The organism is Melioribacter sulfuriphilus (assembly GCF_052656625.1).
The window spans coordinates 1-115,343 of sequence record NZ_JBQXXK010000006.1 but is presented as its reverse complement, the minus strand read 5'-3'; the positions used below and the strand labels follow the sequence as shown (position 1 = coordinate 115,343).

101 protein-coding genes, 2 tRNA genes and 1 pseudogene (1 of these 104 running past the window's edge) are annotated in these 115,343 nt (G+C 37.0%); 55 read left to right on the top strand and 49 right to left on the bottom strand.

Translation table 11 applies throughout. From position 1 onward, the window contains the following. The 4 genes in view from ACUN8G_RS09185 to ACUN8G_RS09170 are tightly spaced (at most 44 nt apart) and all read left to right on the top strand, a layout consistent with a single transcriptional unit that may run on beyond the window. Nucleotides 1–465: the 3' portion of a DUF4956 domain-containing protein gene (locus ACUN8G_RS09185; RefSeq protein WP_437346775.1), read on the top strand. 213 nt of this gene lie to the left of the window's left edge; 465 of the gene's 678 nt are visible here — the last part of the coding sequence; its start codon lies beyond the left edge, outside the window; its stop codon occupies nt 463–465. Next, a complete protein-coding gene (locus ACUN8G_RS09180; protein WP_437346774.1) occupies nt 458–1,444 on the top strand; it encodes a porin in 987 nt (328 codons plus the stop codon). The genes ACUN8G_RS09185 and ACUN8G_RS09180 overlap by 8 nt, the downstream gene beginning before the upstream one ends. Before the next feature lie 2 nt (nt 1,445–1,446). After that, nucleotides 1,447–2,574, top strand: coding sequence for a CotH kinase family protein (locus ACUN8G_RS09175; RefSeq protein ID WP_437346773.1), 1,128 nt, complete (start codon nt 1,447–1,449; stop codon nt 2,572–2,574). A 44-nt stretch (nt 2,575–2,618) separates the two neighbouring features. Then, nucleotides 2,619–3,239 (top strand): HAD family hydrolase, encoded by a 621-nt coding sequence (locus ACUN8G_RS09170; protein WP_437346772.1) that lies wholly within the window; start codon nt 2,619–2,621, stop codon nt 3,237–3,239. Here ACUN8G_RS09170 and ACUN8G_RS09165 read toward each other — a convergent pair. After that, nucleotides 3,231–3,569: an arsenate reductase family protein gene (locus tag ACUN8G_RS09165; RefSeq protein WP_437346771.1), complete on the bottom strand. Its 339-nt coding sequence runs from the start codon at nt 3,567–3,569 to the stop codon at nt 3,231–3,233. The two genes, ACUN8G_RS09170 and ACUN8G_RS09165, sit on opposite strands and share 9 nt — an antisense overlap. Before the next feature lie 91 nt (nt 3,570–3,660). Between ACUN8G_RS09165 and ACUN8G_RS09160 the strand changes: the two genes are divergently transcribed. Continuing rightward, nucleotides 3,661–5,697 carry a dipeptidyl-peptidase 3 family protein gene (locus ACUN8G_RS09160; protein ID WP_437346770.1) on the top strand — a complete coding sequence of 679 codons (2,037 nt, stop codon included), beginning with the start codon at nt 3,661–3,663 and terminating at the stop codon, nt 5,695–5,697. A 57-nt stretch (nt 5,698–5,754) separates the two neighbouring features. Here the strand turns inward: ACUN8G_RS09160 and ACUN8G_RS09155 are convergent, their stop codons facing one another. Then, the gene (locus ACUN8G_RS09155) at nt 5,755–7,899 is read right to left on the bottom strand and encodes a T9SS type A sorting domain-containing protein (protein ID WP_437346769.1); all 2,145 of its coding nucleotides are present in this window, start codon (nt 7,897–7,899) and stop codon (nt 5,755–5,757) included. Between the two features lie 150 nt (nt 7,900–8,049). Here ACUN8G_RS09155 and ACUN8G_RS09150 point away from each other — a divergent pair, with 150 nt between their 5' ends. Genes ACUN8G_RS09150 through ACUN8G_RS09135 form a run of 4 tightly spaced genes read left to right on the top strand, consistent with a single transcriptional unit; the run spans nt 8,050 to nt 10,968 of the window. After that, a complete protein-coding gene (locus ACUN8G_RS09150; protein ID WP_437346768.1) occupies nt 8,050–8,730 on the top strand; it encodes an HAD family hydrolase in 681 nt (226 codons plus the stop codon). After that, nucleotides 8,727–9,476, top strand: a complete 750-nt coding sequence (locus ACUN8G_RS09145) for a Mut7-C RNAse domain-containing protein (protein WP_437346767.1) — start codon at nt 8,727–8,729, stop codon at nt 9,474–9,476. The genes ACUN8G_RS09150 and ACUN8G_RS09145 overlap by 4 nt, the downstream gene beginning before the upstream one ends. Before the next feature lie 57 nt (nt 9,477–9,533). Further along, complete coding sequence (locus tag ACUN8G_RS09140) at nt 9,534–10,340, top strand: MOSC domain-containing protein (RefSeq protein ID WP_437346766.1); 807 nt, start codon at nt 9,534–9,536, stop codon at nt 10,338–10,340. 19 nt (nt 10,341–10,359) lie between these two features. Further along, a complete protein-coding gene (locus tag ACUN8G_RS09135; RefSeq protein ID WP_437346765.1) occupies nt 10,360–10,968 on the top strand; it encodes a DUF502 domain-containing protein in 609 nt (202 codons plus the stop codon). Here ACUN8G_RS09135 and ACUN8G_RS09130 read toward each other — a convergent pair. Then, nucleotides 10,963–12,225, bottom strand: coding sequence for a glutamate-5-semialdehyde dehydrogenase (locus ACUN8G_RS09130; RefSeq protein WP_437346764.1), 1,263 nt, complete (start codon nt 12,223–12,225; stop codon nt 10,963–10,965). The genes ACUN8G_RS09135 and ACUN8G_RS09130 overlap by 6 nt on opposite strands. A gap of 16 nt (nt 12,226–12,241) precedes the next feature. After that, nucleotides 12,242–13,372, bottom strand: a complete 1,131-nt coding sequence (proB, locus tag ACUN8G_RS09125; protein WP_437346763.1) for a glutamate 5-kinase — start codon at nt 13,370–13,372, stop codon at nt 12,242–12,244. Nucleotides 13,373–13,613: 241 nt separating this feature from the next. Here proB and ACUN8G_RS09120 point away from each other — a divergent pair, with 241 nt between their 5' ends. After that, nucleotides 13,614–14,075, top strand: coding sequence for a DUF302 domain-containing protein (locus ACUN8G_RS09120; protein WP_437346762.1), 462 nt, complete (start codon nt 13,614–13,616; stop codon nt 14,073–14,075). 211 nt (nt 14,076–14,286) lie between these two features. Beyond that, complete coding sequence (locus ACUN8G_RS09115; protein ID WP_437346761.1) at nt 14,287–16,917, top strand: valine--tRNA ligase; 2,631 nt, start codon at nt 14,287–14,289, stop codon at nt 16,915–16,917. 15 nt (nt 16,918–16,932) lie between these two features. Here the strand turns inward: ACUN8G_RS09115 and ACUN8G_RS09110 are convergent, their stop codons facing one another. The 4 genes from ACUN8G_RS09110 to ACUN8G_RS09095 all read right to left on the bottom strand — a co-directional run bounded on the left by ACUN8G_RS09110 (nt 16,933) and on the right by ACUN8G_RS09095 (nt 22,979). Beyond that, nucleotides 16,933–19,116 carry a Tex family protein gene (locus ACUN8G_RS09110; protein WP_437346760.1) on the bottom strand — a complete coding sequence of 728 codons (2,184 nt, stop codon included), beginning with the start codon at nt 19,114–19,116 and terminating at the stop codon, nt 16,933–16,935. Between the two features lie 655 nt (nt 19,117–19,771). Beyond that, complete coding sequence (locus ACUN8G_RS09105; RefSeq protein WP_437346759.1) at nt 19,772–20,545, bottom strand: TdeIII family type II restriction endonuclease; 774 nt, start codon at nt 20,543–20,545, stop codon at nt 19,772–19,774. Continuing rightward, entirely contained in the window at nt 20,546–22,150 is a 1,605-nt protein-coding gene (locus ACUN8G_RS09100) for a DNA methyltransferase (RefSeq protein ID WP_437346758.1), read from the bottom strand. Between the two features lie 756 nt (nt 22,151–22,906). Continuing rightward, nucleotides 22,907–22,979: transfer RNA gene (locus ACUN8G_RS09095), tRNA-Lys, on the bottom strand. A 76-nt stretch (nt 22,980–23,055) separates the two neighbouring features. Between ACUN8G_RS09095 and ACUN8G_RS09090 the strand changes: the two genes are divergently transcribed. After that, nucleotides 23,056–23,979, top strand: coding sequence for an ABC transporter substrate-binding protein (locus ACUN8G_RS09090; protein WP_437346757.1), 924 nt, complete (start codon nt 23,056–23,058; stop codon nt 23,977–23,979). On the opposite strand, the gene ACUN8G_RS09085 is transcribed toward ACUN8G_RS09090, so the two are convergent. Beyond that, nucleotides 23,933–24,163 (bottom strand): hypothetical protein, encoded by a 231-nt coding sequence (locus ACUN8G_RS09085; protein ID WP_437346756.1) that lies wholly within the window; start codon nt 24,161–24,163, stop codon nt 23,933–23,935. The genes ACUN8G_RS09090 and ACUN8G_RS09085 overlap by 47 nt on opposite strands. Further along, on the bottom strand, nt 24,147–24,479 hold the full coding sequence (locus tag ACUN8G_RS09080; protein ID WP_437346755.1) for a hypothetical protein: 333 nt from the start codon (nt 24,477–24,479) through the stop codon (nt 24,147–24,149). The genes ACUN8G_RS09085 and ACUN8G_RS09080 overlap by 17 nt, the downstream gene beginning before the upstream one ends. Before the next feature lie 133 nt (nt 24,480–24,612). Between ACUN8G_RS09080 and ACUN8G_RS09075 the strand changes: the two genes are divergently transcribed. Then, entirely contained in the window at nt 24,613–25,656 is a 1,044-nt protein-coding gene (locus ACUN8G_RS09075; protein WP_437346754.1) for a glycosyltransferase family 2 protein, read from the top strand. A gap of 1 nt (nt 25,657) precedes the next feature. On the opposite strand, the gene ACUN8G_RS09070 is transcribed toward ACUN8G_RS09075, so the two are convergent. Continuing rightward, nucleotides 25,658–27,094 carry a DUF5723 family protein gene (locus ACUN8G_RS09070; protein WP_437346753.1) on the bottom strand — a complete coding sequence of 479 codons (1,437 nt, stop codon included), beginning with the start codon at nt 27,092–27,094 and terminating at the stop codon, nt 25,658–25,660. A gap of 2 nt (nt 27,095–27,096) precedes the next feature. Next, on the bottom strand, nt 27,097–29,139 hold the full coding sequence (locus ACUN8G_RS09065; protein WP_437346752.1) for a hypothetical protein: 2,043 nt from the start codon (nt 29,137–29,139) through the stop codon (nt 27,097–27,099). A gap of 187 nt (nt 29,140–29,326) precedes the next feature. Between ACUN8G_RS09065 and ACUN8G_RS09060 the strand changes: the two genes are divergently transcribed. From ACUN8G_RS09060 to ACUN8G_RS09050, 3 genes are all read left to right on the top strand, one after another. Continuing rightward, entirely contained in the window at nt 29,327–30,298 is a 972-nt protein-coding gene (locus ACUN8G_RS09060) for an isoaspartyl peptidase/L-asparaginase family protein (RefSeq protein WP_437346751.1), read from the top strand. A gap of 8 nt (nt 30,299–30,306) precedes the next feature. Continuing rightward, nucleotides 30,307–30,723: a DUF1761 domain-containing protein gene (locus ACUN8G_RS09055; RefSeq protein WP_437346750.1), complete on the top strand. Its 417-nt coding sequence runs from the start codon at nt 30,307–30,309 to the stop codon at nt 30,721–30,723. 156 nt (nt 30,724–30,879) lie between these two features. Continuing rightward, nucleotides 30,880–36,039 (top strand): SdrD B-like domain-containing protein, encoded by a 5,160-nt coding sequence (locus ACUN8G_RS09050; protein ID WP_437346749.1) that lies wholly within the window; start codon nt 30,880–30,882, stop codon nt 36,037–36,039. A 77-nt stretch (nt 36,040–36,116) separates the two neighbouring features. On the opposite strand, the gene ACUN8G_RS09045 is transcribed toward ACUN8G_RS09050, so the two are convergent. Then, nucleotides 36,117–37,706 (bottom strand): M28 family metallopeptidase, encoded by a 1,590-nt coding sequence (locus tag ACUN8G_RS09045; protein WP_437346748.1) that lies wholly within the window; start codon nt 37,704–37,706, stop codon nt 36,117–36,119. Nucleotides 37,707–37,818: 112 nt separating this feature from the next. On the opposite strand from ACUN8G_RS09045, the gene ACUN8G_RS09040 reads away from it, so the two are divergent. Next, nucleotides 37,819–38,220 carry a PEGA domain-containing protein gene (locus tag ACUN8G_RS09040; protein WP_437346747.1) on the top strand — a complete coding sequence of 134 codons (402 nt, stop codon included), beginning with the start codon at nt 37,819–37,821 and terminating at the stop codon, nt 38,218–38,220. Between the two features lie 4 nt (nt 38,221–38,224). Here the strand turns inward: ACUN8G_RS09040 and ACUN8G_RS09035 are convergent, their stop codons facing one another. After that, on the bottom strand, nt 38,225–38,368 hold the full coding sequence (locus tag ACUN8G_RS09035; protein ID WP_437346746.1) for a hypothetical protein: 144 nt from the start codon (nt 38,366–38,368) through the stop codon (nt 38,225–38,227). Beyond that, the gene (locus ACUN8G_RS09030) at nt 38,365–39,264 is read right to left on the bottom strand and encodes a carbohydrate kinase family protein (protein WP_437346745.1); all 900 of its coding nucleotides are present in this window, start codon (nt 39,262–39,264) and stop codon (nt 38,365–38,367) included. The genes ACUN8G_RS09035 and ACUN8G_RS09030 overlap by 4 nt, the downstream gene beginning before the upstream one ends. A gap of 123 nt (nt 39,265–39,387) precedes the next feature. On the opposite strand from ACUN8G_RS09030, the gene ACUN8G_RS09025 reads away from it, so the two are divergent. After that, nucleotides 39,388–39,969, top strand: coding sequence for an inorganic diphosphatase (locus ACUN8G_RS09025; protein ID WP_437346744.1), 582 nt, complete (start codon nt 39,388–39,390; stop codon nt 39,967–39,969). Here ACUN8G_RS09025 and ACUN8G_RS09020 read toward each other — a convergent pair. Then, nucleotides 39,964–41,361 (bottom strand): APC family permease, encoded by a 1,398-nt coding sequence (locus tag ACUN8G_RS09020; RefSeq protein ID WP_437346743.1) that lies wholly within the window; start codon nt 41,359–41,361, stop codon nt 39,964–39,966. The genes ACUN8G_RS09025 and ACUN8G_RS09020 overlap by 6 nt on opposite strands. Before the next feature lie 165 nt (nt 41,362–41,526). Here ACUN8G_RS09020 and ACUN8G_RS09015 point away from each other — a divergent pair, with 165 nt between their 5' ends. Next, entirely contained in the window at nt 41,527–43,728 is a 2,202-nt protein-coding gene (locus ACUN8G_RS09015; protein WP_437346742.1) for an inorganic phosphate transporter, read from the top strand. A 329-nt stretch (nt 43,729–44,057) separates the two neighbouring features. After that, complete coding sequence (locus ACUN8G_RS09010; RefSeq protein ID WP_437346741.1) at nt 44,058–44,510, top strand: hypothetical protein; 453 nt, start codon at nt 44,058–44,060, stop codon at nt 44,508–44,510. Here ACUN8G_RS09010 and ACUN8G_RS09005 read toward each other — a convergent pair. Then, nucleotides 44,507–45,331: an SDR family oxidoreductase gene (locus tag ACUN8G_RS09005; protein WP_437346740.1), complete on the bottom strand. Its 825-nt coding sequence runs from the start codon at nt 45,329–45,331 to the stop codon at nt 44,507–44,509. The two genes, ACUN8G_RS09010 and ACUN8G_RS09005, sit on opposite strands and share 4 nt — an antisense overlap. A 154-nt stretch (nt 45,332–45,485) precedes the next feature. Here ACUN8G_RS09005 and ACUN8G_RS09000 point away from each other — a divergent pair, with 154 nt between their 5' ends. From ACUN8G_RS09000 to ACUN8G_RS08990, 3 genes are all read left to right on the top strand, one after another. After that, nucleotides 45,486–46,712: a galactokinase gene (locus ACUN8G_RS09000; RefSeq protein WP_437346739.1), complete on the top strand. Its 1,227-nt coding sequence runs from the start codon at nt 45,486–45,488 to the stop codon at nt 46,710–46,712. Nucleotides 46,713–46,809: 97 nt separating this feature from the next. Next, the gene (locus tag ACUN8G_RS08995) at nt 46,810–48,222 is read left to right on the top strand and encodes a tetratricopeptide repeat protein (RefSeq protein ID WP_437346738.1); all 1,413 of its coding nucleotides are present in this window, start codon (nt 46,810–46,812) and stop codon (nt 48,220–48,222) included. Nucleotides 48,223–48,233: 11 nt separating this feature from the next. Beyond that, complete coding sequence (locus ACUN8G_RS08990) at nt 48,234–49,115, top strand: shikimate dehydrogenase (protein WP_437346737.1); 882 nt, start codon at nt 48,234–48,236, stop codon at nt 49,113–49,115. 46 nt (nt 49,116–49,161) lie between these two features. Here ACUN8G_RS08990 and ACUN8G_RS08985 read toward each other — a convergent pair whose 3' ends face one another. The 4 genes from ACUN8G_RS08985 to ACUN8G_RS08970 form a co-directional block, all read right to left on the bottom strand. Beyond that, a complete protein-coding gene (locus ACUN8G_RS08985; RefSeq protein WP_437346736.1) occupies nt 49,162–49,899 on the bottom strand; it encodes a zinc ribbon domain-containing protein in 738 nt (245 codons plus the stop codon). 1 nt (nt 49,900) lies between these two features. Then, nucleotides 49,901–51,013, bottom strand: coding sequence for a Nif3-like dinuclear metal center hexameric protein (locus tag ACUN8G_RS08980; protein WP_437346735.1), 1,113 nt, complete (start codon nt 51,011–51,013; stop codon nt 49,901–49,903). Nucleotides 51,014–51,174: 161 nt separating this feature from the next. Next, nucleotides 51,175–53,127 (bottom strand): (E)-4-hydroxy-3-methylbut-2-enyl-diphosphate synthase, encoded by a 1,953-nt coding sequence (gene ispG, locus ACUN8G_RS08975; protein WP_437346924.1) that lies wholly within the window; start codon nt 53,125–53,127, stop codon nt 51,175–51,177. Between the two features lie 5 nt (nt 53,128–53,132). Then, nucleotides 53,133–53,660, bottom strand: a complete 528-nt coding sequence (locus ACUN8G_RS08970; RefSeq protein ID WP_437346734.1) for a DJ-1/PfpI family protein — start codon at nt 53,658–53,660, stop codon at nt 53,133–53,135. Nucleotides 53,661–53,763: 103 nt separating this feature from the next. Here ACUN8G_RS08970 and dnaG point away from each other — a divergent pair, with 103 nt between their 5' ends. From dnaG to ACUN8G_RS08945, 5 genes are all read left to right on the top strand, one after another. After that, complete coding sequence (gene dnaG / locus ACUN8G_RS08965; RefSeq protein ID WP_437346733.1) at nt 53,764–55,605, top strand: DNA primase; 1,842 nt, start codon at nt 53,764–53,766, stop codon at nt 55,603–55,605. An 8-nt stretch (nt 55,606–55,613) separates the two neighbouring features. Next, nucleotides 55,614–57,083 carry an alpha-amylase family glycosyl hydrolase gene (locus ACUN8G_RS08960; RefSeq protein ID WP_437346732.1) on the top strand — a complete coding sequence of 490 codons (1,470 nt, stop codon included), beginning with the start codon at nt 55,614–55,616 and terminating at the stop codon, nt 57,081–57,083. 163 nt (nt 57,084–57,246) lie between these two features. Further along, the gene (locus tag ACUN8G_RS08955; RefSeq protein ID WP_437346731.1) at nt 57,247–60,738 is read left to right on the top strand and encodes a PAS domain S-box protein; all 3,492 of its coding nucleotides are present in this window, start codon (nt 57,247–57,249) and stop codon (nt 60,736–60,738) included. Between the two features lie 66 nt (nt 60,739–60,804). Then, nucleotides 60,805–61,206 (top strand): response regulator, encoded by a 402-nt coding sequence (locus ACUN8G_RS08950; protein WP_437346730.1) that lies wholly within the window; start codon nt 60,805–60,807, stop codon nt 61,204–61,206. Nucleotides 61,207–61,268: 62 nt separating this feature from the next. Beyond that, on the top strand, nt 61,269–62,120 hold the full coding sequence (locus ACUN8G_RS08945) for a hypothetical protein (RefSeq protein WP_437346729.1): 852 nt from the start codon (nt 61,269–61,271) through the stop codon (nt 62,118–62,120). 47 nt (nt 62,121–62,167) lie between these two features. Here the strand turns inward: ACUN8G_RS08945 and carB are convergent, their stop codons facing one another. Continuing rightward, entirely contained in the window at nt 62,168–65,347 is a 3,180-nt protein-coding gene (gene carB / locus ACUN8G_RS08940) for a carbamoyl-phosphate synthase (glutamine-hydrolyzing) large subunit (protein WP_437346728.1), read from the bottom strand. Between the two features lie 17 nt (nt 65,348–65,364). Then, nucleotides 65,365–66,447, bottom strand: coding sequence for a glutamine-hydrolyzing carbamoyl-phosphate synthase small subunit (gene carA, locus ACUN8G_RS08935; RefSeq protein WP_437346727.1), 1,083 nt, complete (start codon nt 66,445–66,447; stop codon nt 65,365–65,367). A 122-nt stretch (nt 66,448–66,569) separates the two neighbouring features. On the opposite strand from carA, the gene ACUN8G_RS08930 reads away from it, so the two are divergent. The 5 genes from ACUN8G_RS08930 to ACUN8G_RS08910 all read left to right on the top strand — a co-directional run bounded on the left by ACUN8G_RS08930 (nt 66,570) and on the right by ACUN8G_RS08910 (nt 68,763). Next, the gene (locus ACUN8G_RS08930) at nt 66,570–66,986 is read left to right on the top strand and encodes a septal ring lytic transglycosylase RlpA family protein (RefSeq protein WP_437346726.1); all 417 of its coding nucleotides are present in this window, start codon (nt 66,570–66,572) and stop codon (nt 66,984–66,986) included. 68 nt (nt 66,987–67,054) lie between these two features. After that, nucleotides 67,055–67,711 (top strand): protein disulfide oxidoreductase, encoded by a 657-nt coding sequence (gene pdo / locus ACUN8G_RS08925; RefSeq protein ID WP_437346725.1) that lies wholly within the window; start codon nt 67,055–67,057, stop codon nt 67,709–67,711. A 1-nt stretch (nt 67,712) separates the two neighbouring features. Continuing rightward, a complete protein-coding gene (locus ACUN8G_RS08920; protein WP_437346724.1) occupies nt 67,713–67,922 on the top strand; it encodes a DUF6132 family protein in 210 nt (69 codons plus the stop codon). Further along, nucleotides 67,891–68,109, top strand: a complete 219-nt coding sequence (locus tag ACUN8G_RS08915) for a DUF1858 domain-containing protein (protein ID WP_437346723.1) — start codon at nt 67,891–67,893, stop codon at nt 68,107–68,109. Before ACUN8G_RS08920 ends, ACUN8G_RS08915 begins: the two co-directional genes overlap by 32 nt. A 54-nt stretch (nt 68,110–68,163) precedes the next feature. Beyond that, the gene (locus ACUN8G_RS08910) at nt 68,164–68,763 is read left to right on the top strand and encodes a peroxiredoxin family protein (RefSeq protein ID WP_437346722.1); all 600 of its coding nucleotides are present in this window, start codon (nt 68,164–68,166) and stop codon (nt 68,761–68,763) included. Between the two features lie 42 nt (nt 68,764–68,805). Here the strand turns inward: ACUN8G_RS08910 and cysK are convergent, their stop codons facing one another. The 9 genes from cysK to ACUN8G_RS08865 form a co-directional block, all read right to left on the bottom strand. Then, nucleotides 68,806–69,717, bottom strand: coding sequence for a cysteine synthase A (gene cysK / locus ACUN8G_RS08905; RefSeq protein ID WP_437346721.1), 912 nt, complete (start codon nt 69,715–69,717; stop codon nt 68,806–68,808). An 18-nt stretch (nt 69,718–69,735) separates the two neighbouring features. Beyond that, nucleotides 69,736–70,593 (bottom strand): serine O-acetyltransferase EpsC, encoded by an 858-nt coding sequence (gene epsC, locus ACUN8G_RS08900; RefSeq protein WP_437346720.1) that lies wholly within the window; start codon nt 70,591–70,593, stop codon nt 69,736–69,738. 254 nt (nt 70,594–70,847) lie between these two features. Continuing rightward, a complete protein-coding gene (locus ACUN8G_RS08895; RefSeq protein ID WP_014856016.1) occupies nt 70,848–71,060 on the bottom strand; it encodes a cold-shock protein in 213 nt (70 codons plus the stop codon). A 131-nt stretch (nt 71,061–71,191) separates the two neighbouring features. After that, a complete protein-coding gene (locus tag ACUN8G_RS08890) occupies nt 71,192–71,542 on the bottom strand; it encodes a TM2 domain-containing protein (RefSeq protein ID WP_437346719.1) in 351 nt (116 codons plus the stop codon). Next, entirely contained in the window at nt 71,521–71,853 is a 333-nt protein-coding gene (locus ACUN8G_RS08885; protein ID WP_437346718.1) for a DUF2752 domain-containing protein, read from the bottom strand. The genes ACUN8G_RS08890 and ACUN8G_RS08885 overlap by 22 nt, the downstream gene beginning before the upstream one ends. Before the next feature lie 154 nt (nt 71,854–72,007). Next, nucleotides 72,008–72,484, bottom strand: a complete 477-nt coding sequence (locus ACUN8G_RS08880; protein ID WP_437346717.1) for a methylglyoxal synthase — start codon at nt 72,482–72,484, stop codon at nt 72,008–72,010. A gap of 7 nt (nt 72,485–72,491) precedes the next feature. Next, complete coding sequence (locus ACUN8G_RS08875; protein ID WP_437346716.1) at nt 72,492–73,517, bottom strand: S1 family peptidase; 1,026 nt, start codon at nt 73,515–73,517, stop codon at nt 72,492–72,494. Nucleotides 73,518–73,583: 66 nt separating this feature from the next. Further along, a complete protein-coding gene (locus ACUN8G_RS08870) occupies nt 73,584–74,033 on the bottom strand; it encodes a MarR family winged helix-turn-helix transcriptional regulator (RefSeq protein ID WP_437346715.1) in 450 nt (149 codons plus the stop codon). Next, nucleotides 74,030–74,617 carry a YceI family protein gene (locus ACUN8G_RS08865; protein ID WP_437346714.1) on the bottom strand — a complete coding sequence of 196 codons (588 nt, stop codon included), beginning with the start codon at nt 74,615–74,617 and terminating at the stop codon, nt 74,030–74,032. Before ACUN8G_RS08865 ends, ACUN8G_RS08870 begins: the two co-directional genes overlap by 4 nt. A gap of 298 nt (nt 74,618–74,915) precedes the next feature. On the opposite strand from ACUN8G_RS08865, the gene ACUN8G_RS08860 reads away from it, so the two are divergent. Then, nucleotides 74,916–74,989 (top strand) — tRNA-Asp (locus ACUN8G_RS08860). A 384-nt stretch (nt 74,990–75,373) separates the two neighbouring features. Here ACUN8G_RS08860 and ACUN8G_RS08855 read toward each other — a convergent pair. The 15 genes from ACUN8G_RS08855 to ACUN8G_RS08785 form a co-directional block, all read right to left on the bottom strand. Beyond that, a complete protein-coding gene (locus tag ACUN8G_RS08855; RefSeq protein WP_437346713.1) occupies nt 75,374–75,634 on the bottom strand; it encodes a hypothetical protein in 261 nt (86 codons plus the stop codon). Nucleotides 75,635–76,138: 504 nt separating this feature from the next. Then, entirely contained in the window at nt 76,139–76,822 is a 684-nt protein-coding gene (locus ACUN8G_RS08850) for a hypothetical protein (protein ID WP_437346712.1), read from the bottom strand. Nucleotides 76,823–77,213: 391 nt separating this feature from the next. Continuing rightward, on the bottom strand, nt 77,214–77,762 hold the full coding sequence (locus ACUN8G_RS08845; protein WP_437346710.1) for a thermonuclease family protein: 549 nt from the start codon (nt 77,760–77,762) through the stop codon (nt 77,214–77,216). A 710-nt stretch (nt 77,763–78,472) separates the two neighbouring features. Further along, nucleotides 78,473–79,792 (bottom strand): ATP-binding protein, encoded by a 1,320-nt coding sequence (locus ACUN8G_RS08840; protein ID WP_437346709.1) that lies wholly within the window; start codon nt 79,790–79,792, stop codon nt 78,473–78,475. Nucleotides 79,793–79,997: 205 nt separating this feature from the next. Continuing rightward, on the bottom strand, nt 79,998–80,717 hold the full coding sequence (locus ACUN8G_RS08835) for a hypothetical protein (protein WP_437346708.1): 720 nt from the start codon (nt 80,715–80,717) through the stop codon (nt 79,998–80,000). Nucleotides 80,718–80,839: 122 nt separating this feature from the next. Further along, nucleotides 80,840–81,478, bottom strand: coding sequence for a hypothetical protein (locus ACUN8G_RS08830; RefSeq protein ID WP_437346707.1), 639 nt, complete (start codon nt 81,476–81,478; stop codon nt 80,840–80,842). A 235-nt stretch (nt 81,479–81,713) separates the two neighbouring features. Continuing rightward, nucleotides 81,714–82,382, bottom strand: a complete 669-nt coding sequence (locus ACUN8G_RS08825) for a M48 family metallopeptidase (RefSeq protein ID WP_437346706.1) — start codon at nt 82,380–82,382, stop codon at nt 81,714–81,716. Further along, nucleotides 82,366–84,903, bottom strand: coding sequence for a type I restriction endonuclease subunit R (locus ACUN8G_RS08820; RefSeq protein ID WP_437346923.1), 2,538 nt, complete (start codon nt 84,901–84,903; stop codon nt 82,366–82,368). The genes ACUN8G_RS08825 and ACUN8G_RS08820 overlap by 17 nt, the downstream gene beginning before the upstream one ends. 30 nt (nt 84,904–84,933) lie before the next feature. Continuing rightward, the gene (locus ACUN8G_RS08815; RefSeq protein WP_437346705.1) at nt 84,934–85,521 is read right to left on the bottom strand and encodes a type I restriction endonuclease; all 588 of its coding nucleotides are present in this window, start codon (nt 85,519–85,521) and stop codon (nt 84,934–84,936) included. Between the two features lie 27 nt (nt 85,522–85,548). Then, on the bottom strand, nt 85,549–87,414 hold the full coding sequence (locus ACUN8G_RS08810) for an AIPR family protein (protein ID WP_437346704.1): 1,866 nt from the start codon (nt 87,412–87,414) through the stop codon (nt 85,549–85,551). 42 nt (nt 87,415–87,456) lie between these two features. Further along, nucleotides 87,457–88,554 carry a HigA family addiction module antitoxin gene (locus ACUN8G_RS08805; protein ID WP_437346703.1) on the bottom strand — a complete coding sequence of 366 codons (1,098 nt, stop codon included), beginning with the start codon at nt 88,552–88,554 and terminating at the stop codon, nt 87,457–87,459. Beyond that, a complete protein-coding gene (locus tag ACUN8G_RS08800; RefSeq protein WP_437346702.1) occupies nt 88,544–88,846 on the bottom strand; it encodes a type II toxin-antitoxin system RelE/ParE family toxin in 303 nt (100 codons plus the stop codon). Before ACUN8G_RS08800 ends, ACUN8G_RS08805 begins: the two co-directional genes overlap by 11 nt. 233 nt (nt 88,847–89,079) lie before the next feature. Then, nucleotides 89,080–90,336 carry a restriction endonuclease subunit S gene (locus ACUN8G_RS08795; protein ID WP_437346701.1) on the bottom strand — a complete coding sequence of 419 codons (1,257 nt, stop codon included), beginning with the start codon at nt 90,334–90,336 and terminating at the stop codon, nt 89,080–89,082. Next, nucleotides 90,329–91,264, bottom strand: coding sequence for a hypothetical protein (locus ACUN8G_RS08790; RefSeq protein WP_437346700.1), 936 nt, complete (start codon nt 91,262–91,264; stop codon nt 90,329–90,331). The genes ACUN8G_RS08795 and ACUN8G_RS08790 overlap by 8 nt, the downstream gene beginning before the upstream one ends. A gap of 108 nt (nt 91,265–91,372) precedes the next feature. Next, on the bottom strand, nt 91,373–93,070 hold the full coding sequence (locus ACUN8G_RS08785; protein WP_437346699.1) for a type I restriction-modification system subunit M: 1,698 nt from the start codon (nt 93,068–93,070) through the stop codon (nt 91,373–91,375). A gap of 198 nt (nt 93,071–93,268) precedes the next feature. Here ACUN8G_RS08785 and ACUN8G_RS08780 point away from each other — a divergent pair, with 198 nt between their 5' ends. The 5 genes from ACUN8G_RS08780 (at nt 93,269) to ACUN8G_RS08760 (ending at nt 99,881) form a co-directional block, all read left to right on the top strand. Next, entirely contained in the window at nt 93,269–94,051 is a 783-nt protein-coding gene (locus ACUN8G_RS08780; protein WP_437346698.1) for a hypothetical protein, read from the top strand. Next, complete coding sequence (locus ACUN8G_RS08775; RefSeq protein WP_437346697.1) at nt 94,048–95,817, top strand: 7-cyano-7-deazaguanine synthase; 1,770 nt, start codon at nt 94,048–94,050, stop codon at nt 95,815–95,817. The genes ACUN8G_RS08780 and ACUN8G_RS08775 overlap by 4 nt, the downstream gene beginning before the upstream one ends. A gap of 94 nt (nt 95,818–95,911) precedes the next feature. Then, on the top strand, nt 95,912–96,199 hold the full coding sequence (locus ACUN8G_RS08770) for a helix-turn-helix domain-containing protein (RefSeq protein ID WP_437346696.1): 288 nt from the start codon (nt 95,912–95,914) through the stop codon (nt 96,197–96,199). 258 nt (nt 96,200–96,457) lie between these two features. After that, on the top strand, nt 96,458–97,489 hold the full coding sequence (locus tag ACUN8G_RS08765) for a tyrosine-type recombinase/integrase (RefSeq protein WP_437346695.1): 1,032 nt from the start codon (nt 96,458–96,460) through the stop codon (nt 97,487–97,489). 88 nt (nt 97,490–97,577) lie between these two features. Then, a complete protein-coding gene (locus tag ACUN8G_RS08760; protein ID WP_437346694.1) occupies nt 97,578–99,881 on the top strand; it encodes a bifunctional DNA primase/polymerase in 2,304 nt (767 codons plus the stop codon). A gap of 363 nt (nt 99,882–100,244) precedes the next feature. On the opposite strand, the gene ACUN8G_RS08755 is transcribed toward ACUN8G_RS08760, so the two are convergent. Beyond that, nucleotides 100,245–100,436 carry a tyrosine-type recombinase/integrase gene (locus ACUN8G_RS08755; RefSeq protein WP_437346693.1) on the bottom strand — a complete coding sequence of 64 codons (192 nt, stop codon included), beginning with the start codon at nt 100,434–100,436 and terminating at the stop codon, nt 100,245–100,247. A gap of 64 nt (nt 100,437–100,500) precedes the next feature. Between ACUN8G_RS08755 and ACUN8G_RS08750 the strand changes: the two genes are divergently transcribed. From ACUN8G_RS08750 to ACUN8G_RS08680, 15 genes and pseudogenes are all read left to right on the top strand, one after another. After that, nucleotides 100,501–100,863, top strand: coding sequence for an ArsR/SmtB family transcription factor (locus ACUN8G_RS08750; RefSeq protein ID WP_437346692.1), 363 nt, complete (start codon nt 100,501–100,503; stop codon nt 100,861–100,863). An 83-nt stretch (nt 100,864–100,946) separates the two neighbouring features. After that, on the top strand, nt 100,947–101,231 hold the full coding sequence (locus ACUN8G_RS08745; RefSeq protein ID WP_437346691.1) for a hypothetical protein: 285 nt from the start codon (nt 100,947–100,949) through the stop codon (nt 101,229–101,231). Between the two features lie 119 nt (nt 101,232–101,350). After that, nucleotides 101,351–102,592, top strand: a complete 1,242-nt coding sequence (locus tag ACUN8G_RS08740; protein ID WP_437346690.1) for a TolC family protein — start codon at nt 101,351–101,353, stop codon at nt 102,590–102,592. A gap of 12 nt (nt 102,593–102,604) precedes the next feature. Further along, entirely contained in the window at nt 102,605–103,585 is a 981-nt protein-coding gene (locus ACUN8G_RS08735) for an efflux RND transporter periplasmic adaptor subunit (RefSeq protein WP_437346689.1), read from the top strand. A gap of 16 nt (nt 103,586–103,601) precedes the next feature. Then, a complete protein-coding gene (locus ACUN8G_RS08730; RefSeq protein ID WP_437346688.1) occupies nt 103,602–106,703 on the top strand; it encodes an efflux RND transporter permease subunit in 3,102 nt (1,033 codons plus the stop codon). A 110-nt stretch (nt 106,704–106,813) separates the two neighbouring features. Next, nucleotides 106,814–107,155: a P-II family nitrogen regulator gene (locus ACUN8G_RS08725; RefSeq protein WP_437346687.1), complete on the top strand. Its 342-nt coding sequence runs from the start codon at nt 106,814–106,816 to the stop codon at nt 107,153–107,155. A 168-nt stretch (nt 107,156–107,323) separates the two neighbouring features. Continuing rightward, nucleotides 107,324–107,581 carry a hypothetical protein gene (locus ACUN8G_RS08720; protein WP_437346686.1) on the top strand — a complete coding sequence of 86 codons (258 nt, stop codon included), beginning with the start codon at nt 107,324–107,326 and terminating at the stop codon, nt 107,579–107,581. Nucleotides 107,582–107,707: 126 nt separating this feature from the next. After that, nucleotides 107,708–108,277, top strand: a complete 570-nt coding sequence (locus ACUN8G_RS08715) for a hypothetical protein (protein WP_437346685.1) — start codon at nt 107,708–107,710, stop codon at nt 108,275–108,277. 97 nt (nt 108,278–108,374) lie between these two features. Continuing rightward, a complete protein-coding gene (locus tag ACUN8G_RS08710; RefSeq protein WP_437346684.1) occupies nt 108,375–108,851 on the top strand; it encodes a hypothetical protein in 477 nt (158 codons plus the stop codon). An 89-nt stretch (nt 108,852–108,940) separates the two neighbouring features. After that, a complete protein-coding gene (locus ACUN8G_RS08705; RefSeq protein WP_437346683.1) occupies nt 108,941–109,336 on the top strand; it encodes a DUF302 domain-containing protein in 396 nt (131 codons plus the stop codon). Nucleotides 109,337–109,426: 90 nt separating this feature from the next. Beyond that, complete coding sequence (locus tag ACUN8G_RS08700) at nt 109,427–110,950, top strand: T9SS type A sorting domain-containing protein (RefSeq protein WP_437346682.1); 1,524 nt, start codon at nt 109,427–109,429, stop codon at nt 110,948–110,950. 99 nt (nt 110,951–111,049) lie between these two features. Further along, nucleotides 111,050–111,361, top strand: a pseudogene (locus ACUN8G_RS08695) (YnfA family protein); the annotation flags it as partial. Further along, nucleotides 111,362–111,571 carry a GDCCVxC domain-containing (seleno)protein gene (locus ACUN8G_RS08690; RefSeq protein WP_437346681.1) on the top strand — a complete coding sequence of 70 codons (210 nt, stop codon included), beginning with the start codon at nt 111,362–111,364 and terminating at the stop codon, nt 111,569–111,571. A gap of 19 nt (nt 111,572–111,590) precedes the next feature. Then, nucleotides 111,591–112,487: a cation diffusion facilitator family transporter gene (locus tag ACUN8G_RS08685; RefSeq protein ID WP_437346680.1), complete on the top strand. Its 897-nt coding sequence runs from the start codon at nt 111,591–111,593 to the stop codon at nt 112,485–112,487. Nucleotides 112,488–112,513: 26 nt separating this feature from the next. Next, nucleotides 112,514–113,281: a cation efflux transmembrane domain-containing protein gene (locus ACUN8G_RS08680; RefSeq protein WP_437346679.1), complete on the top strand. Its 768-nt coding sequence runs from the start codon at nt 112,514–112,516 to the stop codon at nt 113,279–113,281. Nucleotides 113,282–113,468: 187 nt separating this feature from the next. Here ACUN8G_RS08680 and ACUN8G_RS08675 read toward each other — a convergent pair whose 3' ends face one another. Further along, nucleotides 113,469–114,503 (bottom strand): tyrosine-type recombinase/integrase, encoded by a 1,035-nt coding sequence (locus ACUN8G_RS08675; protein ID WP_437346678.1) that lies wholly within the window; start codon nt 114,501–114,503, stop codon nt 113,469–113,471. Between the two features lie 165 nt (nt 114,504–114,668). Between ACUN8G_RS08675 and ACUN8G_RS08670 the strand changes: the two genes are divergently transcribed. Further along, nucleotides 114,669–114,905, top strand: a complete 237-nt coding sequence (locus ACUN8G_RS08670; RefSeq protein WP_437346677.1) for a GIY-YIG nuclease family protein — start codon at nt 114,669–114,671, stop codon at nt 114,903–114,905. The last annotated feature ends 438 nt before the right edge of the window (nt 114,906–115,343 follow it).

Below are 115,343 nucleotides of genomic sequence, written 5' to 3'. Positions count from 1 at the left end.
AATCTGGCTGGAGCTTTTGGACTGATCGGTGCTGTGTCGATTATTCGCTTCCGTACAAAAGTCAAAAATCCACAGGATACCGCTTATATCTTTTTCGTAGTGGCTATCGGAGTTGCTTGCGGTTTTAAATACTATTATGTTGCTCTGGCATCTACTCTCTTTATAGGTACACTCCTTATTATCTTTTCTAAACTTAACCTGGTTGAAAAAGAAGTTGCCCCTAAATCCCACATACTCAGAATTCTTGTAAATGATTTAAATGAAGGCAAAACAACGATTGAAAAATTGCTGGATAGAGAAGTGGAATGGTGGGATATTTATCAGCTCAAAACCGATAAGTACGATAAACTCGTGGTCGACTATGTGGTCAATTTGAAGAGCAGCACCCCCGTTAAAGTATTTCTCGATTTCATTTTTAATAATGCCGAAAACCTTTTTACAGTTCTGGAATTTAAAGATGCGTAAACTTTCATTTGTCTTTTTTCCAATTCTATTTGTTCCATTTATTCTTTATCCTCAAAAGAAGGTGGAGTACAACGGTTATTTTGAAATAGGTGGAAAAGCAGAGTACAATGGAATTTATATCGAAAGCTATTACAAAGCTAAGATGGAGTTTGAATATAAAATTAACAATAATACGAAAGTAGAAGTCGATATTAGAGGAAATTCAGAAGATAGAGAAATTATACTTTATAAAGCCTCGGCAGAATTTGAATTGCTGGAAAACCTCGAACTCGAAATCGGTGATTTAAAGAAAAGATTTGGATACGAGGAGTGGACTTCTCGTGAAAAACTTCCAACAATAAGACGCAGTATCGTTAATCGTTATCTCGAACCGCTGGGATACGTAAATCGTGAACCGGGAATCCATATTGAATGGGAAAAGGAAGATTTTTTATTGTCGGGTGGCGTCCATTACAACGAGTCGCATACTGCCAGTTATGTAATTAAAGCCGTTAAAAAATCACTCTGGTCTTTAGACGGCGCATTTGCAAATCTACAGATAATTCGAACTCGCGATACTGAAATTCCCAATGCAACCGCATTTAATGCTGGAATTTTCGATACGATAGCGGGAATTGCGTCGGTCCTTGAGTTTTATTACGGTTTGGATCCAATTGAATCACACTACAGCGCATTAAGTGGTTGCGATAACGATGTTTATCTCGGCGCTGCAAGATTTATCACATCAAAAGTATTTCGGTTCAATGGAAAAATTCTCACTGGTTTTGAACCAGTTCTTTCAGGAGCCTTGCTTGTGAATAATACAGATTTTATGGACGTAAACAAAATCCAGCTACTGCTGGGATGTAATTTTTATTTTAACGATAGTGCGCGATTAATGATAAACGGTGATCTAATAACAAATAATTGTCTTTATAATAAATCAAAACGATCGTTAACGGATAGCAATGTTATGATTCAGCTGCAAGTGAGATGGTAAAAATGAGAAGTAAGTATCTACCTCTTTTTTTGCTCTCGATAATAATTGTATCGTGCGATTTTATTACTGAGCCACCAGTTGTTCAAAATTATGATCTTCCTGTTTACATTTTAGAAATGTCAGAAGAGAACTATGGGCTCCTAAAGAAAAATGCATATTCGGATCTCAAAGTTACAGCCCGATTAAATGTTAATGGCAAAGAACAAAGAGTTAAGATAAGGCATCAGGGATTTAGTTCACGAGGCAATTTTAAAAAAAACTATCGAATATTTTATGAAGAAGGATGCGACCCTTATTTTGGATGTTCGGAAGTTATATTGAATTCACAAGCCATTGATCCTTCAACGATGAGATCGTTCCTTGCAATTGAAATCTTCAAACATACTGACCTGCTTACTTTTAAAGTTCAACCGGTTGTTCTTTACATCAATAATACCTACGAAGGGCTCTATTATTTAATAGAACCAATTGACGAAACTTTTTTTATCAAGAGGAATATTAAAACGTCGGAATTATACAAAGCTTACAACGGATTTGCATTCTTTAACTACGATGATTTACCAGATGTGCGGAAAGGCTATGAAAAAAAATTCCCAGATGACAAAAATTATCACACGCTTGAAAAGTTGATTTCAATTACGAGCTCCACCGGAGACAATTTCCCGGAAGAACTTGAGAAGATATTTGATGTGGATAAATTTTTACAATACTGGGCTGTAACGGTTCTTATTTGTAACTGGGACGGTGTGATTCATAATTTTTGTTTAAGACGGGACGCCGTTACAAATAAATTTGAAATTGTACCGTGGGATCTCGACAGAACCTTCATGTGGGAGAATGACAGAACTGCTTTCCCGGGAAACAATTATCTAATTCAAGAACTTATGAACTATCCTCACTACAGAAAACTGTATAAAGATCATTTCAACCGACTACTTGACAAAGCATTCAATACCTCAATTTTAAACCCTAAAATCGATTCGATGAAAGCCGTTATTTATCAGGCTTATAATAACGACAGGTGGCTGAAAGCAAATAATTTTGACATTGACATAGAATCTGAAAATCTTAAGCTGTTTATCGAAAGAAGAATTGATTATATAAAAAATCAATTGGAAAATTTTAACTGAACGCCGAATAGACTATCTTTGTAATCAAATATTTAGAGGAGTAAATGAAGTATTCAGCGATTGTTTTTGACCTCGGTAATGTACTGATTCCATTTGATTATAATAAAGCAGTTGAAAAAATTAATAAAATTAAAGATGGTCTGGGTAATAAATTTGCTCAGCTTTATGCAGATAATTACGAGTTTCACAGAGATTTTGAAAGGGGAAAAATTAGTCGCGATAATTTTCTGGATAAAATGTACGAATGGCTGGAGGGCAAAGTCGACCGTGAAGAATTTTGCAGAATCTTTTCGGACATTTTTACAACGAATGATAACGTCATAAAATTGCTACCCCTGTTGAAAAAAAATTACAAGCTTTTTCTTCTTTCCAACACCAACGAAATTCATGAGGAATATGGATATTCTCATTACGAATTTCTGAAATATTTCGATAAACTTTTTCTTTCGCACAAAGTTGGAGCGGTAAAGCCCGAAGAAAAGATTTACCGAGCGGTAGAGTCGTACACCGGGGTGCCTTCTCCAGAGCACCTTTTTATAGACGATATTCAGGAATATGTTGACGGAGCCAAAAGGTGCGGATGGGACGCCATTAGGTATACCGATTATAATTCTTTGGTTAATGAACTGAATACACGAAATATTAATCTCGACGGTTTATCCTGAAATCCATTTTTTCCAGATATCGGGTCGATATCCAAGCGTTACTTCGTTTCCGTTCCTGACTATTGGTGTTTTTAAAAGCAGCGGGTCGTTCAGCAATTCTTCTTCGATATCGTAAACCATATATTCGAGATTTCTTTTTTTATATTGTTTGCCTTCCCTGTCGATTAAATTATCAATATTAATTTTTCGGGTAATATTTCCCAGCTCTCCTTTTGTCAGTCCTTTCTCGGTTAGATCTCTGAAATGATATTTAACACCTCTTTCTTTAAAGAATCGTTCGGCTTTTTTTGTATCGTTGCATTTTTTTGTACCAATGATTTGTATGTTCATGCTATTCCCTTCCTCAAACGATTAATCTTGGTTGCCAATTTGCAAAGTGATATTTTAAAAGCACTGAAAATTAATTAATGACGGAGTAACAATGAATCTAAAAAAATTTTTTCTAATAAGTATTATAGGAATTTCACTTATGAATTGCACTACCGAAAAGAAAGATGACTTTAAATATGTTGCCGAGCAATTTGCCGATTTGAGAATTCAAAGATATAAAATTGATAATTTCGACAAACTGACTCTTCAACAGAAAAAACTTGTTTACTATCTCTATCAGGCTGCTCTGGCAGGAAGAGATATTATTTGGGACCAGAATTACAAACATAATCTTTACATCAGAAGGACTCTCGAGGGAATAGTAAAAACTTACAATGGCGACAGGAACGACCCTCAGTTTGCAAAATTTATGGAATACACGAAACGCGTCTGGTTTTCTAATGGTATACATCATCATTATTCCAATAAAAAATTTCAACCTGAATTTTCAAAGGAATACTTTGCAAAACTTGTAAGAGGTTCGGACGAGTGGGAACTTCCGCTACAAAATAATGAAAGTGTAGACGACCTCATTGACAAACTAACGCCTATTTTATTCGACCCGAATGTATCGCCAATTAAAGTAAACCAGGACCCAAATGCCGATCTGATTCAAACCTCCGCAGTAAATTTTTACGAAGGAGTAACTCAAAAAGAAGCAGAAGATTTTTACAAGAGTCTTGCTGATCCAGAAGATGTACGACCTGTTTCATACGGACTAAATTCCAAGCTTTTTAAAGAGAACGGTAAAATATTTGAACGTACATGGCGCTATAAAGGAATGTATCATCTGGCGATCGACAAAATTACTTTCTGGCTTGAAAAGGCGAAAGAAGTAGCAGAAAACGAACAGCAGAAAAAAACTATCGATCTTTTAATTAAATACTATGTGACGGGCAATCTAAAGTTATGGGATCAGTATAATATTGAGTGGATAAAAGATACAAATTCGGTTGTCGACTTTATTAATGGATTCATCGAAACATATAACGACCCACTCGGTTACAAAGCTAATTTCGAGTCGGTAGTTTCCTTTAAAGATTTCGAAGCAACAAAAAGAATTAAAGCAATTAGCAACAATGCACAATGGTTTGAAGACAATTCGCCCATAATGCCCGAGCATAAAAAGAAAAATGTCAAAGGGATATCTGCAAAAGTAATTACGGTGGTTGTGGAATCGGGAGATGCTTCCCCTTCGACCCCAATAGGAATTAATCTTCCCAATGCTAACTGGATTAGAAAAGAATACGGTTCGAAGTCTGTCAACCTCGGAAACATAGTTCATTCATACAACAAAGCTTCTGAAAGTAGCGGATTAATCGAAGAATTTGCCGCCACGCAAGAGGAAATTGAACGTGCCAAAAAATATGGCGCACTTGCAAGCGATCTTCATACCGACATGCATGAGGTGATAGGACATGCATCTGGACAATTGAATCCCGGCGTAGGTCAGCCGAATGAAACGTTGAAAAATTATGCATCTGTTCTTGAAGAAGCTCGAGCAGACCTTGTGGCTCTCTATTACATCATGGATCCGAAACTTGTTGAAATCGGTGTGATGCCTTCTCTCGAGGTCGGTAAAGCCGAATACGATAGTTATATTAGAAATGGATTGATGACCCAGCTTGCTCGAGTCCAACTCGGAGACGACATCGAACAGGCTCATATGAGAAACCGACAGCTCGTTTCTAGATGGGTATACGAAAAAGGAATAAGTGAAAATGTGATAGAAAAGAAAATAATAAACGGAAAAACTTATTTTGTTATTAACGATTATCAGAAGTTACGTAAATTATTCGGCGAACTTTTAAGAGAAATACAAAGAATTAAATCAGAAGGCGATTACGAAGCAGGCAAAAATCTCGTGGAAAACTACGGCGTTAAAGTTGATAGAAAACTCCATGAAGAAGTTCTGGAACGCTATAAAAAACTTAATATTGCGCCCTATGCCGGCTTTATTAATCCCGTACTGATACCAGTAATGAACGGGGACGAAATTATTGATGTGAAAGTTGAATATCCAGAAGACTTTACAGAACAGATGCTCTATTACGCAAAAGAATATTCGTTTTTACCCACATACAACTAATCTGATAAGAAAAAGTGAGAGGGAGATGCTCAAAATCTCCCTCAACTTTTTCTCGAATCACTTCATATAAACAAGTTTAATCGACTTCTTGAATGCACCTCCTGAAACAGTAAAGATATAAACGCCTGATGAAAGCTGCTCCCCTTCGTCGTTCTTTCCGTCCCAGTAAAGATTAATGATATTTGAATTGTTCGGAGTATACTCAAAAGTTTTAACTTCCTGTCCAAGTAAATTGTAAATCTTAATCTTAATATTTTCTTTGACTGCCTCGGCAGGCAGAGTAACAGTTATATTTACCTGAGAATTGAATGGATTTGGGTAGGCTTTTATTCTGAATTCTGCTGGCAGTTCGTCCTCTTCGTCAACAGAGATAATGCCTCCGTCGTTACCTTCACCTTGCTGTCCCTGAACACATTCAATACATACTGTATCACCTGGTTCCAGACATAAAAACGACGTATAGGTAGACAATACATGATATTTTGTACTTAAATCGATCAGTTCAAGTATCTCTTTATTTGTTAAATATCCATTTTCAAGATTGTCGATATACCATCCCGTCCACATCTGAGCTGTAGTGCTGTCGGCATTGGAAATTTCGCTTTCGTCAATATTCAAAGTCGACGTAAATGGTTGGGCATCATAAATTCCAGAGGCTTTTATTGTAAAAGGGAACGTACCGATAAATTTGCCTATTTGTATAATTGGTTCACTTATGTTTACTGAAGTCTCGGCGTTTTTTAAGTTGAGCCTGCTAAAACAAAAGCCTGATGCGAGAGTGGTGTAAAGGTCGAATGAAGTTATCATTCCTTTTAGTTGCTGGAAGAGTTCGTTCATTGTTGCAAGTGGGTTGTCGTTAAATCTTTTGTAATCCCCACCGGTTAGTCTAGATAGATTGGTGTAAAAGTATTCATTGCCCAGATACGACCTGTTGCCGAAATAATAGTAGTAGTAATTATTGTTGTTGAAATCGAAAATGTATGTGGGTGGTAAGGAAGAATAATATGTTTGCAGGTCTTTCATAAGCTGGTTAGCCTGCTCGAAACTGCCAAACTGATCTGAAGAAGCCAGCAGGTAAACCACAGCGCTGTCGTTGTTATTCTGGAGAAAGCCGTAACCGTCACTTAATAATGTAGCTAAGTTGCTGTATGAAGAAAGATTATTGTCTTTAAAATTTTTCAGAACCGAATTAATTGAATTCGAATCCGCATTAATCCAATTATCATTCAATCTTTGAGTTCCAAGCATCGAATAAAAGATATTGAATTGATCGTTTTCGTTAAAATTCATTTTTATCAATGTTTTTAAATTATCTACGATGTCGTCTTTCGATAAAGTAGTTTTCCGTACATCGTAATCGATAAGGAATAATACTTTGCTTTTCTTTTTCTCGATAATTGTGTTTCCGGGAAAAAGAGCCATTTGATAGTATCCCGTTTCACCCTCTTCGTACTTTCTGAGGTATACTCCGTTAATCATTGGATTGGGGTATTCGATGGCAAAACTCGACGGAAGATTGGATACATCCTTCATTGAAATATATCTGTAGTTTACCGGATATTCGGTACCTGACGATTCATCAAATTCTCCTTCCTTACCTGTCAATGTCGGATTTATCCATTCTTTATAATTCATAGTTGCTATTTCAAGCGCTTTAACTGGTTTGTTTGCTGAATTCAAAATGTAGTAGGGCAGTGGAATTCGGGTTTTTTCCGTGTACCAACTATTGGGCACCAGATACTGAATTTTGAATTTTCTGAAAGACTTTGGGAAAAGGGGATAGATGCGCAATTCGTAATAGTTGTTTAAGTGCTTGTACAATATTGCGGGATCGCGTCGGCGATTGACGATATTTTCATAAATTGTGGAGGCCGTCCATGTATCGAGCAGAAGTCCTTTACTAATTTCTTCTCCTACCCACAGCCACAGGTCGGTTACTACACTTCCTTCTGGCAATGAAAAACTAAGTACAATTTCGAGCTGCTTGTTGTTACTTAAATAGGTATCGGTAGTAGCGACTTCAAGAATGAGATCGATCTTACTGAAAACGCCCGCCGGCGTAACAACTATCTGGGCCTTGTTGATTATCGGGTTGTAATGACCCCACTCGTGCGGATCGTTAATTGATAAATAAGAAGTCTGAGCATTGATAGATAGCGTTAGTACAAATAGAACGAAATTAAATGTAAATTTTTTTAACATGATGCCCTCTTTAATTATTACATAAAAAATTTATATTACCAATAATTGTTCCAGTTGTTAATAAATATTAAAGCAGTTTTACTGACTTTTTGAAAATGGGAAGCGCAATATTTTCGTAATACTGAAAATATTTCGTGTAATGAAAATATTTTGAAATTTATTTACTATTTTATTGGCATGGATATAAGATTAGTAGTTTTCGATCTCGACGGTACGCTTGTAAGTTCACACAAAACTATCTATGCGGCTACTGTTGATACTTTTAACCGCCTTGGTATTGAACATAATTTGACGGAAGAAAAATTTTATCCGCGAATTGGTCTTCATTTCGAAGATATTTTCGAAGAGTTTGGAATTGAAGTAGCTGACTTCAAAGAATTTATTGGGGTTTATAAATCGATATATTTCGACTATATAAATTATTCCGAGCTTTATGAAGGTGTGAAAAGCCTGCTTGTTGAATTAAAGAAAAGTGAAATCAAGCTCGCTCTTTTGACCACCAAATCGCAGGAACAGGCAGAACTGATTTTGAAGCATTTTGATATCGATTCGGAATTTGATTTTATAATGGGTCGTCGACCTGGTTTTGAGCATAAACCTTCGCCTCAGCCGCTTCTTTTTATTTGCGAAAGCTTAAAGATTATTCCGTCCCATACTTTAATGGTAGGCGATACCGAACTCGACATTATGTGTGCAAAAAACGCAGGCGCTAAATCGTGTGCAGTTACGTACGGTTATCGTTCTGCAGAAGACTTGAGAAGACTCGATCCCGAACTGATTGTCAATTCGCTCGATGAACTCAGATTGAGACTTAACGGAAAAATAAAATGAAATCAATTATTCTTCGTTTCTACGAAGAACTAAATGATTTTCTGTCGCCCTCTAAAAGAAAAGTTCCATTTGAATATCAGTTTTACGGAAACCCATCGATCAAAGATGTAATCGAGAGTTGCGGAGTACCACATACTGAAGTCGACCTGATAATTGTAAACGGCAATTCGGTTGGTTTCGACTATCGAATAAATAACGGCGATTATATTTCAGTATATCCAGTATTCGAATCGATTGATATTAATCCCGTACAAAAATTAAGGCCTGAGCCACTGAGAAATCCAGCTTTCATTCTCGATGTGCATCTGGGTACACTTGCGCGTTATCTCAGAATGTGTGGTTTCGATTCAATCTACAGAAATGATTTTACTGACCAGGAAATAATTGATATATCCACACGGGAAAAAAGATGTATACTTACCCGCGATGTCGGTATACTAAAAAACAATAAAGTTCTCAGAGGTTACTGGATTAGAAATCAAGTACCGGTCAAACAACTTAAAGAAGTAATTGAAAGATTCGACCTCGCCAATGCGATAAAACCTTTTTCTCTTTGCATCAATTGCAATATAAAACTATATAAAATAGAGAAAGAAAATATTGAGAACTTACTGCCTCCTAAAGTAAAAAAAATACATACTGAGTTTTACCGCTGCCCGAATTGCAAAAAAATTTATTGGAAAGGCACGCATTACAAAAGTATGACCAATCTTATTCGTCTGGTTCAGAACAAAGAAAAACAATGACGGTCTTTTTCTAAATTGTCTTTAAATTATATATTTCACTAAAAGGAGTAATCAATTATGAATTATAGATTGAGTGAAATATTTATTTATCCTTTCAAGTCGCTGGGAGGAATTTCTGTTAAAACTGCTGAGGTTACCGACAGAGGACTTAAGTACGACAGACGATTCATGCTCGTCGACGGCAAAGGCAATTTCCTTACTCAAAGAAAATTGCCGATTATGGCTTTAATAAAACCAGAAATTATTGAATCTGGTTTTCGTCTCAGATATATGAAAGATAACAGAACATTCGAAATACCATTTAGTCCAGAAGCCCACGAAAGTCTAAAAGTGAAAATCTGGGATGACGAAGTAGCAGCCTTTCTGGTTTCGAAGGAAGCCGATAGATGGTTCGGCGAAATTCTAAATGTCGATTGTCGGCTTGTTTTCATGGATGAGTGTGTAAAAAGGTACGTGGATAAAAAATATGCCACTCGAAATGAACTTGTAAGTTTTGCCGACGGATTTCCGTTTTTGATCATTGGCGAAGAATCACTGAGCGATTTAAATTCCCGCATGAAAGTAAAAATTCCGATGAATCGTTTTCGTCCCAATTTTGTTTTTAAAGGAGGCGCACCGTACGATGAAGATAAGTGGGAATCTTTTCTTTTGAATGGAATCAAATTTTATGTAGTAAAGCCGTGCTCGCGTTGCGTGATTACAACCGTCGACCAGACGAATGGTGCAAAAAGTGAAGAACCGCTCAAAACTCTTTCTCTTTATCGCAAAGAGGGTAATAAAATATTTTTTGGACAAAATTTATTGCACGAAGGAACCGGAATCGTTGAAACAGGTTCACTCGTAACAATAACAAAATGGAAATAAGTTTTGTAATGGAGTGAATATGGAAAAGTTAAAAGCATTTTTCAAAACCACGTTCTTCGGTGGATTTCTAATTGTATTGCCGGTTATCCTTTTGATTTTTGTACTCGATTGGTTCTTCAATTTTTTAACCGACGAAATAAGACCGGTTACAAACATCCTGGTGGAAACAGCGAGACTTAACGAACTGATTGCGTCGGTGGTAGCAATCTTGATAATCCTGCTCGTCTTTTTTTTAGTGGGTTTGCTCGTAAGGACTAATCTTGGTAGTTATCTGATCGGATTTCTGGAGGAGAAAATTTTAAAACGTGTTCCGCTCTATAAAATCATAAAAGATACAGTAATAAATCTATTTGGCGACGAAAAATTGATTTTCAAGGGCGTAGCATTGGTCAAGCCATTTGGCAACGATACGATGGTAACGGCTTTTATTACCGACGAAAGTTTAGAAGGTTACACAACTGTATTCATACCATCGGCGCCAGCTCCGACGGGAGGATATATCTATCATATCAAAAATGAATTTGTTGTTAAACTTGACTATCCGGTTGAGCAGGCAATGCGAACGGTTTTGAGTCTTGGCGGTGGCACGGGTCAGATGCTCTCTGCTATGATAGAGAAGAAGTCATAGTTCGACTTTGTGACGGGTCTGACCTTCACCGATAACAACAAATTTTCTGGTTGTTAATGCTTCGAGTCCCATCGGTCCATAAGCATGAAGTTTAGAAGTTGAAATTCCGATTTCAGCACCCAGCCCCAGCTCTCCGCCGTCGGCAAAGCGGGAAGAAGCATTGACCATCACACTAGAAGAATCGACGTCTCTAATGAATTTATGAGCGGTAAAAATATTTCCCGTTGCAATCACGTCCGTGTGGTTGGAACCATATTTTGTAATATGCTCTACGGCTTCTTCATAACTGTCGACAACTTTTACTGCTATAATTAAATCGAGATACTCGGCGTAGTAGTCTTCTTCCGTAGCTGGAATTGCATCGGGAACATATTCAATTGTCTTATCACATCCGCGAACTTCGACATTCTTCTTTTTTAAGACAGAAGCAGCTTTGGGTAAGAATTCAGCAGCTATATCTTTATGGACGAGCAATGTTTCAAGAGCATTACAAACCGCAGGTCTGGAAGTTTTTCCGTCGATTAAAAGGTTTAAAGCAAGTAACGTGTCTGCGTCCTTGTCAACATAAAGATGACAAACACCCTTGTAGTGCTTGATAACTGGTATTCTGCTATTCTCGGTAACAAATCTTATTAAACCTTCGCCACCACGCGGAATAACCAGGTCAATATATTCTTCCAGCTTCAGAAGTTCTTTCATTGCTTCTCTATCTGTAGTGGGGATGAAAGTAATTATATCTGGATTAACCCCGACTTTTCCAATTCCCTCTTTGAGAGCTTCGACAATTGCGATATTGGAGTTAAAAGCTTCTGAACCACCTCGCAGAATAACCCCATTGCCACTTTTCAAACAAAGTACAGCAGCATCGGAAGTGACATTTGGACGGGCTTCGTAAATTATTGCAATAACTCCAAGAGGAATTCGCATAGTACCGACCTTTATTCCGTTTGGGCGTGTTTTTATATTTTCGATTGTACCTACCGGATCGTCGAGCTGTACTATTTCTTTTATTGCTTTAATCATTGAATCAAGCCGATCGTCGTTTAATTTAAGGCGGTCAAGAAGTGCGCTGCTCAATCCTTTTTCTTCTGCCGTCTTAAGGTCGGTTTTATTGGCTTCAATTATTTTTTTTCTCGATTTATCCAGACTCTCAGCCATCGAGATTAGCAATTTATTTTTTGAATTTGTGTCGAGTGTGGCGAGTTTACGGGATGCATTTTTACACTTTTGTGCGAGTTTTATCAATTCGTTTTCCAATTTTACGTACCTCTTTTTAGTTTTCAATAATTATTAATTCGTCGCGATGAACTACTTCATCCGTAATAATAAAACCAAGTATCTTTTCGATTTCGTTACTCTTATGTCCCTTAATTTTCAGTAGATCGAAGGAATTGTACTGCGTAATTCCTTTTGCAATCGGTTTGTTCGAATTGGATTTGTCGCTATAAATATCGACCGCATCGCCTTGCTTGAATTCTCCTTCAATTTTTGTTATGCCGGAAGGAAGAAGCGAAGCTCCTTTTTTCATTATAGCCAATGCAGCGCCGTTGTCTATAAAAATTTTGCCTCTTGAATTAACTGCGTGCAATAGCCAGTGCTTGCGTGCATTTATAGGCGAAGTCGTTTTTTTGAAAAGCGTGCCTCTAACTTTATTCCTGGATAAATCGTCGAACACTTCTTTCTTTGTAGCATTAATAATAATGGTGTCAATGCCGATGTTAGTCGCTTTCTGAGCTGCTTCAACTTTTGTTTTCATGCCGCCGGTGGCAATCGGGTTTTTCGACTTGCCAGCCAGACTGAAAATTTCGTCTGTGATTTTATTTACAACTGGAATTAATTTAACGTCGTTTTTTTTCTTTGGATCGGCGTTGTATAATCCATCAATGTCCGAACAGATGATTAACAGATCTGCTTCGGTCAGCATTGCCACATAGGCCGCGAGATTGTCGTTGTCGCCAACTTTTAATTCTTCTGTAGCAACAGTATCGTTTTCGTTAATGATCGGAAGCGTGCCCAGCTCAATCAATTTATTTAAAGTGTTTTTCGCATTTACAAAACGACGTCGATTGTGTATGTCGTCGTAAGTCAACAATATTTGCGAACAGGGGAAGTCAAAAAAACGGCTCCATAGCGAGATCAACATCGACTGACCAATAGCGGCCAGAGCCTGTTTTTCGGGAATGGAACGATGATTTTTTTTCGACAATGCGGGTTGAGTACTCAAACCAGCCGCTACAGCTCCCGATGATACAAGTATTATTTCTTTACCGGAATTAATTGATCTGGAAATGAATTCTGCAATCGGCAGTAAATACCGCGTTGAACATTTACCGTCTGGCGCAATAATTCCACTTCCCACTTTTATTACCGCTCTTTTCCAATTACCTAATTTTACGCTTTTCATAAATATTCGAGATTTTTATGTATAAATATACGTGATTATGTATAATAATGCATTTGTGTAAACTAACTTTTATTAATATTCATAAAAATAATGCTGAATATCGAGCATTATTACAACAGTCCATTATATCAACACGCCCCACCATTCCAGATTGTTTTGAATCGAATTCGACGGGCTTTCATCTAACTTTCTACAATGATAAAACTATCCCAATTATTTAATAAAAAAGAAAGGTAGAATCATGAATAAATTTCTTTTAATAATCGCTCTTTTGTTTTCGCTTAATCTTTTTGCACAACAGAAAAGTACACCACCTTTTCTAATAGAAAACGAAAGTAAATATACTTTCGCAGAGACAATCGATAGCTTGAATATTCTGGGAAATCAAAACGGGTGGAAGTTAGTAGCGAAACACGATCTCCAACTATCACTTAAGAAAAATGGTAAAGAAGTTTTAGCGGTCAATATCATTGAATTATGCAATCCTGAGTATTCATACGTAGTATTAAAGGAAGACATATCAAAACAAGTTTCGGCTTTAATGCCTTGTAGAATTTCGGTATATGAAAAGTCGGACGGCAGGACATACATCTCTCGAATTAACCCTGAATTTTTATCAGCTTCTTTTGACAATTCCGAAGGTTCTGTCATGGCAAAAGCCATTTCTGATATTGAAGGCATATTAAGCAGATTGCTCAAATGACGCCGAATAAAAATCATCGACGCTTATTTCTTGATAATCAATGTTATATAATTCTTTTCTAAATATACAGTTCACTTCGGATTGTAGGGCTCTTCGTAATTAATTCGTGCATTCGTGACTGTTTCCTTTCTCCTTTCTGTCGCAGTCCTATCTTAACTCCAATTTATTTATATTTGTTTTCAATTTTTTTTACTGAAATTAAGAGCGAAAAATGAAACCCAAAAATTTATCCGAAATACCAAAGGCCTACAATCCTTCAGATGCCGAAGGTAAGTGGTATAAGTACTGGTATGACCACAATCTATATCATTCGGAAGTTGATGAAAGTAAAATTCCATACACGATTGTAATTCCTCCGCCGAATATTACCGGTATTCTCCATATCGGCCACATCTTAAATAATACCTTGCAGGACATTTACATCAGATACAAAAGAATGATGGGTTTTAATGCCTGCTGGGTGCCGGGCATCGACCACGCTTCGATAGCAACGGAGGCTAAAGTTGTTGCTATGCTGAAGGAAAGAGGGATTGACAAAAAAGAACTTACAAGAGAAGAATTCTTAAGATATTGTTACGAATGGAAAGAAAAATACGGAGGAATAATTTTTCAGCAGCTGCGGAAACTTGGCGTAAGTTGTGACTGGCAGCGAGAACGTTTTACGATGGACGAACATTATTACCGAAAGGTCATAGAGGCGTTTGTCAAACTTTACAAAGAAGGGTATATCTATCGCGGTTACAGAATGGTCAATTGGGATCCGGCATCAAAATCTGCCATTTCAGATGAAGAGGTTTTCTACAAAGAAGTAAATGGAAATCTATGGCATATTAAGTATCCCGTCAAAGAGGCGGATGATTATTTAATTGTTGCCACAACTCGACCCGAAACAATGCTGGGCGATACAGCTGTGGCAGTTAATCCGAACGACGAGCGCTATAAACATTTAATTGGCAAAACGGTAATTCTTCCAATTGTTGGAAGGGAAATTCCCGTTATTGCCGACGAATATGTCGACGTTGAATTTGGTACAGGCGCCGTTAAAGTAACTCCCGCACACGATATAAACGACTATGAGATGGGATTACGCCACAATCTACAGATAATCAATATTTTCAATGAAGATGCATCGACCAACGAGAATGTACCCGAAGAATTTAGAAATCTCGACAGATACGACGCGCGAAAAAAAGTTGTCAATAGACTGGAAGAACTCGGATTCCTCTTGAAAGTGGAGGATTATACGCACAAAGTCGGTTATTCCCAGCGTGGTAATGTTCCAATCGAGCCTTATCTATCAGAACAGTGGTTCATGAAAATGGACGAACTGGCTAAGCCCGCTCTGAAAGCGGTTCTAAACGGCGAAATTAAATTTCATCCTGAACATTGGGTAAAAACTTACGAACACTGGATGACAAATATTCGCGACTGGTGTATTTCCCGTCAATTATGGTGGGGTCATCGCATTCCCGTATGGTATCACAAAAAGACAGGTGAAATTTATTGCGAAGTAGAACCTCCGACTGACATCGAAAATTGGACTCAGGACGAAGATGTGCTGGATACGTGGGCTTCGAGCTGGCTGTGGGCACAGGACGTTTTTACAAACGAACGCGACCAGAAGTATTACTACCCGACAGATTTACTGGTAACTGCACCCGATATAATCTTTTTCTGGGTGGCACGTATGATTATTGCCGGCATGCATTTTATGAATGATATTCCTTTTAAAGACGTCTATTTTACAAGCACAGTGCGCGACACTCAGGGAAGAAAAATGAGTAAATCACTCGGCAACTCGCCCGACCCGCTCGACTTAATTGAAGAATACGGTGCCGACGCTCTTAGATTTACAATGACATACATTTCTCCACTGGGACAGGATGTTCACTTCAGCAACGAGATGGTTGAAATCGGCAGAAATTTTGCAAATAAAATCTGGAATGCAGGCAGATTTCTTTTGATGAATGCCCAGAATATCGAGATTAATTCTGAATTGGTAGATAAGCATATCGATTTTACAGATAGATGGATTATTTCGAGATTTAATCGTACACTCAAGGAATTTACAGACGCTATCGATAATTTTGAAGTTAATGCCGCATCGAAAATTTTGTATTCGTACGTATGGAATGATTTCTGCGATTGGTATGTGGAGCTGTCGAAAGAACGACTCTACAAAGGCTCCGATGAAGAAAAATCGGCAGTGCTTACGCGCGCACTCAAACTCTACGAAGAAATGCTAAAAATGGTCCATCCTTTTATGCCGTTCATTACCGAAGAGATATGGCAATTAATCGACGAAAGAAAAGCAGGGGAAAGTATTTCGATCGAGAAGTTCCCTCAATTCGAAGAAAGCAAAATCGATCCGGATGCAGAAGAAGAAACCGGATTCCTGCAGGAGATTGTGACGGCAATTAGAAACATTCGTGGCGAACTCAATATACCACCTTCGAAAAATATTAATCTCTTACTTAAAAGTTCTGAAGTAACTGAAGGACAGATAAGATACATCAAATCGCTCGTAAAAGCTGGTAAGATTGAAGTCAATCAAAACCTGGTTAAACCAAAAGCAAGCGCTTCGTCAATAGTCAAAGGCTGCGAAATTTTTGTGCCTCTGGAAGGATTGATCGATCTGGATAAAGAAAGGGTGCGCATCGAAAAAGAAATCGAAAGAATATCGAAATCGCTCGATGGTGTAAAGAAAAAATTGTCGAACGAAAGCTTCGTTTCAAAAGCTCCAACGGAAGTTGTGGAAAGAGAAAAGGCAAAACAAAAAGATTGGGAAAGCGCTCTCGATAAATTACAATCAATTTATAACGATTTGAGCAGAGACTCGTAGCAGAGTCTCTGCAATTTATAAATCATTTGAATTGCCAATTAATTTCAGACTTATTCTTTCTTTTTCGATATCTACATTTAAAATTTCTACTTCAACAATATCCCCAACATTAATAATATCGAATGGATTTTTAACAAAACGGTTTGACATCTGGGAAATATGAATTAATCCGTCGTGCTTAACACCAATGTCTACGAAAGCTCCAAAGTCGACAATATTTCGTATTGTTCCTTTGAGACGCATACCAATTTTTAGGTCTTCCATTTTCAGCACGTCGCTGCGTAAAATCGGTTTGGGTAAATCTTCACGTGGGTCCCTTCCCGGCTTTTTTAGGTTATCGATTATATCCTTCAAAGTGGGAATACCGACGCCCACCTTTTCGGCAATTTTTTCGATGCCTTTCGACTTAACATACAGGTCAATCAGATTGCCTTTTTTGCTTATTTCAGTTGCACTAATACCTGCGAGTTCCAGCAAATTTTGTACTGCACCGTAAGATTCGGGATGAATGAAAGTATTGTCCAGCGGATTATCGCCACCCAAAATTTTAAGGAATCCAGCCGATTGCTCGAAGACCTTGTCACCGATGCCTCGGATCTTTTTCAATTCTTCGCGGCTCTTAAATCTTCCGTGCTTTTCACGATAATCGATAATTCTTTTGGCTATCGGTTTTGTAAGTCCCGACACATACGACAGCAGGGAAAGACTTGCAGTGTTCAGGTCGACGCCTACATAGTTAACGCAACTTACAACAACGTCGTCGAGTTTTTTGCTCAAGTTTTTCTGGTCAACGTCGTGTTGATAAAGTCCCACACCGATCGACTTTGGATCAATTTTAACAAGTTCTGCCAGCGGGTCAAGAACTCGGCGGGCAATTGAAATATTTCCTCTTTGAGCCGCTTCGAGGTCGGGGAATTCGGACTTAGCCAGTTCTGATGCCGAATAAACTGATGCACCTGCTTCGCTTACAATCAAGTATTTTGTATCGAGCTTATTTTCCTGTATAATTTCTGCAATTAACATTTCAGTTTCACGACTGGCAGTTCCGTTACCAATTGCAATTAAATCGACCCCGTATTTTTTAATCAAATCGAGTATTACTTTCCTGGCTGCTTCGATTTTTTTCTGGGGTTCATGAGGATAGATGGTTGTGCCTTCGAGATATTTACCGGTTGTATCGATAACTGCAGCCTTGCAACCCGAAATATAACCAGGGTCGATGCCCATGATTATTTTTCCAGAGATTGGCGGTTGAAGAAGAAGCTGACGTAAATTTGTTGCAAACACTTCAATCGCATGGTTGTCGGCTTGTTCTGTTAAATAATTTCTGATTTCTCTTTCTATCGAAGGTGAAATTAGTCGAATTAGAGAATCGCTAACAGTTTCTTTTAACAGATCTTCAAATACAGTTTTGTCGAATGGTATGAATTTTTTGTAAATGATTTTTTCGACTTCCAGTCTATCGTATGAAAGAGAGACTTTCAGGAATTTTTCCCTTTCGCCTCGATTGATTGCGAGTGTTTGATATGGTTTAATATTCTTAATGTGGATTGAAAAATTGTGATAAACTTCATAGACGTCTTTTTTATTCTTGTCCCGCTCTTCGGGTTTGACTTGTGCTTTTTCCGAACTAATGATTGAATTTTCAAGAAGATATTCTCTTACGGCTTCTCTCACCTCTGCCGCATCGGAAATTCGTTCTGCAATTATATCTTTTGCGCCTTGAAGAGCTTCTTCGACTGTTTCGACTCCTTTTTCGGGATCGATATACTTCGAAGCTTCATCTTCCAGTTTACCTTTAAAGAGTGGATTGTTGAGAATAAAATCAGCCAATGGCTCCAGCCCCTTTGCAATAGCAATCGTTGCCCTCGTTTTGCGTTTGGGTCGATACGGAAGATATAGATCTTCTACTGTTTGTAGTTTAATTGCATTTCGGATTTTTTCTTCGAGTTCGGGAGTTAATTTTCCCTGTTCTTCGATACTTTTTAATACAGTTTGTTTTCGTTCTTCGAGTAGGTTATAGTAGTTATATTTTTCTTCGATAAGTCGAAGTTGAGTTTCGTCGAGTCCTCCTGTTCTTTCTTTACGATATCGAGCTATAAATGGAACGGTAGAACCTTCGTTAAATAAATTAACAGAGGAAATTACCTGTTCTTTGTTAATCCCGATCTCGCGTGCAATTAGAAGAAAATAATCCATCAGTGCCTCCGAAAAATTCGAACCGTAAAACAAGAATAATAATAATTTCTTTTCAACTTGATTTTAAAGGAGAAATTATTCAATCGAGTAAAAAAAGTGTTAGGAATAGAGAAGGCCGTTTCTCTTTTCGTAGTATGATAAGATTTAGTCGATAAGGGTAATTGGTGTATTAAATTTTGTTTTATGCTGATCAATGCTCGAGAAATTATTTCGCATTGATATCATACGTTTATTAAGCAGTCATAATAATAGCCCCGAGTTTCAAATCATATAAACCTAAAAATATTTCTTTTACTAATCGTAATAGTTAATATTGACTAATTCTTTGATGACGACTGCCTATTCACAAGGCTGTTCTTTCAATTTATTTATTGTTGTTATGTCCGGTACCTTGCCTCCTACAATACGTTCAAACTCGGCTATGTTATATGTATTTTCGAAATATGTCGAATTAACTTGCAAAACAGCACGAATATAGCTTTCAATCTTTATTTTTTAGATAAATTAAAGTTTTCTTAAGTAGCTGTGAAGTTGTAACATAAGAATCTTATAATATTTTGAAATTAGAATAGTCAATGAATCGTTGGAAAGAATATGACTTCCCACCGAAATAGAAGCGCTCTACTTTTGTCGGCCTGTAATTTTTTTGTAAGTCTTATTTAAATTTTTCGAAATATTTATCAATCTCTGACCTTAATTCAATACCAGCTCTTTCGAAACAATTCAATAAATCTATATAAGTGCCGTCGTTGCCGAGAAAGTCCCAAAATTCTTCCGCCACTTTCAATTCGTTGTCTAAATCCAGCATCCCTTTTAATGTCCACCTTTCATATGGGTGAGGCTCATACGGATTATAAGGGATAGCAATATATGAATTTACTGTTGCATCGGGTTTTTGTGCTAAAATGATCGCTATCCATTCTAGTAGGGTTCTCTTAAAATCTTTAAAATTGCTGATGTTCGGTTTGGCTGTTTTTATATCGAATAAGTGAACTGTTCCATCTGAACTTTGAATAAACAAGTCAACTTTCACTGTCTTTAACTTGTTCATCCTACCTTTATTACAAACTCTTCTTATTCTTTCGACTTCTTCTATCTTATCTGGATTTTTTCCTACCGTTAGATCATTCAAAATACGCTGGATTTCTAACTGGGCTTGCTCGCTTATAGAATCGCCAACAACATATTGTTTTTGTGCAAACTTAAAGTTCAGGCTTGCCAGAGTTTCGGCAACAGGTTGAAAAATAGATGTACCAAATGTAGTGTTCAACGAATGGATAAACGAAAATAAAGCCATTCTATCGCGTCCAAGAAGTCGAAAATGGAAAGGCATATTGCTCGTTTCCGGATTATATTTTTGAAATTTTTTTCGAAGACTATCCTTTATGGTATTTTCGATAATATAAATATGCTCTTTTTTAAGCGGCATTTAATCTTCCTTTAAATGAAATATGGTCTCAGAATAGGCGTTTGATCGATCTTTTTCAACTCGATTGAGTACAGGTCGGTTAAATCGGTTAACGATTTTCATTTTAGCTAGCCGGGCAATCTCGGGATAGAGATTAAACTTATCATTGGCTACAAGGAAGATATCGTAATCTTTTTGAAGATATTTTTTACAATTCACAAGAGATTCAGCTATTCCTTTGACATATGAATCTCTTGCTTCCTTTCCCTGTCCATTGGAAAGAGAACCAATTTCTAATTCATCCTTTCTTTCAAAACCGAATATTTCATAAGAATAGGCATGCTGTTCGTGATAATCAATCAGACCAACATAAGGTGGACTGGAAAATATTCCCTTAATCTTTTGCCTATCAAATATTTCTGCAAACTTAGGCATTCTTTTTTTGATTTCGTCATAAATATTAATGGTTCTGCTATCTCCTGTTAAGCAGATTTGATATGTCTCTGTCCGTAATCTATCGAATTCCTTCAGTCGATTCAATGTATCTACTGTGTACCTTTCCCACCATCCTTTGATTGAAAAGATTGGTTTACATATTTTACCATGTTTTTTGCAGTAATAGGTGGTTGTGACGGGCTCCTTAAGTGTTGCTAAGTCGGCATGCGTAGTTGCTCTACATGAACGAACAGTTCTGCTTAAAATTATAGCTAAAATTTGTTTAAGATCCGTATCATCGATCTTTTTTATTTCGTTGAAAAGAAAGTCGATTTCTTCTCTTACTGGAGATAAAAACCATCTATCCAAGAAAGAGCTATTTTTGTCTTGCTTAATTTTGATTTTATATTTTTCTACCAACTCGTTGTAAATACTTAAAAACTCATTTTCTTTATCTATTGAATATTCTCTCTCATTAATCTCGCCATTTCTAACTTTTCTTTTATATTCGGGTGATGGAAAATACTTGTTGTTAAATTTGCTAAGTTCTGTAAGAAGGTGTTCTTCAAAAACGATATTATTTTTTGCATTTTGAAAATCTTCTAACTTAAATGTTAACTCCTGAATAGCTTCTCTGATTTTGAAAATATCATGTTTTTTAACTTTAACATTGCTAATCATTGCGTTGAATGCAGAAATATCAATACCAATAGCATGCATCCCAAGTTCATTTGCTTGTACTAATGTTGTGCCACTTCCACAAAAAGGATCGAGAATGATATCGCCTTTGTGAAAATAAATTTGATGCTTAAATTCGTCGATGTGTGAGTCGAGGAAATATTCTACTAACTGAGGAATAAATTTTCCTTTGTACGGATGTAATCTGTGAACGTGCTTGGTTCTTTCCGATTCTTTGTATTCTTCGAAAGAAAGATGCCAGTTCAAATCATCGCCTAATTTCTTTTTCCATAGAGGTGCTTTGTCATAAGAGTCGTAGTATTCTTTTAATTCTTCAATATTAATCAGAGGATTACCGTCGCTTCCATATTTATTAATTCTTCCATATTGGAGTAGATATGAAATATTAGAAGTCGTTATATGGCGCTTCAAATAATGAGACGCCCAAATAGCTGCTTCCTTTAAATTGATAAACTTTTTTTTGTCTTCTCCAAACAATGTAAGTTGATTCATGAATGCTTAACTCCGAATTAATATTCTTTACGTCATTTTCATAATTCTATCATTAATGCAATGATAATCTGCCAAAACTTTTTTTAATAAATTTGCAATTACAAACCAGATTCTAATTATTTGGATAGATTCACTCGAAGTAATTTAGTCCTGTCACGTTTATCATTTTGATAGTTTATTTTTCACTGTTTAATTTATAGAAATTACTGTTGCTATTTACATCAGTTAGTATTTATACAAGATTTAATTATGCTAATGCTAGTCGTCAGGGAATCATGAAATATTACTCTACTACCTTAAAATTATTCTTTATTAAACTAAGTTTCAAATTAACAGCTGAAATTTTGGTTTAGTATTAATTATTACGCGTATCAATATTCACAAAAAGTTAGATGTTGATAAAAAAGATTTTCGTTATATCTATTAACCTAACCCAACAATTTGTCTAATGTAGCTCGCAAAAGATGTTATCGAGTGGAAGAGCAGTAAACTCTATAGAAATATTATAAACCAATTCTATAGATGCGTTGATAGAAATAGCGATTGAGAAATTTAACGATGAAAATAGAGAGAAATTACCTGGAATATTTAATGGGCAAATAAAGAATTCTTTTTAGTAAAAAAGAAAATTCAGAAATTATGGTAGAAATACCAGTAAATATTGACGATGGAGGAAATGTATATAGATTTAAGTATGTTGCCAATTAAAAAGCCGAAGTCTGAGTGCCCGACTTCGGCTTTTTGTAGTTTTCGATGTGCTTCCTGGGGGACTCGAACCCCCGACCAATAGATTAAGAGTCTACTGCTCTACCAACTGAGCTAAGGAAGCACCGCAAAAATAATTAATTTTTGGTTCGTACTCAAAACTTCTTTTAATTTATATTTCGAAAAATTATTATTCTGACATGAAAAATTTATTTAAGACAACCGGCATATTCATCTTAATACTTTTGATTTCTTCGTGTTCGGAAATTCAAAATCAAAAATCTGTCAATGGCATTGCTGTTGTCGACGACATCGGCAATCGCGTATTAATCGATTCAATTCCTCAACGTGTCATTTCACTGGCTCCAAACCTGACGGAAATTATTTTCGACCTGAATGCAGGTAATAAAATCGTGGGTAATACTCTTTATTGCAATTTTCCAGCTGCCGCAAGGAATGTAGAAAAAGTGGGCGACCTCCTGACTGTCGATTTCGAAAAGGTATTGTCGCTCAATCCCGACATTATTTTTATCACTGTGGAAGGCAACAGGAAGGAAACTTTCGATAAATTCAAAAGTCTGGGATTAAAACTCTTCGTATCGAATCCACGTAATTATGAAGGTATTAAAAAGTCGTATCTCGATATAGCACGTATACTTGATAGAGAAAAGTATGCTCGTAAGAAAATCGAAAGATGGGATAAATTACTCGATTCAATTCGTATTAAGTCCAGCAACAATCAACCCAAAACTGCAATGATCCCCGTTGAACTTAAACCATTGATGCTCGCAGGTAAAAACACTTTTTTGAATGAGTATTTGGAGGTATGTGGACTTAAAAACGTAGCTGACAATCCCACAATCAATTATCCCGTTTTTAATCGGGAAGAAATTTTAATACGCAATCCAGATTTTATAATAATTTTATCTGACGGTAAATTGAGTACGAATAACTTGCTCGAATTGTACCCAGAATGGAAGGATCTCAAAGCAATACAAAATGGCAACGTGATTTTTGTGGACAGGGATTTGTACTCGCGGCCAGGACCGAGATTTGTTGAAGCTGCTACAGATTTATTTAATCGTCTTCATCCGAAAGGAGGTCTTCGATATCCTGTGCAATAAAGAGCATGGCGCATTTGTCGCCTTTAAATTTGCCTGTAGCGCGACACTTTTTGTGGCGTTCCCGTACCTTTTTGATATCGATTTTCGAATCGATTCCAAACTGGCTTAAATCCTCTCCGCATTCCGTACAAAATAAAATGTCGTCTTTAAGGCTGATGCTACTATTTTTAATTGGCTTTTTCATAAGATATTTCATTCAATTCCCAGTCGATGCCGTCGCAGGGTAGATATTCGAGCGTCGGATGTTCATCGTGTTTTGTGCATAGAACTGCCGATTCGTCGAAATATCTGCAACTCGAACAAAGCGTCTCTTCAATTATTTTTTTGTTTTTTTCTTTGAACATTCGGTACTGAATAGTTGCCGGATAGATAATTACACCGTAAATTGAAATTATTCCCAGCCACCACCAGTATCGATACTCCATCACGCCGTACAAAAACCAAAGAGCCGGAATTAATACTGCCGTCCTTACGATAGCCCAAAATATAATTCCGCCCATTTAATCGGCTTTCTTTTTGACCTAAACTTAATTATAAAAAGCCCAATTTTCAATTAATCTTCTTTCGGATTGATTTTCGTATCACTATAAATTAACTTACATACAAACAATTTTTGTTTAAAAGGGATTCAACTTGAGCGAACAAATTATACCTGAACAATCGGGAAACAAGAAAATAAGACGACATTATTACAGTAGGAAATTCCGTTATTACCCCAAAAAACTGAAAAACGGTGTCAAAAGTTTCTCATTTAAAAAAGTGTCAATAGTGGTGCCTCTTTATAATGAAGAAGAATCGCTACGACCACTCTATAACGAAATTAAAAAAGCTGTCAATTCAATTTCGTGCGAGTACGAAATTATTTTTGTGGACGACGGAAGTACAGATAAATCCCTCGACATTATCAAAGAACTTTCTTTGAAAGACAACAAGATTTTCTATTACAGTTTTAAGAAAAATTACGGAAAATCGGCTGCCCTTCAAATCGGATTTAAAAATACTACAGGCGACGCAATTATTACGATGGATGCCGATTTACAGGACGACCCGGCAGAAATTCCGAATCTTCTTGCCAAACTTGAAGAAGGATACGATCTGGTCTCGGGCTGGAAGAAAAAACGATTTGACCCATTTATAAAGAAATACTCATCGCGTTTTTTTAATTTTGTTACACGTCTATTTTCGAAAGTTAAAATTCACGATTTCAATTGCGGGTTGAAAGCCTATCGCAGAGAAGTTGTAACGAACATTAATATTTACGGCGAACTCCACCGTTACATTCCCGTCCTTGCAGGCTGGAAAGGTTTTTCTGTTACGGAAATTCCAGTAAAACATCATCCCCGCCGATACGGTAGGACAAAATTTGGCATCTCAAGATTTTTTAAGGGTTTTATAGATCTGATTACGGTCATTTTTACGACACGATATGTTACACGCCCAATGCACCTCTTCGGATTTATCGGACTATTAACTACCATTCTTGGTATATTGATAAGTCTCTGGCTTACTTATGAAAAGTTATTCCTCGGTGTGGGAATCAATAATCGTCCCATATTTTTCCTCGGAATTCTTTTAATCATTGTCGGTGTCCAGTTTTTCGCTATCGGATTGATAGGTGAGTTAATGGTCCATAATTTTCAAAATGACAGTGAGTATATAATCAAAGAGAAGAAGTAATCTAAAATTTCCAGCGTGAATCGATAGCCACAGAAATCATTTTACCGTAAGAAGGCGAGGTTACGTTCTGAAAATTCGACGTACCAGCATTTATTTCAAATAAACCGAAATCGAAACCGAGTCCGAATCCCCAGAGAAATTTTGTCCAGCCGCCGAATGCCATTCCACTACGCAAACTAAGGAAAGAATTAAACGGCAACCATTCGATTCCAATTGAAATTCTTGGCGAAGTAGAATTTGCGGGCATTGTATTCAGTCCCTGAACATAATCGCCTGAAATCAATAATTTATTTTTAAGATCAAATAGATTCGACAGATCGATTGAAGCTCCGAATCTGATTACAGTTGCAAGTTTAGTAAAAAATTTATCGGCAGGTTTACCGCTTCCATCGGTCGAAAAAAAACTTTCGAGAGAATCCCTTTGAGCTTCTTCTGAAATATCTTCGAGATCGACTCTCCTGTTTACATTAAACTGAGCCGTTCGTTTATTCCATTCAATTCTGCCAATGTCGGTTATTGCAAAAGCAAATGTAAAAGTTTGATTATGTTCATAACTAATCCCGAAGTCAATTCCGTATCCCCTGCCAGCTGGTTCGGGGAAGAGAGAAATATTTTCTTCCGACGACGACCGATTTTCGAAGTCGTATTCAATGCCGAAGTTCGGCGAAAATGCCGACTTAGCATTATAAATTAGACTGCCATGAATTCTACCTAAACTGTCAGTATGGAATTCGGAATCGATTTCGTCTAATCCAGCGTAGAATAAGCCGTTAATAAGATTCAAAGATAAACCAGCGCTAATCGATTTTTGAGCCGACATTTCGAATTTCTTCGAATAGGAAAGCGAATACTTCCTTAACCACCAGGCTTTGAATTCTGTATCGTTAAAATTGTAACGTGAATCTAAAGGGTTTCCTTTGAAGAGCAGTTCGACTAATCCTGCAGGAATTTTTCCACCAGCTGCAATCTGATCCGACATAGAAAAAGCCAGTGTACCAAATTTTTCCGAAGGAGTAAATGAAAGCGCAAAATAACGCACAAATAAATTTAATTGTATGCCACCGCCTTTGCTGAAAAGTTCAATGAAATTTTCTTTATCGGCTTCGTTTAAATAACGACCCTGCTTCTTTCCGTCCTGATCAATTGTGTATGAACCGAAATAATAATTATAATCTGAAAGCGAAAAGAAGTTGGAACCGGCTAAACTACTGAAAGAAGGAAAAGGTAAAGGGATTATTAACTCCGTTCCCTTAGAAAGCGAAAGGTTTGCTGGATTGATACCAACAGAATAAAGTCCTTCTGAGATAGCGCTATATGAACCCGCCATCGACGAAGATTTTGCGTCGGGCATTCCAATGCTTCCACTAATTTGTGCTTTTATTGAAGCGGTGCCGAAAAGAATAATTATCGGAATAATATATTTCGAGCAATGAATCATGCTTAATCATTCTCCGGTTCGATATTATATTTTGAAACACCAAAAGCTCTAATTTTAATAGTATCAGACGAACGAACTTTTACCGGCTTACTCTCACTGTTTGTACCGAAATTAATTTTTATTCTCATGTATTCAGCACTGGCAATTTTTGCCGAAGCTGTACTGTCGATCATAACTTTAATATTTACTTCTGCTGGTGAAGTAGCAAATCCCTTGTTATCCGTTGTGGCTCCTTTTATCGTAATGATAGTGTCCTGAAATTCTGCCGGCGGAAAGTATGTGAGAAAATTACCTGCTGCATCGTACAACTTTCCGGTAAGCGACATGTTTACAGGTAGTCCGTTTTCCACGATAAGATTTGCTTCGAGATATTTTACATCTTTTAATAAATCTCTTTCATCTTCTGTTAGGTCGAGGTCAATTGAATCGGAATATTCACCGTATTGAAGACTGAAGTCCAGGGGAATTTCAGCTTGCAGTTCGCCTTCGATGTAGTCTGATGATTTAACAGATAGATACTCGAAGTAGGGATTTACAGTACCCGATATCTCGATAACAGCTGAATCAGGTATTGCATTGAATTTTTCGATGAATGCCGAAATGCTGTCGCCATTTAGATAAATTCGATCTGTCGAAGGAGTTATTAAGTTGGTGTTCAATGTTTTGTCGTTGAGATTGAAGTTCTTAACCGTTCCGTCTGGCATGTATAATTTTAATTTACCGTTCAATAAAAATTTAATTTCGGCTGTTGTGTTTAACTTCAACGAAATTATCGGATTTGACAGAAATAATTCTTTAAAATCGATTTTATCTTTTCCCACGTCGAAAGAAAAAGAGGTTCTTTCCGGATCAAACTCGAAAGGCGCAATATAGCCCTTGAATTCTTCGAAGGTCAATTCTGAAAATGCTAAATCGGCTTTTGCATTATCGCTACTTTTAATTGTCTTGTATTTATTATCGCTTATAATTCTGTAATTAATCGTATAACTTAATTCTTCGAGTAAAGTGCTGCCTGCATCCAGCGTATAACCAGCGAGCGATTTATTATCGAACAAATATTGTGATTTACTGCTTGCAATGAATGCCGACCCTTCGAATATTTTGCCTTCACCTGTTTTTAAGTTGTCAAATCTATAGTGAATCTCGGCATCCAATTCGGTATTGTTGGTCAATTTTAAATCGAGCGTTCCGTTCGAAATTACTGCTCTGCTAATTCTTTCGTTTTTCTCACCTATTTTAATCTTGCCGTTTACAGTTATAAAGTCCTGTTCGGGGAATTTAGCCGTTGCTTCGGTTACTTCGAGATTTTTCGTTATTGCAGTCACCGTTAGAAAGTTTTCGGGAATCTGGACTGCTTTGCCATTACTGCCCGAAGTAGAAAGAATGGTTTCTAATTTCAACCGATTTTTGACATAAATTCCGGTGTTTATTTTAAGATTGCTTAAGTACGCCGATTGTGAAGGAGGTATTGTAATTTCTCCAGTATGAGACGCGATGATATTTCCATCTTCTATGTTAGTCAGTGAAATATTTGAGATGGTAATATTTACGTCGCTTGTGAAATTGTTTCGGATTATAAGGTCGAACGAACCGTTCTTAAAACGCGCCTGCAGGAAATTTCCGGGTTCGCTTAAGTCCGAATAAACTTTCTTGTTTGTTGCAGGCGGCACTACAACTCTGCTTGAAGGATTTAATCCCAGTTCAGACGAACTTATATAACCATGAACTGTGTCCGATTCAATTTTGAGAATTCCGATTTCTTCGGTTATAGTTTTTGAAAATCGGTCTATCTTAAGTCTATCTTCAAATTTTATTCTATCGATCTTGTGGGATTCCGAAAAATAAATTACGTCCTTATTGATGCCTTCGTTATAATGAAACAAATTTTCCGATTCATCTTCTATAAGTTCGCTCATCAAATATTCTTTGTTTACAATCGGGATCGTTGCCGAAACATCCCATCTCGGAGCAACGGGGTTGTTTATATTGCAACCTGTTATTAGTAATGTTATTAATGAAATAATCTGGAGCCGTTTACATTTCATCTAAATTCCCTAAATACAATTATTGTTTTATTATCGATTATTCCATATGCGAATTTAAATCTTTTTGTCTTTTTGTAGCAGATTATTGATGACATAAGTCACAGGCAACCAGCATCGAACAATGTATTGCATTTAATAGAGCAGCGGGTTAAATTCAATTACATTATTTCTCAATTAGGATTGATCGATGAAAAGATTAACCATTCTTATGGGCATGATTTTCTGCTGCTTTATTTTAAATGTTATTCATTACGGACAGGGCAAATTTGGAATCGTAATTCATGGGGGAGCGGGAGTAATAAAAGATTTGCCGCCTGAACTGGAGAGCCAATACAAATCTAAGCTATTGGAAGCATTAGAAGCGGGGTATAAAATTCTGGAATCGGGTGGAACTGCAGTCGATGCTGTTACGAAAGCTGTTAATATCATGGAAGATTCGCCACTTTTCAATGCAGGCAAAGGAGCAGTATTAAACGACCTTGGATTTGCAGAACTCGACGCCTCAATAATGGACGGCAGTAATCTAAATGCCGGCGCTGTGGCTGGATTGAGGCATATTAAAAATCCGATTAATCTCGCACGGCTTGTTATGGAAAAATCTCCGCATGTGATGCTGATCGGTCAGGGAGCCGAAGAATTTGCAAGACAGAATGGATTCGAGATGGTCGATTCAACTTATTTTATTACCGAAAATCGTCATAAACAATACATTAGAATGAAAAAATTTCGAGATTCTCTCGAAGCTGTAAAAGGAACCGTAGGCGCTGTTGCACTCGATAAATACGGAAATCTGGCAGCAGGAACGTCCACCGGAGGAATGATGCTTAAAAAATTTGGTCGAGTTGGCGACTCACCAATTATCGGGGCGGGAACTTATGCAAATAATAATACCTGCGCAGTTTCAGCTACCGGACACGGTGAATTTTTTATTAGGCTCGGAGTAGCCAAAGATATTTCCGATTTAGTCGAATATAAAAAAATGAGCTTAATTGAAGCTGCCGATACTGTGATTTACAAAAAATTGGCTGCTTTTAAAGCCGACGGGGGTGTAATTGCTATCGATAAATACGGAAATTATGCTATGCCGTTCAATACATCCGGTATGTTTCGAGGAGTGAAAATTAGTAATGGAATTAACGAGGTTAAAATTTATAAATAGGAGGTGGTATGGAGTTATTGCATCCGATAAACTATCTCGCCGTATTCATTTGCGGAATTATAGCAATGGGAATGGGTGCACTTTATTATAGCCCTTTCTTACTTGGAAAAATCTGGATAGCAGCAGTCGACACTCCGGAAGAAGAATTGAAAAAAGGTTTTAATCCATTAAAGGTCTTTGGAATTGCGTTTATTTCTCATCTGATAATGGCTTATATGCTGGCGCGCTTGCTTGGATATACCGGAGCCGCTACCCCCGAAGAGGGGATCCGTATTGCCTTTATGATCTGGCTCGGATTTATTGCAACTACAATGATTATCAATTTACAGTTCCAGAGAAAATCGATCACCCAATTTTTTATCGATAGCGGATATCATTTCCTCGTCTTAATAATTAACGGATTCATACTTGGATTATGGATTTAAGCAAATGGTTCAATTTTTGCCCCAGTTTCATTTTGATACACCCTACCCTTCCAAAATTTATTAAAACCTTCGATTTAAGCTCAAAATCGAAGGTTTTTTAATGGCATTATAGTTGACTTCTACCTCCTCGATAAATTTATAATGCAGGAGGTAGGAGTGAAAAACTCTTTTATACTAAGTCTGGTCTTATTGCTAAGTTTGACTTTGGTTGGAAATACAGTTTTTCAGGCACAATCAAAAGGAATCAAAAAAACTACAAATTATACAAGTATTGCGAAAATTACTGGTACGGCTAAAGGTAAGTCGATTAAATATACGAATCCTTACACCAATCAACAGGCGAAACATTTTGCTGGAACTTTTAAGGGTACGCTAAATTCTCAAGACGAGTATTTTTATTGTGTCGATTTGCAACATGGATTAGCTTATAATCAGGATTACTGGGACGAAGATTACACTCCTTCCGAAATTACTTATATTCTTAACAATTACTATCCCCATAAAACAAGTTATGCGGGTAAATTGTCGGACGACAATCTGGAAGCAGCGGCAGTACAATTTGCCATCTGGCATTTTAGCGACGGTGTAGATGCCAGCACAATATCGAACAACAACACGGTTAAACAGCGTGCGCTGGCCATTATTGCTGATGCTATGGCAAATCATAATAATGCGGCTCCATTACAGACACTCATAATTTTGCCCACATCTCAGTCTCTTCTAGAAAATACACCTGCTCAGTTCGACATTTATGCCTATGACTTGAACGGAAATCCGGTAGCTAATGTAGAACTTCAGATAAGCACATCGCTTGGAACTTTGAGCGCTGTTAGTGGAACGACGGACAATAATGGTCATGCCGGTCCATTTACTCTTATCTACAACGGTATCGGCACCGCTACTTTGAGTGTAAAAGCTGAAGTAGATATTCCTCAGGGCACTCGGTATGTTCATTCTACAAATCCGGCTGATAAACAAAAGCTCGTGCTTGCAACACCTACTTTCGATATCAAAGAAGAATATGCAACAGTGGAGTGGTATCAATCGAGTGAATGCGATTTGAAAGGTTATGTAACTTTTACTCAGGGCGGATGGGGAAGTCCTTCCAATAGCTTGCCGGGCACAATAAGGGACGCTTATTTTAATTCCGTCTTTCCAGATGGAATGACTGTTGGCGGTAATTATAAAATTACTTTTACCTCTTCCTCAGCTATTAAAAATTACCTGCCCGACGGAGAAAGTGCAGAGGCCTTGAATCAAAACTACACTAATCCTTCTTCCGGAATAAATGTATTGGCAGGACAATTAACAGCTTTAAAATTGAATGTATACTACAGCGCAGCAGGTTATCTCGGTACGAATCCTACGCCTCTTGGCGACCTGGTAATTACAGTCGGACCTTTTGCTGGCTATTCAGTAAACCAATTTTTAGCATTTGCCGAAGCAGCTTTAGGAGGCGGTGATTTAAATGGATTTACATATTCTGAAATTAACGACGCCGCAACGGCAATAAACGAAAATTTCGACAATGGTACTGTCGATAAAGGCTTTTTAACCTGTCAATTGCCAGCTTCTTTGGGTAACAAAGTTTGGGATGATACAAACAAAAACGGTTTGCAGGATAACGGTGAAAACGGCGTGTCAAATGTAACTGTCGAACTTTATTCCTGCGACGATAACTTAATTGCTACTACGACTACAAACTCTCAAGGCGAATATTTGTTCAGCAATCTTACCCCAGGTGATTATTATGTTAAATTTGTTCTTCCGCAGGGTTACGTATTTACTGCTCAGGACAACGGCAACGACATAGTCGATTCGGATGCAAATATTAATACAGGTAAAACTTTGTGCACAACTCTAACTTCGGGTGAAAATGACCTTTCGTGGGACGCCGGTATTTATGTTGAAACTGTATGCATGAACAAAATTGGTAATTACGTTTGGCACGACAAAAACATCGACGGCCTTCAAAATCAAAACGAAGAAGGGATTGAAGGAGTAGTTGTTGAATTATTGCAACTCAATCAAATCGTGGCAATCGATACGACGGACGCAAACGGCTACTACCTATTCGATAATTTACTTAATGGTTCTTATACAGTAAGACTTGCTTCTTCTAATTTTGTTGCAGGTGGGGTACTCGAAAGCAACGCCCAGGTTAAATGGTATTCGACAAAATTAAATGAAGGTAGCAACGACGAATTAGACAGCGATGGAGGAATCAATAAACCTATTAATGTAACTCTCAATTGCGGCGACAATTTATCGATCGATTTCGGTTTTTATAAAACGTGTGTAAGTGTAACAAAAACAGCTGATCGACAGACCGCAAAACCGGGCGACGTTATTACATACACATTTACAGTTGAAAATTGCGGTGATGTTACACTCAGCGGTGGTGTCGATTTTTATGACGAATTAATCAATCCTGCCGGAGATCATAAAATTAAAAACATATCGCCTGTCCATCCTGGCGAAGTTAAATCATTCACCAAAACGTATACTGTTACTGATGATGATTGTGGAGTGCTCGTCAATATTGTTAAAGCTGTGGGACATCCAATTGACGGATCTGCTTCGGTTGAAGATGAAGACGATGCTACTGTAGAAATCGACTGCGAACTTTCGTGCGTAACTGACTGGAGTGCTCAATTGGGTCCAGATTCCGCTATATGCGAATACGATCCTAAGCCGATTACGATTAATGGCTCTGTCAGTCTTACTCCTAATCCGAGTAAAGCCTATCTGCAATTGTCCTGGAGAATTGTAGAACCGACAGACGGAAGTGTTGATAATTCGACTCACTACGAAACAATTTTAATTACTCAGGACACAACATTTTCTATAACTGCGCAATGGCCAGGCATTCGTCCTGACGATCAAGTTGTGGAAATCCATTACGGAGTTAATATACTCGATTGCAACGGAAATCCAATTAAAAACGGCGTAGGTAGAGATCTTTACTGGTATCCGTGGGTTTGCCCGCCGCCTCAGGAAAAACCTGCAGACGTTAGAATCGAAAAAAGTGTAGACAATACCGAGCCAGAATGCAACGAAACAATTAATTATACAATTAAAGTAACCAACGATGGACCCAACAAGGCTACGGGAATTCAAGTTACTGATATACTTCCTCAGGGCCTGATATACAATTACAGTTCCGCTTCTCAGGGTGTATATGATACAACAACCGGATTGTGGAGCGTGGGCGATCTCGATTCAGCTGCTACTGCCACGCTTACAATAAATGTAACTGCAAGTTGTGAGCAAATTAATAATTCGATATTCGATCTCGGAATTGCAAAAGATTATAATTTGTTCGTTATTTATGATGTCGAACAACCCTCTTCGGATACACAGGGCAAAGTAGCAGTAGGACGAGATGCTTACTTTGCCAATTACAGTATTGGCGACCAATTGCCTGCAGGAAGTGGCGATGTTCTGATAGTCGGAAGAGACCTGAATTTTATTAGCGGTGCAATCAACGGCAGCGTTGCGTACGGAAACTCAACAAATCTACCACAAAATTCAGTAAGCATTAGCGGTACACTTCGTCAGGATAATCCGATTAATTTTGCGGCAGCCAAAACGTATCTCGAAAATTTATCGACCACACTCTCTGTTTATACCGTTACGGGTACGGTCGATTTTCAATACGGTGGTTTGACACTTACAGGCAACGATCCATTCTTGAACGTCTTCAAAGTCAATGGCTCTGATTTATCGTCCGCCAACAATGTAACGATTAACGCTCCAAACGGTTCTGTTGTGCTCGTAAATATCGACGGTGTAAATTTATCCTGGACGGGAGGTCTTACTGTCAATGGCACAAGCATAACAAATGTACTCTATAATTTCTACGAAGCTGAAAACTTAACAATTCAGGGTATCGACATACGTGGTTCGGTACTTGCTCCCTTTGCTCATGTTGAATTTGTTTCTGGTGTAATTAACGGTCAGATGATTTGTAAATCATTCTCAGGTGCCGGCCAGATGAACTACGCCCCATTCATTGGAAATATCCCCTTTGAAAAAGAAATAGTAAATATTGCCACAATTACTTCTACAGTAACTACCGATCCCGACAGCAGTAATAACAGTTCGAGTGCGCTTATTACAGTTTCGAATCAATCCGACGAGAATTCGTCTCAAAATAATAACGATGATAATAATAGTCAGAACTGGCAATATGTAAACGGATTTTCGAACGGCGAGATTGTCTATGCAATGGCTTACGATAACTCGGGAGCAATTTTTGCTGGTACATGGGGTGGAAATGTCTATCGCTCTGACGATGGAGGCAGTAACTGGATTAATATTAAAGGCAATCTCCAGGCAGGATATATCTGGTCGTTAATTATAAACGACGGTACTTTGTTCGCCGCTACAGAACTAGGTGTATTTAAATATGATGGTTCTTCATGGAGCGAGGCAGGACTCAACAATATAGACGTTCACGACCTGGCTGTAAATAATGGACAGTTAATTGCAGGCACATGGGGTTATGGCGTTTATGTATCAAACGACAATGGCTTGACATGGGCAGAAATGAACACCGGTCTCGGATACAATCTTGTAATTCAATCAATAGTAGTTCATAATAATAAACTTTATGCGGCAAGTTACGGAGGCGGAGTATTTAAGTACGACAATAATACATGGACAAAACTCAATGTCGGTTACGATTTCGTTTGGTCGCTCTCGTCGAACTCAAATGCTCTCTTTGCTGGTACTTACGGAAACGGTTTATATAGATCTCTTGACGACGGAGCTACATGGGAAAAAATTAACAATCTACCCGCTCTCTTTATTTACTCGATTGTTACAGATTTGACCGGTAAAGTTTATGTTGCCTCATGGACGAGCGGTGTTTACAGTTCAGAAGATAACGGTTCTACATGGACTTCTCAAGGTCTCGGTGGGCTAGGCGTAAGTTCTCTCGTCGTTACGCAAAATTCAGAGAATGTATTCGTGGGTACTAAAGAAGGTAAGATTCTTTTGAGCAGAAGAGAAGGTGATGTTACTTCCATTGAATCGAACGACATTCCAACAGATTTCGAGCTGAGCCAGAATTATCCTAATCCTTTTAATCCTGTTACAACAATAAAATTCGGTGTTCCAGAAAGTGGTAATTATACACTCAAAGTCTATAACATACTGGGACAGGAAGTGGCTACTTTATTCGACGATTTCGTAAATGCCGGTTATCAGACAATTACATTCAATGGTAGCTCGTTTGCCTCGGGAATGTATATCTACAGACTAACTGGAAAAAATGTAAACATTACCAGAAAGATGGTGCTTGTAAAATAATTTCCTGAGAACTCAAAAACCCGGTAAGTGAAATTTCACTGCCGGGTTTTTTTATTTTAAAAAAGATGATTGAAAAGTTATTTGCGTAAAATTTTTGGATAATTACCATCGTTCGATAGTCGATAACCGATTTCAAATAGTATTTTAATTTCTTCGATAGCGCCCGAAAGATCCCATTTACTGCTGTATTCGTCGCTAACTTTGTGATAATGTTCTTTGGTCCATTGTCGTGATAGCTCGGGGATGTTGGTTTCTCCATTTTCGGCTATGACGCCCTGCTTCAGATAGAGAGATGGAATTCCCGCTTTAACGAAGTTGTAATGGTCGGAACGATAAAATCCCCCCGTTTCAGGAGTAGGGTCAGGCACGATCGTTTTTCCGAATTCTTTACCAACGCTTTTAATATAACTATCGAGCTCCGAATTACCCAAACCGAGGACTGCAATGTCTTTCGTTTTACCGAAAATATTGCCGCCGTCAAAATTGAATGCGGCAATTGTTTTGCTTAGCGGTATTACTGGATTATTGACATAATATTCGGAACCCAGCAAGCCCTGTTCTTCGCCTGCGAGGGAGAGAAAAGCAATTGAACGTTTATGATTTACTTTTGAAAATGCTTCCGCAATCTCGAGTATTGAAGCCACGCCGAGTGCATTGTCTCTGGCACCGTTATAAATATTATCGCCTTTTAAGTTAGGGTCGTATCCGAGGTGATCCCAGTGAGCCATATAAATTAAATATTCGTCTGCTTTTTCACTGCCAGGCAAGATTCCGATAAGATTTCGAGTTTCTATGCGATTTATCTTATTCTTGATTTTGAGCGATGTTTTTAGTCCTAAACTTCTGGAACGAAATCCCGGTTTTGCCGCATTTTCAATTTCTTTTTGCAAGTCTAAACCTGCTAATTCAAAAATTTCTTTTGCTTTATCAAAAGTGATCCAGCCTTCGAATTTTGACCTCGAAGAATTTTTACTGTCGTCTTCAATAAAAAATTGCGGACCAACTCTGCCGTTTCGTACAACCTCCCACGGATAACTTGCAGCTTCGGTTTCGTGAATGATGAATATTCCTGCCGCTCCCTGCCTTGCGGCTTCTTCGTATTTATAAGTCCACCTACCATAATAAGTCATCGCTTTCCCGGTAAATAAGGATGTGTCTCCAGTTTTAAATCCCGGGTCGTTGACCAGAACGATAATAATTTTATCCTTTACGTCGATACCTTCAAAATCGTTCCAGCCGTACTCGGGCGCATTAATACCATAACCCGCAAAGACAACTTCTGTAAGAGGAATTTCAATACTCTTCTGAATGTGTCGCGTAATGGCTACAAATTCATCGGCGTATTTCAGACTAACTTTTTTGTCGCCTTTTACAAATTCGATCACGGGACTTACTTCAGGAGTAAGTTCGACCAGTTCAAATTTCTGTTCATAATTGTCAGAGGGAGCTTTCAAGCCGAGTTTTTTGTATTCCTTTTTGAGATACTCAATTGTTTTTTCTTCGCCTTCATGACCGGGTGCTCTTCCCAAAAACTTGTCGGAAGAAAGTATTTTAACCCTGTCGATTAATGAAAACTCGTCAATTTGGTTTAATGCTTCGTTGACGGTTTGTGACTTAATTGATATGAAGGTAGCTATGAATAGCGCAGCTGTAATAATTTTTTTCATTGTATTTTTATACTTTGTTTGTAATTCGACACAATATACAATTTGAGTAAGTAGTATTCAACGACTAAATTTTATGACGTATGATTTCGATAATAAAATAAAAAAAGGAATCATGAAATCTTTAGTCTATTTAACGGCGGTTGTGTTAATTATTGGATTAAGTTCATGTGCTACGTTTATTAATTCAACGACACAGGAAATTGAAATCAAAACCACACCTGAGAATGCAAGCATAACCATTGATGGTAAAAAGTTCGGATTAACTCCCCAGATTGTAAATATTGAAAGAGGTAAGAATCACGTTTTGAAAATAGAACTCGACGGATATGATACTTACGAGACACAACTTACCAGGAAAATTTCTTTCTGGTTCTGGGGCAATGTATTGAATGGATTTATTCCTGGCATGACGATCGATATGCTGACTGGCTCGATGTATAAAATTTTTCCAGAAAATATATCGGTAGAATTACAAAAAGCAAAAGAAGACGAAAATGCCAGGAAACGCAGATAACATTTTATCTTTTTAAATGCTCCTCAAGTAAAATTTTTGTTCTCGATTTAAAAATGGTATGATAGATCAAATCGAGGTAAGCATCGATATCCTCATGATCGAGATCGATAGCATATTTCCCGAACCCGTAAAGTTTTTTGACCGTCATTTTTTAATAATCTTATTTTTGTATTTGTCGTAGAGTGTATCTTCGGCAGGAATTGCGCCTTCAATTTCGCAAATATCTGCGGCAAATTCGTTTGCTATTTTGTTGATTTCGCTTGTGTCGATTCCTTGCAAATATCCGAGGCAAAGGATAGCTGAAAAAGCGTCGCCCGCACCGACAGTATCAATTACTTTTCGGGGAGAATTTTTATAGTAATTGAAATCTTTTCCGTCATACAGCAGAGCACCTTCGGCACCTTTTGTAATAGATACCAAATCGATATTGTACTTATGGCTCAAACGTTCGATAACTTCTTTTTCATCTCCTCGATAATCGAACATATTTATTACTTTGAATAATTCCTCTTCGTTTAATTTGATTACATTGCTTACTTTCAAAACTTGCTCGACGAGCGGCTTAGAAAAAAAATCGTGACGCAGATTTAAGTCGCAAAAGAATTTTAAATTGTCAATTTTATATATTTCTTCGAGACTACTGCGTGTAACAGAGCTCCGCTGTGCAAGTGTGCCGAAATACAATAGGTCAGTTTCAGTTTCGAGTAATTTTTTCGATTTCTCGGTAAGCTTAAGGAAATCATAACTGCATTCGGGCGAAATTGTAAATCGAGGAATGCCATGCTCGTCAATTTTGACGTTAACTGTGCCAGTAACATGTTCTTCATCAATATAAATGTATTCCGTGTTAAATCCGATGGAATGAAGAAAACTAATGATTTCCCTGCCGTTATCGTCGTTGCCCACGCTCGAAATTAGATTTCCGTTTCCTGAAAGCTTCCAAACGTGATATATGAAATTAAACGGTGCTCCGCCGAGCCTCTTTTTATCGGGATAAAGATCGTACAATATTTCTCCGAAAGCAGTAATTGCAGGTGTTTTCATAAGGCATTCACTCTCAAAATTTTTATAAAGATAAAAAAATATTTTTTATATACAAATTTAAGAGAGCTTTGTTTGACCATTAATTAGGATATTTTGTAAGTTATCAGTCAAAAAAGGTAATTTATGGGCAAGAAAAAAAAGGGGGCGGAAAACGTTGTACAGGTTTCTAAATACTTTAATCCCTGGCATCATGTTGAATACGGAAATGAAGCCCCGGCTATTGTAAATGCAATTATCGAAATTCCTCAGGGTTCAAAGGCAAAATACGAACTCGATAAAAAAAGCGGACTTTTGAAGCTCGATCGAGTTCTTTTTTCGGCGGTTTACTATCCTGCGAATTATGGATTTTTGCCGCAGACTCTAAGCGACGATGGTGACCCGCTCGATATTTTAGTCCTTTCTTCAATCGACGTCGATCCGATGTGCATAATCGAATCGAAAGTTATCGGCATGATGCGAATGGTAGACGAGGATGAGATTGACGACAAAATTATTGCGGTTGCAAATAATGATATTGCATTCAATCATATTACGGATATGAAACACCTCCCACCTCATACAACAATACAACTGAAGAGATTTTTTGAAGACTACAAAAAATTGGAGCATAAACACGTAGTGGTCGAGAAATTCTACGGGAAGTCGGAAGCTTATAAAATTATCAAGCAGTCGATAAAAAAATATCAAGAAGTGTTCGGGTCATAATCTTCTGTATCTGGAAAAGAAGTAAAAGGGGAGTCCGCTCAGCACGAGAATCAGACCGAGCATAGCATTTTCGGTATCTGAAATTAAAGTTGTAATAAGGTAGTATGATGCAAAGAAGATAAAGATTACAGGTGTATACGGATATCCCCATACTTTATAGGGTCTAACGGCGTCGGGAATTTTTTTCCGCATTACAAATATACCGTAAGCTCCAAGTAGATAAAAAAGCCAGGAGGCAAACATAACGTAATCTGTTATAGTATCAAAAGTGCCCGATAAGACGAGTATGCACGACCAGATTCCTTGTACCACGAGCGATATGTAAGGAGTGCCGAATCGTGGATGAACCTTGCCGAGCGAATCGAAGAACAGTTTTGACTTCGACATGGCAAAAGGAACACGTGCTGTGGCAAGAATACTACCGTTCAACGCCCCGAAAGTTGATATAATAACAATTAATGAAATTAAATTACCGCCAAAATTCCCGAATACTTTTTCGGCGGCAGTAGCAGCAACGAGGGGTGAATTTGCCATCTCCGATACGGGCAAGACGTAGAGGTAAGCTATATTAATGAATACATAGACAGATATCACAATCAACACTCCGAATAACAATCCAAGGGGAACATTCCTGTTAGCGTTTTTTACTTCGCCTGAAACAAATGTAATGTTGTTCCAGGCATCGTAAGCCCAGAAAGCTCCGGCAAACGACAATCCGATCGAATCGAATAAATTTCGTGCATCTGTTTCCGGCAGCCGAAAACCTGTATAAACATTCGACATACTTCCATTCCCAACTAAAATTAAAAGGAGCGAAAAGATTACGATTATTCCGATCTTGATGTATGTTATCACTGTCTGTAATGAACCGCCGGTGATAACTCCGATATAATTAATTGCTGTCAAAAAAATAATAGCAATAATTGCGACAGACTTTGTGCCGAAATCATAAAATGGATAGATTTTTCCTGCCAGCGGTATTGTGAAATTGAACTGCTGCAATGCAAGTGGCAGTTCGAAATAGTGGACAAAATAACCGACGTATTCGGCAAATACATAAGCAATGGCAGCCTGGCTACCGGTTTGAATGACAGAAAGTATTGACCAGCCGTATATGTAAGAAGTAAAGTCGCCGTACATCTTTTTGAAATAGATATACTGGCCTCCCGTCTCGTCGAACATGCCTGCCAGTTCGGCGTTTATATAAGCGCCTATCAGAGTTACTAATCCCGCAGCTATCCAGACCAAGATCAGGAGTTCAGGTGAGCCGAGTTGCTGAGCCATTGTGGAAGGTTTACGGAAAATTCCCGAACCGATCATCGAGCCAGCAACAATCATCACTGCTGCTGTTAAGGAGAGTCCTCGTACCAACTCGGTTCGGGGTTGTTTCATTTTATCCTTTAGCTTCAATTTTGATTACACTAAAAAAAATAAAATAGGAGTTCAAATCCAAAAGGAAAAAATTTTCGATTAATTTATTAGATTTATTCCTGTAATTTTCTAAATCAGACGTTAGACTCGAAATATTTTGTAAAGCAGCTAATATGGAGACATAAAGTGGAAACATATCTGATATTTATAATCATCCTTTTTATAATGGCTATCTCCGATTTGGTTGTTGGTGTAGCAAACGACGCAGTAAACTTTCTTAATTCTGCAATTGGTTCGAAAGTTGCGCCTCGACATATTATTTTAATCGTATCGGCTCTGGGTATTCTCGTCGGCACATTATTTTCAAGCGGTATGATGGAAATAGCACGGAATGCGATCTTCAATCCAGAAATGTTTTACTTCAGGGATGTTATGGCTATCTTCGTCGCAGTTATGTTTACCGACATTCTCTTGCTCGATTTATACAATACTTTCGGAATACCTACTTCAACTACTGTATCTCTTATATCGGGTTTATTGGGCGGGAGCATGGCTGTCGCCAGCATTAAAATTTTGCAAGCCGGACAAAATATAAATGAAATTGGAAAATACATTAATACGGCGCGTGTTTCGGGAATCTTTTCGGCAATTTTTTTGTCGGTGATTATTTCATTTGTTTTCGGATCGTTAATACAATTTATATCGCGTTTAATCTTCACATTTGATTATAAAGAAAGGCTCAAAAAATACGGAGCCATGTGGGGAGCTCTGGCTTTGACAGCAATTACATATTTTATTTTTATTAAAGGAGCCAGAGGTACAGCATTTCTTTCAGAAGAAGATGTCGATTGGATTTTATCCCATACAAAAACAGTATTGCTGGCAAGCGTAATATTCTGGACGGTGATTTTTGAATTCCTGCTGTTGTTTACAAAGATTAATATTCTTAAGCCGATAGTATTAATTGGCACATTCTCGCTGGCATTGGCATTCGCTGCAAACGACCTGGTGAATTTTATTGGCGTTCCACTGGCGGGCTTGAATTCGTATCAAATAGCTTCAATGCACACAAATCCTTTAAACATGACAATGGAAGCTTTGAAAGAGCCAATCAAAGCCAATACAATTATTCTTATCCTGGCGGGTTTTGTAATGATCGGGACCCTCTGGATAAATAAAAAAGCTCGTTCAGTTACGAGAACTGAAATCAATCTCGGCAGACAATTTGAAGGCTACGAAAAATTTGAATCTTCTGCGCTGGCAAGAAACATTGTGCGAGCAGGACTTAATCTTAGTTACGTATTAAAAAGAATCATTCCAAAAAAATATCTCAAAAAACTAAACAAACGATTTGACGTTAACAAAGCAGAGTATATGCAACTTAAAAAGAAAGATCGTCCAGCTTTCGATTACATACGCGCAACTGTAAATATGATGGTTGCCAGCAGTCTCATCTCTATTGCTACTTCGTATAAACTTCCCCTTTCGACCACTTATGTAACATTTATGGTCGCAATGGCTACGTCTTTTGCCGATAAAGCCTGGGGAAGAGATAGCGCAGTTTATCGTGTTAATGGTGTACTAACTGTTATTGCGGGCTGGATATTTACCGCCTTTATAGCCACGATGATAAGTGCAACTTTTGCAACTTTGATTTATTTCGGCGGAGTTGTTGCCCTCCTCATTTTATTTGCATTGGTCGCCTTTTTGATAGTTCGCACAAATCTGCTTCATCGCAATAAAGAAAAGAAAGTTAGTAGAGTTGAAGAATCGTTTCTGGAAGAAGAGAAAGCTTTGTTGTCGAATTCCTTCAAAGAAAGTCTCGATAACTATCTGAAAAATGTTGAAAAGATTTATGACAATATCTATACTGGTCTATCGGCAGAAAAAAGGAAAAAACTCAAAAAATCCCTGAAACTAACGAAAGAACTGGAAGAAGAAAGTGCAGTTTTGATTAATAAACTTTTATACGGTGCACAATTTGTAGATGGTTACGAAGAAAATGTAGAGTTTGGTAAAACCGTGACTGCTATTGGCGACATCGCTCAAAATTTAAGAGATATTGCAAGGGAAGCATTTGAGCATATCGACAATAATCACTCAAGACTAATTAAAGAGCAGATCGACGATTTAAAGGAATTGAAAGATTCTCTGGATTTAGTGGCAAAATCTTTCGAATTGGATAAGAAAAAAAATTTTAATGAAAGATACGAAAAGACGAAAGCTTTAATTTCTGAGCTCGACAAAAATCAAATAAAGTATATCAAGCAGGGAAAATTGAGCGTAAGGACAAATCTTTTGTTCCTTAATATACTTTTTAAGACGGAAGATTTGCTCGACAATTTGAAAACAATCAATGAATTTCTGAAAAACGGCGAGAAAAAATAAATTCGAAATTATTGTTGTAAGAAGAGGATTTAATAACATATAAGACACGACACGGCATCCTCAAATTGCTCGGTCGTAGTCGATAACTTGTTTGAATATTTAGGAAAAATATTGTAATTAGTAATAGCAAATAAAATTGACATCGGGCACATGGAAGAAAATAATCAGAAAGTTAAAAACGTTGCATTTTATTTCTTGATTGGAATACTGACCATCAGTGTAGTCTATATTATCGGGTATTTATTATACGATATATTGTTGGCATAAAATACCTCTTTTTCTGAAGACCGAAAATTAATTTCGATATATAAATAGAGAAAGAGGTGGGTATGAGGAAATCAATCGGATTCGTGTTGATTTTCCTTATTCCGCTGGGGACAAATTTCTATTCTCAGGACCTTTCCCTCTGTCAATTTATAGGGAAGAGCAGCAGCGAAGTGATTAAAAAATTTGGCAAACCAAAATTTCACGACAAAAGCAATCCCGCCATGGAGTGTATTTTCTACCAGGACAATAAAGCTCGCATGGCTTTTATTTCCGATCGAGAGGGAATATTTCAAATACAGGTCGATTTTATGTATAACAACAAATCTCAGGCCGAAAAAGCTCTTGGCGAGTTCCTGAATGAATGTGCTTCAAAAAGTATGGAGATTGATACATTGAGCGCTGTGGACTATAAAATTTTGGGCAAAGGGATACGAATGGAACTCAGTATATTTGACAATACCTATACAAAAAAATACGAAGTTAAATTTAAAGCCGAAAAAACAGCCTGGGATTAAAGAATTATTTTAATACCGGTAGCTTTTTCAATCATATCGCAGCTGACTTCCCAAAATTTTGTTCGTAAACCTTCGTCATGACAGATTGACGAGGGATTTACAGGTCTTTTGTCGATGAAATAAGCGCCCGATATATTAGCGACGTTATCGGAGACTGCGAGATATACCGATGTTTCAGCTCCTTTTTCGAGTGAATCTCCTTTAATGCTAAAACCGGCTCGAAGTAATTTAGTGTCGATTACACCAGGATGTAATGCGTTTACTGTAATTTGTTTGTTCGTTAAACGCCTGTCGAGCTCAATTGTAAAAAGAATATTTGCAAGTTTCGACAGAGCGTATGCGCCATATGGGTCATAATAAATTTCTGCGTTTAGATTACCCCATTGGATCTTTCCGTTTTGATGTGCAATTGAACTGACATTTATAATCCTTCCAGGTTCAACTATGTTGTTCAAAAGCAGGTAAGTCAATAACATGTGCGACAGATGATTAACTGCAAATGTTAGTTCGTAACCGTCCTCGGTCAATATTTTTCGTTGAGAATAGGTGCCCGCATTATTAATAAGAATATCGATGCTTCCAAACTTGCGTTTAACATTTTCGCTTAATTTTACTACCTGCTGAAGAGAAGATAAATCTGCAGTAATGCCCTCGATCTCTATTCCTTTATATCTATTTCTCAATTCGTCTATAGTTCGGTCAATTCGCTCCTGTTTTCGGCCATGAATTATAATGTCAAAACCTCTTTTTGCCAGTTCCACTGCTGTTTGTTTTCCGATTCCATCGGTCGAACCTGTAATTAAAACTGTTTTTTTGCTCATAATCTATCTTACTTATTTGTATAAACAAATATAATAAGTTTTAAGGATAATATATCTTTATAATGATATTAATTTTTTTTAATGCACGTAATTGTTAATTGAGGATAATTTCTTATTTTTAATAAGACAATAATATTCTTTTCTCTATCATAACATGAAAAATATACTTGAAGATTTACAGGTTAAAAAAGATATTGAGTCGATGACGCTGGAATCGCTGAAAAAGGCCAAACAAAAGTTTGTGGAAGTATTTGGCGACACCAGAAATGCATCGGCAATAACCGCTCCAGTTGCATTGATGCTCCTTGGCGACCACACGCATTATAACGACGGCATTTTGTTATCGGTACAGTTAAATGCTTATACTACTGTTATTTTAAGAAAAAGAAAAGACTACGAGATAAAAATTTACAATGCAATTAATGGGACTTTGAGTGAATTTAATTTTTTTGAAATACCCCAGGAAACAGACGTTTACACTAAATACGTTTTGGGTATAACGCGATTGTTGAAAGCCGACAACCTGATTAACAGGGGTTTCGAAGCATTATTTTTTAATGATGCTCCTGATTGCATCGGACTCGGTAAAATTTCTTCAATACAAATTGGATTCCTTTGTGCACTGCGCAAGGCATTTCGCCTTAATTGTGATGGCTTATTGAGTTATGTTCACAAAAACGAACTCGAATTACTGGGCAAAATTTCGAATGTAGCACAACACCTTACGATTCATCACTCGAAAAAAAATAAGTTCTTTTTTGTCGATTTGAGAACTTTGCAGGAAAAACAGTACAACTACAATTCTGAATATGAACTTGTTATACTCGATACAGGGAATAAGATTATCGACTCGTTGTCAATTTGCAACGAAAGAATTGAAGAATGTGAAATTGGGGTAAAAGGATTACGACTCTATATTTGGGGTATAAAAAATTTACGGGACGTCAGTCTTGAATTTTTATTGAGACACATTCACATGCTACCCCGCAGAATATTTAACAGGATTCTCTACAATGTCAAAGAAAGAATAAGAGTAGAAGAAGCAATCGATGCATTGAAAAAGAGAGATTATAGAGCCTTAGGCAATATTATATCGCAGTCTCACTGGAGTTTATCTGAAGACTACGGGCTCAGCGACGAATCGTGTGATTTTATTGTGCGTAATTCCGAAAATATCGATTGTGTTTACGGATCTAAAATGATCAGTTGCTCTCAATACAGAAGCACTTTTCAACTTGTAAGAAAAGAATGCGCTGAAGATTACATCGATCATATAAAAAAATTATATCAAGAAAAATTCAAAAAAGAGTTATATGCATACCGCTTTCAACCTGCCGAAGGCATGAGGGAATATACCTCAAAAGATTTAGATAATATCTGAATGTGATATGCACCAGTAACGAAATTTCAATAACAAATTCAACTTGATTTTAATAAACCTTAGTTATACATTTTCCCGTGAATTTTATGGAGAGTAAATGGATTATAACTTTTTTGAAGGGTTCAACTCCGAGTATAGCGACGAAGAATTGAAGGAAAAGATTGATAGTTGCAAAGACATCATTAAAGAAGGTCGTATCCTTACGAATATCGATTTTATCGAAGATACAATTCAATTGTGCATCGATTACGACCTGGTGGAAGACGGGTTGTATTTAACCGATGCGCTTTTGCAGCTGACGCCTTATAATTATGAAATCTGGCACTTTAAAGGCATTTTTTTGAACAATATGTTCAGATTTGAGGAAGCTTACAAATGCTTTCTCAAAGCGCTTTCACTAAATCCTAATGACGTAGACACGCATATTAATATCGCAATTGCAGAAGATAATCTCGGAATGTTCGAAGAGGCAGTAAGTTCACTGGAAAAAGCTCTTGCCATCGAACCTCATAACGAGGAAATACTCTATAATCTCGGTACAATTTACGAAAAGAAAGAAAAGTATAATGAGGCCATCTTATATTTCAAAATGGCTGTCGAAAAAGCGCCCGACTATCTGGAAGCCTGGTACGAACTTGGTTACTGCTACGAATCGATGGGAGAGCTTAAAGAAGCACTATCAGCATACGAAATCTATCTTAACGGCGACCCAGAAAATTATGCCGGATGGTACAATAAAGGGATTGTTCATCTCCGTCTGGAAGAATTCGAAAAAGCAATAAATGCTTTCGAGCTTTCAATTGCTCTTAAAGATGATTTCTCGAGTTCATGGTTCAATTGTGGCTATGCTTACTATAAAACCGGAAAATATAAGCAAGCTATGACTGCTTACAAAAAAGCTCTAAAAATCGATCCAGACGACGAAACAATTTATTACAACCTCGGGCAAACTTATGAAGAAATGGGGTCTCTAGCCAATGCAATTAAATGTTATACCGAAGCAATCAATCTCGATCCAGATTATTACGAAGCGTATCTTGCTAGAGGAAATTGCTATGATGCTGTGGGTAAGTTTCAACTGGCTTTGAGAGATTTCAATAAAGCAATTACTATTGCCTCCGAGCCTGTAGATGCATGGTACGCAAAAGCAGACCTCGAATATTCACTCGGCAAATTGAATGAATCGATCCAGAGTTACAGAAGTGCCGTCGAAATCGATCCGAATAATTTTAACGGCTGGCTGAAGCTTGCAGAAGCTTATTTTGAAGTTGGCAACTGGCTCGAATCGCTCAAAGCTTATAAAGAATGCATTCGTATTGACTGCAATTATGCACGTGCATATTATTCGATTGCCAAAATAAATTTTCTGCTCAGTCATACGCAGGAAGGGATCGATTATCTCAAAAAAGCATTTGAGCTCGACCCGAATATTAAAACGGAATTTACTAACGATTATCCCGAAATAAAATCTTCCAAGTTGTTCAATAAACTGATAGATGACAACAAATAGTTTCTTCCGACATGCAAACTCAAAACAAGTTCAATCATAATACAAAGATCATCGGAATTATCGGACATCCGATTAAGCATTCATTTTCTCCATTGATGCATAATCTTGCATTCGAATTGACCGGGCTCAACTATATATATCTACCTTTTGATGTCCCGCCAACGATGCTGAAGGATTCGCTAAAAGGAATGATTGCTCTGGGCATCAAAGGTTTTAACGTCACCATACCTCTCAAAGAAAAAGTTATTCCGTTGCTTAAAGATATTTCTGAAGAGGCAAATATAATTGGTGCCGTCAATACTATTGTAAACGACGAAGGAATTCTTAGAGGTTACAATACAGATGTTCTGGGTGTCATTGAATCTTTGAATCCCTATAAAGAGGAATTGCAGAATTCGATAGTAACTGTCATTGGAGCTGGCGGGGCAGCCCGTAGTGTCATCTATGCTTTGATAAGACATTTCAAAGTAGAACGAATAAATATCGTTAACCGAACGGAGCAAATAGCCGAATCGTTGAAAGAATATTTTTCGACCAAGATGCTTTTCAGCAATATCAAGGCTTATCCCCTTGTACCGCCGGATTTGGTCGATACGTTCAATTCTTCAAAATTGATTGTCAATACCACATCAATGGGTATGTTCCCTGATATCGACGATGCCGCAACCACGATTCCAGAATCGTTTAACGACGAACAAATTGTTTTTGATGTGGTCTATACGCCGATTAAAACAAAGTTACTGAAACTGGCAGAATCCAGAGGTGCGCGTATTATTACAGGCTTGATGATGTTTGTGGAACAGGGTGCAAAGTCATTTGAGTTATGGACAGGCGAAGAGATGCCCAAAGATAAAATATACAAAGCTATCGAATCGTATTTAATAAATAATTAAAATAAACCCCGCTCCATTCGCGGGGTCAAATCTTTTGTGAAAGAGTTTATAATTTAATTCTCTTTTGCGCCTCTTCTGCAATTTCTGCCGAAACAATAATTCTTCCACACGATTCGCACGAGTAGAGTCGCTTGTTTTGTTTTATTTCCAGTTGTCTCTGAGGGGGAACAATATTATGGCAACCCGAGCAAGCTGCTCTGACGATTGTTGCAATTGCTTTGCCGCCAAGAGCCTTACGGATTCGCATGTAAGTATTGTAATCGGGTTTTCTTACTCTGGCTGCTGTCTTTTCCCGAATTTCTTTTAACTTAATTTCTTCTCTTTCGTTAGCCTTAATAATTTGTTTTAGTTCCGCTTCTTTAACTTTGAGTTCTTCATTAAGTGTATCGAGCTGAGGTTTCACTTCATTTATTTCGTTTTTCAATTTTTCGATCAAATTTTCGAGGGCAGTGTTTTCTTCTTCGAGCTTTTTAATTAATTCTTCGGCGTGGTCAATCTCTTTTGTAAGAGCATCATATTCTTTATTGTTTCTTACTTGATAAAGCTGACTTTTGAATTTTTTTAGATTTCCACGAAGACGCTCGATCTCATCGTCGTTTTCTCTTCTTTTTTTCAGAGAATCTTCTTTTTCGGTTTCCTTCGTACGAATTTGTTCTTGAAGTAATTCGATTTGTGTAGTAAGCTCGTTGACGGCGGCAGGCAGGTCACCCCTCAACTCTTCAAGCTGATCGAGTTGATCGTCAATTAACTGTAATTCATAGAGTACTGTTAATCGTTCTAACAATTTATTTATCTCCTTTATGTTTATAAAACTTTATCGGATTTGTACTGCGTGTGTATTTATAGATTTTGATTTCTTTGTCGTTTATAAACTTCTCAATTCTCTTTTTAACTTCGTCTAGAACGACCACTTCTGTTTCGTAATGTCCCGCATCGATCAGATGAATTTTATCAACAGCATCGTGAAATGTGTGATATTTGATATCAGCAGTGACAAATGCGTCGGCGCCTAATGCGATAGCTCTGCCAAGTAATTCGGAACCGGAACCCCCACATACGGCAACTTTGCGGATTATTCTTTGTTTCCCTTCAGTGAATCTGAAAGCTTCGAGTTTTAGAGACTCCATTAAATGGTCGTAAAAAGCAGAAGGTGTCATATCAGACGGCAATTCACCGATACAGCCAGCGCCGTAATTTTCGTTCTTATTTTTTAACGGGTAGATGTCGTAAGCAGGGGTTTCGTAAGGATGGTATCTCTCAATAGCCTCGAGTATACGGGGTAAGTGCCAGCTGTCGACAATTAATTCAAGTCGTATTTCCGTAGCTTTTTCGAAAATGCCTTTTTTGCCGACTACAGGATTTGAATTTTCGCTGCCTTGAAATGTACCTTCCCCTTTAAGACGGAAACTACAGCGTGAGTATTCGTCAATTATACCGCCTCCTGCTTCAAACAATTTTTCGGAAAGTAAGTCAACCGACTCTTCAGGTACAAAGACCACAATTTTAAGACGGTTGGAATCGGCATTTTGGAGAAATTTGATGTTTTGTAGATTTAATTTTTTTGCCAGTGCAAATGATACCCCGCCTTTGGTAAAATCGAGATTCGTATGTGCTGAATAGACGGTTAAACCGTTCGTGATAATTCTTTCTATTAAATTGTCCCTGTCGAATTCGATTTTTTTAATTGGATTGAAAATAAATGGATGGTGGGTGAAGATGAAATTACATTTCTTTTTGATGGCTTCCGAAACAACATCGTGATTTAGTTCGAGACATAACAGAATGTTTTTCAATTCTTTGTTCCGGGAGCCAATTTGAATGCCGACGTTATCTCGTTCCCATGCAGCTTCTTTTGGCGCCCACTCTTCAAGATACTTTGTCAGTTCGCCTATTTTCATATATATGCAAAAAAAAATGCACCCCGATTTTATTGGAGTGCATTTTTACCTTTAAGAATTATTACTGTAAGTCTCTGGTATTTTCGTTTTATAACTAAATGTGTCCATAATTATGTACAAAAATATGATTTCCAGTCTTCAATTTCAACACTGGCAAAAAATTAATCTTTTTCGACCCATTTCCCGTCTTCTTTGATCAATTCGATCAATTCGTCGAGAGCATACTCTGACTTGATATTCTTTTTGACAATTTCCTTTCCGCGGTAAAGAGTGATTCTGTCAGGGCCAGAGCCGACGTAACCATAGTCGGCGTCTGCCATTTCTCCCGGTCCGTTGACAATACAACCCATGATAGCAATTTTTACACCTTTTAAATGCTCGGTTCTTTTTCGGATTTTGTTTGTTACTTCAACCAGGTCGAACAATGTTCTGCCGCACGATGGACATGCGATATATTCGGTTTTGGAGATGCGAGTGCGAGTTGCTTGTAATATTCCAAACGATATTCTATTAATTAATTCAGTTGTTTTTTGGTCGCAGTTTTTATCAACAGACGAAATCCAGATCCCATCACCCAGTCCGTCAATCAGTAAAGCTCCAAAATCGGTCGATGCATAAAGCATTAGTTTTTCCGTGTCGCTTGTGTCGTAACTTCTCCGAATGACGATGGGATTTTTTATATCGTTTTCAATCATGTGAAAAAAAACTCTCCGCTGTTCGGCCATGCCGTGCAAATTACTTGTGGTCAGAACAAAAGTAATGCGTGGATCGTTTTTAATAATTTCGAGCGATTTATTTTTTAAATCGTTAACGTTTATTTCCACAAAATTCATTATAAACGATTTTGATTTAGACTGGACGAATTCTTTCGTCGAACTAAAATATGGGAAATACTCGGTTTTGCAATTCAAAATAATCCATTTGTCGTAATCTAAGATTGGTTTAAGATTGGTGGGTAGATTAAATGATGGAATATTTTTTCCGAGGTAAATACAATCGGCCGATTGGTCAGAGTAATTCCATTTGTCAGTTATTTTGTTGTATGTGTAGCCGATAGCACTGAGTTGACTTTCATCTTTTAAGTCGATATATGAAAAGTCGGCTATAACTTTCGGCACATTATTTTCACCAAAATCGGAGACGGCAAAAGTTTCCCGTCTCTTGTAGTTGAATGGATCGATAACGGCTTTTTTAATTGAGGGAATGGAAACGTGTCTACTGCGGTTTTCATATCTTTTGGCAAGTGTGATTGCCACAGGAATTTCGTTTTCGGGTTCTTCAGTCAGCGAAACACGAATTGTGTCGCCGAGCCCATCTTCGAGCAATGTACCAATTCCCACTGCAGATTTGACCCTTCCGTCTTCGCCATCACCAGCTTCTGTCACACCCAGATGGAGAGGATAATTGTAACCCTCTTCTTCCATTTTGTTGACGAGCAGTCGGTAAGCTTGCACCATAATTTGCGGATTGCTGGCTTTCATCGAAAGCACAATATCATGAAAATTTTCGTCCCGACAGATTCGCACAAATTCTAAAGCCGATTCTACCATTCCTAACGGTGTATCACCATAGCGGCTCATTATTCTGTCGGAAAGTGAACCGTGATTTGTTCCGATTCTAATTGCTGTGCCGTATTCCTTGCATATTTTGAGGAGTGGCACAAAACGCTCGCGTATCCTTTCTATTTCTTCTTCGTATTGTTTGTCGGTGTATTCAATGGTCTGGAATTTCTTTTTGTCGGCGTAATTTCCAGGATTTATTCGAACTTTTTCGACAATTCGTGCGGCTACTTCGGCGGCATTTGGTGTGAAGTGGATATCTGCAATCAACGGAACTTTGTAACACCTTTTGTGAAGTTCTTTCTTGATATTTTCAAGATTACGAGCTTCGTTTATGCTCGGAGCAGTAATGCGAACATATTCGCAACCTGCATTAATTAATCGGATCGATTGATTGACGGTTGCAATTGTGTCCATTGTGTTTGTTGTCGTCATCGATTGGACTCTTATCGGATTATCGCCACCGAGTGGAATGCCACCGATATTTACTTCTCTCGTTTTGAACCTTTTGTATCGTGTTGTGCTAACGCAGTATTTATATTTCTTTATATCCATTTTTTTCATTTTTTAATTAAACTGATAAACGTCTCGATAAATTCAATTGCCGATTGCGGATCCCGCGCTGTAATGATTCTCCCGTCTTTAACGACGGGCACGTCTTTGTATTTAATGCCTGATGATATTAATTCCGGTTTATCCGACGGGTAACAAACTGCTTCTTCGCCAAGTACACCGGCTTTTGCCAGAATCAATGGTGCGCTGCAAATTGCGCCAATCGGCTTTTTAATTTTATTAAATGCCTGAACAATTTTTATCAATTTTTGATTCCCTTTATAATTTCGTGCTCCAGCTCCACCCACTATAATTAATCCTTCGAAATTTGTCGGATGAATATTGTATAATTGAATGTCGTTTTTTACTTTTAATCCAGTAGAACCGAGGCATATGCCCGTTGCATCGGATGCAATAAAATAACTAATCCGCTCTTTTTTGAGTACAGAAGTTATTGCAAGATATTCCTCTTCGCTAAAATCGATTTGAGGGAGAAATAGTAACAGACTTTTCGGAATCAATAAATTTCTTTCCATGATGGTTATGCTAAAATAACAATATTAAAATTGACGGGCAATGTTGATTCGTTACCACTTAATGACTTAAGTTTACACGACTGATAGGAGACGGTTTGAAGAGATGAGAATACCTGAGGAAAAGATAGAGGAGATACGAAATGCAGCGGACATAGTCGATATTATTAGTCGGGAAGTTTCATTGAAGAAGCGTGGTAAAAATTTTGTTGGCTTATGTCCTTTCCATTCCGAAGATACCCCTTCTTTTACTGTTAGCAGGGAAAAACAGATTTATCATTGTTTCGGTTGTGGAGCTGGCGGCGACCTGTTCCGATTTATGATGGAGTTCAAAAAAATTTCGTTTGTCGAAGCTGTTCAGGAAATTGCCTCTTTAGTTGGCATTCCGATTCAACCCGAAAGTGGATATTCAGAAAAATATAAAACACAGGAAGAACTATACGATATCATGTCGATAGCTATCAGATATTTTACAGAAATTCTTCATAAAAGCAAAGAAGCCGAAGAAGCAAGAATTTATCTCACCAGACGAAACATTAAGCCTTCGACACAGAAACTGTTTAATATCGGATTTGCGCCTTATGGATGGGACAACTTTTTAACATTCGCAAAACAAAACGGGGTTGACCTTCAAAAAGCAAAATTGCTTGGACTTATCGATACAAAGCAGAACGGTGATTACTACGATAAATTGCGCGGCAGAATAATATTTCCCATTCATTCTACAAATGGAAGAATAATCGCATACGGAGCGCGTATACTCGACGATTCCGAAAAAGCCGCTAAATACATCAATTCGCCAGAAACCCCAATTTATTCCAAAAGAGAAGTGCTCTATGGTTTGTTCCATTCAAAAGAGGAAATACGAAAGCTCGACAGGGCTATACTGGTTGAAGGTTATATGGATTTGATTTCGCTCTTTCAAGAAGGAATTCAAAACGTGGTAGCTTCCTCAGGGACTTCATTGACAGAGGAACAGGTTACACTATTGTCAAGATTCACCAAGAATATTTATGTCTTATTCGACGCCGACGCCGCAGGCCAAAATGCAGCTCTCCGAAGTATTGAAATCCTTTTGAAGCATGATTTCGACATTAAGGTAGTTTCGCTGCCTGAGGGTGAAGACCCCGACTCATTCATCAAAAAACACGGCAGGGAGAAATTTCAGGAGCAGCTCCAGAAAGCACAAAATTTCTTCGAATTTACGGCTTCAAAATTTGACTCCGAAGGAAAATTCAACGACCCGTCGACTTCGGCGGAGGCTTTAAGAGAGATTATTAAAAGTCTTTCGCTTGTGAAGGACGAATTGAAACTTAACTTTTATATAAAATCGATTGCCAGAAAATTTAACTTACGCGAAAAATTGATCGAAAAAGAACTTGACGAGTTACGTAAAAGTTCCGTCGGCAAAAAAGAAGCGGGAAAAGTTTCGTCTGCTGGTTATGTCAGACCACAGATCAGTAGAACTCAGAAAGCAAATCCTTATGAACGCGAGTTGGTACGTCTTTTATTAAGTGGCAAAGAAGAGATTGTGGACTTTATTCTCGAAAAAGTTGGGTCGGAATCGTTTCGCCATCCGAATCTGAAAAAAATTGCAGAAATTGTGGCTGAATGCCATAAACACAATAATGTTTCAACCGCTTATATACTTGACCACATTACAGATGAGAGCTTGAGGGAATTTTTACGGTTATGGTTGATGAAGGACGAAGAGACATCATCAATCAGCGATAAATGGGAAAACTTTTATACAAGCGGAAAACTCGAAAAAGATACGCTTGCTCATGCAGTACAAACTGTAAGAAATTACTTTATCTTTAGAATCGATGAAGAAATAAAAAATAACAACGAATTAATTCAAAAGAACAACGATGAGTTACTTCATCTGGAATTGCTGAAACGGAATAAAGAACTGTACGAACAAAAGAAAGAGTTGTTGAACAACTGAGCCGAAAAATGAATTATAATCCTGCCCTTTACGAAATTAACATCCGTACATTTTTGAAAAGATTTGGAAAGAATGCCACATTAGAAAATATTCCGCATGACTTCTGGCTGGAACTCCGTTCAAAAGGAATCGATTATGTCTGGTTAATGGGCATCTGGAAAACGTGCGAAAAAAGTATCGACAAATATTGCTTTGAAGATTATCTGATTAAAAGCTACGACAAAGCGCTCAGCGACTGGCGCCGAGAGGACGTTATCGGGTCGCCCTTTGCAATCGACAGGTACGAGGTTAATCCCCGACTCGGTTCTGAGGAATCGTTATTAAAATTGAAGAAACAACTCAACAAAATCGGAATTAAGCTGATCCTCGATTTTGTGCCGAACCATTTTGGAGCAGATACAAGTCTTTTGAGCGAAATTCCGGAAATTTTTTTAAGAGTTGAAAAATCGAATTATTTGAAAGACTCACACACATTTTTCAAACCATTTGACGAAGAAGGATATTATGCACACGGTAGAGATCCCTTCTTTCCGGCATGGCAGGATACGATCCAAGTAAACTTACTGAGTAGAAAAACACGCAGCTATTATATCGAAACATTAAAGAATATTACAAACCTTTGCGACGGCATTCGATGCGATATGGCTATGCTTGCAATGAATAATGTATTCAAAAATACTTGGGCCGGGGTTTATGAAAATTCGAAAACCGAAGCTTCGGATATCGAATTCTGGGAAGAGATTATTGGAGCAGTACGGTTGTATCGGAGCGATTTTATTTTTATTGCCGAAGCTTACTGGGACCTCGAATGGAAATTACAGCAGCAAGGTTTCGATTATACTTACGACAAAAAATTAACCGACAGAATTACAGCAGGATATGTTAGGGATATTCACGACCATCTAAAAGCTGAGGAATCCTATCAAAAAAAATCAGTTCGATTTATCGAAAACCACGACGAAGAAAGATCTCTCGCGTTACTCGGTAAGGAAAAAGCCTTAGCAGCGGCAGTAATTATCAGTACCATACAGGGGATGCGTTTTTATTTCGACGGGCAATTCGAAGGTAAAAAAATAAAACTTCCAATCCAGCTCGGCAGAGAACCTGTTGAAGCTGTAAATAAAGAAATAAAAGATTTTTATGAAAAACTTTTGAAAATAACATCGTCAGACGTTTTTAAAAAAGGTAAGTGGAAACTCCTTGAACCCGAGCCCGCATGGGAGGGAAATTCATCACACCTGAATATGCTATCGTGGGAATGGAGATACAAAAATAAAAATTGTCTGGTGGTGATAAACTTCTCGGACAAAACATCTACGTGCAGACTTAAATTTGACCTCCGAAACTATGACGAAGTGATTGTTCTTAACGACTTGCTGAACGATAAAATTTATAGAAGGAATTCTGAAGAAATTATCATGCAGGGTTTGTACATCGAACTCAAACCATATTCTTCACATATTTTCATTTGGGAATAAGTAATAAAACAAAATCACCTACTTCATAGAAACTTTTGATAAATATCACATCAATAAATACTTGATAATTTTTAATTATAAAAAAAATTGCTATCTTTTATATCACTATTTGCTTCAAAGTGCTTTAAATTTATTGTCCTGTAAACTTTCAAAAGGGGGAAAGTTGGGAAGTAAACCGAAGATGGTTTCATTTTATGAAGAGGGCAAATTAGAAGCACTTGTCTTACTTTTAAAGAATTTACCAGTTCCTGCATTTCTGTGCAAAAAACGTCCCCGTAAAATTATTGCAGTAAACAAAGCTGCCTGCCAGCTGTATGGTTACTCCGAAAAAAAATTTCTGCAGATGCAATTTGACGAATTATTAATTGATAATAAGACTCCATTTAAACACAAGACAGGTACAGGAAAACCAGTTAATGTAAAACTTGCCCATGAGGAAATTGAACTTAATGGCAGAAAATTTCTTCTGTTACAGGTATGCGATGTAACTGAAGAAGCGGCAGCTCTCGATAAACTCCTTATTTCCGAAGAAAAATATAGAACTACTCTTTATAGTATTGGTGACGGCGTTATAGTAACTGACGACAGAGGGTGTATTACAATTATGAATCCGATGGCCGAGAAATTAACTGGATGGAGTGAGAAAGACGCAAAAGGAAAGAAACTCGTATCCATATTTAAGATTGTAAATGAATTCAGCCACAAGAAAGTTGAAAACCCGGTTTACAAAGTTTTAAGAAAAGGAATTGTAGTTGGACTGGCGAATCATACACTTCTTATTTCGAAAGATGGAAGTGAAATTCCGATACTCGATTGCGCCGCTCCAATTAAGGATAAAAGGGGTAAATTGGTTGGTGTCGTTCTTGTATTCAGAGATCAGACAAAAGAAAGAGAAGCACAAAGGAAAATCGAAGAAGCCCGCAAATTTGCTGACAGCATAATAGAGACTATTCGAGAACCTCTTGTGGTTCTCGATAAAAATTTTAAAATAATCAGAGCTAATAAATCCTTCTATTCAAAGTTTCTTACGAATCAGGGTAAAGTTGAGGGAAGGTTTTTTTTCGATATCGACAATGGCGCATGGGATATTCCCGACCTGAAAAAATTAATCAAAAAAATTCTTCCTCAAAATACTTCTTTTAACGATTTCGAAGTCGAGCATCGCTTCCCGAGAATTGGCAAAAAAACAATGCTTCTCAACGCCAGAAGGATTTATAGAGACGGCAATAAAACAGAGATGATATTACTGGCAATTGAAGATATTACAAAAAGAAAAGAAGACGAAGAAAAAATAAAAAAATACAACCAGCTTTATCAAGTATTGAGTAACGTAAATCAGGCAATAGTGCGCATCAACGACGAGAAAGAATTATTAGCAACAATTGCACAAATTGCCGTAACAAAAGGAGACTTTAATTTTGCGTGCATAGGAAAACTTAGCGGCAAATCTATCGAAATTGTATCGAAATCAGGCAACGAAGAGCTATTCCCATTTGAAAATATTCCTGTCTATAAAACTAAATCGAATTTATTGATAGATGCATTGCTCAAAAAAGAAAAACAAATTATAAATAACCTGCAAAACTTCAATAAAAGCAAATACCTGAAAAGAGCCGTCGACATAGGGGCCAAATCGTGTGCTCTTCTGCCAATTACTCTAAATGGCGAAAGCTGGGGTTTGCTGATTTTAATTAGTGAAACACCGAAATTATTTGATGCCGACGAAATTAATCTTCTCGACGAACTCATCCTCGACATTTCATTTGCACTCGAATATTATAGAAAAGAAAAGGAAAGATTAATTGCTGAAAAAGCAGTCCATGAAAGCGAGGCTCTCTACCGAACGCTCCTCGAGTCAAGCGAAGATTCAATTTATCTTGTCGGTACCGACGGAAGATATCTTTATGTAAACAATAAATATTTGTCGAGATTGGGAATGCCTGCCGAAGAAATAATCGGTAAGCATTATTCCGAATTTCACACTCCCGATGGCACCGAGGATTTCTTAGCGAGAATTAATTATGTGATTTCGAACAAAAAGTCGGTCACTTACGAATACAGAAGCAATCGCGACGGGCACTACTTTATACGCACGCTAAGTCCTGTAATCGACAAAGTCAGTAATGCCGTTAATGCCGTTACGATTATATCGAAAGACATTACCGAGCGTCGGCTAACCGAATTACAATTGAAGGAGAGCGAAGAAAAGTTTAGAAAACTCGCCGAATCGACCAACACAGCAATCTTTATTTATAAAAACACAAAGTTTGTATATGTCAACAGAGCAACGGAAATTCTGACGGGTTATAGTGCAGAAGAATTATACGAAATGAATTTCTGGGATGTTGTTCATCCGGACGACAGGGAATTGATTATTAGGAGAGGGATGGCTCGCCTGAGAGGCGAAGCGGTACCATCAGCTTATGAATTCAAAGTATCCAGAAGAGACGGCATGACGAGATGGGTCAGTTTCACTGCAACTCTGATTGATTATCAGGGAGAGACGGCGGCTATCGGCACGGCATTCGATATCACAGAAAAAAAATTTGCGGAAGAAGCCCTTAGAGAAAGTGAAGAGCGATTCAGAACTATATTCGAAAACCTTACTGTAGGTGTTTACCGCGCAGATTTCAACGGCAGATTAATTATGGTTAATCCATCATTCGTAACAATGCTTGGCTACGAAAACGAAGAGGAAATGCTCAAGAATAATACTATTAAAGATTTTTGTCAGGATTTAGAATTAAGGAATAAATTTTATAATATTCTTCTCGAAGAAGGAATTGTTTATCGATTCGAAGAGGTATGGAAAAAGAGAGACGGAAAATTAATTAATGTCAAAGAAAGCGCTCGTGCATACAAAGACGATAAAGGCAATATCTCTTTTTATGAATGCGTTGTGGAAGACATTACTATCCTTAAAAATGCTGAGCGCGAATTAATCCTCGCCAAAGAAAAAGCTGAAAAAGCCGACCGTATTAAAACAAATTTCCTGGCTCAAATTTCCCATGAAATCAGAACACCAATAAATGTGATTGTTAATTTCAATAATCTAATTAAAGAAGAAATAAAAAATTACATTAGTGACGAAATTATGGATGGTTTTTCTGCTGTCGAACAGGCAAGCAGAAGAATAATTCGTACAATCGACTTAATATTGAATGTTGCCGAAATTCAAACCAATGCTTACGATCCGATATTCAGAAATGTTAATATCAAAGATGATATAATTACCAATGTGATAATGGAATATTCAATTTATGCAAGGATTAAGAACCTTTCATTGAGTGAAAATTATCAGACGGATCAATTAAATGTCTGCTGTGACGAGTACAGTGTATCTCAAATTATTGCCAACCTCGTCGATAATGCAATTAAGTATACGCCAGAAGGCAAAGTAGAACTTAATGTAAGACGTAACGAATACAATAAGCTTGTCGTTGAAATAAAAGATACAGGCGTTGGAATGAGCGACGATTTTTTATCACAACTTTTTAAACCTTTTACTCAGGAAGAGTCCGGTTATACAAGGAAATACGAAGGCAGCGGACTCGGGTTGGCATTAGTTAAATATTATTGTGAACTCAACAATATCGACATAAATGTAGAAAGCAAGAAAAGCCACGGAACAAAATTCACACTTATATTTAGTTAAAATTTATTATTTATTTTAATGAGATTAATTCATAAGTTTAAATGAAAAATTAAGGGAAAGCAAGAAATGAGCGAAGCCAGAAAACCCACTCTTTTGATTGTCGAAGACGATTTTGAAAATCAAAAATTCCTTCAGCTCTTTCTTAAAAGAAAATTTGATGTCGAAGTGTGCGATTCAGCCGAAACTTTCTACGAAAAAATGAAAGAAAAAAAGATCGATATTATTCTTATGGATATCTCGCTCAGAGGAAAAAAAGACGGGCTCCAACTGACAAGAGAATTGAGGGAATCTGAAGAATATAAAAATATGCCAATCGTTGGTCTCTCGGCACATGTTTTTCAAAGAGACAAAGACAACGCTTACAATGCGGGTGTCGATATCTTCCTAACAAAACCAATTTCAAACAGCGTTTTGATGGAAACGCTTATTAAAACACTCGAAAAAAAGACAGGAATTAAAGTCGAATAATTTTTATCGAACTTTTCGATTTTCTACTGCGTCTAACGGGGCAAAATTAATCGAGGTATTTAATGAAAAAAGTGATCATTTTATTGATTGTCCCATTAGTATATAGTTTCGGACAAAATTACAATTCTGATGCAGAGATGCATTTTCACAAATGGTGCAATTGGTATAAAGGCTCGCCCATGCTCGAGCTAAATTATGGATTGGCTTATCCCGAGTATAAGAAACTTCAGGGAAATTTTGCTGACTTTGCTGCTATCGATATTAAACTTGGTTATGCACAAATTGACACCTTTGAAATGAATGTAATTCAACTGAACGAAAAGTTTTTGACTGGCGGTAAAGTCTCTTCGAAATTCCTCGAAGATGAGAACGGAGGCTACAAAGCCGATATATGGAAATTCGGATTCGGCGAACGAGATGGATACGGATACAGATTCAATAAAATTGGTGTCGAGCTTTATACTCAGCAGGGTTTCCTCTGGTCAGATTTTAAATTGGAGGAGGGAAACAGCACCGACACGGAATCGTTGCTTGAAGATATTCAACTACTCAAACGTTTCGAAAGCAGAATTCGATTTGGTTCGAATGGCGAAGCAGGATTAAAGTTCCGATTTGGAAATTATCTGGCAATTAATGCCGCTTATGAATACAATCAAATTTTCCCGCGACACCTTTTCTGGAAACATCTGGGTAGCCTGGCAATCGAAAACGCAGCCAGTCAGCTGCTCGATGAATTTATAGATGAAGTAGCATATTCCTCACCCGTTGCCACTCCTTTAGTTCATGCCCTCTTGAAAGGTGGACTCTCCTACGCATTTTATGAGTTGAGAAAAGAAAGAATGAACTGGCCATTTGAGAGTGAATCTCCACTTAGTTACGCGGTTTTAAAATTTGGAGTTTCATTTACTTTTTAAAATAAAAAAGCCTTCTTATTAAAGAAGGCTTTTGCTTTTATATAAGATTAATATTCATTCCAGCTTTTTATTTCGAGATTCTCGGGATTTTTATTTACCAGAGCCTCGGCCAATCTCATTGCAAGTTGACGGTTTGTTATCAGTGGAATTTTATAGTCAACGGCTGTTCGTCGTATCAAGTAGTCGTTTGTAAGTTCTTCTTCCTGGAAATTTTTCGGGATATTAATAACAAGATCGATCGCTTTTGATTTTATTAGATCGAGAGCATTTGACTTCTTCCCATTCAAAGGCCAATCGACTGTGTCGACCGCAATACCGTTTGAGTGCATAAACTTGGCGGTACCAGGCGTGGCATAATATTTTACTCCGGTTTTCTGGAGTTGCCTCAGCGGTTCGAGAAGCTCTGACTTCGATTCGATTGTACCCGAAGAGACCAGTATCGATTTAATCGGGAAACGGAAACCAACTGCAGTTAATGCCTTTAAGAATGCCTCGTCGAAATCTTTACCAAGGCAGGCAACCTCGCCTGTAGAAGCCATTTCGACTCCCGTTGTTGGGTCGGCACCTTCAAGACGCGTAAAAGAAAATTCGGGCGCTTTGACTCCAACATAGTCGTAATTGAACAAGAAGTCGTCCCACTTTTCAACTTTTTTACCGATTATAACTTTTGTAGCTATATCGATAAAATTTCTCTTGAGAGTTTTGGAAACAAAGGGGAATGACCTGGAAGCTCTAAGATTGCATTCTATGACTTTTACTTTATTGTCTTTTGCGAGAAACTGGATGTTAAAAGGTCCGTTGATATTAAGTGAGCGTGCTATGTCCGAAGAGAATTTTTTGATTTGCCGCATAGTTTCGAGGTATGTTCTTTGTGCGGGGAGTACGAGAGTAGCGTCTCCCGAGTGAACACCCGCATTTTCAACATGTTCGGAGATAGCCGAACAAACGATCTCTCCGTTTTGAGCTACAGCGTCGAATTCGAGTTCTTTTGCATTAACCAGGAACTTAGAAATAACGACAGGATGTTCGGGCGAGACGTCAACGGCCTTCTGCAAAAAATTTGTAAGTTCAACATCGTCTGTGGCAATTGCCATTGCTGCACCACTCAATACGTATGAAGGTCGCACGAGTACGGGATAACCTACTTTATTGGCAAATTGAAGAGCATCGCCTACCGTTTTAAGTGCGCTCCATTCGGGTTGTTCAATTCCAAGTTTATCCAGTAATGCTGAAAATTTTCTACGATCTTCAGCACTGTCGATCGATTCGGGAGAAGTACCGAGAATCCGTATCCCGATCTTATGAAGTTTTAAGGCGAGATTATTCGGCGTTTGACCACCCATCGATACTATTACACCACGAGCTTTAATCTGGTTGTAAATTTCCCAGATGGTTTCTGTTGTAAGTTCTTCGAAAAAGAGTGCGTCAGATTGGTCGTAGTCCGTACTTACTGTTTCAGGATTGCAATTGATTATAACTGACTTGTAACCCTCTTCTCTCAATGTCTTGCTTGTATTTACACAGCACCAGTCGAATTCGACTGAACTACCAATTCGATATGGTCCTGAGCCAAGAATAATTATGCTATTTTTTAGTTCTAGAGCCGAATCGTGCCTGGAGCAATTGTATGTAAGATAAAGATAATTTGTTTGCGCGGGATACTCAGCTGCTAACGTATCGATATGCTGAATAAAAGGGTGAATGTCATGTTTGATGCGGAGTTTATAAATATCGTGAGCGTCTGTATTGGTAAGGTTTGCAATTTGTCTGTCGGAAAAACCGTGTTGTTTGGCTTCTAAAAGCAATTCTTTGGTTAAGTGTTTAGAGCTCTGAATTTTCTTCTCGATTTCGACAATGTTCTGAATTTTATAAAGGAACCATTTATTAATGTGCGTCAAATTATGCACCCAATCGACCGAATAGCCGTTTTTGAGGGCCTGTACGACTGCAAACATTCGTTCTTCTGTCGGATTGCTGAGAGCTTCTTCGAGATTGTCAAATTCGATTTTTGTTCGACTGGCGGTCAATCCCTCCACTCCAATGTCGAGCATACGCATCGCTTTTTGAATTGCCTCTTCGAATTTTCGACCAATTGCCATAACCTCGCCTACCGACTTCATCGAAGAGCCCAACTTGCGTTTGACCAGTCTGAATTTTTTTAAATCCCAGCGCGGAACTTTGACGACGACATAATCGAGTGCCGGTTCAAAAAATGCTTTTGTTACTTTTGTAATTGAATTCGGCAGCTCGTGCAGTCCGTACCCGAGCGCTAATTTGGCGGCTACGAATGCAAGTGGGTAACCGGTGGCTTTCGATGCCAGAGCAGAGCTTCTCGAAAGTCGAGCATTGACTTCAATAACGCGGTAATCATGAGAATTTGGATCAAGTGCAAATTGAATATTGCATTCACCTACTATTCCAAGATGTCTTATTGTTTTGATAGCAATTTTTCTCAACTGATGATATTCTTCGTTTGTCAATGTTTGACTCGGAGCCACAACGATGCTTTCACCGGTATGAATTCCCATCGGGTCGATGTTTTCCATGTTACATACAGTTATGCAATTGTCGTAGCGATCGCGCACAACTTCATATTCGATTTCTTTCCAGCCTTCGAGATATTCTTCAACCAGAATTTGAGAAGTATACGAAAGTGCTTTCGAGGCTAATTTTTCGACTTCTTTTTTGTTGCGACATATTCCAGAACCAAGTCCGCCCAATGCATACGCAATTCGAATGATTACAGGGAAACCAATTTCCTTTGCATACTCAACGGCTTCTTCGGTTGAATTTACAGCTTTACTCTTTGGAAATTTAACATCGATTTCAGAAAGTTTATCGCAAAATAACTGACGGTCTTCTGTATTCTCAATAGCTTCGATTTGCGTGCCGAGTACTTTTACTTTATACTTGTTAAGAATCCCCTGCCTGTGAAGGTCGAGTCCACAATTCAATGCGGTCTGACCACCAAAACCGAGTACAATTCCATCGGGTTTTTCTCGTGCAATTACACCTTCTACATACTGAGCCGTAATCGGAAGAAGATAAACTTTGTCGGCAATGTAATCCGAGGTTTGAATTGTAGCTATATTGGGATTGATTAGAATTGTATAGATTCCCTCTTCCTTGAGAGCTTTAATGGCTTGCGAGCCAGAGTAGTCGAATTCACCGGCTTCACCAATTTTGAGTGCCGAACTACCAATAATTAATACTTTTTTGTATTTCATCGATATTCTTCTTTTAATTAAACATCCTTAAGAAATTCGTCAAAAATGAATTCGGTATCGACGGGACCAGGAGTAGCTTCAGGATGAAACTGAACACTTCTGAACGGCAGCTTTTCGTGAATCATTCCTTCATTTGAGTAATCATTTAAATTTTCGAACCACGGCAACCAGCCTTTAGGCAATGTTTTTGTATCGACAGCAAAGCTGTGGTTTTGAGAAGTTATGTAGCATTTATTGGAATCGACAACTTTAACAGGCTGGTTCTGGCTGCGGTGACCATATTTTAATTTATAAGTTTTGGCGCCTGCTGCCAGAGCAAGTATCTGATGTCCCATACAAATTCCGAGTGTGGGAATTTGCTTTTGAATTAATTTGCGAACGGTTTCTACGAGTTTTTTATAAACAACCGGATTGCCCGGTCCATTTGATAAAACAACACCATCAAAATCTTCATTCGAAACATCGTAGTCGTATGGAACTCTAAGTACTCGTACCTTACGGTCAATCAGGTTCGTAATTATACTCTTTTTGCAACCACAATCAATCAACAGTATTCTTTTTTTGCCGCTGCCATATTCGTATTTCTGATTGATAGTTACTTTTGAAATTAAATTGTCTGTATCCGGATCGTAATAATCAATCGGTTTGCTATCCGTTATTATTTTACCGAGAAGTGTACCATGTTCGCGTAATATTTTTGTTAAACCTCGTGTATCGATGCCGTATAGTCCAGGAATATCGTAAGCTTTTAACCATTCATCGAGACTTTGATAGCCATTCCAGTGTGAATGTTTTTCGGAATACTCAGAGACAACAATTGCTTCGACCTGAATTTGTTTCGACTCGAAAAAAGGAGGCAAATCGTCTGAATCGTTCAACTGTGGAACCCCATAATTACCAACGAGCGGATAAGTAAAGACGAGAATCTGACCTTTGTACGAAGGGTCGGTCATTGTTTCAGGGTAGCCCATCATTCCTGTATTAAATACAACTTCGCCCGCCGCATTTCTTCTGCTTCCGAATAGAAAACCTTCAAATACGTTCCCGTTTTTCAGTACAAGTCTGGCTTTTCGTTTGGGCATAATTTTTCTATCTTTCATATCGTCATATATCTCCAAGTTATTTTTGGGAGGAAGTCTACAATAGGATGTTTGAACAAATTGCGCAAATTTATGAAAAAATTATTTTCATTCAAAATTAATATTGTTAGATGCAAGAAAAAATGTATAAAATACCGATTATTCTCTGCTTGGCCTTAATTTTTTCGGCTTGCTCTTCATCTGTGCGATTTACTTCGAAGGAGGAATCGACGATTAATTATGAAAATCTCAAAGTTCAGACTGGCATTGCATCTTTTTACGGTGAAGAGTTTAATAATAAAATTACATACAGCGACGAAATCTATAATGCCAATTCAATTTCGGCTGCCCATCCATTCTTTCCAATGGGTACGGTTGTAAAAGTAACCAATTTAACGAATAATAAAAGCATGGTAATGAAAATAAATGATCGGATGCCCCATCGCCCCGACAGGATTATCGACCTTTCGCTTGGCGCTGCAAGAGAACTCGACTTTGTGGAAAATGGTCTTGCTAATGTCAAAGTAGAAGTTCTCGAATGGGGAGACGGTAAAAAATAATCATTCTTGAAACGTTTTCCTCTTTCGAACATCTTACCCTTTGCAAGCAAAATATAATAGGAGAAAAAATGTATATTGACGACACATTAAAAGAAGAATTGAAGAAGATTCTCTCGGTCTTGGTAAAGGACGTAAAGATTGTGTTTTTCACACAGGAACTTGAATGCCAGTACTGTCGCGAAACCCGAGGAATATTAACCGAATTAGCTGCCATAAATGACAAACTTCATCTCGAAGTTAAAAATTTCATTAACGACAAAGCAGAAGCCGAAAAGTATGGTGTCGATAAAATTCCTGCTACAGTTTTATTAGATGAAAATGGAAAAGATTATGGCATAAGGTATTACGGAATTCCAAGCGGATATGAATTTGCATCTTTACTTGAAGACATAAAAATGCTCGGCACGGGCGAGTCGGGATTGTCGCTGGAGATTGAAGAAGAAGTTAAAAAGATCGACAAGCCGGTTCATATGCAAGTTTTTGTGACCCCCACGTGTCCTTACTGTCCCCAGGCTGTAATTACAGCTCACAAATTTGCATTCATCAATGACAACATTAAAAGCGATATGATTGAAGCTACAGAATTCCCTCACTTATCTCAGAAATATAATGTGCGTGGTGTTCCGCGAACTATTATAAACGAAAATACGTTCTTAGAAGGTGCAGCCCCGGAATATACAGTACTTGAAAAGGTAAAAGAAGCTCTCAATACAATTGTTGCATAATATGATTAACAAAAGAATAATAAAAAAAATATTACCTGTAGCCGCCGGCGCTTTGATTGGATATGCATACTACTATTTTATCGGTTGTAACGGAAGTTGTCCTATATCTGGCAATCCGTATGCATCAACTATTTACGGAGCGCTTGTTGGCCTGGTCTGGTTAATACCCGGTAGAAAAAATGACGACAATCGACAAAAACATTCTAATTGAAGACCTTGTAAATCTACTGCCCGAATCTGTCGCATATTTAATGGAGAAGGGGATACGCTGCTTGAGATGCGGCGAGCCGATCTGGGGCACACTCGAAGAGGCAGCTTTAGAAAAAGGTTTTAATGAGGACCAGATAGACACTTTTGTGAAAGATTTGAATGAAATGTTATCAAAAAGTGACAAATAAATTGAGTCTTATTTATTATCTTTATTTTATCCATTAAAAGAAATGAGGAAGAATATGAAAAAATCGAATCCCGACACAAAAGAAACCAGACAGGGATTAACAAAGAAACAAAGAAGTTACATCTATACAGGATTTTTCATCGGACTTATTCTGTTACTATTCGTAGTAAATAATACGGGCAGTGAACCCGAAAGCGGACCATATCCACCAAATTACGTTCCCGAAGCTCAAAAGAATTCTGTAATGGCTCCCGATTTTACTTTACCGACAACCGATGGAAAAACGTTGAAGCTTTCGGATTTTAGAGGGAAAATGGTTATTATCGATTTCTGGGCAACCTGGTGCCCGCCCTGTCGTAAAGGAATTCCGGATTTAATAGATCTAAAAAATAAATATGGTAAAAAAGGACTCGAAATTATAGGCATCTCTGTCGATACAGATACCAAAAATCAAGTGATTCCATTTATTAAAGAAAAAGGAATCAACTATCCGGTGGTCTACGGAAATCAAAATGTCTATATGCAATACGGTGGTATTAGAGCTATCCCCACAACATTTGTAATCGATACGGCAGGGAAAATAGTTGCCAGTTATGAAGGTCTCGTTCCAAAACTTGCATACGAAAATCACATCAAAAAGATTCTGGGTTTATAAAAATTAAAAAAGGCTGTCCAATTTGTGACAGCCTTTTTTATTTTAAAACAAATCTTCAATTGAAAGATAACGTTCGCCAGTGTCGTAGTTGAAAGTAAGAATTCTTGAGCCTTCGGGAATTTCGGGTAGTTTTTTGTTAATAGCCGCAAGTGACGCACCTGACGATATACCAACAAAAAGTCCCTCTTCTTTTGCAGCTCGTCGTGCAAATTCGAAAGCTTCTTCTTTGGAAATTTTAATAGCACCTTCGATTAATGAAGTATCGAAAATTTGTGGTATAAATCCAGCACCAATGCCCTGGATCGGATGCGGGCCAGGTTTACCGCCGGATATAACTGGAGAATTTTCAGGCTCGACTGCGTAAACTTTTAAATTTGGAAATTTTTCTTTCAGGACCTTCGAGACGCCGGTAATGTGCCCGCCTGTACCCACGCCTGTAATCAAAAAGTCGAAACCTTCGGGAAAATCGTTCAATATTTCCTGTGCAGTTGTTTTAATGTGAATTTCGACGTTGGATTGATTTTCAAATTGCTGTGGAATCCAGACTTTCGGATTTGAAGATGCAATTTCCCTGGCTTTTTCGATGGCTCCTTTCATTCCAAGTTCGCGCGGAGTTAATTCAAATTCCGCTCCGTATGCAGCCATTATCTTGCGTCGTTCGATCGACATCGATTCAGGCATTACGAGTATAATTCGATAACCTTTAACCGCAGCTACCATAGCAAGACCGATTCCCGTGTTTCCCGATGTCGGTTCGACGATGATGCTATCTGGTTTAAGTATTCCTTTTTTTTCGGCGTCTTCAATCATTGCCAGGGCAATTCTGTCTTTAATACTGCCACCTGGATTCGACTTTTCGAGTTTTACCCATACTTCGTATTTATTGCCAAAGAGACGGTTTAATTTTAGATGAGGCGTATTGCCAATTGTTTGGAGTATGTTGTATGCTTTCATTGTATTTAATCCTTTCTTTTAGATTATAAAATCGAGAGTTTCTTCGAATGGTTTTGAAGACCGGATGCGTACTTCGCTTTTGTTATAAACTACGGAATTTGGTGGAATACTTTTAATTATCCACGAGTTCCCACCAATGACTGAATTTTTCCCGATTACAGTATTGCCGCCTAATATTACTGCCTGAGAATAAATTACCACATCGTCTTCGATTGTAGGGTGACGTTTTTGCTGGGCGAGATTTTTATCGACGCTCAATGCACCCAGAGTTACACCTTGATAAAGTTTTACATTTTTACCGATTACGGTCGTTTCGCCAATTACAATGCCAGTGCCGTGGTCGATAAAAAACGGGCAACCAATTTGAGCGCCGGGGTGAATATCAATACCTGTAATCTGATGCGCATGCTCGGTTAAGATACGCGGTATAATCGGAATTTTTAGTTCATATATTGCATGAGCAAGGCGATAAATAACAATTGCACGAAAACCCGGATATGCAAGAATGACTTCATCGATGCTTTCTGCAGCAGGATCACCTTCATAAATGAATTCCGCATCCTGCCAGAGCATATCGTTTATGGCGGGCAGTTTTCTAATAAACTCCTCGCTTTTTTCTGATGCATTTACGGGTGCCATCCCATTTAACAGCTTAACCAGTTGTATGAAATCACGTTTGATCAACTGGAGCTTCGAGAGGATATCTTCCTCTGTATAATAAATTTTTGAAGAAAAATGGGGAAACAAAAAATCGATTATTCCCTCAAGAAACGATATTGATTCGTTCTTTAGAGATGATGTGCACGCGTGCGTTTGTCTTCTTAGTAATATTTTTTTTGCAAAATCTGTAAAGTTAGTCCTTTCCAAGGATTCCATTTTTATGCCCTTTAATAATTTATTAAAATTAATTTCTGGGATTAAATATTATATTAGCAGCAACAACAAGTACAATGGTTGGTGCAACAGCCGTCAAGCTGAAGTGAAAGTCGGGAGTGCGATATGGAAGTAAGAATTATCATAAGATTTTGTATTTCGCATTTAAAAATGCGTTAATATTACAAAAAGTTCAAGTTTGGGGATAAAAAAAGCGGCATTGAGCCGCTTTTCGTGTTGCTAAATAATAAACTTTATTATTTGACAACTTTTACATCTTGAGCCTGAGGTCCTTTCGGTCCGTCTCCGACTGTAAATTCAACCTGTTGACCTTTTTCGAGAGTTTTGTATCCGTCAACCTGAATTGAAGAGAAGTGAACGAATACATCTCCTCCTTGTGATCGCTCAATAAAACCATAGCCTTTTGTGGCATTGAACCATTTAACGGTTCCGTTTTCACGTTCTGCCATAAAAAAGAACTCCTTAAAAATTTTACTTACTTCAAAAATGTAGGCAGAACGCATCTAAAAAGTTATTTATTTTTAGAGCATCTGCTCTACCGACGAAACTTAAGAATAAATTCAATAATTTCAAAAATAATTCAAACAGCGCGTATCATTGAGGCAATTTCAAGTGCTTGCTTTTGATTATATTCAAAGGCAATCCTTTTGTAATTGACCAGGTCGATAATCGTTCCAATCATACAGATACCGCCAGTCAAAAGGTATAGAATTCCGAGTCCCATTCTGTCGGTTATAAACCGCTGAATACCTGCAATGCCCAGAAAGCCGACAAGTGTAAGAAGGAGAATTGTCTGGGGGTCGCGTCTACGAGTTCTGTAAACATTGGCAAATTGCTGTGCCTTATGGTCGTCGAAATTTTTAATTATACTTGCCACAAAAATCTGTTCTTCGCCCATTATTTCAGGCATTAGTTCGTATACGTTAGCCATATCAACTCCGATTTTTTGAAATTATTGATTGTCCTGAGAATTAATTTGATTATTCGAGCTGTAATTAACATCAATGCGACTGCACCCAGATAGTGCGCTTCAAACGAAGCTGTAAAATCAAAATGGTAAAGCAATCCTATTGAACGCCCCAATCCGCAACCTGGACAGTTTTCTATGCCAATGTTATTGAATGGGCATAGGGTATAATGCTGAGGGGAATATGGATCTATCAAAGCGAGATAAATCAAACCAATTAACCAGAAGATGGCTTCCCATTCGGTGTTCTTCAGTATGTAAATAATTCTAAGCAATCGCTTTCTCTTTTTAGCAGTTTAGTCGTATGAGAGGCTCAATAGTTTTATGGTAATATTATTTATTTCCTTATAAAATTTAGATAAAATGATCTGCAGTAACATAAGCTATGTAAGAGTGTATGACTAAATAATGCCTTTATAAATGAATGTTTCATTGGTCTTTATTAGAAATAGTTCTTTCGGTATAAGACTCGTAGTCGGGCAAAATTCTTTCGTAGGTTTTGTCCATAAGAGCTGATGAAAAAATAAAATCTGCTGACGACCTGTTGTTTGCAATTGGAATATTCCATACTACGGCAATTCTAAGCAAGGCTTTTACATCAGGATCGTGAGGCTGAGGTTCTAGCGGGTCCCAGAAAAAAATGAGTATATCGATTTCGTTCTCTGCAATTAGAGCGCCTAATTGCTGGTCGCCGCCTAATGGGCCACTCTTGAGTTTTTTTACATTCAGTCCCGCTTCCTTTTCGAGCAACTTGCCTGTTGTTCCGGTTGCATAAATTATACAATCTTTTAATTTGTCTCTGTTGTAAATAGCCCATTCTAACAGGTCGTGCTTCTTATTGTCGTGAGCTACAAGTGCAATCCTCTTACGAGTGGGCAATGGAATTTTGATTATGTTCTGTTTCATATAAGATTTATTTATTTGTTAAGAATCCACTCAAATAATATCCTTTGCTTCTGAGATAAGGTAGATGTTTCGTGATAAATTCTTTAATCACTTCGATACCAATAACCTTGACGATTCCGCTTCTGATAACCTGTTCTTTTTCAACATAGACTTCGCCTTTGTATGGGATCTGTGGATTGAAATCGATTTCGTGCTCTTTTGTAAATGGATGAAGATTCAATTGAAAGTCGGCAGGCACTGAACGTACTACTCCTACGAGTTCGAAATTTGGTACACCGTCTCGAATAGCAAGTACAATTCCGCCGCTGGAACCTTTATTAAAGACAGCGTCGATTAAAAAAATGTTTTTTTCTCTTTTAGGATTACTAACCAGTGCTTTTGTAATCATTTTATAATTCATTGGATAACCGAATACGTAAACGAAAGTGCCCCATTCGAGTTCGGAAGACGATCCCCACGAGTAATTGAAGGGTTTAAGTGCGATAGCGACCTTCGGATCGATTTTTTTGCCTAATAAAGCCACATCGATGTTTTTATCCATTAAAATGATATCGAGCGCCCCACCATCTGGCAGGTCGGGAATATAATTGCTCTGACTAGATTTTATCGAAATACTTTCGATATACTCTGATATACTGCCGTCGGGATTGATAAAATATGAATAGACTGTATCAGGAAAAGCCACAATATGTGCGACAGTAAGATAAAGAATATTTCCATCGTGAGTATATATCAACGTTGCAGTGCCCGACGCCGTTCTATTGAAATAGACTTTTTCTTTAGCAGCGGACTCGAGGTCGATGAGAGAAATCTCTTTTTTCGTTAGTTTCGAATCAATGTCGAAAACATAACCTGTATAAAATGCAATACTGTTTAGCAGGTTAATCGAATTGCTGATATCCTCCAATTGTTCCGAAGAGCTTTTGTACGGAAATTCACTGTCGTATTTGCCATCGTTTAATGTAGGATAAACTGAATCGTATACAGCAGTACATGCGGATAACAATAAAAAAATAGCCGACGAATATCGCACAATACCCCCTGCAGAAATTTTGGTAATAAATGTAATAGAATTTAGGCATTGAGGAAAGAATATTTTTCAGCCTCTCAATTTATCGAGGAGAGTATTTAATAATTTAGCTTCGTTTTCGGAAAGATTTGAAAGAGCTCTGTCGAATTCATCATCGTGTCTGTCTATATCGTTCAGAAGTTTTAAACCTTTGTCGGTTATGATCACATTGGTGCGTCGCCTATCATTTGGGCATTGATTCCTTTCAACTAGACCTTTAATCCTGAGACGTTCTACCAATCGAGAAGCGTCAGAAGTTTTGTCAAGCATTCTGGCTTTAAGCAAATTTACTGATGCGCTTTCAGGATACTGTCCTCTCAGTATTCGTAGAATATTGAACTGGTTCGGCGTAATGCCGAACCGTTCGAAAATCGATTTATGAATATTCAATAGCCAGTTGTTGGTGTAGTATAAATTGACAGCCAGTTTATGAAATTCATTCCTGAATTTTTTTTGTTTTATTTCTTCTTCTAATCTCATTTTGCTTTAATTAATTCTACATCAATTACAATGTCGACATTTTCACTAACTACAGCACCGCCAAGTTCGAGCAATGCATTCCATTTAAGGCCAAAATCAAAACGGTTAATAGTTCCTGTTACTTTGAAGCCGGCGCGTGTATTTCCCCAGGGGTCGTTTACCATGCCATTGAATGTAACGTCGAGAGTCACTTCTTTGGTATTGTCACGAATTGTGAGGTCGCCTACAAGTTTAAATTTGTTGTTCCCAATTTTTTTGAACGATTTACCGACGAAGGTAATTTTCGGATATTTTGCGGAATTGAAAAAGTCGTCCGATTTCAGGTGCTCGTCGCGTTTTTCGTTATCTGTATTGATACTATTGACGTCAATTGTAAAATTAATTTTAGCATTTTCAAAATTGTCGCCATTAGTTACGATGTTACCTTCATATTGGTTAAAGTAACCTGTAACCTCAGAAATAACCATATGCTTTACTTTGAAAGCAATTGTGGAATGAGATTTATCGAAATTCCATCTGGTCTGAGCATTAATTAGCCCGCCAAATAAAAAGAGTATTATATATGATAAAAATAACTTGCGCATGATACATCTCCTTTTTTTCGTTTGAAAAATAATAGTTAGCATGCGTGTTGTAACATATATTTGAATTAAAGAGTTCATTGACTTCCTCAGAAAAAAATTTTCTTGCTTTGGATTGGATAGAATCACTATTTTTGTAGGCATTTTTCAAATGATGATGTTCTTTTAAGAAGAATTTAAGGCAGTAATTAGTCCGTCATCTGACGCAGGACAATACACCTTGCTCTCACGCAAAATTTTGGCCCTTTGAAGTTTAGAAGTTATGATGCGTGATGAGAAATAAGTGTAAAAATGAAATAATGGGGTCGTAGTTCAGTTGGTTAGAACGCCTGCCTGTCACGCAGGAGGTCGCGAGTTCGAGTCTCGTCGGCCCCGCATAGAAAAGCTTCAAAACGGTTTGTTTTGAGGCTTTTTTTGTTTTTACGCTTCCTTAAAATCCCACTGTCATTGTACCCACTGTGTACCCATTTTGTACCCACTTTTTGAAGGTACATCCTTTTTATTGTTGGTTGGTTAATATGGTTAGTTAATTTGAGTGACATCTTAAAATGAAATTAGTGATTACTCCCCTTTTTAGCAACTAAAACAAGTGTAATTTTACCGGGTTGATATATTACACGATATTCTTTCCCGATTTCAAAACCAACATTGGCTAACTGTAAATTTTTTATTTTAATCTGCGGGACTTTCTTATAATCCCGCATTGTTGGATGGCTGCTTTCATAAACTTTCCCCGATTGAATCGGGATTTCACTTCGCTCAACATCTTATCCCCTCCGGGTTAGATTCATCAAACTTTTTACCGCAGATTTTACATTGCTTGGTTTGTGCAATTACAATATTGTGCAATGAACCTTGCCTACCGGCAGGCAGGTTAACTGAGTGAGTCTGAGCGATAATTTTGAGGTTTTTACTGCACTCGTGTTTTGGAATCCAGCCGGAATTTTGGCTTTCTTCAAAGAATAGTTTCTCCCGAAGGGATGGATTTCCAAATTCATCTGGTTTTTGATTTGTATTCATTGTAGCTCCTTTTGTTAAGTGGATTATAAAAGGGCGTACTGCCCCACAAAAAACATTTTTTGCCCGCTTAACTACGTATTTGCGTTTTTTATGGAAGGACACGGTGATGGTGTACGTTAGCTTGATTATTCAAGTCAAGGGCAAATACCGCTTTCAATATCCTATAATAAAGAGCGGTATTTGTTTATATACCCTTGACCCGATTTATTGATTATGTTCGTTTAACACTAAGCTTGAAAAAGAAGCGGGCGAAAAGTGCTTTAACGTTTTGCGGATAGCAAAACATCAAATTGGTATTTAGTAGGTGTTGACGCCGTGTTTTTTACGGTGGCAAGAGCTACGCATTAGGACGCCAAATGTTATGATTAACCGATAGCCTTGCTGAGCGAATGGAGTAAATACTTTTATATTTACGGAATGAGCGAAATAGGGCGAAGGTTCGATTAACTTGATAATAATACGACTTCCCTACTAATGAGGGAAGCCGCTGGAAGGATTAAGCTGTTAAGACTGGTTAGAGTAAGTAGCAGAGTATTGAACTACTTTACCGTCAGCATTTTTGGAAGCAACAGCTAAATAAAGAATGCTATTCTGATACTTTGCAGCAAGAGCTTGCTGTACAACATCTAAACTTATTGAGCCGGTGTAGGCAGTTGTAAAATCGAAACCGGCTTCGGCTTTAGTAAGTTTTACGATGCTGTAAGGAGCATCTTCCGGATTAGTTGGATTGTGGTAAACAATCAATGCATTGATCGACAGATCAACTTCCTCCGCAGAAATAACTGCAGCAGTATTAAGTGCATTTAATTCCAATGCAACATTATCTGCAGCTACAGCGGCAGATTGAACCGGCAAGCTGAATCCACCGGGAGTAAGGATATTATCAACAGTAGGTTTATCTGCATCAACAAAAGGATAATTCTTTTTGAATAGAGTATTGAAGACACTCATTCCAGGAAGTTTTTCTTTTGACCAGATACTTACCAAATCCGGTAAATCCATAATGAATTTGCAAAGATGCCCGGTTACACCGAATTTCTTTCGAGCTTCGATAGATTCTGGGGTTTGACTAATGTTGAAAGACGAAGGTCTTGCAGAAAGTATGGTTTTACCTTCTACAGTTCTTGCCGAGAGGTTTCCTAATTTACCTCTTAAGTTACCTAAAACATTACCGGTTACACGTGCCATTTTTATGTACTCCTTTTTTTATGATTAATGTTGAGTGCAAGATAGAGTTTGAGAAATAAATAATAACTGTAGTTATGATTACAGTAGGTTATGAGGTTAAGACTATGCAGATACTATTTAGATACTACCTAGAAATTTGAAATACGGGTAAAGATTTTTTATTCCTTTCCCGAAATAGAATTGAATTGATGGAATCGAATGAAAGGAAGTACTTTGAAGATAGGATTGAAATGGATGCGAACGTTGAGTGTTGTTTACGAAGCTCAGCATATTCATTTTTGATTTTAAGATTACGTACAGCAATATCGTCAATTAAACCCAAAGAATAATACTCTCTGAATTTATTATCCTCAAGAATGGTTTCGATATTTAAATGTTGTTGATTCATAAACTAACGGGACCAGATACCTAGATTGTTTTTCATTGCTGTACGGCGAAGATTGTAGAATATATCGTAATACCTCTTCCCTTTTGGGTAATAACGAATTCGTGCATAACCTTTTTTGAGTAATTCTGCTTGGACAAAGATTGAATCTAGCCCGGCTTTATTAGTAAGCCAAACATAGGCTAGTAATCTTCCGAAAAAATCGAATGCCTTCCCATCAAATGTGAGTTTTATTATTTTACCGTCAATAAGCTGCTTGGTAAGAACTTTAGCGGAATCAGAGAATGGTTCAGCCGGTTTACCATTTTTTTCTAGTTCGGGAGTATCTATTCCCAGCATTCTTACGCGTTGTGAATCTGAAAGGACGAATGTATCACCATCAATTATGCGAGCTACTTTTGCTTTAACTGAGTAACCAAAAGGATAATACATTTTGTATTGACAACGAATAGTACCGGAAAGAAAGAGAAGTAAAAAAATAAGTACCCAGATATGATGTAATAAGAATGTAAGTATTTTTGGTTGGTGATATGTATTTGTATGACGGCTAAACATTATCATCTCAATTTCCTTTTTAGAAATTAGGAATTGAGAGAACTTTAAACAACAATCGATGTTTATGTTTGTTTTGCCTTTGTTTGACTTGAAGATAAAAATAGGAGCGAATTAAAGACTGGACGTTTTGGACTCAAATTTCTGTGGTTTTGAAACGCAAATGAAAAGTGGTATTAATTGTGTCCAAAGTGTCCAAACCAATGTAAGCGAATGGAGGGTGTGCCGGAATCGGCGACCCGGAATGAGCGATGTTTGGCTGAAAATATTTAGACAGAAAGAACAATGAAAGGTTTTACTGATGGCTTTTCCCCAATGTAAGCGAAACGAAGGTGTGTTCCCGAAGGGACGACCGAAGTGTAGCGATGATGAACTGACCAATATTCTTTTCGTGCCGAGTTTGCATAAACCAACATTATGTGCTTCGGTAGAACTACAAATGTTCCGTTGGGACTGCTCAAAGACTTGCACATAATGTAGGATTATGTAATACTGGCTGTCCCATTTTACGATGAGCTGAGACCTTCACGTGTTTTGTTGCCTACCCCATAAAGGTTTTTTGGTTTTTAAGCTTTACCGGATTTATTTCAGGGAATAAAAATGATGTGAAGCAAAGGACTGAAAGGACTAATAGGACGGATAAAAAGCCAAATAACCGCCATAACAGCCAATTAGCGGGCGATTAACGGCCAATTCGGTCAATTAACGGCCAATTAATTTTTGAGAACATAATTTGCACCGCGACCTTTTGAACCGGATGAAATGAGAATATCTTTCTCTATTAGCTCTTGTAATTCTTCTGTTGCAGTTGTTTTACCAATATTGTTTATATCCCGGTAATCGGAATTAGTAATAGCACCATTGTCTTTTACGAAAAGGACAGCTTTTATTTGGCGGTCATTCAAGCCAAGTTTTTTTAGGTGTTCTTCTGTAAGTATATCTTTGAATATTGTAACTTGGAAACCGCCGGCGGATTCTTTCATTTCAGGTTCGGGGAGTTCGGCTTCTTTGCAAGAGTTGATTATTTTTAGTGTTCCTCGCCCCCAAGCATCTATGTAACCACCTAAGAAACATACATCTGCTATAATCGGATTACGCGGACGGGATGGATGTTCTTGTTTTAATGCTTCAAAGGTTAACCCTTCCGGTAAGGTTCCTTCATTCCATATACTGATTTTATCATCATAAATTCTAAGCTGAATTGTAGCACCGGAATAGGTTTTATGCACAAGCGCATTTAATAACATTTCTCGTAATGCGGCTATAGGATATTCTCCTTTTTCAATTCTTTGCATTCCTTCGAAGTCAATTTTTTGTGTAAGGAATTTTCTATTGAGTTGTAAAAGTGTTTCATCCAATTTATGAAGTAGATTTCCTTCAATAACTTCTTGGAATTTCAAATCGGTATCGTCTTTACCGAAGCGACCTATTTTAACTGAAATGTTCGGATAGAAACGACCGGGGTCTTTGCCGAATAGGATAATAGCTGCACGTTTTAATTTATTGTTGTCAGAAAGTCTTAGTTTTTCTAATAATTCATTTGTATTAAGGTTTTCTGATTTGGGAAGTCTGCCGGATTTATTTGCATCTTTTAGAAATCTAGAAATAGTGTTTTCGTCAACATCATTTAGTGAAGCTCTATCTTCAATAATATCATCCCAAGTTTTACCGGATTTTTTGAGAAGGAAATCATTTAGTGAGTTGCCGGTTAATTCTGTTGTTGTACTTCCACTTCTTATGTAATATCTGCCTCTTAATGAAATAGCTACGGAGTATGAAGGAACAAAGATTTCAATAAAATGTTTTTCATCATCTGTTAATAGATTAACTTCTGTAGTGATTCCAAGACGATTTTTGATTTTATTAGGCAAGTCATCCATTAATTTCTTGTATTCGAGAGTACCAATGGTTATTCCTTTATCATCTTTACCGATGTAAAGCTTACCGCCTTGTGAGTTTGCGAAGGCACAGATTGTTTTTAAGTGGTCTTCGTGCCAGCTAGTTTTGTATTCTATGTTGTGTTGTTCGGGCATAAGTAAATTTATTGTGTGATGGAAATATAATAAAATTTATAAAGTAGGAATGTATAATCAAAGGACGAGAAAGACAAATAGGACGAATACAAGTCTGTTAAATAATCTTTAGTATTACAAATAGTATTTCACCGCAGTACACAAAAAAAGAAGAAAAACTTGATTTGACAGAATTATATATAATGCAAATTAAAAAAAGTGGTAGTTAATTGTTTTGAGACTTTTGTTGGTTGTATAGGGTAAGTGACATTATAGGTTTTTGAGATTCATCAGAATATTGCTGAATTAATTCTAATTTTTGAATTGGATTTATATCCAATTTGTTTAGGCGATATATTTCATTAAAAGTTATAGTTGAGTGATTTTTTGCTAATGAGAATTTTGAAGGAACAAAATTCTTTGCACGCATTATATTTTCAAATCTAGTTGATAAATACCGGTTAGCACAAAAGGCTTGTAGAGTTTCATCAAAAACTAAAAGAATTGGATATATTTTATAATTTTTTGAATTATCGATTTCACTTAAATTACAAAATGATTCAAAATTATTTTCAATATCAGTTAGCCGTTTTACTTGCTGAGAGATACCTTCAGACAAAACAAATTTATTATTAAATGCTTTTATAAATCTATCATAATCAGTAGAGAAAAGCATCATACGCGAAAAAATAGAGGTTTTAACCTCAAAAAGGAAAATATTTCCTTTGTATAGAATACCAATATCTGCGAATTCTCTTGAGCTTGAACCAACTTTAATAAATTTTATTTCATCATCTTTAAAAACCTCCTTAAAAAATTCTGTAATTACAGGTTCAGCAATATCTTTACCAAATACACCTTTAAATTTTTCTCGATCTACTTCTACAAGGATATCATAAACAATACTGAAAAGAGAATTAAAAAGATTGTATAAATCAGTTACCAAATAATCTTCATTTTTTTTATTAGTGGATACTGGTTAAAGAAGTTGTATTCAAATGGGATATCAAATTTGGGAGAACGATTTTGCCAATAGGTATCTATTTTATCATATTCAATAACTGCAAATTATTCAAAAAAAGAGAAAATTTCAGGATAGGATTGATCTTTTACTTTCTGAAATATCTCTCTTGTCTCTTTTATATCAACACCTAAGTATTCCTTGATGATATCACTAAAGTCAGTAAGATTTTGTGATTCTATTATTGAAGAAAATTTATCAAAAAAATAAAAAGCAGCTTGTAAATCATTTTCGTTCATCATCAAGTGAACAGTTTTAATACTAGAGAAGAACAACTTCTTGGGAATTGATTTTTTTGATACTGTATATTCATTTAATTCTAGGTAACTATTAATAAGAGCAAATAACAAAAATACTTCTTTAGTGCTGATTTCATTCTTTTCGCCAAATTCATCCTCGGGAAAAGAGAAAGTAAATTGTAATAAAACTAAAATGGCTTGGCGGTGAATAAGATAGACATCTCTTGAAACAGGAATGTTAAAGCGTTCAGATTGAAGTTCGAGGATTCTGGCAGGATCATTACTTGTGCCCAAATCTTGAGATGTTTGACTTGCCATACGAAGAATAGTTTCTCTAGTGTATGTTTTTAATATATCAGATATTTCTTTAATGCAGAGTTCATTTGTTACTTCAAGCTTGGTTTCGTCAGTGAAGGTATAATATTTTTTAACAGGTGGTTTAGGCATAATGAGTTATTTGAATATTGTTCGATATTGTAAATATTTTTTCAAGTTCCGATAAGGGGTGCATATTATATATGCACCCCGTGAGTTTAGCGGAGGGAGTGGGATTCGAACCCACGGAACCTTGCGGTTCGCCGGATTAGAAGTCCGGTGCTTTAAGCCACTCAGCCATCCCGAACGGTTCTCTCATAAAAAATCGTTCGGGAAAGCATTGATTCAAAAAACAATATAACAAATATCACAACTCTAATTCCAACAATTCACCGTGTTGAGTTAACCACTTTTTTGCTTTTTTATAATTTGGGACTTGCACCGAAACAATATTCCAGAAATCATCTGAGTGGTTTAATTCTATTAAATGTGCAAGTTCGTGAACGATAATGTAATTGATTACATATAGCGGAGCCTTAACCAATTTCCAATTTAGAGTTATTGATTTATTAGGGGAACACGAACCCCAGCTTGCTTTCATACTTTTTATATAAATACGATTGTATTTAACACCGAGAGTGTTTGAGTAGTAATCAACTATGGGCAAGAAGACTTTTTTTGCTTGAGCAAGATACCAAGCTTTGAATATCTTTTTGGTTTTGGATTTGCTATCCTTTGAAATTGTAAATTCAGTATCAAATCGTAATCCAGAAAATTGTTCATCCACTATTCTTAATTTATAATGATCCCCTAGATATAATAAGGATTCGCCGGAAACAAATTCCTTAGGCGATATAATCGGTTTAGAAGAATTCGATAATTTATTATAAATCCACTGTTTTTTTCTATTTACAACTTTGTCAACATCGTCTTTTGTCAAACGTTTAGGCGCGCGGACAATAATATTGGAGTGACGATCAATAACAATATTGACCGATTTACGTTCTGTGAAAATTATTTTATAATCTATTGTCATTTATTATCGAATCGTTTTTATAGCGTGCTACTTCAAGAATTCTTGTTGTGATTTCTTTATATTTTTCAAACATATTAGGAAGCTGAATAAACCTTTCATTCAACAATAATTTTTGGATTTCGGCTTTTAATTTATTTTGTGAGGGTATGCTATCCCAAAAGCCAACTGTTTTTAGTTCATTGTTCAGCAAGATATATAAATTTTGTGTAAGGTCAACAGCAGCCGAAATTTCGTTCTCATTCAATTCTTTGTCATTATATAACTCCCTTTTGAAGATACGGAAGAAAGGCATCTGCGTTGCACGATTTAGCCCATAGGTTTCTTCTTTTTCTTTATTACGAATCTTTTCACGAAGTTTCTCTAATTCTTCATAGATTTTATTCCAATCACCTTTGAATTTTTCGAATATTTCCTCAAGCATTTCCGAAAAAGTTTTAAATAATTCGGGGTCATCCTCAGCACTCACATCAATATAGTGACGTAATGCGTGTTCAATCTCGGCTGCTTTTGTTTTTGTGCGCTTACGTGCTCTAACATTTTCATAAAATTCGCTGTCAAGAATTGAAATAGGCTTAACTTTCTGATTAATTCCTTTTGAACTGAGGTATTCATCTGTAATACTTCTTAATTTTTCCGGTATACCCCTCATACTTAATCTTGAATCTTGAAAATGTTTTGAGCAAAGTAGATTAACTTCAACGAACCGTTGATAATCCATTAAGTAATCCAGTGCTTTGGGGTGTGGCAGCACTTTATTAAAGGCTGCCGAAAGTTTCTTAAACAGATTTAAGTATTCGAAACGAATATCTTCGTCATAAAAGAGATCAAAGAATGCATCGGGATCATTAAAATCAGTACATTTATATTTTTTTAGAAATTCCCAAATTTGAGTATGAAGCTGAATTAATTCATTAATTTCCTCTTCAGTATTACTTAGTGCATCAATAATTTCTTTTTGCTCTCTTTCAGCATAAGAATCAAGAGCTTGCTTTATATGATGACCGATACCGATGTAATCAATAACATATCCAACGTCTTTGCCGTCAGGACCGATCCGATTAACGCGTGCAATAGCTTGAAGTAAATTATGATCTCTAACGTACCTATCGAGATACATAACTTGTTCAACCGGAGCATCAAAACCGGTGATAAGCATTTCATTAACAATAATGATTCCGATGTTCCCATCTAGATCATTCTCAACTTTTTCGAAAGGTAATTTGAATCTTCTAATTTGTGTTTTATGAATATCGGAATTTGTATATGGATTAAAGCGGGGTTTATCATTATGGCTGTGTGAAATAATAACCGCTGTATCTAATTTTTTTAATAACTCGATATTAAGCTTATGTGGATTATGTTCTTCTAATTTTTCAATAAACTTTGGAAGTAATTCTTCGATTGCTTCTTTATAACGAATAGCCGCTTCACGGGAAACCGCAACAATTTGAGCTTTGAGTCTGTTGGGAAAGACAAAATTAATATAATGCTCAAGCATATCTTCAGCTTTAGATTTTATTGTTGGCATAGCTTCCAGATAAGCATCTCTTGAGCCGTAACCTAAAATCTGCATACGCTGAGCCAAGTTATATTCACTAAAAACATCTTGAAATTTTATATCCATTCCTTTTGGATTCGGTACTTCGGCATTATGAGTTCTGCCCTCATAAACTATTTTCAGGGTAGTTCCGTCATCAATTGATTGACGCATTGTGTATTTATCTATGTAATCACCAAAGTGTTGTTCGGTTAAGTCTATCGGTGTACCGGTATAAGCGATATGAGTAGCGTTCGGCAAAGCACGGCGAAGATTAGCACCGAGCAAACTATATTGAGTGCGATACGCTTCATCGGTCATAACTAGAATATTTGGAGAGGGATTTAATTCAGGGAATATGTTTTCTAATTCGCGCTCTTGGAATTTATGAATCATACCCATAACAAGGTCAGGAGCAGGAGACGATAAAAGTTCTTTAAGTTTCCTAATACTATCTGCTCTTTTAACGGTATATCCAATACTATCGCTTGTTTCAGAGAGTTGTTCTTCAAGTTGCGTTCTGTCTGTTATAAATACGACTTTCCACGGCAGTAATTCTTTATGCTTACGCATTTCACGAACCATAAACATCATTGTGAGCGATTTACCGGAACCTTGTGTATGCCAAATAATACCGCCTCTTTCACGTGCATTCCTTCCTTCAATTAAGCTGCGGATTGATTTTTTAACAGCACGGTATTGCTGGTAACGGGCAACAATTTTTATTGTATTGCCTTTGTCGTCGGTTGTAAAAATTGTAAAAGAACGGATTAGTTCAATAAGATTTCTTTTTGTGAGCATACCGGCAATTAAACGCTGTTGATCATTTGGAGAAGTGCCTTCTCTTGATTGAATTTCGTCAAGTGTTTTAGGATATGGATCAGTCCAGCGGAAGAAATATTTTTCTGAATGAGTTGAGATTGTGCCGAATTTTGCAATCTGTCTATCTGTAACAACGGTAAATTGATTATAATAGAATAGAATTTGATTGCCTTCAATTCCCTCGCTGCGCTGTTAGGAGTAACGCATCAACTGATCAATCGCTTCGCCAATTGAATCCTTTACTTTTGGTGATTTACATTCAACGACAACGAGTGGAAGACCGTTTACAAATAAAACAATGTCCGGGATGATGTGATTCTCTGTACCGGGAATGCGGAGTTTGAACTGTGATATTGCGAGATAGCTGTTTTTAGTTTCATCGTAAAGATCAATGAATTTTACAGTGGGACTATTCTCACCGGTTAATTCATTGCGGGAAACACTTGTGCCCTTTAGAATAAACTCCAAGACTTCTTGATTGTTTTCAATAAGGCTACCGTCAAGAGTAACCGGTAATTTTTGAATTACTTCAGTTATTTGGGATTCGGTTAGAAAAGGATTTAGCTTTTTTAAAGCTATTCTTAAATCTTCCTCAATGAAAACATCGCTGAAACTTTTGCGTTTGCTGTGGTGAGGTTCTTGATGATTATCGAGAACGAGAGTTTCCCACCCTTGTTGTTCAAGCTGCTCAAGGAAAGGTTCCTCAACGTGGCGTCTTTCGTCCAGTTTAAGAGATTTGGCTATATCGCCTTTGTATTTGTTGTCGTTTGAGAGAATCATTTATTTCTCATAATAATAGATTGTAAATCAGTTTTTTATCGCTGCAATAACAGTTTCACGCGGGGATGGTAGTTCTGGTTTAAGACTTTTGCGCATTAACAAATTGTTCATAGTAATAAGGTTTTCTAACTTGGGTGTATGATCTTTCCCTTTACCAATTTTTTCCCATTTAAGAAATGCATTTAAATCACCAGTGTAATTAGGTTCAGTAAATAATGAATCTTCCTTTTCTCTAAGTAAATAATCATCAATAACATTTAATGCAGCCTCGCTTAATTCTTGAGCGGCTGGGGAATTGTAATCCTTAAAAACACGAATTATTGAAAAAGTAATTGACTGATTATTAATTGGAATAGAAGCTTGCAACATACATTCTTTTAACAATTGTACTATTACATAGTAAAATAAATGTCGAGTTTGCCCACGCGAAGATTTTTCCGCAGCACGACCGAATTTAATTTTTTGGGTTGTTAGCTTATACAATAAATAAGCTGCATATAGATCATCAACGGTAAAATCATCTCTTTCTACAATTTTTTTAAACATACTTCCACCCGGGGCAAATGGAGGATTCTTTCCATATGCTAAACCAGGTTCGTTCATCCAGCCCGCACCATAAACCTTAAGAAGATCGAAAGCATTAACCCAATCTTTATATTCTTTGGTTTGGGCTCCAGATCTTTGTAAAGCTTTATAAGAATCCCAACCACCTCTTTGAATTTCTAAATAAATATCAAATTTCTCTGACATTTCGTTATGCCATCTTCTAAAATCAGATTCAAGTGCAATAAAATCACGTTGACTGACTGCATTTTGACTATTGGTATAGCGAGTAGTATTAACCATTAACTCTTCACCCGCTTCGCCAACCTTTACAATTTTAACTACTACGATACCTCTATTTAATTGGGTTTTCCATTCTTCGAGTTCAGGATTCACACCAGTACCACCAGCTTCTAACCTTGTACTCAATGTTTCCCATATTGTGCGAGTTGTTTGGCACCCATTTACAACAAATGGTTCGACTAATTCGTATTTGTCTGATTCTAGGAACTTGAAATCCTCAACTACTATAGTTATGCCATTATTATACAAACCAAATTTTTCGGGATCGGTTTTTAATGTCTCCGCAATACCTTTGTTTACTTTTCGTCTGCTCCCTAAAAATTTTCTTACGTTCTTTTCATACAATAAATCTAAGTCAGATGTAGAATTTCGGTACTCTTTTAGGAAATTATAAAGATTAAGTAATTTTATTGAACCGACAAGCAAATCAGTACCAGAAGGAACTAGATTAGCTGTAAATGGTATTTTATATTTAACAGCTTCGGGAGTGGAAAGACGTTGATAAATTGTTTGTAAAGAAACCGAATCGGTATCAAAATTAAGACCTAATCTCTGCCTACCGATTGTTCTAACATCACTCATTGCTCGTTTAATATCATCATCAACGGGATCAATTGTTGCGAATACCAGAATAATTTTATCTTTTTCGGAAGAAGATGAACGGAAAACCTTCAATCGCTCTAATAAGTTTTCAGAAAAAGAATTAAGTCTTTCTCTACGACCGTCAAGTGTATCAATTACTTTCTGAGATTCTTGCAGAATTGTATCTGTTCCGGCAAATGCTTTTCCATATTTGCTTTGAATTAAATACCAAGTATCTCCCTCGATTTCATCGTTCTCGTTAGTTTGACCATTCAACAAAAAAGCAGCATCAATACCGCCATCACCGCTTCCATCACAAAAAATAAGGTTTTCTGTGTCATCCTCAGTATCAAGCCATTGCAATAATAGCTTGCGGGCAAAACGGTTTCCTAGTTCAACATTAGATGGATTTCCTTCGGTGATTTCTTCTAACCATTCTTTTTTGAATTCTTCATAAGTAACCATTATTACCTCGTTAGTTATTATATATTTTATTTATTCCCTCTATTAATCCTTCCACGTATATCTTTCTCTTAAATCATTATGCCAGTTTGGTGGAATTTTCTTGTCGTGCTGCAATCTGCCCACTATAATACCCGGATGTATATTAATTCGTTTTGCAAACTTCAAAATATCACTTTTGTAAAATTCATTTTGTTTAACGAAATCTTTATAGTCAGAAGAAGGGATTAAATTATCGGCGGCAAATTTATTTGCTTCATCTTCAAGAGCTTTTACTACAAAATCTACATCATCGCTTTCAATATAAACTTGCTGCTTATTGTGAAGTAAAATGTGACCAATTTCGTGGAACAGGCTGAACCAAAACATATCAGCCCATCTGCCTCTGATGGTAATCATCAATACGGCTTTATTTTTATTCAGCCAGAAAGCGGCACCGTGAGCGCAAGTTTTGGGAAGATGGGGAACTATGATAAGAGCAATACCGACATCGGAAAATTTATTCACTAATTCTTTTTGAAATTTCTCCGGAGATTTCATTGTTAAACTTCTTAAAACCGGTAACAACCTATATACTTTGTCGGAATCAAAAGGTTTCGTTACGGTTTTATAAGCCTCAATTTCACCTATTCTAAGCCAGGCAATAATAGCTTCTGAAGATATCTTGTGGTTTTTATTTATGTTTTGTTTGAAGAAAGGTCGATATCTTTTCACGTTATCCAAATTTAACAATGATGTAACCGCTAAAAATTTTTGAAGCTCTTCTACTTTGTCTGTGGGTGAAGATTTCTTTTCCACATAACCCAACTTCGCAAGTTCCTTGTAACAAAATTTGGTAATTAACGGCGTTTCTTTTTTTCTATTTTCCAACTCGTTTTGTTCTTGCAATCTTGCTAATGTGAGGCGGTATTCGGATTCAAGCCCGGTCCAGATATGTGCGGGTACATTTATTACCTTTTCAAGCTGCAATGCAGTATCGGGGGTGATTGCTTTATCTCCCCGAAAAATTGCACTAAGCTTGGCTGCCGGTCTGTTCATTCTTTTTGCCAGTTCATCTTTGCTCATTCCTAAATCTTCCAGTACTTCTTCAAGAAATTCACCGGGCGGGATAGGAAGATCGCTATATATTTCCTTAATCATCATAATGTTTACTTACCTCCTCAATCCGTGCAATTTGTAAATTTTCGCCGTGAAGCGTGAAGATCAATCTATTGAAACCGGTTAAATAAATTGACCATTCTCCTTTTCTATCACCTTTTAGCGGATGACATTTAAGAGCACGAATTGACTTCAATTTTTCAATGTCTTTTGATTTTTTTATAATATTAATTCTTTGAATATATTTTCTGCCGACTTGCACACCGTAAGCTTTAAAAGCTTCTTTGGAGTATTCATACTGTTTTTGAAGTATTTTTGTTTTAAACCGGAGTTCCAAATATTTTCCCTAAAAGAATGATTAAGAATACTTTACCTTTAGGGTAAAGTAAATATACAAATATATACATAGCATATGCAAGTTTATTATTTACCCCTTGGGTAAAATGCTTGGCGCCGTCATAATTTCTAATGGGACTAAAGTCCCGCTATTTTTTATATTTCATCATCCCGTGGCTAAAGCCACGGGCAAATTATACTTATGCAACAGCCACTAATAGCGGGGTTAATGTGTTATGCCACATTAGCTTTGCTGTTTATTTCCTCTATCAACTCTTCCGGTACTCTTACTTTGCCGGTTAGTAAATCTTGCATTAGACCGGATTTGAGAAGAGATAATTTCGATAAACTTTTGTAGTTACTATTCAGAAAATCGTCTATTTGATTTAATTTTTTTATTATTGCTTTTTGCTCATTAATATCTGTATAAACCACGTTAATTGTCTTTAAAATTCTTAAAGAAAGACCAGCTCTGCCAGAACCAGATGAAATTGATCTAAGTTCTTCATACCTAAAATCTAATTGATGATATAGAAAATAAGAATTATATAATTCTTGATTAGGAATAATAGCAGCAATTGATTGATTCGAAGTTGTCTCAATTTCAGTAATTGCAACTGTACCTCTTGTTTTGCCTAGACCAGCTAAAGCTATAAGAACTGAACCAATTGGATAAAATCTTGCGTTGGAATTTTCGAAGCCTAATTGGGTAATATTGACAGCAGTATTTTTAATTTTTTTATTATGCACTTCGCCGGAAGACAACCAAGGAATATTTCCATTTTCCCAATATTCTTTTTTTGCAGTTGAAGGTGTCCCACCGGTTGCTAATTCGAAATACTTTTTATTTTCTAAGTTAATTACTTCCCACTCAACCGGGATTCTGCCGATGGGGCTGTCTTTAAATTTGTGGGTTTTTTCTGAGCGGATGTTTCCGTTTTCGTCAATGCCTTTTGTAAGAAGGTCTTGCATTAAACCGGTTTTTATGCGTTTGTATTTTGCGATTAGTTTTTCTGTCTGCTCAATTGCTTTATCTACTGTTGAAAGGATGTGGGCTATGGCGGTTTGTTCGGATTTCTGTTGTGGAATTGAAATTGTTATTGTTTTTAGTTCACGCTGATTTAATTTAGAACGCGTGCCGCCAACGATATAATTTAAGATGTTTTTGTTTACAAGAGAGTAAAAAATATAATCTTGGTTATAACGTTTTAGTGCTCTTAAAATGTGAGCGTGATTATTAACCCAACTTTTCCCACTAATCCTATATGCAATTGGTCTAGTTTCATAGGATTCAAAATTTCCTCCATCTTCAGCAATTAATATCAAATCTTCATCAAAAATATATTTATCTATGTAGTCTTGCACTCCATTTGCACCATAATAAGGAATATTACCCGGAATTTTATTCCTTTCCTCCTCATTAAGTGGTATTCTAGAAGAATCAAGAATTTCACAGCATTCGCCTATGGTGGTGTTAATAAATTCACTCATTAATTAAGTAGCCTAATTTCTTAAGATATTGTGTTATGCATTTTGTAGTAGCCGTTCTTTCTTTTTCTATGAAAGATAAATCGGTAGAGTATTTCTCAAAAAGATTTTCAAAGAAATTAATAGCAATTCTTTTTTCTGCATTCATATAGCGTAATAGCTGTTCGGAGATAAGGTCGTTATGTTTTAAAAGTATAAGTTCCTTTGCTTCTTCCCTTGTAATTAATCCGCCGATGCTGTTAAACAAAGATTGAAGGCTGTCAATTTTATTTTGTAAGGTTGTTTTGTCTCTATTAAGTGCGTTTCTTTTTCGGGTTTCTGATTCCGGCAGTTCGGCTAACTCTTTATCTGCTATTTCAATAAGATTTTGGTATTCTGCTTTTTTCTCATCAATGCCGAATCGTTTCAAGTCAATTTTAATAGAGAGCTCCTCTTCTTTTTGAGCTAACTCTTTTTTAGAATCTTTAATTTCCTTTTCCACATCTTTTATTTTTTTGAGAGCTTCTTTCCACGCCTTCGGCGGGATTTCGCTTCGCTCAACATTTTCCGTCCCGATTTTGTCGGGATGTTCCATTTCATCTATAGTAAACTTAAGCTGGTCCCGCATAAGTTTGGCGGTAAGTTTTTCATCTTCATCCAATTCGTATTCTAAAAGAGATTGTGTTTCTTCGAGTATTTCTTCGAGACGACTTTCAGCATTTGAAATTTTAGATTCAATTTCATCAATATATTTTTTCTCACCGGTAAAGAAGCGGTTAATCATATATTCATCGGGAATAAGACCGGGAAACCAGCCATTGCTCTGAATCGTTTTAAGATCGTATTTTATGTTATCCCACCAGTTGACAAAAACACCGGCAATTTGGAATTCATTAAGAACATTGAAAAGCACAAGCTGATCTTTTAGAGAAGTAATAAGTTTATGACGCACTTCGGGAATTTTTTTTCCATTTGTAACCAGGTAACCAGCAATACTTTCGCGGACTTTATTGTTTTCATCTAAGGGTTCTAATGAAGCAAAATCATCTTTAGCAGACTGCTACCAGGTATTCAGATAATCAATCATATCCGAAAAGATTTTCTTCAGGTTGGGATTATCTTCGATTACAGATTTAATCTTTTCTTTTGTATCGATCTTTGCAAGAAAATCATAATAATGTTTGTCTTTATTCTTAAAAAGGATTGAATGGTTAATGCCAAATTTTGAAAAGATAATTTCATTTGAGTGGACTTCCGATTTAGGAACACCACCAATTAAATGTGCTCTAACATCTTCCGGTTCAGGTTCAGGAGTGTTGTCAACATAACGGCGAATATTAAGATTATAATCGTTGGATTCAATTTCGGTTAAATCAACAAGCCGGGAATATTTATCTACTTCGAGTTTGTTAGTGAAAACATAATCGATTTTTTCTATGTCTTCGGGACGGAGAGAGTTTTGATTTTTACCTTCGGCATATTCCGCATCGGCATTAATGAAAAATATTTTATTTCTAAGTTCATCCGGCTTACTTTTGTTTATTACAAGAATACAAGCGGGAATACCGGTTCCGTAAAACAGAGAAGGAGGTAAACTAATTATACCTTCGATTAAATCATTTGTAATCAATTTAGTTCTGATTGCTTTTTCTTTGCTCCCTCTGAAAAGAACTCCGTGCGGCATCACAACAGCAACCTTACCGTTTGGTTTGCAGCTTGCAATCATATGCAGAACAAACATAAGATCGGCTTTCTTACCTTTTTCGGGTGCATATTCATAACCGGCAAAGCGTTCCGTATGCTGCATATTATCACGATTGTAATTCTGTGAGAAGGGCGGATTGGCAAGTACACGATCGAATTGTTTTATTCTGCCGTCTGCAACATTCTGCGGATCGGTTAAAGTATCACCGTATTCAATATTGTATTTTGTGATGTTGTGTAGAATTATATTCATCTTACAAATTGCCAGCACGGTGGGATCGAGTTCTTGTCCGTGCAGATCAACATTTTCGTAATTACCGCCTTGTTCTTGGATGTACTGATAAGATTGAATGAGCATACCGCCGGAACCGGCTGTGGGATCGTAAATGCTCATCCCTTCTTGCGGTTTAAGAATCTGCACCATTAAACGAACAACTTGATAAGGAGTATAAAATTGTCCGCCTTTTTTACCGGCGCTGTCGGCAAAGAATTTTATTAAATATTCGTACGCAGCACCGAGCAAATCGGGGAATTCAAAATTATCATTTAATAATGGGGGAAAGTTTGTAAAGTGATCTATAAGGTCTTTTAGATCACGATCTTTGAGAATTTTTTTATTGTCTATTTCTTTATTGAAATCAATTCTCTTTTTAAGAACACCGGTTAATGATTCATTAGATTCTTCTAGCGCGTCAAGAGCTTTGTTGAGCATTTCACCGATATTTTCGTGAAGGTCTTTTATAGCGGGTTGTTGATTACCATTGTCATCAACGAAACCATCATACCAACGAGCGCGATCAGGCACATAAAAAGCCGGATAATAGAGGTCTTTGTTGTTAAGTAATTCCGTTAATTTATTTTTATCCTTAATATGTTTGAACGTAGATTCAGCTAATTCTTTTCTTTTTTCATAGAAAATGTCCGACATTCGTTTAAGGAACAACATACCGAAAATATATTCTTTGTATTCGGAAGCATCCATTTTGCTGCGGAGAATATCGCAGGCTTTGAGTAGAAAAGATTCGAGTTGTGAAAGGGAAATTTTAGAGCGCATTAAGAATACCTTGTTGCAAAATTTGTGTGAAAAAACAACTCATTAAAGTTAATTAAATTACCTAAAAATTATTAAGAAAAACATTTGATTCTTTAACTATATACAATTAGTTTGAATGAAATAATTCTTTACGAATGAATAATATATCTCTGCTGTGAATCTGCCCAAAAATTCTTAAACATAAGATAAGAAATTTAGATGGGACATAAACGGTACGGTTATCTTAGAAAGACAAAAGCTTGGCGACTAATTGTAAATGAATTAGCCGGGTTTGCAGCAGGGACCTCCGAAATATCCGCAATAGCTCAAAAGACACTTCAAGAAGTACAAGACAGATACAGCAATCTAAAAAACGATCCTTCCATAAATGCGGGCTTTGAGTTTTTAGTCCACGTTTCTTTGGCTTTCCAACAAGAAAATCCTTTAAAATATCTTGCCGAAAAAAAGATTTTAGATAAAGAAGAACTTTCTTTAATAAAATTGGCTAGGGGCGCAACCAAGTATAAAAACAACGAAGTAATTTCCCACGAATATCAAACATTTGCAAGACAGGCTGCTATAGACGCAATTAACAACTGGTACAAACAGAACATTGAAAGAGGGCAAAGTTTATTCAGCGAGGGAATTGATTCCAAAGCTATATTTTATAAAGCTGCTAACGGGAGCGGTTTTTGTGAGCTATCAAGATTGTACTTCTCCAAACTGACTGAACGGTATTTGAAGTATTACTTAGAAAGAGAAGCCGCTGCAAAAATTACTAATGTAAATGATAGAAATAGATTTTCTAAAGAGCTAGAAAAACAAGTAAATCAAATTTCGCAGCACGCTTTTGAAACCGCTAAAATTACAGAATCATTTGCTGCGGGGTGGTACAGCAAAAATGTTAAGAATGCATTCCCGGAAGAAAATGAAATAAAATATTTTCTATCACGTTCTTTTGGTAAAATGAAAAGCGAACTCTTAATGGAAGAGGAGAAATGAGAGAGTTCGTTGAACATATTGTAGCTTGCAACGGCATTCACCTTAAGGAATCCGGTAATGACCCGCGGTATTTAGAACTCAATCATAAGAATGAGAACGGCAGGGGCAGGAAGAACGTAAATATTAACCTCAATAAGTTTGTAACCAACATATATAAGTTAGACAACAGGTATAAAGATTTATTAGAAATTGCTGCTTATATATTTGCTGCAGATAGAAGGACATATAGAGGTAAACCGGATGATAATGAATATCACAGCTGGAGCAGATCATTTAATTTCCATATAACCGTAAGAGATTATAATTTCTGGAACAAATCCGATGTAAAGGAATTGTTAGAAGAAGCTTTACAATTTATGAGTGGCGACCATAGCTATAAGTTTACTTTTTATAAGGGTGGTAAGGATTTCCCTACCAGTATTTTTGATGATGAGAAATTTACTGTTGACAGACCGGATAATTTGAAGGTTGTGCTCTTTTCAGGTGGGATTGATTCACTTGCGGGAGTTATTGAATTGTTAGAAACAACCGATTCGGAAATATGTTTGGTAAGCCATCAAACAGGGCTACCGGGTGTTCAAACTACACAGAAGGGATTGTATAATGAGATTAAGAGACTATATCCCGAACGATGTAAACATTATAAATTCCGCTGCGGTTTAAGCAATACACCTTCAAGAGACGAGACTCAAAGAACAAGATCATTCTTATATACATCAATAGCTTTTGCGCTTGCAAGAGAGTATAACCAAGATTCCATTTATGTTTATGAAAACGGTATCACATCAATAAACTTTGCTGAGACACAGGATTTAATGAACGCTCGGGCAAGCAGAACGACACATCCCCAAACTATAAGAAGATTAGAAGAGTTATTTACGGTTATTGGCGAAAAGCAGTTTTCAATACAACATCCCTATTTGTATAAAACCAAAACCGATGTTGTTGAAGTATTAAAGACGTATGAACAAACGGCTTTATTAAACAGTTCAGTTTCGTGCAGTACAACAAGGAATAAAGCTCCGGGCACAACTCACTGCGGTGTATGTTCACAATGTATTGATAGAAGGTTTGCGGTTTACGCTGCCGAAGTTGAGAAATATGATAATACGGGACTTTACCATTTTGATTTTTTGGAAGATGATTTGGAAAAAGAAGTTACCAAAAAATTGCTCACCGAGTACATACGTTTAGCGCAAAGTTTTACAGAACAAAATATTGATGAATGGTATGAAGAACGTGGAAGTGAAATTATAGACATAATAGATTTTATTGAAGGCTCTTCTGAATTCGAAAGACTTGAAAAGTTATATAATCTTTGTCGAAGACATTCGAAACATATAGAAAAATCGATAAAGAGAATGCGAGATTTACACGACTCGCCTTATAAGCATCCTAGACCTAAATCATTTTTCAGTTTGATAATAGGACCAAGAGTTTATCAACAGGAAGCAGACCAAAACAAATCTCCTTCGAGAAAGGAAAAGGGATTAGAAAAAGAGGTTCCTTCGAAAGGGCTAAAGAAATTAGCGAAAGAAGCTTGCGAGAAATTAATTAAACAGGGAAAAATTACTGAAGTGCTGACTGAAACCAAGACAAAAAGAAATATCAGCAACTTAGTAGTTGAGCAATTGAAAAAGGAACGCTACATAATCACAAAAAGAAACGAAAATACTATCAGCGATTATTTTAGGAAATTTGAATTACAGCTTAGAAAAGAAAGAAACGGAAAATTAGTGGTAATAGAAAACCGTATAAAAAGATAAAAAAGGATCATCCCCAAAATCCCCACGAAATCCCCGCTTGTTCCCTCCCATCTTCCCCTTTTTATTGGAGTTAAAAAAAGGAGAAGAAAAGAAGATGAAAAAAGATGCAATTGCAAATCAGTTGGAAGAAATCAAAGCACTCCTACGAAAGAAAAACGACAAACCGCTCAACTTCAATCAAGCTGCCGATTATCTCGGCTTTTCACACTCATATTTATACAAACTCACTTCACGAAAAAAAATCCCGTGTCATCGACCTACGGGCAAGATGTTGTTTTTTAGTAAGGCGGAATTGGATGAGTGGATATTCGAAAACAGAAGTCAGGAGTCAGGAGACAGAAGTCAGAATAAAAACAATGAAGAAGAAGATGAGCCGCCGTAAGTCTGCTTCGATACAATCACAAAAATCGTGATTTACTCAGCAACCGGAAATACGAAGATTGGTTGATTGAGTGATTGGATGATTGGAAAGAAAACTGTTGTAAATAAATATTCTTTGGAAGCCCGCCTACGCTAAAGCTTCCCCCTACGCCACAGCTTCGGAGGACAGGACGGCGGATAGAGATTAAAAAGTTATAAAGAAAAAGGAAAGTCCGGCTACGTTCAAGGAAGGAACTTCGCCGCGACATTTGGAAAGCAAATGGAAGGATTAAATAACATAAATAGTGAGATGCATAATACCGGAAGTAATACAGATCCTATGCAATTGTTCAAACACTTTTCTGCTGAGGATATGGAAAAGATAAAGCTGCTTGCAGGATTGCTCGGTATAGGAAATCAGCAGCAAACTGTTAAAGAAACGATAACTGTTGAACAGGGTTTTAGTGAGTACAATCATCTTATTGAGTTTAATCTTTCAAAAAAATCTGTTGCAACTGCCAAGACTGCTGAGAGAAGATTTTTAGAATTCATTCCGGGAAACAGAGCATTAAATACAATTGAGCGAAAAGATGCTGAAAATTTAATGATGAAGATTTCCAAGTCCGCGCCTCTCGGTTGTTATAATTACCTAAAAATATATAGAACACTATTCAATGTGTTTGTAGATTGGAATTATATTGCTTCAAATCCCTTCCTAAAAGTAAAACTACCCAAAAGACAAAAAGATGAACCGGTTGTATTCACCGAGGAACAGATAAAGATAGTCTGTGAAAGACTTACAAAAAAAGGCAAAGATGTTATTGCCGATATGGTTCTCTTTGCAGTGGAAACAGGATTGAGATTAGATGAAGAAAATAATTTGAGATGGAGCGATGTTGACTTTAGGAATAAAGTAATAACCATCGGGAATAAACTGTTCAAAACAAAATCTAAAAAAGTAAGAAGGATTCCCTTTAATGAAAGAATGGAGAGAATCTTATTACGGAATTCAAATAGGCAACTTGAGAAGAGTAAAATTCTGAGAGAGTTTGTTTTTGTGCAGAGTAACGGAAAGCAATACAAAAAGGATACCGTTTCAAAATCATTAAAGAAAGTTATAAAAGAAGCAGGGCTGCCGGATGAACTTCACTGGCATTGTTTACGCGCAACAGCAGCAACACGATGGGCAAGTAATAAGGTACCAATATTTACTGTTTCAAAGCTTCTTGGTCATTCAACTGTAAATGTAACAACTAGATATTATGCCGGAATTGACTTGGATGAATTAAGGGATGCGGTTAATAGAATTTAAGATGTTCGATTGATGAGGGGAAGCCCTCACCCCGACCCTCTCCCAAAGGGAGAGGGAGTTTTTAGAAAATATTTAACGGAGTAATATTATGAGTACATATAAAAAATTAGCTAAAAATTATAAAAGTAGAATGGGAATAAATATACTGCCTCTGAAAGGTAAAAGACCAATGATTGAATGGGACAGATGGCAAAATACGATACAAACCGAAGATGATATTGAAAAGATGAATTGGAGCGGTTCTACCGGTCTTGGCGGAATACAAGGCATTAATGATTGGCGGTGCCTTGACTTAGATGCTGTTGAGGATTTTGAGATTAATGAATTGATTTTACAAGAATTGGGATTACCGGAAAAATATTGTTGGGTTGTGCAGAGCGGGAGCGGTGAAGGATTTCATATTTATATAAGGGTTAAAGAAAATGCTGAACGTCTTGATAAGTTAGGTGGCGATAAAGCAGTTTATAAATTTAAGTTAAAGAAAGATAGTTACTGCAAACATCTTGAATTACGGTGGAAAGACTGTCAAACAGCTTTACCTCCTTCTATGCACGAAAGTGGTGGTATTTATAATTTCTACTTTGATAACCCAGAAGAGCCTCCCTCCTTTGTTGAATTAGATAAAGTGATTGAGTGCCTAGAAAAGTTTTGTGTGATAGAGGCGCAAAGCGCAGAGAGCAAAGTGAAAAAAACTAAAGATGGTAGAAAAGCTGAAAGTGTCTACTATGACAAGGCAAGATTGGAAAATGCACTTGATTATCTTTCACAAAATTTACCGGATGGAAGTTATGAGGAATGGTATAAAATAGGCTTTGCTTTAGTACCATTGGGTGCACAGGGCGAAAAGTATTTTATTGAAATGAGTCTTAAAAACCCAAGCTATAATGACACCGAACTTGAGTTGAAGAAGAAATTTGAGTCGCTTGTTAAAGACTATGATGGCAGGGTTACATTAGGAACCATTTATCATATTGCTGAAATATACGGCTGGAAAAAGCCGGTAATAAAATTTTGGGTTCGTGAAAATGAAAAGATAAAAATCTCACGGATTCGATTTAAGAAATTTCTGGAAAGTGAAGGTTTCTGTAAATATAAGATAGAGTCTAATCATCTATTTGTAAGAGTTGAAAACAACATAGTTGAAGAAATCGACAGCATTGATGTAAAAGAATTTGTTATGAATTATCTGGAACGGATGGCTACGGAAGAATTTGAAGGAACAAGCCGGAACGAGATAATTGATGCTTTGATAAAATCTGCTAATCAGCTCTTCACACAACAGTTTCTTGAATTTTTGATCACAAAGAATATTGAATTTAATAAGGACACTTTTGATAAAGGTTACTTTTATTTCAAGAATGGTTTTGTTGAAGTAAGCGTAAGTAAGATTGATTTTCACAGCTATAAGGAACTTAACAAACACATCTGGAAGAAGCAGATTATAGATCGAAACTTTGTTGAAAGCAGTAGGCGAAGTGTATTTGAGGATTTTCTGTTTAATGTTTGCCGTAGCGAAGTTAAAAGATACGAGGCATTAAAAAGCGCAATTGGTTATTTACTGCACACCTATAAAGATCCTTCAATAACAAAATCCATTGTTTTTATAGATGAAAAGTTGAGCAACGGCGCATTCGGCAGAAGCGGGAAAGGTTTGGTTATTAAGTCAATTTCTAAAGTGAGAAATGTAGTAGTTGAAGACGGAAGAAATTTTAATCCTTCAAAGAATTTTGCTTTCCAGAGAGTAAAGGCAGATACAAACATTATTGGATTTGAAGATATTAGAGAGAAATTTCCGTTTGAAAGATTGTTCTCGATTATTACGGATGGGATTACGATTGAGAGAAAAAACAAAGATGAAATTCATATTGGTTATAGTGAATCGCCGAAAGTAGTTATATCAACAAACTTTTCGATTTCCGGAGTTGATGATTCAACAATGGACCGGCAGTTTATTATTGAGTTTTCAGATTACTACAATAAGACACATAGACCCGTGCACGATTTCGGGAAGCCTTTCTTTGGAAGCTGGACTGATGATGAATGGAGCGACTTTGATAATTTTATGATCGGCTGTCTGCAGCTGTACCTTAAGAAGGGACTGGTCACTTATGAATTTATAAATCTTGATAAGAAAAAAATGATTGATGAAACGTGTCAAGAATTCGTTGAGTTTGCGGAAGAAATAATTGGAATCGGTAAAGAGTATGAGAAGAAAGAATTATATGAAAGCTTCAAGAAAGAGTATGAAGATTTCGACAAACTCACTCATAGCAAGTTTACGCGGTGGTTAAAGGTTTGGGGGAAAGTTAAAAACTATGAGGTACAGGAAAGTAAATCGGGTGGGAAAAGGAATATTAGGTTTTATAAGAAAGAAGAAAAGGAAGCTGCATAGATTGGACAGTTTGGACGGAAATTATGCATTGAATTTATCGGGTAAAATTTTGTCAGGATAATGCGGCCAAGAGTTTATGATCAAAAATATAAGGAATACAAAAATGCACTTAACACCAGTGAAAGCCATAAAGAAACATTGTTTTGATTGCTCGGGCGGTTCTAAAAAAGAAGTTCGAGAATGTATTATTACAGATTGTCCGCTATACCTCTACCGTATGGGTAAGAATCCTAATAGGAAAGGGATAAAAAATAACGGCTCAAGTAACGTTTTGGAAAAGAAAACGGAACATTCAAGGGTAAATGTTGAAGCGTACTCTTAAAGTAAAAAGAGTACGCTTAAGGCGTATATTTTAATAATAAATTAACCGCTTCCAATAGGTTTTCTTTTTGAAGATGATAATAAATCCGCCAAAGGCGGACACGTTTGAGTTGTTTTTATGTTTCCGTGACCTAGTAATTCTTTTACTGCATAACGTGAAATACCGCGTTGAACTAATGCGTAAGAAAAGGAATGACGAAAAATGTACCGCAGAGGATTAAAAATTCTTCTCAAAAGAAAACCTTATTGCTTTAGCTATAACATTTGCACATATGTGCAAATATAATTACATTAGGGAATGAAAAAAGAAAAGATTGCGCCGGTTTGCGAAGTTGAAATTGTTGATGAAAAGAAAGTCGCGCAAGCCCAAAAGAAAATTGCCGATACTGATCAAGTTCTCGAGATGGCGGAAATTTTCAAATTACTTGGGGAACCAACTCGTTTGAAAATTGTTCTATCACTTATTAACAGCGAACTTTGTGTTTGCGATCTTGCAGCGGCGGTGGACTCAAATGTTTCAACTGTTTCGCATCAATTAAGATTATTAAGAAATGCGAGATTAGTTAAATATAGAAAAGATGGTAAAATGGTTTTTTATTCCATTGACGATAAACATATCAATGATGCGATTGAAAAAATTAAAGAACATACTGAAGAGTAATGAATTACAATTTTATAAATAAATCAACCCACATACTTTTACTACTGATATTCATCAGTCATCTAACATTCGCTCACGACTTGATGTCCGAGTATGTTTTATGCACAGGCAGTGATGGTCATATAGCAATAGAAAAAGTAGATGACTGTACCGAATGTAATAACGTAAATTATTTTGATCAGACCGATGGTGTAGAAATAAAACAACAATCTTGCGAAGATGTATCTTTAGAAGAAAATTGTTTTGAAGAAGAGCAGTTCCTCCCCAAAAGTAAATTTGTATTAACGGTTTGCATTGCTACATTTACTTTTATTCCAATAGAAACTTATAAAAAGACAGATTCTATTCAAATAATTTTTATCAATTAATAGATCAACCCTTAGAGAATTACACTACCGTATCCCTCATCATTTGATACCAACCATAAGCTTTATTTAACCTAAAAACATTCTAAAAAATTATTAGAGTAAAAACTAAAGGAGTTTTTATGCACAGAGTAATGTGTATAGTATTCGTACTGTTTAGTCTTCTGTCTTTATCTACAAACGGACAAACAAGCGGTAAATTAACTATTGAAAAAGCAGTTTCATTAGCGGTTCAGAATAATCCCGAACTAAAAACTTTACATTATGAAATCGATGCGCTTGGAGCAGCAAAGATCCAGAGCGGTTTAATGCCTAATCCCGAGTTTGAAGTTGAAGCCGAAAATATATTAGGAAGTAAAGACTTCAACGGTTTCGACAACAGTGAAATAACAGCGGTCTTGAGCCAGGATATTTTACTTGCCGGTAAAATAAGTAAACGGGTTAAAGTTGCCGAAACGAACATCTCGCTGGCTGAATGGGATTATGAAACAAAGAGAATAGAAATTATTACGGATATAAGAAAAGCTTTTCAACAAGCTTTAGCCGTACAGCTTCTGATTGAAAAAAACGAAGAACTTATAAAAGTATCGAAAGAGTTTGTTGTAAATCTGCAGAAACGGGTTGATGACGGGAAAATTTCTCCGGCTGAGGTATCCAGGGCTAAGATAATTCTAAACTCTCTACGGATTGACTTGAACCGTTTGAAATCGGAATATGAAAATTACAAATCGGAGCTGCTCTCGCTGATTTATCAGCCGGATTTAACTATAGACGAACTCATTGGCGAACTTGAATACCCAGTTGATGTTCCGAGTTACGACTCACTCTTAAACCAGTTGACGAATAACCCGAAACTCAAGAGATATGAAAGTGAGTATGACAAACAAACCGCAATTGTAAATCTCGAAGAATCGAAGGCAGTCCCCGATTTAACAATAAGCGTTGGATTCAAAAGATTAAATGACGCAAAAGCCAACACATTTTTGGTCGGAGCATCGATACCGCTTCTTATCTTTGATAGAAATCAAGGCGCAATTCAGGAAGCAAAAATTCGCGTAGATCAAAAGCAAAGAGAATACTTTTCTGTTAAAAACAGATTAACTCTGCAGTTAAATGTTCTTTATAAAAGGTTGAACACATTAATAGAGACCGCTGCTCAGTTAAAAAGCGAGTCAATCCCGGAAGCGGAAGACGCTTTCCAAATAATTAAAGAAGGAAATCTTGTAGGAAGATTTGCCATTATTGACGTGCTGGATGCCGAAAGAACATTGTTTGAGCTTCAGAATCAGTATCTGAATATTATCGGGCAAATTCATTCAACTCAAATCGAAATTGAAGGACTAATTGCAAAGGAAATAAATTAAGGGATTAACGAAATGGAAAAGAAAAATAAATATATATTCTTAATTATTGGTATAGCTGTTGGAGTAGTTCTAACCCTTGCGGCGGTGACATTTTTTGGTAAAAGTAGTGAAGATGTTCATTTGGAAGAAGCCGGGCATACCGAAGAAGCAGGAGAAGAACATACCGAAGAAGAACTTGTAGCTCTTTCCGATACCGAAATTAACGAACTCGGAATTAAACTTGATAAAGTCGGTTCAAAAAAATTACAGATGCATACCGATTTAACCGGCGAAATTGTACCCGACCCGAATAAACTTGCTCACATTGTTCCGAGGTTTGCCGGTGTAGTGAAAAGCGTTTATAAAGAAATTGGTGATAGAGTTAAAAAAGATGAAGTGATTGCAGTTATAGAAAGTAACGAAAGTCTTGTTACATACGAAGTTAAATCTTCAATCGACGGAGTTGTTCTCGATCTTCATATGACACCCGGAGAATTGATCAGAGACGACAAACATATTGTTACCGTTGCTGATCTAAGTTCTGTTTGGGCTGAATTGACCGTATATCAAAAAGATATTGATGATATTAAATTAGGGCAGAGCGCTCAAATTTATTTTAACGATATTGAAAATGCTGTAAATGGAAAAATATTCTATATAAGTCCTACCGTAGATGAACACACCCGCACGGCAACGGCAAGAGTACGTTTGAATAATTCGTCCGGTTACTGGAAACCCGGTATGTTTATAACGGGGAAAGTACTTACCGATTTTGTTGAAGTAGATCAAGCCGTAACTCTCAACGCAATTCAAAACTTCGAAGGACAGAAAGTCGTGTTCGTAAAAGATGGTGAAAGTTTTAGACCGCAGCCGGTAACTATTGGAAAAACGAATACAAATTACGCCGAAGTGTTAACCGGTTTGAATGCCGGGCAAACTTACATTGCCGAAGGAGCTTTTGTAATTAAATCGGAATTGTTGAAAGAATCGTTCGGCGGCGATGACGATCATTAATTTTAGGAGGACTTAAATGAATAGAATAATAGATTTTGCGTTAAAAAACCGGCTGCTGATCTCTGTTCTAGCGATAGTTGTTTTTGCGGGCGGTTATTTTAGCTATAAAAATTTACCGATTGATGCATTCCCGGATGTATCTCCTTCGCTTGTTCAGGTCTTTACAGTTACCGAAGGACTTGCGCCCGAGGAAGTTGAAAAGTATGTAACTTTTCCTATCGAAACATCAATGAACGGGCTGCCGAATTTGGAAAACATTCGTTCCGTTTCAAACTTCGGTTTATCCGTAGTTAATATTTACTTCGAGGATGGGACGGATATTTATTTTGCAAGACAAGTTGTAAACGAAAGACTGCAGGAAGCTCGCGAGCAAATACCGGAAGGATTCGGCGACCCGCAAATGGGACCTATCTCAACCGGAATGGGTTTGGTTCTTTTTTATTATCTCGACGATACAACCGGTAAATATTCCCTTACCGAACTTAGAACCATCCAGGATTGGATTATTAAGTACCAGCTTCAAACCGTTCCCGGCGTTACCGAAGTACTCGGTATCGGCGGATGGGAAAAACAATTTCACGTAGTTGTAGATCCCAATGCATTGCTACGATACAATATTGCGGTGAATGATCTGGTGGATATAATTAAGAAAAACAATCTGAACGTAGGCGCATCATTTATTGAAAAAGATGCCGAAGAATTTTTAGTCCGTTCGGTTGGGCTCGCAACAAAAATTGAAGATCTGGAAAACATCGCAATAAAATCCGAAGACGGTACGCCTATTTATTTGGACCAAGTTGCGAATATTGAAATCGGCGGGGCGGTAAGGAGAGGACTTCAAACAAGAAACGGAATTGAGGAAGTGATATCCGGTCAGGTAATTAAACTTTTTGGAACAAACTCATCAACTGTAATCAGCGATGTTGAAAAAAAGATGGAAGAGATAAACAAAACTCTTCCCGAAGGAATAGAGATCGTTCCTTATTACGAGCAAAAATCACTTGTTGAAGCTGCCGTAAATACCGTCACCAATGCTCTATTACAAGGAATCGCACTTGTTGCAATTGTATTGATTTTGTTTATGGGATCGATAAGACCGAGTATTGTTGTTGCAGTTTCAATTCCATTTTCAGTTTTATTCGCATTTATCGGAATGGAGTATTTCGGTATTTCTATCAACTTAATGTCCTTCGGCGGGCTCGCAATCGCCATCGGAATGATGGTGGACGGGAGTATTGTACTTGTTGAAAATGTGGACAGGCTGAAACGGGAATCATCACCGGATGAAAATTTTATTCATATTGTTGCTAAAGCAAGTAAAGAAGTTCTGCGTCCCATTATCTTTTCTATAATAATTATTATTACTGTTTTCATTCCTTTGTTTACTTTACAGGGAGTTGAAGGTAAAACGTTCAGACCGCTCGCTTATACAATTGCTCTCGCTATGCTTGGTTCGTTGATCTTTGCAATGCTTTTAGCCCCGGTGTATTCTTCATTCCTATTAAAAAAGAAGAGGAAAAAAACTAATGGTGATAAACAGAAGGAGAATTTAATAATCCGGCTGCTGCTAAAAATTTATAATCCCGTTATTAAGTTTTTTGTAAAGAACCGGATTGCGGCGGTAGTTCTGGGAGTAATAATTATTATTGCAGGAATATTTCTTTACCCAAGGCTGGGATCGGAATTTACTCCTCAACTTCAAGAAGGTACTCTGATAGTAAAAATTACTATGGCTCCGTCCATATCCCTTAATGAAAGCAAAAAAACAACAATGCTTATTGAAAAAAGAATAAAAGAGATTCCAGAAGTTGACGAGACGATTACAAGAATTGGGCGAGGCGAGGTAGGAGCACATACAGATCCGATTAACAGCGCCGAGTCATTCATTGTGTTTAAGGATGAGAGTATGTGGCGAAGCGGTATAACACTTGAAAAACTGGAATCAGACATACGTGAAAAGATTGAAGGTTTTCCAGGCATACTTGTTAACTTCACACAACCTATTCAAATGTCGGTTGATGAACTTCTAGAAGGTGTTAAGGCCGAGCTTGCAGTTAAACTTTTCGGGGAAGATTTAAATTTGCTAAAAAGTAATGCCGAAAAAATAGCAGGGGTTTTAAGAACAATCAGAGGCGCAGAAGATTTACAGATAGACCAGGTAACCGGTAAACCGCAGCTTAAAATTACTGTCGACCGCCATGCAATCGCACGTTACGGATTAAATCTTGCGGATGTTCAACAGGTTATAAAAACTGCAATCGGCGGAGAAACTTCAGGACAAATTTTCGAAGGTATTAGACGGTTTGATATTTTTGTCCGCTTAGCGCCGGAATACAGGAATAACAAAGCGGTTATCAGTGAACTGCTGATAAGCACGCCGACGGGAATGGAAGTTCCGTTAAGCCAGGTTGCTGATATTGAAGAAATAGAAGGACCACGACAAATCACACGAGAGCAGAATCAACGTTTTATTACAATTCAATGTAATGTTGTCGGTAGAGATATCGGGGGTTTTGTTGAAGAAGCTCAGAAAGAAATAGAGGAGGAAGTTTCTTTACCGGTTGGTTATTACACAACCTGGGGCGGGCAGTATAAACTGCAGCAGGAAGCGAACAAACGTTTTGCAATTGTCATCCCGATTACTTTATTGATTGTATTCTTCTTGCTCTATTCCAGCTTCAATTCAATGAAGAATACCTTGCTGATATTTATAAATATCCCGCTTGCTCTTGTTGGCGGAATCATCGCGCTTTGGTTAACCGATCAAAACCTTTCAGTGCCAGCTTCAGTCGGATTTATTGCGTTATTTGGTATTGCTCTGCAGAACGGAATGGTACTCGTTACATATCTGAATCAATTGCTGCGCGAAGGAATACCAATTGATGAAGCATCGATTGAAGGTGCGAAACTTAGACTACGCCCGGTATTGATGACGGCTCTTACAACAATGCTGGGTTTAATGCCCTTGCTTATTGCAACCGGCACCGGAAGTGAAGTTCAAAGACCGCTTGCTACGGTTGTTATCGGCGGGTTGTTTACTTCTACTATACTTACGTTGATTGTTTTACCGGCATTGTATAAGTGGTTCCCGGTTAAAGTAAGGACAGGTGAAATGTAGACACTAATTTCACTAATTAGCACGAATACTAAATATATAATAAACCTCGAAGGTAATTCCTTCGAGGTTGCTCTAAGTAAGAAGTAAGATAGAATAATGGGAGAATAAAAATGAAAGAAATAAAAGCAATAATAAGACCGTTCAAATTAGATGATGTAATTACAGCTTTGCATAAAATTGAAGGACTGCCCGGAATTACAATTTCTGAGATCAAAGGTTTCGGAAAATCAAAAGCTAAGGATTCCGAGGATGCAATAAGAGAAGGATTACACGATTATGTTGAAAAAGTGAAACTGGAATTAGTTGTTCATAATGATATTGTCGATAAAGTTGTGGATACTATTCAACGAATTGCCCATACAGGCAACCCCGGCGACGGGAAAATATTTGTAGTTGAGGTGAGCAACACTATCAAGATTCGTACGAATGAAAGAGGAGAAGAAGCAATCTGATATGGACGCTTAAATAGGAATAAAAATGGAATAGAATAATCATGAATCTTTTATTGATTTGTTGCATCTTACTCTATAGAAATGATTAAATATTTATTAAAATATCGTGCGTTATCGGTAACTGTTTTAGTTTTAGCGCCATTATTATTTTGGTTCGTCTATTCTGAAATGGGACAGTTCACTATTGCAGATGAAATTCCGGCTTCACAAGATTATTGTGAACTGGTAAAAGTAATAAAAACTGAAACCGGTAAAACTGCGCTAAGTGATTTATCCAAACTGAAAGTCGGGAAATCATTTTTCCCCGCTTCTATTGACGGGATAAACATACAACGTAATTCATATAATCAATTAGATATTAAACATTTCTACATTCCGCAAAAAACCAACAAAATATATCTTTTCAACAGCACTTTTCTGATTTGATATTACTCCTTCTCGGGATGCACAGGCATTCTCTCTTTTCAAATTATCCCTTATATCTTAAAAGTATATAATAAAGCATATAATAATAATATTTATAATTTATAAAAAGTTACAAGGAGTAATACAATGTTACCTTTAAATAAAAAATGGTTTGCCGGAATTGCAATTGTTTTTGCAGTTCTGCTTGTATCTTTAACATTATTTGCGCAAGAGCATCCAAAGGAAAATAACTCTACGAATCATACTTATGATTCTTCTTACCTGAATACCAATGTTCCGGAACAGTATCGGCTTAATGATGACCAAATAAGCCGGGTAGATAAAATAAAAGCTGAATATGATGCATTAATACAACCGGAAATTGAAAAATATAATTCGGTTAGAGATGAATACTTTAATTACCGGCAGCAGGATGAAATCAGCAGACAACGTATAAGAGAATATCAAACCGAGTTGAGAAATATTGAAGATAATATCTACAGCTTAAAGACGGAAGCCGCAAATAAAATAAGAAATATATTCGGCAAAACTCAATTACCCTATTATAACAACTCAGTTTATGATAATTGGTGTGATATCTGGGGCTGGAATTACAACGGTTATATGGATTATGGAACGAGAGACCACGGATATATGGATTATGGATGGGGCTGCGCTCATCGGGATCACGGAATGAGAGACCGTTGCTGCTGGTAATATGATCAATAATTAATTGAGGAATCTCCCGCTGAATAAATCAGCGGGAGGGTTTATAAAATAATACTTGAATTCTTTAACCAATACAAGAAATATTATGAAACAGATAAAAAACAAAACCGCATTTACAATATTTATAATATTATTTATTGCGTCTATTGTTAATGCACAGGAAAATGAAAAATATAGAGTAATTGCCGGAATTAGAGTTAATCCATTAGTGATTTATGATTTTGAAGGTACAAGAAAAGAATTTGTACGAATCCACGGGGAAGTTGGTGCATTAGTTGATAAACGTACCTATTTTTCTCTTGGTTACACACCTTTTACAAACAGTATATACTCTTTTAATGAATATTGGTTTATACCTTTTAATAAACCGTTACCGATTTCGGCGGTTATTTCTGCGGAGTATATGTTTGATGATGAAAAACTTATACTTCAGGGTGGACCAAATTTCAAATTTAATGGTGGAAACGGATTTTTATTCCTTTTCACACCCGCAGATAAAATTGACTGGGGTCTTAAAGTTGGTGTGTTTATCCCAATAAACATAATATTAGGTAAGGGCTGAAATTTATATAAATATGAGTGAGCAAATGCTTCTCCCTGGGTAAATAATTAAGAAACAATGTAAAATAATTCAAAAAGGAGTAACAAAAAATGTCACAAACAAATTATGGCTTCTCAAAAGTAGTTAACCTCGGTTACGAAGAAGCAATTGAAAAAGTAACCGAAGAATTAAAGAAGGAAGGTTTCGGCATTCTAACTGAAATTGATGTTAAAGAAACACTAAAGAAAAAGCTTGATGTAGATTTCAAGCCGTATAAAATTCTTGGCGCTTGCAATCCGCCGTTTGCTCATAAAGCGCTTCAATCGGAAGAACAAATCGGCTTAATGCTTCCTTGCAATGTAATCGTTTATGTAAATGAGCAAAACGAAACTATTGTTGCAGTCATAGATCCGATTGCATCAATGCAAGCAGTAAATAATGATAAACTTGGTGAGGTTGCAGAGACAATTCAAAGCAAATTGAAAAACGTAATTGACAGTCTATAAATTGAACTGTTCTATACTTTGTGAAATTTCAGATTTGTTGTCTGTAAAACATCATTAATTATTTTTCAAATCTCAAAGGGAGGAAATAAAATGAAACATCTATTAACATTATTCTTTTCACTAGCATTACTAATTACAGTCAAAGCACAGATGCACGGAGGCGGGCACGGTAATTTCGATCCCGATTCATTAACAGAAACAACTTTATCGGGAACCGTCATTATACAGAATGATTTTCAGCATTCGCAATATTTCTTAGATACAAACAATGACGGAACCGAAGACTACTACTTAAATTTCGGACCATATTGGTACGAACCGGACAGTTCTAATGTAGTTAGACCTACAGATGGTGAACAAGTTACCGTTACCGGCGGCTTACACGAATCTACTAACCTAGAAATCAGCACCTTAGTTGTTTACGAAATAAATGGTGAGTTTTGGAGAGAGCCGTATTATTCATATTGGAATAATTTCGACGGGCACGGCAGCGGTGGTCATGATGGAGGCTGTGGAGGTCATACTTTTGGAACACGGCACGATACCCTTGAATATGTTTTAAAAGAAGGAACAGCATTGGTTGATACTACATTTTTTATGAATCATTACTATCTGGATGTAGATAATGATACCACTGTTGACTATTTCTTGAATTTTGGTCCTTGGTGGTACCAACCGGAATCAGGCGCTGTAAGACCTGAGAACGGTGAAACTGTCACTATTGAAGGTGGATTAATCGACGGAGTTAATTTTGATATTATCGTAGTTTATAAAATTAACGGACAAGTTTGGATTGATTCAAGCAATTTCAGAAATGGAATTGGCGGCGGCTGGATAACCAACGATATGAACGATCAAAGAAGATTTCATAATCCTTATGATGCTGAAGATCACTTTACGGTAATGCCGGGATGGAATCAAGGCGGCGGACATCATGGCGGCGGTATGATGCCTAATAATTTATTTACTCAAATGTTGGAATTATATCCTAACAATATTCCTAACGCACAAGGTCAGGGCGCTTTTATGGCTTATGAATTCGGTGCTTTCGGTGAAAACGGTAATAATATGTGCGGAGATGGTTTCAACAATCATATGGGATTCAGCAGTCAATCTAATTTCCAATTCCATTATAACGATATTCAAATTCAAGGAAATGAAGTTGACGAAAATTCTATTGAAGTAAAATATTGGGATGGAGCCGACAATAATTGGAAATCGATTAGCAATGTTTCAGTAGATCAGGAGTCAAACACCATTACATATTCAAGCGAAGATTTATATCAGTATGTAATTGTAACAGCCGACAAAGTTACCGGTGTTGAAACAAGTGATGGGGCTGAAATTCCATCTGATTTTGTTTTAAAGCAAAATTATCCGAATCCATTCAATCCGTCTACAACCATTGAATTTACACTTAAAAGTGCATCTGAAGTAAATTTAAGTATATACGATGTTTTAGGAAAGAAACTTACAACCCTCACTGATGGTATTTTACAAGCAGGAACTCATGAAGTGAATTTTGAAGGGCAGGATATTAGTTCAGGTATTTATTTCTATAGCCTAACAGTAGGAAATACTAAAGTTGTAAAGAAAATGACGCTTGCTAAATAATTTTATTAGCACCTCTCATGAATTGGGAGGTGTTTTTTAATTAGCCCTTTATTTGATTTATAACGGGAAAGATTATGTTGTTAATAAAATCGATATTTTTTATTTTTCCTTGCCGGACTTGCCGAAATTGGCGGCGGTTATCTCGTTTGGCTTTGGCTGCGTGTAGAAGGAAGTATCTGGCTTGGGTTAATCGGCGGAATAATTTTAGTTTTTTACGGAATTATTCCTACACTCCAATCCTCTCTTAACTTCGGCAGAATTTACGCGGCTTATGGCGGTGTGTTTGTGGTAATGTCGATTTTATGGGGCTGGACAATTGACGGCAAAGCCCCCGATAATTATGATTTGATCGGCGCTGCAATTTGTATTGTGGGAATAGCTGTCATTATGTACGCACCGAGGAGTGTTTAAATGAAAAATATAATTTATGAATCAACTATAAAATGCCCCAATTGCGGATTTGAAGAACTGCTGATAATGCCGGAAGATGCTTGTATGCATTTTTACGAGTGCGAAAACTGCAAGCAATTATTAAAACCTTTGAAAGGCGACTGCTGCGTTTTCTGTTCATACGGTTCGGTTGTTTGTCCGCCAAAACAGAAAGAGAATAAAGGTTGTTGAAAAAATAAAAGAAGGTAAGATGTCACAAGATCATTCGCATACGCACGAAGTAAAAGATTTCGGCAAAGCATTCGCAATCGGTATTGCATTGAATATTGTTTATATAGTTGTTGAAGTAATATACGGCTTAATAGTAAACTCATTAGCTTTGATTGCCGATGCCGGGCATAACCTTAGCGATGTTCTGGGATTAGTAATTGCTTGGGTAGCGAGTTATCTGGTTAAAAAATCCACAACTGAAAAATATACTTACGGATTAAAAAAATCTTCCGTACTTGCAGCGTTCTTAAACGCAATGATTCTTTTGGTCGCTATCGGAATAATAATTTGGGAAGCAATCGGGAGATTTGCCGAACCACAGCAAATTGAAGGAACCACAATTATGATAGTTGCCGGAATAGGTGTTGTGATCAATGCAGCAACCGCATTTCTCTTTTTCTCCGGTAGAAAGCAGGACTTAAATATAAAAGGTGCGTTTCTTCATATGGCCGCCGACGCCGGAATTTCTCTCGGCGTTGTAATAGTGGGAGTTGTGTTAACTTTTACAAATTTGTACTGGCTCGATCCGGTAGTAAGTATTGTAATAGCATTGATTATATTTTGGGGCACCTGGGATTTACTGAAAGATTCCACAAGCTTAGCGCTCGATGCCGTTCCTAAAGACATAGACAAAGAAGAGGTTGAAAATTATCTTAATTCTTTACGGGAAGTAGAGAACTTTCACGATCTGCATATTTGGGCAATGAGTACTACTGAAACCGCTCTTACTGTTCACGCAGTAGCTAAAGAAAACTGTCGCAGCAATGAGCTAATTAACAAAATAAGCGAAGCTCTCAGAGATAAATTCAATATAGTGCATACAACAATTCAAATAGAAGAACCGGGAGATAAAGATTGCAATCAGAATCATATTTAACGAAATCGACTTACCGAATTTCAAAAATGGATTGCTCCGCCGAAGAGCAGATGGTAAGAATGAAATTGGAAAGTTTGAGTAATATCAAAAAATTAGATTTCGATCTTACTAACAGAACTCTATCCGTAATTCATTCGGGTGATAATGAAAAAATAACCGAAAGTATAGATGAGTTGAATTTGGATTCATCTTTAATTGAATGCAAACCAATCGACGAGTCGAAAAGCATTCTCGCCGAAGAATCGAATCAGACCAAACTCTTGTGGACTGTTCTGATCATCAACTTTGCATTTTTTGTTATAGAAATGACAACCGGATTGATTTCAAAATCGATGGGACTTGTTGCCGATTCACTCGATATGTTTGCCGATGCCGCTGTTTACGGGTTGAGTCTGCTTGCAGTCGGTAAAGCGATCTCAAGGAAAAAGTTAGTAGCAAAGTTAGCCGGCTATTTTCAATTTACCTTAGCTGTAATTGGGTTTATCGAAGTTGTGAGGAGATTCATCGGATTTGAGGGCTTGCCCGATTTCCAAACAATGATAATAGTTTCAATCTTTGCATTGATCGGTAATGTCGCTTCGCTGATAATTCTGCAGAAAACAAAAAGTAAAGAAGCACACGTTCAGGCAAGTATGATTTTCACTTCGAACGATATAATTGTAAACGGCGGAGTGATTGCTGCCGGTATACTGGTGAGTTTGCTTAATTCAAAAATACCCGATTTAATTATCGGAGCAATTGTTTTTAGTGTTGTTATACGGGGTTCGTTTAGGATTTTGAAACTCGCCAAATAATTTTCATAAAAAGAATTCTAAGTTAATCGAAAGCGCCGAACATAGTAATGTCAAAGAACTTACCGATTTAGCTCTATCTGCTGATAAAGTTATTACATATTAAAGTAAACACAAGATAACCCGTTCAAAGTAATTGTCGTGTAAGAAATAGGAATATATGCATTGTAGATATTATTGCGATATGTGACTATAACAGATTTACTGCTTCTCTTAAGTTATCCTTCTGCAAATGGGAATAAATTTGAGTTGTTTTAATATTTCCGTGACCTAGCAATTCTTTAACAGCATAAAGAGAAATTCCACGTTGAACAAGAGCAGAAGCGAAAGAATGGCGGATCGTATGGAAATGAATTTTATCATTTAGTTTTGCTGCTCTTACTGCTTTCTTAAATTGTTTGCTTACAAAATCTTCATTTAACTTTATTCCTTCGTATCGAGAAAAAACAAGGGCGTCTTCAAACTTACCCAACTGATAACGGTTTTTTAGAATGGTTTGTACTTTTTGATGAATGGGGATTATTCTTTCACGCTTGTTTTTGGAATTGAATTCGCTTGAGTTTTTAACAGTGATGATATTTTCTGTGAAGTCAATCCAATTCCATTTCATATTAACTAATTCACCGAGACGCATACCGGTATAAAATGCGGTTGTAAAAATATCTTTCATTAGCTGCATTTGAGTATTGTTAAGAATAAGAATTAGTTCACTTTCTGAAATAAACACAGGAAAGGATTGCGGAACTTTGGGAGCTTTAATTTTATCGAAAGGATTAGCTTCAAGATAATTCCAAACTACAGCTTTATTAAATGCTGCTTTTAGGGTGCGGTGGTAAAGTGACGCTGAATGTTTGGAACTTGCTGAGGCTGAGGATATAAATTGATCAATGATTCTTGTTGATATATGAATAAGCGGTATATCTTTTATGTGTTTTTGTAAAGCTGCAAAAGAAGGTTTGACAGCTTTTTTAAGATACTTTTCTGAATAAGTATTGCTTACATAAGTTTTATATTCTTTAACGAAGCTACTGAGTTTTATAGAAACTTTTTTCTCTTTTGGTTCTTCCGGTTCAACCTTCTTTTCTTTTGGTTTAGGAGTAAAGGATTTTAGAAATTTTTCCGCTTCCCTTTTGTCGGTTGTCTTTGTAGAAATTTTGGTTCTCTTACCATTTACAAAATAGATAACTTGGTAATACGGTGATTTTGTATCTCTTGAAAGAAACATAATAATACTCCTTCAAGGATGTACCGACTATGTACCGACTGCCGAAAAGCTGGGAATTGACAGCAGGATTGCAGAAATCCCACTGTCTGTCACGCAGGAGGTCGCGAGTTCGAGTCTCGTCGGCCCCGCCAAGAAACTCGCATTAAGCGGGTTTTTTTGTTTTAAATGGATAAGACAATGCAGTGGTATACGTATATAATTTATTCTTCATCGACTGACAGATATTATGTTGGACACACACAAGATTTGACCCTGAGACTTGAACGACATAATTCTGGTAATAGCCGATCGACAAAACACGGCATACCATGGGAGCTTGTATACTTTGAAAGTTACTCATCAAAGTCAGAGGCGATGAAGAGGGAATATGAAATTAAGAGGAAAAGTAACGAATATATTTAAGCATTAGTATTCAGATTATTCAAGTTCATAAAAAATTTTTTAAGTAACTCATAAGTAATTATGCAACATTTTTCGATTTTCAACAGTGATTTAAGAGCATCTTTGATTTAGTGATGTATTCCATAGCCTTTAACTCAGTTGATATTCTGTCTAGTTCTCGGTAATGAAACTGCTACCCTTTTAGCCTGCTCAATTATTTATTTAGGATATAATTGTATAATATCTCAAATAAATTTAATTTGAATTTATACACTATTTTAGTAGATTTATTCATGTATCTATTTGGTTGTTGGAAAATTTACTTTAATAATAAGAAACCTCTGAAAAATTATCCAGAATTTAAAAACTTTTTAATGAAAAGCGTTGTAAGAGAATAAACAAAAAAGAGGAAAAGATGCGCAGCAATAAGATTAATAATATCGATTTGTTTACCCAAGC

Coding starts and splice junctions, on each gene's coding strand:
- ACUN8G_RS09180 (WP_437346774.1), top strand. CDS start 458: ATGCGTAAACTTTCATTTGTCTTTTTTCCAATTCTATTTGTTCCATTT.
- ACUN8G_RS09175 (WP_437346773.1), top strand. CDS start 1,447: ATGAGAAGTAAGTATCTACCTCTTTTTTTGCTCTCGATAATAATTGTA.
- ACUN8G_RS09170 (WP_437346772.1), top strand. CDS start 2,619: ATGAAGTATTCAGCGATTGTTTTTGACCTCGGTAATGTACTGATTCCA.
- ACUN8G_RS09165 (WP_437346771.1), bottom strand. CDS start 3,569: ATGAACATACAAATCATTGGTACAAAAAAATGCAACGATACAAAAAAA.
- ACUN8G_RS09160 (WP_437346770.1), top strand. CDS start 3,661: ATGAATCTAAAAAAATTTTTTCTAATAAGTATTATAGGAATTTCACTT.
- ACUN8G_RS09155 (WP_437346769.1), bottom strand. CDS start 7,899: ATGTTAAAAAAATTTACATTTAATTTCGTTCTATTTGTACTAACGCTA.
- ACUN8G_RS09145 (WP_437346767.1), top strand. CDS start 8,727: ATGAAATCAATTATTCTTCGTTTCTACGAAGAACTAAATGATTTTCTG.
- ACUN8G_RS09140 (WP_437346766.1), top strand. CDS start 9,534: ATGAATTATAGATTGAGTGAAATATTTATTTATCCTTTCAAGTCGCTG.
- ACUN8G_RS09135 (WP_437346765.1), top strand. CDS start 10,360: ATGGAAAAGTTAAAAGCATTTTTCAAAACCACGTTCTTCGGTGGATTT.
- proB (WP_437346763.1), bottom strand. CDS start 13,372: ATGAAAAGCGTAAAATTAGGTAATTGGAAAAGAGCGGTAATAAAAGTG.
- ACUN8G_RS09120 (WP_437346762.1), top strand. CDS start 13,614: ATGAATAAATTTCTTTTAATAATCGCTCTTTTGTTTTCGCTTAATCTT.
- ACUN8G_RS09115 (WP_437346761.1), top strand. CDS start 14,287: ATGAAACCCAAAAATTTATCCGAAATACCAAAGGCCTACAATCCTTCA.
- ACUN8G_RS09110 (WP_437346760.1), bottom strand. CDS start 19,116: ATGGATTATTTTCTTCTAATTGCACGCGAGATCGGGATTAACAAAGAA.
- ACUN8G_RS09105 (WP_437346759.1), bottom strand. CDS start 20,545: ATGCCGCTTAAAAAAGAGCATATTTATATTATCGAAAATACCATAAAG.
- ACUN8G_RS09100 (WP_437346758.1), bottom strand. CDS start 22,150: ATGAATCAACTTACATTGTTTGGAGAAGACAAAAAAAAGTTTATCAAT.
- ACUN8G_RS09090 (WP_437346757.1), top strand. CDS start 23,056: ATGAAAAATTTATTTAAGACAACCGGCATATTCATCTTAATACTTTTG.
- ACUN8G_RS09085 (WP_437346756.1), bottom strand. CDS start 24,163: ATGAAAAAGCCAATTAAAAATAGTAGCATCAGCCTTAAAGACGACATT.
- ACUN8G_RS09080 (WP_437346755.1), bottom strand. CDS start 24,479: ATGGGCGGAATTATATTTTGGGCTATCGTAAGGACGGCAGTATTAATT.
- ACUN8G_RS09070 (WP_437346753.1), bottom strand. CDS start 27,094: ATGATTCATTGCTCGAAATATATTATTCCGATAATTATTCTTTTCGGC.
- ACUN8G_RS09065 (WP_437346752.1), bottom strand. CDS start 29,139: ATGAAATGTAAACGGCTCCAGATTATTTCATTAATAACATTACTAATA.
- ACUN8G_RS09060 (WP_437346751.1), top strand. CDS start 29,327: ATGAAAAGATTAACCATTCTTATGGGCATGATTTTCTGCTGCTTTATT.
- ACUN8G_RS09055 (WP_437346750.1), top strand. CDS start 30,307: ATGGAGTTATTGCATCCGATAAACTATCTCGCCGTATTCATTTGCGGA.
- ACUN8G_RS09045 (WP_437346748.1), bottom strand. CDS start 37,706: ATGAAAAAAATTATTACAGCTGCGCTATTCATAGCTACCTTCATATCA.
- ACUN8G_RS09040 (WP_437346747.1), top strand. CDS start 37,819: ATGAAATCTTTAGTCTATTTAACGGCGGTTGTGTTAATTATTGGATTA.
- ACUN8G_RS09035 (WP_437346746.1), bottom strand. CDS start 38,368: ATGACGGTCAAAAAACTTTACGGGTTCGGGAAATATGCTATCGATCTC.
- ACUN8G_RS09030 (WP_437346745.1), bottom strand. CDS start 39,264: ATGAAAACACCTGCAATTACTGCTTTCGGAGAAATATTGTACGATCTT.
- ACUN8G_RS09025 (WP_437346744.1), top strand. CDS start 39,388: ATGGGCAAGAAAAAAAAGGGGGCGGAAAACGTTGTACAGGTTTCTAAA.
- ACUN8G_RS09020 (WP_437346743.1), bottom strand. CDS start 41,361: ATGAAACAACCCCGAACCGAGTTGGTACGAGGACTCTCCTTAACAGCA.
- ACUN8G_RS09010 (WP_437346741.1), top strand. CDS start 44,058: ATGAGGAAATCAATCGGATTCGTGTTGATTTTCCTTATTCCGCTGGGG.
- ACUN8G_RS09005 (WP_437346740.1), bottom strand. CDS start 45,331: ATGAGCAAAAAAACAGTTTTAATTACAGGTTCGACCGATGGAATCGGA.
- ACUN8G_RS09000 (WP_437346739.1), top strand. CDS start 45,486: ATGAAAAATATACTTGAAGATTTACAGGTTAAAAAAGATATTGAGTCG.
- ACUN8G_RS08995 (WP_437346738.1), top strand. CDS start 46,810: ATGGATTATAACTTTTTTGAAGGGTTCAACTCCGAGTATAGCGACGAA.
- ACUN8G_RS08990 (WP_437346737.1), top strand. CDS start 48,234: ATGCAAACTCAAAACAAGTTCAATCATAATACAAAGATCATCGGAATT.
- ACUN8G_RS08980 (WP_437346735.1), bottom strand. CDS start 51,013: ATGAAAATAGGCGAACTGACAAAGTATCTTGAAGAGTGGGCGCCAAAA.
- ispG (WP_437346924.1), bottom strand. CDS start 53,127: ATGGATATAAAGAAATATAAATACTGCGTTAGCACAACACGATACAAA.
- ACUN8G_RS08970 (WP_437346734.1), bottom strand. CDS start 53,660: ATGGAAAGAAATTTATTGATTCCGAAAAGTCTGTTACTATTTCTCCCT.
- dnaG (WP_437346733.1), top strand. CDS start 53,764: ATGAGAATACCTGAGGAAAAGATAGAGGAGATACGAAATGCAGCGGAC.
- ACUN8G_RS08960 (WP_437346732.1), top strand. CDS start 55,614: ATGAATTATAATCCTGCCCTTTACGAAATTAACATCCGTACATTTTTG.
- ACUN8G_RS08950 (WP_437346730.1), top strand. CDS start 60,805: ATGAGCGAAGCCAGAAAACCCACTCTTTTGATTGTCGAAGACGATTTT.
- ACUN8G_RS08945 (WP_437346729.1), top strand. CDS start 61,269: ATGAAAAAAGTGATCATTTTATTGATTGTCCCATTAGTATATAGTTTC.
- carB (WP_437346728.1), bottom strand. CDS start 65,347: ATGAAATACAAAAAAGTATTAATTATTGGTAGTTCGGCACTCAAAATT.
- carA (WP_437346727.1), bottom strand. CDS start 66,447: ATGAAAGATAGAAAAATTATGCCCAAACGAAAAGCCAGACTTGTACTG.
- ACUN8G_RS08930 (WP_437346726.1), top strand. CDS start 66,570: ATGTATAAAATACCGATTATTCTCTGCTTGGCCTTAATTTTTTCGGCT.
- pdo (WP_437346725.1), top strand. CDS start 67,055: ATGTATATTGACGACACATTAAAAGAAGAATTGAAGAAGATTCTCTCG.
- ACUN8G_RS08920 (WP_437346724.1), top strand. CDS start 67,713: ATGATTAACAAAAGAATAATAAAAAAAATATTACCTGTAGCCGCCGGC.
- ACUN8G_RS08915 (WP_437346723.1), top strand. CDS start 67,891: ATGACGACAATCGACAAAAACATTCTAATTGAAGACCTTGTAAATCTA.
- ACUN8G_RS08910 (WP_437346722.1), top strand. CDS start 68,164: ATGAAAAAATCGAATCCCGACACAAAAGAAACCAGACAGGGATTAACA.
- cysK (WP_437346721.1), bottom strand. CDS start 69,717: ATGAAAGCATACAACATACTCCAAACAATTGGCAATACGCCTCATCTA.
- epsC (WP_437346720.1), bottom strand. CDS start 70,593: ATGGAATCCTTGGAAAGGACTAACTTTACAGATTTTGCAAAAAAAATA.
- ACUN8G_RS08895 (WP_014856016.1), bottom strand. CDS start 71,060: ATGGCAGAACGTGAAAACGGAACCGTTAAATGGTTCAATGCCACAAAA.
- ACUN8G_RS08890 (WP_437346719.1), bottom strand. CDS start 71,542: ATGGCTAACGTATACGAACTAATGCCTGAAATAATGGGCGAAGAACAG.
- ACUN8G_RS08880 (WP_437346717.1), bottom strand. CDS start 72,484: ATGAAACAGAACATAATCAAAATTCCATTGCCCACTCGTAAGAGGATT.
- ACUN8G_RS08870 (WP_437346715.1), bottom strand. CDS start 74,033: ATGAGATTAGAAGAAGAAATAAAACAAAAAAAATTCAGGAATGAATTT.
- ACUN8G_RS08865 (WP_437346714.1), bottom strand. CDS start 74,617: ATGCGCAAGTTATTTTTATCATATATAATACTCTTTTTATTTGGCGGG.
- ACUN8G_RS08855 (WP_437346713.1), bottom strand. CDS start 75,634: ATGAATACAAATCAAAAACCAGATGAATTTGGAAATCCATCCCTTCGG.
- ACUN8G_RS08850 (WP_437346712.1), bottom strand. CDS start 76,822: ATGGCACGTGTAACCGGTAATGTTTTAGGTAACTTAAGAGGTAAATTA.
- ACUN8G_RS08845 (WP_437346710.1), bottom strand. CDS start 77,762: ATGTTTAGCCGTCATACAAATACATATCACCAACCAAAAATACTTACA.
- ACUN8G_RS08840 (WP_437346709.1), bottom strand. CDS start 79,792: ATGCCCGAACAACACAACATAGAATACAAAACTAGCTGGCACGAAGAC.
- ACUN8G_RS08830 (WP_437346707.1), bottom strand. CDS start 81,478: ATGCCTAAACCACCTGTTAAAAAATATTATACCTTCACTGACGAAACC.
- ACUN8G_RS08825 (WP_437346706.1), bottom strand. CDS start 82,382: ATGACAATAGATTATAAAATAATTTTCACAGAACGTAAATCGGTCAAT.
- ACUN8G_RS08815 (WP_437346705.1), bottom strand. CDS start 85,521: ATGATTCTCTCAAACGACAACAAATACAAAGGCGATATAGCCAAATCT.
- ACUN8G_RS08810 (WP_437346704.1), bottom strand. CDS start 87,414: ATGGTTACTTATGAAGAATTCAAAAAAGAATGGTTAGAAGAAATCACC.
- ACUN8G_RS08805 (WP_437346703.1), bottom strand. CDS start 88,554: ATGATGATTAAGGAAATATATAGCGATCTTCCTATCCCGCCCGGTGAA.
- ACUN8G_RS08795 (WP_437346701.1), bottom strand. CDS start 90,336: ATGAGTGAATTTATTAACACCACCATAGGCGAATGCTGTGAAATTCTT.
- ACUN8G_RS08785 (WP_437346699.1), bottom strand. CDS start 93,070: ATGCGCTCTAAAATTTCCCTTTCACAACTCGAATCTTTTCTACTCAAA.
- ACUN8G_RS08780 (WP_437346698.1), top strand. CDS start 93,269: ATGGGACATAAACGGTACGGTTATCTTAGAAAGACAAAAGCTTGGCGA.
- ACUN8G_RS08775 (WP_437346697.1), top strand. CDS start 94,048: ATGAGAGAGTTCGTTGAACATATTGTAGCTTGCAACGGCATTCACCTT.
- ACUN8G_RS08770 (WP_437346696.1), top strand. CDS start 95,912: ATGAAAAAAGATGCAATTGCAAATCAGTTGGAAGAAATCAAAGCACTC.
- ACUN8G_RS08765 (WP_437346695.1), top strand. CDS start 96,458: ATGGAAGGATTAAATAACATAAATAGTGAGATGCATAATACCGGAAGT.
- ACUN8G_RS08760 (WP_437346694.1), top strand. CDS start 97,578: ATGAGTACATATAAAAAATTAGCTAAAAATTATAAAAGTAGAATGGGA.
- ACUN8G_RS08750 (WP_437346692.1), top strand. CDS start 100,501: ATGAAAAAAGAAAAGATTGCGCCGGTTTGCGAAGTTGAAATTGTTGAT.
- ACUN8G_RS08745 (WP_437346691.1), top strand. CDS start 100,947: ATGTCCGAGTATGTTTTATGCACAGGCAGTGATGGTCATATAGCAATA.
- ACUN8G_RS08740 (WP_437346690.1), top strand. CDS start 101,351: ATGCACAGAGTAATGTGTATAGTATTCGTACTGTTTAGTCTTCTGTCT.
- ACUN8G_RS08735 (WP_437346689.1), top strand. CDS start 102,605: ATGGAAAAGAAAAATAAATATATATTCTTAATTATTGGTATAGCTGTT.
- ACUN8G_RS08730 (WP_437346688.1), top strand. CDS start 103,602: ATGAATAGAATAATAGATTTTGCGTTAAAAAACCGGCTGCTGATCTCT.
- ACUN8G_RS08725 (WP_437346687.1), top strand. CDS start 106,814: ATGAAAGAAATAAAAGCAATAATAAGACCGTTCAAATTAGATGATGTA.
- ACUN8G_RS08720 (WP_437346686.1), top strand. CDS start 107,324: ATGGGACAGTTCACTATTGCAGATGAAATTCCGGCTTCACAAGATTAT.
- ACUN8G_RS08715 (WP_437346685.1), top strand. CDS start 107,708: ATGTTACCTTTAAATAAAAAATGGTTTGCCGGAATTGCAATTGTTTTT.
- ACUN8G_RS08710 (WP_437346684.1), top strand. CDS start 108,375: ATGAAACAGATAAAAAACAAAACCGCATTTACAATATTTATAATATTA.
- ACUN8G_RS08705 (WP_437346683.1), top strand. CDS start 108,941: ATGTCACAAACAAATTATGGCTTCTCAAAAGTAGTTAACCTCGGTTAC.
- ACUN8G_RS08700 (WP_437346682.1), top strand. CDS start 109,427: ATGAAACATCTATTAACATTATTCTTTTCACTAGCATTACTAATTACA.
- ACUN8G_RS08690 (WP_437346681.1), top strand. CDS start 111,362: ATGAAAAATATAATTTATGAATCAACTATAAAATGCCCCAATTGCGGA.
- ACUN8G_RS08685 (WP_437346680.1), top strand. CDS start 111,591: ATGTCACAAGATCATTCGCATACGCACGAAGTAAAAGATTTCGGCAAA.
- ACUN8G_RS08680 (WP_437346679.1), top strand. CDS start 112,514: ATGGATTGCTCCGCCGAAGAGCAGATGGTAAGAATGAAATTGGAAAGT.
- ACUN8G_RS08675 (WP_437346678.1), bottom strand. CDS start 114,503: ATGTTTCTTTCAAGAGATACAAAATCACCGTATTACCAAGTTATCTAT.
- ACUN8G_RS08670 (WP_437346677.1), top strand. CDS start 114,669: ATGGATAAGACAATGCAGTGGTATACGTATATAATTTATTCTTCATCG.